This is a genomic window from Adhaeribacter pallidiroseus (assembly GCF_003340495.1).
GTDB classification, from domain to species: domain Bacteria; phylum Bacteroidota; class Bacteroidia; order Cytophagales; family Hymenobacteraceae; genus Adhaeribacter; species Adhaeribacter pallidiroseus.
Map to the genome: position 1 here is coordinate 980,412 of NZ_QASA01000001.1, position 115,343 is coordinate 1,095,754.

The 115,343-nt window shown below is 42.5% G+C and carries 102 protein-coding genes, 1 tRNA gene and 1 riboswitch (2 of these 104 cut by a window edge); of the genes, 62 read left to right on the forward strand and 41 right to left on the reverse strand.

Translation table 11 applies throughout. The features are described from left to right. On the forward strand, positions 1-130 hold the final stretch of the coding sequence (locus AHMF7616_RS03740) for a nuclear transport factor 2 family protein (protein WP_115371661.1). Its footprint begins 299 nt before the window's first position; only the last 130 of its 429 coding nucleotides appear in the window; its start codon lies off the left edge, out of view; its stop codon occupies positions 128-130. A 66-nt stretch (positions 131-196) separates the two neighbouring features. Here the strand turns inward: AHMF7616_RS03740 and AHMF7616_RS26630 are convergent, their stop codons facing one another. Beyond that, positions 197-811, reverse strand: coding sequence for a cupin domain-containing protein (locus AHMF7616_RS26630; RefSeq protein WP_199474102.1), 615 nt, complete (start codon positions 809-811; stop codon positions 197-199). Then, positions 808-1,353: an RNA polymerase sigma factor gene (locus AHMF7616_RS03750; RefSeq protein ID WP_115371662.1), complete on the reverse strand. Its 546-nt coding sequence runs from the start codon at positions 1,351-1,353 to the stop codon at positions 808-810. Before AHMF7616_RS03750 ends, AHMF7616_RS26630 begins: the two co-directional genes overlap by 4 nt. Positions 1,354-2,075: 722 nt before the next feature. Between AHMF7616_RS03750 and AHMF7616_RS03755 the strand changes: the two genes are divergently transcribed. Next, the gene (locus tag AHMF7616_RS03755; protein ID WP_317047582.1) at positions 2,076-3,248 is read left to right on the forward strand and encodes an acyltransferase family protein; all 1,173 of its coding nucleotides are present in this window, start codon (positions 2,076-2,078) and stop codon (positions 3,246-3,248) included. Between the two features lie 283 nt (positions 3,249-3,531). Here the strand turns inward: AHMF7616_RS03755 and AHMF7616_RS03760 are convergent, their stop codons facing one another. Together AHMF7616_RS03760 and AHMF7616_RS03765 are read right to left on the reverse strand one after the other, a co-directional pair. After that, positions 3,532-3,972: a tail fiber domain-containing protein gene (locus AHMF7616_RS03760; protein ID WP_158546093.1), complete on the reverse strand. Its 441-nt coding sequence runs from the start codon at positions 3,970-3,972 to the stop codon at positions 3,532-3,534. A gap of 464 nt (positions 3,973-4,436) precedes the next feature. After that, positions 4,437-4,919, reverse strand: a complete 483-nt coding sequence (locus tag AHMF7616_RS03765; RefSeq protein WP_115371664.1) for an ankyrin repeat domain-containing protein — start codon at positions 4,917-4,919, stop codon at positions 4,437-4,439. A 518-nt stretch (positions 4,920-5,437) separates the two neighbouring features. Here AHMF7616_RS03765 and AHMF7616_RS03775 point away from each other — a divergent pair. From AHMF7616_RS03775 to AHMF7616_RS03785, 3 genes are read left to right on the forward strand one after another with little or no spacing between them, the layout of a single operon-like run. Beyond that, entirely contained in the window at positions 5,438-6,844 is a 1,407-nt protein-coding gene (locus AHMF7616_RS03775; protein WP_115371666.1) for a TolC family protein, read from the forward strand. A 51-nt stretch (positions 6,845-6,895) separates the two neighbouring features. Further along, complete coding sequence (locus AHMF7616_RS03780; protein ID WP_115371667.1) at positions 6,896-10,135, forward strand: efflux RND transporter permease subunit; 3,240 nt, start codon at positions 6,896-6,898, stop codon at positions 10,133-10,135. Further along, positions 10,125-11,264, forward strand: coding sequence for an efflux RND transporter periplasmic adaptor subunit (locus tag AHMF7616_RS03785; protein WP_115371668.1), 1,140 nt, complete (start codon positions 10,125-10,127; stop codon positions 11,262-11,264). The genes AHMF7616_RS03780 and AHMF7616_RS03785 overlap by 11 nt, the downstream gene beginning before the upstream one ends. A gap of 147 nt (positions 11,265-11,411) precedes the next feature. On the opposite strand, the gene AHMF7616_RS03790 is transcribed toward AHMF7616_RS03785, so the two are convergent. Next, the gene (locus tag AHMF7616_RS03790) at positions 11,412-12,350 is read right to left on the reverse strand and encodes a DUF4097 family beta strand repeat-containing protein (protein WP_115371669.1); all 939 of its coding nucleotides are present in this window, start codon (positions 12,348-12,350) and stop codon (positions 11,412-11,414) included. A gap of 420 nt (positions 12,351-12,770) precedes the next feature. On the opposite strand from AHMF7616_RS03790, the gene AHMF7616_RS03795 reads away from it, so the two are divergent. Both AHMF7616_RS03795 and AHMF7616_RS03800 read left to right on the forward strand, forming a co-directional pair. Beyond that, on the forward strand, positions 12,771-13,298 hold the full coding sequence (locus AHMF7616_RS03795) for an AAA family ATPase (RefSeq protein ID WP_233507313.1): 528 nt from the start codon (positions 12,771-12,773) through the stop codon (positions 13,296-13,298). A gap of 101 nt (positions 13,299-13,399) precedes the next feature. After that, the gene (locus AHMF7616_RS03800) at positions 13,400-14,275 is read left to right on the forward strand and encodes an aldose 1-epimerase family protein (RefSeq protein WP_115371670.1); all 876 of its coding nucleotides are present in this window, start codon (positions 13,400-13,402) and stop codon (positions 14,273-14,275) included. 181 nt (positions 14,276-14,456) lie between these two features. Here the strand turns inward: AHMF7616_RS03800 and AHMF7616_RS03805 are convergent, their stop codons facing one another. After that, positions 14,457-14,711, reverse strand: a complete 255-nt coding sequence (locus tag AHMF7616_RS03805; RefSeq protein WP_115371671.1) for a hypothetical protein — start codon at positions 14,709-14,711, stop codon at positions 14,457-14,459. A gap of 193 nt (positions 14,712-14,904) precedes the next feature. After that, positions 14,905-15,002: riboswitch (TPP riboswitch) on the forward strand. Between the two features lie 109 nt (positions 15,003-15,111). On the opposite strand from AHMF7616_RS03805, the gene AHMF7616_RS03810 reads away from it, so the two are divergent. The 5 genes from AHMF7616_RS03810 to queG all read left to right on the forward strand — a co-directional run bounded on the left by AHMF7616_RS03810 (position 15,112) and on the right by queG (position 21,850). Continuing rightward, complete coding sequence (locus tag AHMF7616_RS03810; RefSeq protein ID WP_233507314.1) at positions 15,112-17,472, forward strand: TonB-dependent receptor; 2,361 nt, start codon at positions 15,112-15,114, stop codon at positions 17,470-17,472. Between the two features lie 299 nt (positions 17,473-17,771). Next, entirely contained in the window at positions 17,772-18,929 is a 1,158-nt protein-coding gene (locus tag AHMF7616_RS03815) for an acyl-CoA dehydrogenase family protein (RefSeq protein ID WP_115371673.1), read from the forward strand. A 160-nt stretch (positions 18,930-19,089) separates the two neighbouring features. Beyond that, positions 19,090-19,476, forward strand: coding sequence for a RidA family protein (locus tag AHMF7616_RS03820; protein ID WP_115371674.1), 387 nt, complete (start codon positions 19,090-19,092; stop codon positions 19,474-19,476). Between the two features lie 216 nt (positions 19,477-19,692). Next, a complete protein-coding gene (gene ruvB, locus AHMF7616_RS03825) occupies positions 19,693-20,733 on the forward strand; it encodes a Holliday junction branch migration DNA helicase RuvB (protein ID WP_115371675.1) in 1,041 nt (346 codons plus the stop codon). A 181-nt stretch (positions 20,734-20,914) separates the two neighbouring features. Continuing rightward, positions 20,915-21,850: a tRNA epoxyqueuosine(34) reductase QueG gene (gene queG, locus AHMF7616_RS03830; RefSeq protein WP_115371676.1), complete on the forward strand. Its 936-nt coding sequence runs from the start codon at positions 20,915-20,917 to the stop codon at positions 21,848-21,850. Between the two features lie 4 nt (positions 21,851-21,854). Here the strand turns inward: queG and AHMF7616_RS03835 are convergent, their stop codons facing one another. The 3 genes from AHMF7616_RS03835 to AHMF7616_RS03845 all read right to left on the reverse strand — a co-directional run bounded on the left by AHMF7616_RS03835 (position 21,855) and on the right by AHMF7616_RS03845 (position 23,950). Then, on the reverse strand, positions 21,855-22,043 hold the full coding sequence (locus AHMF7616_RS03835; RefSeq protein WP_115371677.1) for a hypothetical protein: 189 nt from the start codon (positions 22,041-22,043) through the stop codon (positions 21,855-21,857). Positions 22,044-22,320: 277 nt separating this feature from the next. Beyond that, positions 22,321-23,160 carry a ferritin-like domain-containing protein gene (locus tag AHMF7616_RS03840; RefSeq protein WP_115371678.1) on the reverse strand — a complete coding sequence of 280 codons (840 nt, stop codon included), beginning with the start codon at positions 23,158-23,160 and terminating at the stop codon, positions 22,321-22,323. Positions 23,161-23,182: 22 nt separating this feature from the next. Next, positions 23,183-23,950, reverse strand: a complete 768-nt coding sequence (locus tag AHMF7616_RS03845) for a ferritin-like domain-containing protein (RefSeq protein ID WP_115371679.1) — start codon at positions 23,948-23,950, stop codon at positions 23,183-23,185. 332 nt (positions 23,951-24,282) lie between these two features. Here AHMF7616_RS03845 and AHMF7616_RS03850 point away from each other — a divergent pair, with 332 nt between their 5' ends. The 3 genes from AHMF7616_RS03850 (at position 24,283) to AHMF7616_RS03860 (ending at position 28,130) form a co-directional block, all read left to right on the forward strand. Further along, the gene (locus AHMF7616_RS03850) at positions 24,283-25,692 is read left to right on the forward strand and encodes a BatD family protein (protein ID WP_147275600.1); all 1,410 of its coding nucleotides are present in this window, start codon (positions 24,283-24,285) and stop codon (positions 25,690-25,692) included. Between the two features lie 4 nt (positions 25,693-25,696). Beyond that, complete coding sequence (gene aroC / locus AHMF7616_RS03855) at positions 25,697-26,776, forward strand: chorismate synthase (protein ID WP_115371681.1); 1,080 nt, start codon at positions 25,697-25,699, stop codon at positions 26,774-26,776. Positions 26,777-26,945: 169 nt separating this feature from the next. After that, positions 26,946-28,130 carry a hypothetical protein gene (locus AHMF7616_RS03860; protein WP_199474105.1) on the forward strand — a complete coding sequence of 395 codons (1,185 nt, stop codon included), beginning with the start codon at positions 26,946-26,948 and terminating at the stop codon, positions 28,128-28,130. Positions 28,131-28,337: 207 nt separating this feature from the next. On the opposite strand, the gene AHMF7616_RS03865 is transcribed toward AHMF7616_RS03860, so the two are convergent. Next, entirely contained in the window at positions 28,338-29,708 is a 1,371-nt protein-coding gene (locus AHMF7616_RS03865; protein WP_115371682.1) for a sodium:proton antiporter, read from the reverse strand. Between the two features lie 223 nt (positions 29,709-29,931). On the opposite strand from AHMF7616_RS03865, the gene AHMF7616_RS03870 reads away from it, so the two are divergent. After that, positions 29,932-30,552, forward strand: coding sequence for a NifU family protein (locus AHMF7616_RS03870; protein WP_115371683.1), 621 nt, complete (start codon positions 29,932-29,934; stop codon positions 30,550-30,552). A gap of 85 nt (positions 30,553-30,637) precedes the next feature. Here the strand turns inward: AHMF7616_RS03870 and secDF are convergent, their stop codons facing one another. From secDF to AHMF7616_RS03890, 4 genes are all read right to left on the reverse strand, one after another. Next, positions 30,638-33,706: a protein translocase subunit SecDF gene (gene secDF, locus AHMF7616_RS03875; RefSeq protein ID WP_115371684.1), complete on the reverse strand. Its 3,069-nt coding sequence runs from the start codon at positions 33,704-33,706 to the stop codon at positions 30,638-30,640. Between the two features lie 175 nt (positions 33,707-33,881). Beyond that, on the reverse strand, positions 33,882-34,250 hold the full coding sequence (locus tag AHMF7616_RS03880) for a hypothetical protein (RefSeq protein WP_115371685.1): 369 nt from the start codon (positions 34,248-34,250) through the stop codon (positions 33,882-33,884). 41 nt (positions 34,251-34,291) lie between these two features. Next, positions 34,292-34,924: a uridine kinase family protein gene (locus AHMF7616_RS03885; protein WP_115371686.1), complete on the reverse strand. Its 633-nt coding sequence runs from the start codon at positions 34,922-34,924 to the stop codon at positions 34,292-34,294. Between the two features lie 89 nt (positions 34,925-35,013). After that, positions 35,014-35,787, reverse strand: coding sequence for an SAM hydrolase/SAM-dependent halogenase family protein (locus AHMF7616_RS03890; RefSeq protein WP_115371687.1), 774 nt, complete (start codon positions 35,785-35,787; stop codon positions 35,014-35,016). Positions 35,788-35,880: 93 nt separating this feature from the next. Here AHMF7616_RS03890 and AHMF7616_RS03895 point away from each other — a divergent pair, with 93 nt between their 5' ends. From AHMF7616_RS03895 to AHMF7616_RS03955, 13 genes are all read left to right on the forward strand, one after another. Then, positions 35,881-36,906, forward strand: coding sequence for a PhoH family protein (locus tag AHMF7616_RS03895; protein WP_115371688.1), 1,026 nt, complete (start codon positions 35,881-35,883; stop codon positions 36,904-36,906). Positions 36,907-37,041: 135 nt separating this feature from the next. Beyond that, positions 37,042-37,470, forward strand: a complete 429-nt coding sequence (locus AHMF7616_RS03900; protein WP_115371689.1) for a GNAT family N-acetyltransferase — start codon at positions 37,042-37,044, stop codon at positions 37,468-37,470. Then, positions 37,467-39,590, forward strand: coding sequence for a ComEC/Rec2 family competence protein (locus tag AHMF7616_RS03905; protein WP_115371690.1), 2,124 nt, complete (start codon positions 37,467-37,469; stop codon positions 39,588-39,590). The genes AHMF7616_RS03900 and AHMF7616_RS03905 overlap by 4 nt, the downstream gene beginning before the upstream one ends. Before the next feature lie 213 nt (positions 39,591-39,803). After that, positions 39,804-40,577, forward strand: a complete 774-nt coding sequence (locus AHMF7616_RS03910) for an enoyl-CoA hydratase/isomerase family protein (protein ID WP_115371691.1) — start codon at positions 39,804-39,806, stop codon at positions 40,575-40,577. Between the two features lie 40 nt (positions 40,578-40,617). Then, complete coding sequence (locus tag AHMF7616_RS03915; RefSeq protein WP_115371692.1) at positions 40,618-41,085, forward strand: sterol desaturase family protein; 468 nt, start codon at positions 40,618-40,620, stop codon at positions 41,083-41,085. Positions 41,086-41,098: 13 nt separating this feature from the next. Continuing rightward, positions 41,099-42,001 (forward strand): MerR family transcriptional regulator, encoded by a 903-nt coding sequence (locus AHMF7616_RS03920; protein WP_115371693.1) that lies wholly within the window; start codon positions 41,099-41,101, stop codon positions 41,999-42,001. Between the two features lie 570 nt (positions 42,002-42,571). Beyond that, complete coding sequence (locus AHMF7616_RS03925; RefSeq protein ID WP_115371694.1) at positions 42,572-43,087, forward strand: RNA polymerase sigma factor; 516 nt, start codon at positions 42,572-42,574, stop codon at positions 43,085-43,087. 29 nt (positions 43,088-43,116) lie between these two features. Next, on the forward strand, positions 43,117-44,598 hold the full coding sequence (locus AHMF7616_RS03930; protein WP_115371695.1) for a phytoene desaturase family protein: 1,482 nt from the start codon (positions 43,117-43,119) through the stop codon (positions 44,596-44,598). 99 nt (positions 44,599-44,697) lie between these two features. Beyond that, on the forward strand, positions 44,698-45,531 hold the full coding sequence (locus tag AHMF7616_RS03935) for a phytoene/squalene synthase family protein (protein WP_115371696.1): 834 nt from the start codon (positions 44,698-44,700) through the stop codon (positions 45,529-45,531). A gap of 5 nt (positions 45,532-45,536) precedes the next feature. Then, positions 45,537-46,061: a hypothetical protein gene (locus tag AHMF7616_RS03940; protein WP_115371697.1), complete on the forward strand. Its 525-nt coding sequence runs from the start codon at positions 45,537-45,539 to the stop codon at positions 46,059-46,061. A 35-nt stretch (positions 46,062-46,096) separates the two neighbouring features. Next, positions 46,097-46,759 (forward strand): lycopene cyclase domain-containing protein, encoded by a 663-nt coding sequence (locus AHMF7616_RS03945; RefSeq protein ID WP_233507316.1) that lies wholly within the window; start codon positions 46,097-46,099, stop codon positions 46,757-46,759. 5 nt (positions 46,760-46,764) lie between these two features. After that, positions 46,765-47,610 carry a 4-hydroxy-3-methylbut-2-enyl diphosphate reductase gene (locus tag AHMF7616_RS03950; RefSeq protein WP_115371699.1) on the forward strand — a complete coding sequence of 282 codons (846 nt, stop codon included), beginning with the start codon at positions 46,765-46,767 and terminating at the stop codon, positions 47,608-47,610. A gap of 9 nt (positions 47,611-47,619) precedes the next feature. Then, positions 47,620-48,306, forward strand: a complete 687-nt coding sequence (locus AHMF7616_RS03955) for a fatty acid desaturase (protein ID WP_115371700.1) — start codon at positions 47,620-47,622, stop codon at positions 48,304-48,306. A gap of 108 nt (positions 48,307-48,414) precedes the next feature. On the opposite strand, the gene AHMF7616_RS03960 is transcribed toward AHMF7616_RS03955, so the two are convergent. From AHMF7616_RS03960 to AHMF7616_RS03970, 3 genes are all read right to left on the reverse strand, one after another. After that, the gene (locus AHMF7616_RS03960) at positions 48,415-48,777 is read right to left on the reverse strand and encodes a heavy-metal-associated domain-containing protein (protein WP_199474107.1); all 363 of its coding nucleotides are present in this window, start codon (positions 48,775-48,777) and stop codon (positions 48,415-48,417) included. A 76-nt stretch (positions 48,778-48,853) separates the two neighbouring features. Further along, positions 48,854-51,088, reverse strand: coding sequence for a TonB-dependent receptor (locus AHMF7616_RS03965; protein WP_115371701.1), 2,235 nt, complete (start codon positions 51,086-51,088; stop codon positions 48,854-48,856). A gap of 91 nt (positions 51,089-51,179) precedes the next feature. Beyond that, positions 51,180-51,599: a hypothetical protein gene (locus AHMF7616_RS03970; RefSeq protein WP_115371702.1), complete on the reverse strand. Its 420-nt coding sequence runs from the start codon at positions 51,597-51,599 to the stop codon at positions 51,180-51,182. Positions 51,600-51,932: 333 nt separating this feature from the next. Here AHMF7616_RS03970 and mraZ point away from each other — a divergent pair, with 333 nt between their 5' ends. The 13 genes from mraZ (at position 51,933) to ftsZ (ending at position 67,938) form a co-directional block, all read left to right on the forward strand. After that, on the forward strand, positions 51,933-52,400 hold the full coding sequence (gene mraZ, locus AHMF7616_RS03975; RefSeq protein ID WP_115371703.1) for a division/cell wall cluster transcriptional repressor MraZ: 468 nt from the start codon (positions 51,933-51,935) through the stop codon (positions 52,398-52,400). Continuing rightward, complete coding sequence (gene rsmH, locus AHMF7616_RS03980; protein WP_115371704.1) at positions 52,401-53,306, forward strand: 16S rRNA (cytosine(1402)-N(4))-methyltransferase RsmH; 906 nt, start codon at positions 52,401-52,403, stop codon at positions 53,304-53,306. It begins immediately after the preceding gene. 111 nt (positions 53,307-53,417) lie between these two features. Further along, a complete protein-coding gene (locus AHMF7616_RS03985; protein ID WP_233507318.1) occupies positions 53,418-53,852 on the forward strand; it encodes an FtsL-like putative cell division protein in 435 nt (144 codons plus the stop codon). After that, entirely contained in the window at positions 53,836-55,932 is a 2,097-nt protein-coding gene (locus AHMF7616_RS03990; protein ID WP_115371705.1) for a penicillin-binding protein, read from the forward strand. Before AHMF7616_RS03985 ends, AHMF7616_RS03990 begins: the two co-directional genes overlap by 17 nt. Next, positions 55,932-57,395 (forward strand): UDP-N-acetylmuramoyl-L-alanyl-D-glutamate--2,6-diaminopimelate ligase, encoded by a 1,464-nt coding sequence (locus AHMF7616_RS03995; RefSeq protein ID WP_115371706.1) that lies wholly within the window; start codon positions 55,932-55,934, stop codon positions 57,393-57,395. The genes AHMF7616_RS03990 and AHMF7616_RS03995 overlap by 1 nt, the downstream gene beginning before the upstream one ends. Before the next feature lie 134 nt (positions 57,396-57,529). Further along, the gene (gene mraY, locus AHMF7616_RS04000; RefSeq protein WP_115371707.1) at positions 57,530-58,747 is read left to right on the forward strand and encodes a phospho-N-acetylmuramoyl-pentapeptide-transferase; all 1,218 of its coding nucleotides are present in this window, start codon (positions 57,530-57,532) and stop codon (positions 58,745-58,747) included. 35 nt (positions 58,748-58,782) lie between these two features. Further along, positions 58,783-59,160: a four helix bundle protein gene (locus AHMF7616_RS04005; RefSeq protein ID WP_115371708.1), complete on the forward strand. Its 378-nt coding sequence runs from the start codon at positions 58,783-58,785 to the stop codon at positions 59,158-59,160. Between the two features lie 18 nt (positions 59,161-59,178). Then, on the forward strand, positions 59,179-60,534 hold the full coding sequence (gene murD, locus AHMF7616_RS04010) for a UDP-N-acetylmuramoyl-L-alanine--D-glutamate ligase (protein ID WP_115371709.1): 1,356 nt from the start codon (positions 59,179-59,181) through the stop codon (positions 60,532-60,534). Between the two features lie 75 nt (positions 60,535-60,609). After that, positions 60,610-61,785, forward strand: a complete 1,176-nt coding sequence (locus AHMF7616_RS04015; protein ID WP_115371710.1) for an FtsW/RodA/SpoVE family cell cycle protein — start codon at positions 60,610-60,612, stop codon at positions 61,783-61,785. Continuing rightward, a complete protein-coding gene (gene murG, locus AHMF7616_RS04020) occupies positions 61,775-62,884 on the forward strand; it encodes an undecaprenyldiphospho-muramoylpentapeptide beta-N-acetylglucosaminyltransferase (RefSeq protein WP_115371711.1) in 1,110 nt (369 codons plus the stop codon). The genes AHMF7616_RS04015 and murG overlap by 11 nt, the downstream gene beginning before the upstream one ends. Continuing rightward, the gene (murC, locus tag AHMF7616_RS27690; RefSeq protein ID WP_115371712.1) at positions 62,881-65,043 is read left to right on the forward strand and encodes a UDP-N-acetylmuramate--L-alanine ligase; all 2,163 of its coding nucleotides are present in this window, start codon (positions 62,881-62,883) and stop codon (positions 65,041-65,043) included. The genes murG and murC overlap by 4 nt, the downstream gene beginning before the upstream one ends. Before the next feature lie 9 nt (positions 65,044-65,052). Then, positions 65,053-66,375, forward strand: coding sequence for a cell division protein FtsA (gene ftsA, locus AHMF7616_RS04030; RefSeq protein WP_115371713.1), 1,323 nt, complete (start codon positions 65,053-65,055; stop codon positions 66,373-66,375). 24 nt (positions 66,376-66,399) lie between these two features. Beyond that, a complete protein-coding gene (gene ftsZ / locus AHMF7616_RS04035) occupies positions 66,400-67,938 on the forward strand; it encodes a cell division protein FtsZ (RefSeq protein ID WP_115371714.1) in 1,539 nt (512 codons plus the stop codon). Positions 67,939-68,131: 193 nt separating this feature from the next. Here ftsZ and AHMF7616_RS04040 read toward each other — a convergent pair whose 3' ends face one another. After that, positions 68,132-68,431 carry a sll1863 family stress response protein gene (locus tag AHMF7616_RS04040; protein WP_115371715.1) on the reverse strand — a complete coding sequence of 100 codons (300 nt, stop codon included), beginning with the start codon at positions 68,429-68,431 and terminating at the stop codon, positions 68,132-68,134. 472 nt (positions 68,432-68,903) lie between these two features. On the opposite strand from AHMF7616_RS04040, the gene AHMF7616_RS04045 reads away from it, so the two are divergent. The 3 genes from AHMF7616_RS04045 (at position 68,904) to AHMF7616_RS04055 (ending at position 71,692) form a co-directional block, all read left to right on the forward strand. Continuing rightward, complete coding sequence (locus AHMF7616_RS04045; RefSeq protein WP_115371716.1) at positions 68,904-70,478, forward strand: amino acid permease; 1,575 nt, start codon at positions 68,904-68,906, stop codon at positions 70,476-70,478. Between the two features lie 118 nt (positions 70,479-70,596). Continuing rightward, positions 70,597-71,154 (forward strand): helix-turn-helix domain-containing protein, encoded by a 558-nt coding sequence (locus tag AHMF7616_RS04050; RefSeq protein WP_147275601.1) that lies wholly within the window; start codon positions 70,597-70,599, stop codon positions 71,152-71,154. Next, complete coding sequence (locus AHMF7616_RS04055; protein ID WP_115372588.1) at positions 71,090-71,692, forward strand: IS630 family transposase; 603 nt, start codon at positions 71,090-71,092, stop codon at positions 71,690-71,692. The genes AHMF7616_RS04050 and AHMF7616_RS04055 overlap by 65 nt, the downstream gene beginning before the upstream one ends. Positions 71,693-71,802: 110 nt before the next feature. On the opposite strand, the gene AHMF7616_RS04060 is transcribed toward AHMF7616_RS04055, so the two are convergent. After that, a complete protein-coding gene (locus tag AHMF7616_RS04060) occupies positions 71,803-72,162 on the reverse strand; it encodes a hypothetical protein (protein WP_115371719.1) in 360 nt (119 codons plus the stop codon). Between the two features lie 228 nt (positions 72,163-72,390). Here AHMF7616_RS04060 and AHMF7616_RS04065 point away from each other — a divergent pair, with 228 nt between their 5' ends. Then, the gene (locus AHMF7616_RS04065) at positions 72,391-72,807 is read left to right on the forward strand and encodes an organic hydroperoxide resistance protein (RefSeq protein WP_115371720.1); all 417 of its coding nucleotides are present in this window, start codon (positions 72,391-72,393) and stop codon (positions 72,805-72,807) included. Positions 72,808-72,969: 162 nt separating this feature from the next. On the opposite strand, the gene sucC is transcribed toward AHMF7616_RS04065, so the two are convergent. Then, positions 72,970-74,160: an ADP-forming succinate--CoA ligase subunit beta gene (gene sucC, locus AHMF7616_RS04070; protein WP_115371721.1), complete on the reverse strand. Its 1,191-nt coding sequence runs from the start codon at positions 74,158-74,160 to the stop codon at positions 72,970-72,972. A gap of 223 nt (positions 74,161-74,383) precedes the next feature. Next, complete coding sequence (locus AHMF7616_RS04075) at positions 74,384-75,418, reverse strand: glycoside hydrolase family 113 (RefSeq protein WP_115371722.1); 1,035 nt, start codon at positions 75,416-75,418, stop codon at positions 74,384-74,386. A 297-nt stretch (positions 75,419-75,715) separates the two neighbouring features. Between AHMF7616_RS04075 and AHMF7616_RS04080 the strand changes: the two genes are divergently transcribed. Together AHMF7616_RS04080 and AHMF7616_RS04085 are read left to right on the forward strand one after the other, a co-directional pair. After that, complete coding sequence (locus AHMF7616_RS04080) at positions 75,716-76,369, forward strand: ABC transporter ATP-binding protein (protein ID WP_115371723.1); 654 nt, start codon at positions 75,716-75,718, stop codon at positions 76,367-76,369. Between the two features lie 559 nt (positions 76,370-76,928). Then, complete coding sequence (locus AHMF7616_RS04085) at positions 76,929-77,735, forward strand: hypothetical protein (protein WP_233507319.1); 807 nt, start codon at positions 76,929-76,931, stop codon at positions 77,733-77,735. Positions 77,736-77,869: 134 nt separating this feature from the next. On the opposite strand, the gene AHMF7616_RS04090 is transcribed toward AHMF7616_RS04085, so the two are convergent. After that, complete coding sequence (locus AHMF7616_RS04090) at positions 77,870-80,224, reverse strand: InlB B-repeat-containing protein (RefSeq protein ID WP_115371724.1); 2,355 nt, start codon at positions 80,222-80,224, stop codon at positions 77,870-77,872. 1,158 nt (positions 80,225-81,382) lie between these two features. Next, positions 81,383-81,631: a helix-turn-helix domain-containing protein gene (locus AHMF7616_RS04095; protein WP_115371725.1), complete on the reverse strand. Its 249-nt coding sequence runs from the start codon at positions 81,629-81,631 to the stop codon at positions 81,383-81,385. Between the two features lie 125 nt (positions 81,632-81,756). On the opposite strand from AHMF7616_RS04095, the gene AHMF7616_RS04100 reads away from it, so the two are divergent. Then, the gene (locus AHMF7616_RS04100; protein ID WP_115371726.1) at positions 81,757-83,499 is read left to right on the forward strand and encodes an ABC transporter ATP-binding protein; all 1,743 of its coding nucleotides are present in this window, start codon (positions 81,757-81,759) and stop codon (positions 83,497-83,499) included. A gap of 119 nt (positions 83,500-83,618) precedes the next feature. Here the strand turns inward: AHMF7616_RS04100 and AHMF7616_RS04105 are convergent, their stop codons facing one another. The 3 genes from AHMF7616_RS04105 to AHMF7616_RS04115 form a co-directional block, all read right to left on the reverse strand. Continuing rightward, positions 83,619-84,233 carry a hypothetical protein gene (locus AHMF7616_RS04105; protein WP_115371727.1) on the reverse strand — a complete coding sequence of 205 codons (615 nt, stop codon included), beginning with the start codon at positions 84,231-84,233 and terminating at the stop codon, positions 83,619-83,621. 546 nt (positions 84,234-84,779) lie between these two features. Next, positions 84,780-85,691, reverse strand: coding sequence for a bestrophin family protein (locus AHMF7616_RS04110; protein WP_115371728.1), 912 nt, complete (start codon positions 85,689-85,691; stop codon positions 84,780-84,782). Positions 85,692-85,744: 53 nt separating this feature from the next. After that, a complete protein-coding gene (locus AHMF7616_RS04115) occupies positions 85,745-86,566 on the reverse strand; it encodes a universal stress protein (protein WP_115371729.1) in 822 nt (273 codons plus the stop codon). A gap of 803 nt (positions 86,567-87,369) precedes the next feature. On the opposite strand from AHMF7616_RS04115, the gene AHMF7616_RS04120 reads away from it, so the two are divergent. After that, positions 87,370-87,825, forward strand: a complete 456-nt coding sequence (locus AHMF7616_RS04120) for a hypothetical protein (RefSeq protein WP_115371730.1) — start codon at positions 87,370-87,372, stop codon at positions 87,823-87,825. Positions 87,826-88,342: 517 nt separating this feature from the next. On the opposite strand, the gene AHMF7616_RS04125 is transcribed toward AHMF7616_RS04120, so the two are convergent. The 6 genes from AHMF7616_RS04125 to AHMF7616_RS04150 all read right to left on the reverse strand — a co-directional run bounded on the left by AHMF7616_RS04125 (position 88,343) and on the right by AHMF7616_RS04150 (position 92,121). Next, positions 88,343-88,807 carry a DUF4199 domain-containing protein gene (locus AHMF7616_RS04125; protein WP_115371731.1) on the reverse strand — a complete coding sequence of 155 codons (465 nt, stop codon included), beginning with the start codon at positions 88,805-88,807 and terminating at the stop codon, positions 88,343-88,345. 426 nt (positions 88,808-89,233) lie between these two features. Then, on the reverse strand, positions 89,234-89,455 hold the full coding sequence (locus tag AHMF7616_RS04130; protein ID WP_115371732.1) for a helix-turn-helix transcriptional regulator: 222 nt from the start codon (positions 89,453-89,455) through the stop codon (positions 89,234-89,236). Between the two features lie 57 nt (positions 89,456-89,512). After that, complete coding sequence (locus AHMF7616_RS04135; RefSeq protein WP_115371733.1) at positions 89,513-89,767, reverse strand: Txe/YoeB family addiction module toxin; 255 nt, start codon at positions 89,765-89,767, stop codon at positions 89,513-89,515. Continuing rightward, complete coding sequence (locus AHMF7616_RS04140; RefSeq protein ID WP_115371734.1) at positions 89,764-90,030, reverse strand: type II toxin-antitoxin system Phd/YefM family antitoxin; 267 nt, start codon at positions 90,028-90,030, stop codon at positions 89,764-89,766. Before AHMF7616_RS04140 ends, AHMF7616_RS04135 begins: the two co-directional genes overlap by 4 nt. A 162-nt stretch (positions 90,031-90,192) precedes the next feature. Continuing rightward, positions 90,193-90,266 (reverse strand) — tRNA-Pro (locus AHMF7616_RS04145). A gap of 100 nt (positions 90,267-90,366) precedes the next feature. After that, complete coding sequence (locus AHMF7616_RS04150) at positions 90,367-92,121, reverse strand: ABC transporter ATP-binding protein (protein WP_115371735.1); 1,755 nt, start codon at positions 92,119-92,121, stop codon at positions 90,367-90,369. A 577-nt stretch (positions 92,122-92,698) separates the two neighbouring features. On the opposite strand from AHMF7616_RS04150, the gene nusB reads away from it, so the two are divergent. From nusB to coaE, 7 genes are all read left to right on the forward strand, one after another. After that, entirely contained in the window at positions 92,699-93,871 is a 1,173-nt protein-coding gene (nusB, locus tag AHMF7616_RS04155; RefSeq protein WP_115371736.1) for a transcription antitermination factor NusB, read from the forward strand. Between the two features lie 84 nt (positions 93,872-93,955). Next, positions 93,956-94,267 carry a YtxH domain-containing protein gene (locus AHMF7616_RS04160; RefSeq protein ID WP_115371737.1) on the forward strand — a complete coding sequence of 104 codons (312 nt, stop codon included), beginning with the start codon at positions 93,956-93,958 and terminating at the stop codon, positions 94,265-94,267. A gap of 110 nt (positions 94,268-94,377) precedes the next feature. After that, the gene (locus AHMF7616_RS04165) at positions 94,378-95,379 is read left to right on the forward strand and encodes an isocitrate/isopropylmalate dehydrogenase family protein (RefSeq protein ID WP_115371738.1); all 1,002 of its coding nucleotides are present in this window, start codon (positions 94,378-94,380) and stop codon (positions 95,377-95,379) included. A 115-nt stretch (positions 95,380-95,494) separates the two neighbouring features. Further along, positions 95,495-96,016 carry a DUF1573 domain-containing protein gene (locus AHMF7616_RS04170; protein WP_158546095.1) on the forward strand — a complete coding sequence of 174 codons (522 nt, stop codon included), beginning with the start codon at positions 95,495-95,497 and terminating at the stop codon, positions 96,014-96,016. An 8-nt stretch (positions 96,017-96,024) separates the two neighbouring features. After that, positions 96,025-96,333: a preprotein translocase subunit YajC gene (yajC, locus tag AHMF7616_RS04175; RefSeq protein ID WP_115371740.1), complete on the forward strand. Its 309-nt coding sequence runs from the start codon at positions 96,025-96,027 to the stop codon at positions 96,331-96,333. A 1-nt stretch (position 96,334) separates the two neighbouring features. Beyond that, positions 96,335-97,333 carry a YbbR-like domain-containing protein gene (locus AHMF7616_RS04180; RefSeq protein WP_115371741.1) on the forward strand — a complete coding sequence of 333 codons (999 nt, stop codon included), beginning with the start codon at positions 96,335-96,337 and terminating at the stop codon, positions 97,331-97,333. Position 97,334: 1 nt separating this feature from the next. After that, positions 97,335-97,952 carry a dephospho-CoA kinase gene (gene coaE, locus AHMF7616_RS04185; protein ID WP_115371742.1) on the forward strand — a complete coding sequence of 206 codons (618 nt, stop codon included), beginning with the start codon at positions 97,335-97,337 and terminating at the stop codon, positions 97,950-97,952. Positions 97,953-98,041: 89 nt separating this feature from the next. Here coaE and uxuA read toward each other — a convergent pair whose 3' ends face one another. Continuing rightward, a complete protein-coding gene (gene uxuA, locus AHMF7616_RS04190) occupies positions 98,042-99,211 on the reverse strand; it encodes a mannonate dehydratase (protein ID WP_115375457.1) in 1,170 nt (389 codons plus the stop codon). Positions 99,212-99,560: 349 nt separating this feature from the next. Here uxuA and AHMF7616_RS04195 point away from each other — a divergent pair, with 349 nt between their 5' ends. Next, the gene (locus AHMF7616_RS04195) at positions 99,561-101,723 is read left to right on the forward strand and encodes an alpha-glucuronidase family glycosyl hydrolase (RefSeq protein WP_115371743.1); all 2,163 of its coding nucleotides are present in this window, start codon (positions 99,561-99,563) and stop codon (positions 101,721-101,723) included. Positions 101,724-101,793: 70 nt separating this feature from the next. After that, a complete protein-coding gene (locus tag AHMF7616_RS04200; RefSeq protein ID WP_115371744.1) occupies positions 101,794-102,918 on the forward strand; it encodes an endo-1,4-beta-xylanase in 1,125 nt (374 codons plus the stop codon). Between the two features lie 43 nt (positions 102,919-102,961). On the opposite strand, the gene AHMF7616_RS04205 is transcribed toward AHMF7616_RS04200, so the two are convergent. The 6 genes from AHMF7616_RS04205 to AHMF7616_RS04230 form a co-directional block, all read right to left on the reverse strand. Then, positions 102,962-105,295: a GAF domain-containing protein gene (locus tag AHMF7616_RS04205; protein ID WP_115371745.1), complete on the reverse strand. Its 2,334-nt coding sequence runs from the start codon at positions 105,293-105,295 to the stop codon at positions 102,962-102,964. A gap of 453 nt (positions 105,296-105,748) precedes the next feature. After that, the gene (locus AHMF7616_RS04210; protein ID WP_115371746.1) at positions 105,749-106,003 is read right to left on the reverse strand and encodes a hypothetical protein; all 255 of its coding nucleotides are present in this window, start codon (positions 106,001-106,003) and stop codon (positions 105,749-105,751) included. 57 nt (positions 106,004-106,060) lie between these two features. Further along, positions 106,061-106,309 (reverse strand): acyl carrier protein, encoded by a 249-nt coding sequence (locus AHMF7616_RS04215; protein WP_115371747.1) that lies wholly within the window; start codon positions 106,307-106,309, stop codon positions 106,061-106,063. Positions 106,310-106,423: 114 nt separating this feature from the next. Continuing rightward, a complete protein-coding gene (locus tag AHMF7616_RS04220; RefSeq protein ID WP_115371748.1) occupies positions 106,424-109,006 on the reverse strand; it encodes a DUF5686 and carboxypeptidase-like regulatory domain-containing protein in 2,583 nt (860 codons plus the stop codon). Positions 109,007-109,236: 230 nt separating this feature from the next. Further along, positions 109,237-109,443, reverse strand: coding sequence for a hypothetical protein (locus AHMF7616_RS04225; RefSeq protein ID WP_115371749.1), 207 nt, complete (start codon positions 109,441-109,443; stop codon positions 109,237-109,239). A 135-nt stretch (positions 109,444-109,578) separates the two neighbouring features. Further along, entirely contained in the window at positions 109,579-110,148 is a 570-nt protein-coding gene (locus tag AHMF7616_RS04230; protein WP_115371750.1) for a TetR/AcrR family transcriptional regulator, read from the reverse strand. Between the two features lie 533 nt (positions 110,149-110,681). Here AHMF7616_RS04230 and AHMF7616_RS04235 point away from each other — a divergent pair. Then, the gene (locus AHMF7616_RS04235) at positions 110,682-111,821 is read left to right on the forward strand and encodes a PQQ-dependent sugar dehydrogenase (RefSeq protein WP_115371751.1); all 1,140 of its coding nucleotides are present in this window, start codon (positions 110,682-110,684) and stop codon (positions 111,819-111,821) included. 211 nt (positions 111,822-112,032) lie between these two features. Here the strand turns inward: AHMF7616_RS04235 and AHMF7616_RS04240 are convergent, their stop codons facing one another. Next, positions 112,033-112,782, reverse strand: coding sequence for an ROK family protein (locus tag AHMF7616_RS04240; RefSeq protein ID WP_115371752.1), 750 nt, complete (start codon positions 112,780-112,782; stop codon positions 112,033-112,035). 510 nt (positions 112,783-113,292) lie between these two features. On the opposite strand from AHMF7616_RS04240, the gene AHMF7616_RS04245 reads away from it, so the two are divergent. Next, positions 113,293-113,829 carry a YceI family protein gene (locus tag AHMF7616_RS04245; RefSeq protein ID WP_115371753.1) on the forward strand — a complete coding sequence of 179 codons (537 nt, stop codon included), beginning with the start codon at positions 113,293-113,295 and terminating at the stop codon, positions 113,827-113,829. Between the two features lie 70 nt (positions 113,830-113,899). Then, the gene (locus tag AHMF7616_RS04250; protein ID WP_115371754.1) at positions 113,900-114,835 is read left to right on the forward strand and encodes a ring-cleaving dioxygenase; all 936 of its coding nucleotides are present in this window, start codon (positions 113,900-113,902) and stop codon (positions 114,833-114,835) included. A gap of 230 nt (positions 114,836-115,065) precedes the next feature. Here the strand turns inward: AHMF7616_RS04250 and AHMF7616_RS04255 are convergent, their stop codons facing one another. Next, positions 115,066-115,343 carry the end of an AsmA family protein gene (locus AHMF7616_RS04255; RefSeq protein WP_158546096.1) on the reverse strand. The gene runs 2,242 nt beyond the window's last position, so the window shows 278 of its 2,520 coding nt (coding positions 2,243-2,520); its start codon lies off the right edge, out of view — the gene reads right to left on this strand; its stop codon occupies positions 115,066-115,068.

Consider the following 115,343-nt stretch of genomic DNA (forward strand, 5'->3'; position numbering starts at 1 on the left):
ACTGGCTAATAACCTGATCGCGCGCATCAACCGGTACGACAATTTAAGCCAGGCACTTACCGCCTCCGGATTACAGCCCCAGGATTTAAAAATCTTGCCCGGTAACGAAGCACACAATTTTAAAAAATGAGGCTTTTGGATAAATGTTTTTTAAAAAATAAATTAAAAAGAGTAACAGTATTAAAAGGAAGCCGGCCTAAACCGCCACGCGTTGTATTACTACTTTACAAGGTACCTCCGAAGTTACCTCAATGGCGTGGGGCGTATGTAAGGGAACGGCGTAGTAATCGCCGGGCTTTAAATAAATTAAATCCGGGCCCGAAGTAACGGTACAGGTGCCTTCTACCACTAAAAAGCGCTCGTATTCGTTATGGTGCACTTCGTTGGTCGCTTCGTCTATTAACCACGCGATGGCGGTGGTTACTTCCGGGGTGTAGCCAATAATTTTTATGTGTAAATCTTTTACCCCTGGTGGCAAAGTAAGATCCGGCCGGTTTAGCCATTCGGCATAGTCCGTTACGCGGGAGTGTTCGTTTAAAAGCGGTATGGTAGCCGCGGGTTCGCCGTTTTTCAGACGTTCCAAGTAATCGACCGTGGCCAGAAATAAGGATTTTGCTAACGCGGGTGGGGCCACCGCGTGGGCCAGGGCATATTGCGCCAGGTTTTCCTGGATAACCTCCAGCTCCTGGCGAATGGCCGGGTGTTGGGTAGCCATTTGTTCTACTTCTTCGGCTTCGGCCGGTGTTAATTCTCCCAAAATATAAAGCTCCAGAATGCCGGATTCTGTATATTCGGTAATAGGGTTAGTCATGGTTTAATGGCCCGTAAATGAGTAATGGCTTGGCGTAATGTTATTTTTAAATTTTCTTCCGAAATACCTAAGTTGGCCGCCGCTTCGGCACAACTACAGCCTTTCAGGTATATTAAATCCAATACTGCTTTTTCCGCGGCATTTAATTGATTAAATGATTTCGGAACAAATGTTTCCGGAGGTTGGCTGCTGGTTATTTCTTGCTCCTTAACAGTAGCAGGTTGGGTTTCTGTTCCAGCTGCGGCGGAAGAGTAATTGGTGTTTTGCAAAGAAGCCAGAGCAGTTTCTTTGGCCACCATAATCAACCAGGTTAAAAGTCCGCATTGGTCTGGCTTGTAGGTAGCCCGCTGTTGCCAGATGGCCAGGAACGTTTCCTGCAATACTAATTCGGCCGTGGGGGCACTCCGGACAATGCGGGTAATTAATCCCATCAGCACCGGCGCATACGCATCGTACAATAAAGCCAGCACTTCTGGTTCACTATTTTGCAAAGAAGTAGCTAAAGCTTTTTCCGCCTCTTTGCGGCTCGAGTTTTCCTGCATAAATAAAGGCGCTGTATTTACAAGGTAAAATACCAGCGATGTAGGGTAAGCAACTAAATAACAAATATAAACGATCCGGAAAAGAATACCTAACCCCTACCGGCTCCGGAAAATAATCCCAAAAGCAGAAACAACGAATAACTATAGTCAGCTTTAACCAGGCAATTAAGGAGCATTTGATACGTGCGTGGAAACACGAAAATTTTAAAAATAAAATAAAGGATAATTGCTATCGCGTACTTTTAACTGTTTGTTCTTTTTGCTTTCTTTAAGTGAAAATCAAAAGCTACTTTCTTACTATCCGCAACTTTTAGTAAATACATTTTTCGGGAGTAGCCATTTACTTGTTGCAACAATGGGGGTTGGGCATGGCATTTTTTAAAAATTAACTAATTTCTGGTAAAACTATGCTGCGCACCTGATTTCTCTGGCAGTACCAACATACTTGTTGATACCGGTGCCTGAAAAACTCGTGAAAATCTGGTAGGTGACAGCCAATTAATTGTGCTTAAGTAGTTGGTCGTTTTTAGTTGTTCGTTGTTAGATCGTTAATAAATTAATAATCAAGTACTTAAACTCATGTTTTTATCAACTTAATTTTGTTCTGTTGCTTAGAAGAAAAAACTATTCCTTATAAGTTAAAATTTTAAAAATTAATTTTTTTGGTTAATGCCAGCTAATTTACATTCTTCCATAAACAGAATATTGTTTTTTACTGCTATATGAATAAGATTTCAGCTTCTCCGCATCGGATGGTAGGGCAAGATGCTATTGCTAAATTACCTGCGCGCTACTTATCGTTGGATGTACTGCGCGGTATGACCATTGCCCTTATGATTGTGGTTAATACCCCGGGCAGTTGGGAAACCGTATACGGACCCTTCCGGCACGCCAAGTGGCACGGCTTTACCATCACGGACCTGGTTTTTCCTACTTTTTTGTTTGTGGTAGGCAATGCTATGAGCTTTAGTCTCCGGAAAATGGAGCAACAAAATAGCAGCGTTTTTTTAAGTAAAGTTCTGAAGCGCACTGCTTTCATATTTTTTATCGGGTTGTTTTTAAATGCTTATCCGTTTATAACCTTTGCCGATGGTGTTTATGCGGTTAAAGATTTTTCGGCTCTGCGTATTATGGGGGTCTTGCAACGCATTGCGCTATGCTATGGCGTAGGGGCCTTAATCATTCATTTTTTTAAAATTCGGGGGGCTATCTTCTTTAGCGTTTTAGCTTTATTGGGTTACTGGGCCATTATGTATTTCATGGGCACCCAGCCCGATCCATTCAGCCTGCCTGGCAATGCCGCCCTGAAATTTGATCTAACCTTGCTCCCGGAAAAAAACTTGTATAAAGGTTACGGTATTCCCTTCGACCCGGAAGGTTTGCTGAGTACCTTGCCCGCCATCGTAAACGTAATTTGGGGTTACCTCGCGGGTACGTATATCCAGAAAAATGGCAATACCCAGGCTACAGTCAAAAACTTATGCATAGCTGGTTTTATTTTGCTAACCCTGGGCGCTTTCTGGGACATGGTATTTCCCATAAACAAACCAATCTGGACCAGTTCTTACGTATGCCATACCGTTGGTTTAGACTTAGTAATTCTGGCTGCTTTAATGTTGTTTATTGAGGTGGCCGGCATTAAAAAATGGACGTATTTTTTCGAGGTTTTTGGCCGTAATCCGTTGTTTATTTACGCCATGTCGGGTATTCTGGTAAAAACCATGAGTTTGATTCGTATTGGCGACGAGGGCTTGCAAAGTTGGATTTACCAAACCGGTTTTACACCTTGGCTCGCCGGTAACAATGCTTCGTTATTGTTTGCCATAACGTACATGCTCGTGCTGTGGCTCCTCGGGTTTTGGATGGATAAGAAGAAAATTTACGTGAAAGTTTAAGCGTAAAATTTGGGTTAGTTGCTATTTATTAGCTTTTTAGCTAACTCTATACGAGTTCAAAAAAGCGCAAACCGTTGAAAATTTATCCGGAAAGTACTTATAAAAGAACCCCGCTTAATTTTGGGGAGATAGCTACTGTTTAACCCGGTAATTACAAATTTATTGTTTTCAACTTTCTGGTGCCCAGTCTTAAATTAAAAAGCTTTTACCTATTTCCATCCGGTAAGGTGGGCAAAAGGTAAAAGCTTTTTCTTAAAAAGGCCTATGGCCGCTAGTGCAGTTATTAGTTATTACGGGTTTCTTTCTGTCCAGCGTCGAGTTGTTGCTTCAGGGCTTCTATTTGCTGCTGTTGTTCTTTTATCGCGGCTACCAACAAAGGAATCAAACTTTCCAGGTCGGTATTTTTAAGCGAAGTGCTGCGATAAGTATTTTTAGCCACCATGTACGATTGTGATTGGGAGCTTACCAGGTTCGGTAATACTTTTTGTACCTCTTCGGCCATAAAGCCATATTGCAGCCCGGCGGGTAAGTTTAATTTTTCAAACCGGCGGGTATCGTACTCATACATTTTAGGTTCCAGCTGTTGCACGTAACGCAAAGCATTTTGCAGGGGAGTAACATTCTTCTTTAAATCCTGTTCCGGAATATACTGGGCTTTACTTAACCCAACACTACTGAAAAATACAATTGCGGTAATTAAAAATTTATATTTAGAAGTTTTCATTTTGCTTAATTTTAAAAGTTGATACATCTATTTCGTTTTATTAAGGCAAAAATAATTCAGGAGTATTAAAAGCATATTAAAGTTGCATTAAAATTAAATTAAAATTTAATCAAACCTGCTTTTTACGTGTTTGTACCCTATTTTTACTGAAAAATATTCAAAAAGTAGTTAGGTTGAAGACTTTATTTTAGGATTTTGGCAATATTCCTCAAATGTGAAGTTTCGTCTGAAATGTTGAAAATTGTAATTTTTATTCTGGCTTTTAGGAGATGCTGGATTGGGCTGCCAGAAGGTTTAGCTAAATTTTGAGGCTTAAAATATTTATATTAGCTTGATTTTGGCAAGTTACCTTTGTTTTAATAGGGTTTTTTAAAAATTAGGTATTTTTACCTAATAAATGGCTTAAAATAAAGATGCCCTTCTTAAATAAAGAAGGGCATCGTAGAAGGTAAGTATATTGGATTTTACTGTAGTAAAGGAATGGCTTCGTCGTTCCCTTGGCTTAAAGCCATATCCAGGGCGGTAAGGCCGCGGCTATCCCGGATGCTTAGGTCGGCACCCGCTTCCACCAAAATTTTAACCAATTGGTTGCGTCCAAACATGGTGGCAAACATTAAGGCGGTGCCGCCGCTGCCATTCTGGGTATTTAAATCGGCCCCGTGGGCAATCAGCAAGCGTGCTATATCGGGGTAACCTTTAAAGCTTACGCCCATTAAAGCCGTATTACCGGCAAAATCCTGGTGGTTTACGTTGGCTCCTCTTTCGATCAAAACTTTGGCGGCCTCCAGGTGCTCGTCGTAAGTGGCCAGAATAAGCGGCGTAAAACCGCGGCCATTCTGTACATCAATATCGGCCACTTGGCTCAGCAAATCCTGGATCTGGGCAACGTCGCCCCGCCGAGCGGCATCAAAAAGTAAATCAGAAGGTTCAGAAGAATAAAAAGACATATACTAATTTTAATTTTTTTTAAATTTTAAGTTCGTCCGCTGTTATGCTTACGCCCGATTTTGGTGGGAAGGCAAAATTAGCAAAACCGATGGAAGATTTTAGCAAACCAGTATTGCTGCCACTAACCGGCAAGCGGCAGATTTGTTATGATTTACCTTTACAGCCCATTGCTTGCATAAACACCCTGGCATACGTCCGCAAAAAAACGCAACCCGAAGCCAGAATCTCAGGAAAAATTTAAATAATAGACCTGGCTAGCATTAATATATCTTTTTGTTTTTTATCGTTTTCGGTTAATCCAGTTTAGCCAGGATGGAATATCTTACATTTATTTCCGGCTTATCTTAATCCAGAACAAAGTAAACGAAAGTATATCCCGCAATAGATTTACAAGGCTCTGAAAAAATACCGGATTGTTGCCAGAAATATCACAGATTTTTAAAATAAACGTCAGATATTCGCCATGTTTGTAGAATAATGATAAACCTGCTGGCATTATAGTTTATTTGTATCCCGCATGCTTACAAAAAGTAATTTCCTCTTTTTATTTATTAGTCCGGTTTTATTCTTATCGCTTAAAGCTAATTGCCAGGATAAAATACTTTCGCTCCCCGAGGCGCTGCAAACCAGCCTGACGCATTACGGAACCATTAAAGCCAAGACCAATTACGTATTAGCCGCCGAAGCAGCGGTACGACAATCGCAAAAAGAATACTTGCCCGATTTCAGTATTTCGGGGCAGCACGATTACGGCACCATCAACGGCCAGAACGGCGCGTTTTATGGGTTCCGGGGTTTAAACTCGTCTTCGTCGGGGCCACCCATGGAAGCGCAAAACTGGAATGCTGCTTTTGGCTCGTTGTACCTGGCCAACGTGAGCTGGGATTTTTTCTCCTTCGGCAAAGCCCGCGAAAGAATAGAACTGGCCAAAGCTTCCCGGTCGCAGGACGAAGCTGATTTAACGCAGGAACAATTTCAGCACCAGGTACGGGTGGCCGGCGCTTATTTAAATTTGCAAGCGGCCCAGCGCCTGGCACAATCGCAGGAACGAAACCTGGAACGCGCCCTGGCCTTAAAGCGGGTAGTGGTGGCCCGAGCCCAAAATGGCTTAAACCCCGGGGTAGATTCTTCGCTGGCCAACGCCGAAGTATCCAGCGCCCGAATAGCCCTTACCCGCAGCCAAGATACCGAACAAGAGCAAAGCAACCAACTCGCTCAATTATTAGGCGTGCCGTCGCAAGTTTTCCGGTTAGATAGTACATTTATCACCAAAATACCGGTAGCCTTAACGGCTAATGCTACTTTACCTTCTGATAATCACCCGGTACTTACTTTTTATCGCCGGCGGGTGCAGGTTAGTCAGGAGCGGGAAAAGTATTTTCGTACTTTGCAATATCCAACCTTATCGTTTTTTAGCGTGCTGCAAGGGCGGGGTTCCGGTTTTGGGTACGATTACAACGAAGGCAATACCCAGGCATATTCCAAAAGTTACCGCGAAGGCGTGGTGCCCTCCCGGGGCAATTACCTGGTGGGAGTAGGGTTAGTCTGGAATTTAACCAGTTCTTTGCGCGTGCAACAGCAGGTACAAGCCCAGCAATACACGTCGCGGGCTTTAAACGAAGAATATGCCCTGGTAAACCAGCGGATACAAGCGCAGCAAAGTTTAGCCGAAACGAAAATCCAAAACGCCCTGCGTAATTACCGCGAAGCGCCGGTCCAGATTCAGGCGGCGACTAACGCCTACCAGCAGAAAAAGGTGCTGTACACCAACGGCCTCGCTACCATTGTGGATATTACCCAGGCGCTGTACGCCTTAAACCGGGCCGAGATTGACCGCGATATTGCCAACACCAACGTGTGGCAAGCTTTACTACTCAAAGCCGCCGCCGCCGGCGATTTAAGCATTTTTACGAATGAATTTTAAAAAATTTTTATTTTACCAGCCTTTTCATTCTTCTTTTACCCCGTACCAACCATGGATTTAATCAGGAGCGCGCTCAGAAAACCCATTACCATTATGGTAATTGTGGCGGGAGTTTTTTTCTTTGGTATCAACGCCATCCGCAACATTAAGATCGATATTTTCCCGGAGCTTAACTTGCCCGTGATCTATATTTCGCATCCCTTCGGTGGGTATACCCCGGCCCAAATGGAAGCTTATTTCGGGAAGCAGTACGTAAACCTGATGCTGTACGTGGCGGGCGTAAAAAGCATCGAAACCCGCAACATTCAGGGGCTAACCCTCATGAAACTCACTTTTTACGAAGGCACCAACATGGCCCAGGCGGCCGCCGAGGTAACTGCGTTCACGAACCGGGGGCAAGTGAACTTTCCACCGGGGTCGCAGCCGCCGTTTATCATGCGTTTCGATGCTACTACTTTACCGGTGGGGCAGTTGGTTTTAAGCAGCGCTGTCCGCTCGAACAACGAATTACAAGATTTGGCCAACACGTATTTGCGCTCGTCGTTTACCTCTATTCCGGGTTTGGTTTCGCCGCCGCCGTTCGGGGGCAACGTGCGCACCATCGTGATAAAAGTAAATCCGGAGTTGTTGCGCTCGCATAATTTAACCGCCGACCAGGTGGTGCTGGCCATGCGGGAATACAACCAAAACTCACCCGCCGGGAACGTGCGGATCGGGGATTATAATTACCTCACGCCGGCCAATACCTCGCTTAAACGCGTGCAGGATTTCGAAAATATTCCTTTGTATAAAGGCGCCATTCATAACGTGTATTTGCGCGATGTAGCCACCGTAGAAGATGCCGCCGACGTTACCACCAGTTACGCCTTGGTTAATGGCAAACGGTCGGTTTACTTAGCGATAACCAAATCGGCCAACGCCTCGACCTGGGAAGTGGTGAAAAATTTAAAAAAAGCTTTGCCCCGTTTCCAAAGCCAGCTGCCGGCCGATGTAAAACTTTCCTACGAGTTTGACCAGTCGGTGTACGTGATTAATTCGGTAAAAAGTTTGATTACCGAAGGCGTAATTGGGGCTATTTTAACCGGTTTAATGGTTTTGCTCTTCCTGGGCGATAAGCGGGGAGCCCTGATTGTAATTTTAACTATCCCGACTTCGATTATTGCGGGCGTTTTGTTTTTGTACCTGTTTGGGCAAACCATTAACATCATGACCTTGAGCGGGTTATCACTGGCCATCGGGATATTGGTAGATGAATCCACGGTAACCATTGAAAACATTCACCAGCACCTGGATATGGGTAAACCTAAAGCTTTAGCCATTTGGGATGCCTGCCAGGAAATAGCTTTTCCCAAGTTGCTCATCTTGTTTTGTATTTTGGCGGTGTTCGCTCCGGCTTTAACCATGAAAGGTATTCCGGGGGCCTTGTTTCTGCCCTTGGCCCTGGCGATAGGCTTTTCCATGATTACCTCGTACTTGCTGGCCCAAACCTTTGTGCCCATAATGGCCAATTGGCTCTTGCTGGATCAGCACAAAACGAATCACGCGCTTCCGCCATCAAAAACGAGCCACGACCCGGCAGATACCTGGGATCAGAAGAAAATATTGCTGGAAAACAGTAAAGATGGTAAACTAACCCGGTTCGATAAATTCCGGTTACGTTTTCTGCGGTTGATAGAAGCCATGCTGCCTTTCCGGAAAGTAATTGTGCTGGGTTACGTGGTGGTGGCCCTTGGCTTGTCGGCGGTTTTACTTTCCACAATTGGGCGCGATGTTCTGCCGAAAGTAAACAGCGGCCAGTTTCAGGTGCGGTTACGGGCACCCGATGGTACCCGCATCGAGCGTACCGAAGCCAAACTGGTGAAAACCTTAAAAGTGCTCGAGAACATGGTAGGTCGGGAAAATATCGACATTTCCTCGGCATTTATCGGGCAGCATCCGGGTCAGTATTCCACGGCCCCAATTTATTTGTTTATGAGCGGACCGCAGGAAGCCGTATTGCAGGTAAATTTAAGTGAAGAATACCACGTGAATATGGATGAGCTTAAGGAGCAGTTCCGGAAAGAAATTAAAGCGGCTATGCCGGAGTTACAGGTTTCTTTCGAGCCGATTGAATTAACCGACAAGATTTTAAGCCAGGGCTCGCCCACGCCCATTGAAGTAAAAGTATCCGGAAAAAATAAAAAGCTGAACGAAGAATACGCGCAGAAAGTAACGCAAAATTTAAAAAAAATAGCTTATCTGCGCGATGTACAAATTGGTCAGGCCATTAAGTATCCTACTATTAATATTACTATCGATCGTACCCGGGCGGCCCAACTGGGTTTAAGCGTTTCGGATATTTCGCGGTCGCTGGTTGCTTCTACGTCCTCGTCGCGGTTTATCGAGAAAAACGTGTGGGTAGATGATAAAGCCAGCCAAACCTACAGCGTGCAGGTAGAAGTACCGGAATACAACATGGCCAGCATCAACGATATCCGCGAAATTCCGTTAATGGCTAACCGGGCCCGGCCCATATTAAGCGATGTGGCCGACATTGAACCGGCTACTTCGTACGGCGAAAACGATAACCTGGGCGTGTTGCCGGTAATTTCGGTTACCGCCAATTTAAACCAGAAAGATTTAGGTACCGCTTCGGCGGATGTGCAAACGGCTATAAAATCCCTGGGCGAACTGCCCCGCGGCTTAACCGTAGAAGCTACCGGCCTGACGCGCACGCTCGACGAAACCCTGGATAGTTTGCAATCGGGCCTGGTGGTAGCTATCGTGGTTATTTTTTTAATGTTGGCGGCTAATTTTCAATCGTTTAAAGTGTCGTTGGTCGTACTGTCTACGGTACCGGCCGTATTGCTGGGATCATTGGCTTTGCTGCTGGTAACCGGCTCTACGCTTAATTTGCAGTCGTACATGGGCATGATTATGTCGGTGGGCGTATCGGTATCGAATGCGGTTTTGCTGGTAACCAACGCCGAGCACCTGCGGCGCCACAATGGTAATGCGTTAGAATCGGCGAAAGAAGCCACCGCGCTTCGGTTGCGTCCGATCCTGATGACTAGTTTGGCCATGATTGCCGGTATGATTCCCATGGCGGCTGGTTTTGGCGAAGGCGGTGACCAGGCTTCGCCTTTAGGCCGGGCGGTAATTGGCGGTTTAGTAGCATCTACTTTTGCCGCTTTGCTCATTTTGCCATTGGTTTTTGCCTGGGTGCAAGGAAAAGCCAGTACTCAATCCGTATCCTTAGATCCGGAAGACAAGGAAAGTAAATTTTATATTCCCGCGGTTCATGAAAGTTAATTTTTTAAAAATAAGCACCGATTTCGGCAAACTGGCCTGGGCTGGTGGCTTGGTGATGCTTTGTTTTTTAACGGATTGCCACTCGGCAAATAGCAAAACTGAAGAAAATCCGGACACGGTGGAAGCACCCCCGGTAGAAACCATTGCGCTGCAAAAAGGAAAAATAGCAACCGATTTACAGATTCCCGGCGAGTTATTACCCTACCAGCAGGTAGACTTGTACGCCAAGGAAAATAGTTATGTAAAAAAGTTAATGGTGGATGTAGGTTCCGAAGTAAAACAAGGCCAGTTGCTGGTAAGCCTGGAAGCGCCCGAACTTAACTCCCGCTTAGCCGAAACCTTATCGCGGTTAAAAGGGCAGGAAGCTTTGTATACCGCCAGCAAAGCCCATTACAACCGTTTGCTCGAAACCAGTAAAACGCCCGGTACTATCTCGCCCAACGACCTGGACCAAGCCTTAGCCCGGCGAAATTCAGATTTTGCCCAACTGGAGGCGGCCCAAGCAGCTTACCAATCGGTGGTGGCTACCCGCAATTATTTAGAAATCAGAGCGCCCTTTAACGGCGTTATTACCGCCCGTAATATAAGTGCAGGAGCCTACGTAGGGCCCTCGGGCAAAGGCTCGGAGTTTCCTTTATTAACCTTGCAGGAACAGAAAAAACTGCGTCTGGTCGTATCGGTACCCGAAATGTACACCGGATTATTAAGCAAACAAGATCAGGTAACCTTTAAAGTAAAATCACTCCCTAACGCCGAATTTACCGCGCGGGTGAAACGCCTGGCCGGGGCTTTGGATACGCGTCTACGGGCTGAACGCCTGGAAATGGATGTTATAAATAACCAGGGTAAATTACTGCCGGGCATGTACGCCGAAGTAAACCTTCCTTTACCGGCCAAGGATAGCACCTTTGTAGTACCCACCAGTGCAGTAGTAGCCTCCACCGAAAAAATATTTGTGATAAAAGTAGCTAATAACAAGGCAGAGTGGGTAGAGGTGCAAAAAGGCCGTTCAGCCGACGAGAAAGTTGAAATCTACGGAAAACTAAACCCCGGCGACCGCTTAGTTGCGGTTGCAACCGACGAAATACGCGATGGCGCGGAGTTGAAAAATATCAAGCTGGAGAAGTAAATCCAATTTCAGGATACCTAGCTGGCTGAACAAATCAAACAATATGCGTCAGGTCGTTTAAAAACAAAACTCCCGGCTGCCCTAACAGCCGGGAGTTTTAAAGCTTAAAATAAAAAAATATTATAGTTTTTTAAATTTTTGATCCGATTACATGCGGTAAGAGAGCTCGGTAGTGCCGCCGGAAGTGCTCATTTTTACCGGTATGCCGCCCCCGTTTACGGTGCCTTTTACCCGGCGGGTATCGGAGGTGCCGTTAAAGTTGGTTAAAGCCGTTTTTACCCGGTTACCTTCTAGATCTAAATCTAAACCTTTACCACCCGGTACCGTGGCGTGTACGCTACCACCGCTGGTTTCCAGGGTTAAATACTTGCCTAAACTTTTAACATCGGCGTGGATGCTGCCCCCGCTGGTATGCGCGTCTATGTCGCCGGCTACTTCATTTAAATGAATGCTGCCGCCGCTGGTGTGCGCCTTTAAACGGCCGTTGGCACTGTTCAGATTTATAGAGCCACCGCTGGTTTGAGCGTTTAAATTGCCCTGATAATGGGCTAGTTCAATGCTGCCTCCGGATGTATTGGCATCCAGGTTGCCTTTAATATTTTTAAAATTTAAACTGCCACCGCTGGTTTCCACATCCTGATCCCCGGTTACCGACTCTAAGCTGATGCTACCCCCGCTGGTGCGCAGGTTACAAGCCATTTGCTCCGGTACCTCCATTTCAAAACCAATGCTCAGAGCATTATCTTTGTTCCAGCTTTTGTCTTTGCGTTCGGCAACGGCGTAAATCGTATTTCCTTCCTGCCGCACATCAATGGTGTATTTGGCTAAAGCTTCGGCCGAAGGTTCTTGCAGGCGGTTTTTCCAGTTTGCTGGTTTTACAAATACTTTTACTTTTACCCGGCTGCCCGAGCCACCGGTTACTTTAAGGCTTCCCCCGGAAGTTTTGGCTTGTAGTTTACCGGCTCCGTTAATGGTAAAATCTTTTACCTGGTAGGGTTTGTTATCCTCGGCGGAGCTAATAAAACCAGTAGCTAAGGTGGCTACCGTCAGGAGCATTACCAGCAGAATTGTGTTTATCTTTTTCATAGCGGTTAAGAGTAAGATGGATTAAATGTATAGATGTTAGGGAGATGCGAATGGTTGCCTTAATACACAAGCCTGCGGCATAAAATTTAAAAAGAACCAACCCGGCAGAACAAGCGCAGGTAATTACCAGTTGGAGTTCAGGAATAATAGAGGTGAATTGCGTAAAATGGCTTTGCTCACCTGTTTAAATTTAAAAAATTTGGGGATTATTACCGAAAAATCATTGGTTTTATTTGCAAACTTTGCGCAGACCGTAAATGTAAAAATAAACCCAGCAGTATTTTGCTGGAACAAGCGTTGAAAGAAAATTACCTCTTTTACCTAATTGTCAACCTGGTTATGTAACATGCCGTCGTATTCAGCGTTGGGAAGTCCGGTAAATAAAAAATCAAATAAAATAATACGTAAACTACAAAGCTTTTGCCGCCCCGAACTATAACAATTGGCATAACTGGCCCCGAATCTACGGGTAAATCTACCTTAGCCGAACAATTAGCAAATTACTACCGAGCCGTTTGGGTGCCCGAATACGCCCGCGCGTACCTGGCCAACTTAAACCGACCTTACACCCAAGCCGATGTAGAACATATTGCTAAGGGGCAGTTAGCCCGGATGAACCAAGCACGGGAGCAAGCACCCACGCTTGTTTTTTTTGATACAGAACTGATTGTTTTAAAAATCTGGCTGGAAAATGCCTACGGGCTTGTACCAACCTGGCTGCACAACGCCATAGACCAGCAAAATATCGATTTGTACCTGCTCATGGACATTGATTTACCCTGGGAACCCGACCCGCAGCGGGAGCATCCGCATTTACGGCAGTTTTTTTACGATTGGTACCAGCGCGAACTGCAGGAACACCAATGCTTTTTTGTAACAGTTTCCGGATCTTACCAGGAGCGGTTCGATGCCGCCCGCCGGCAAATAGATAAACTGCTGGCAACTTAGTTGCTGATTCTATCCGTATTTCCGGGTAGAGTATATTAAATCAGCGGTTTACCATTTAGGGTGAAAAACTACAACTTGCCACCAGAAACTTTTAACCAATTATGATGCATACACTTCAAAACAGTACTTTTCAGATTGGTGTGCAGGAACACGGCGCCGAACTGTGCAGTTTTAAAAATAAACAAACTAACCTGGAATACATCTGGCAAGCCGATCCGGCTGTTTGGAACCGGCATGCGCCGGTTTTGTTTCCTACGGTGGGTAAGCTAAAGAATAACCAATTTACCTACCAGGAAAAAGCTTATACTTTGCCGCAACACGGTTTTGCCCGCGATTATGCGTTTACTCTGGATAGTAAAACCGAAAACTCCTTAGTTTTTGTGCTGGAGCAATCCGAAGCTACCTTAGCCAATTACCCATTTAATTTCCGGTTGTACATTACCTATCAGTTACAGGACAATGCTTTAACCATGAGCTACCGCGTGGAGAATCCCGCTAACACTGCTTTGTATTTTTCACTCGGCGCCCATCCTGGTTTTGTTTGCCCTTTATTCTCTGACGAACAATTCTCAGATTATTACCTGCAATTTGAAAAACCGGAAAACCTGCAAAGATATTTACTCGATGGTGGTTTGCAGAACGGCCAAACCGAACCCGTGTTTTTGGAAAACAACCTCCACTTGCCGCTTACCTACGCGCTATTCGAAAAGGACGCAATTGTTCTGAAGAATCTTACCTCCGAAAAAATTTCATTACGCAGCCGCCGCCACGAACACGGTTTAGATTTTATCTTCCTGGGTTACCCGTATTTCGGCATCTGGACCAAAGAGAAAAATGCCCCGTTTATTTGCCTGGAGCCTTGGCACGGCATTGCCGATAGTGTAAACAGCAGCGGCGAACTCACCGAAAAAGAAGGAATGATATTGTTGCCGCCCAGAGAGGTATTTACTTGCGCGTATACCATTGTGGTAACGTAACTCCGGACTAAGTAAAAACATCGGGTATCCTGGTCAAAGCGGAGCAGAAGTAAAAATTTAAAAATTTGCAAGCCAGCCCTTTAACGTACGTGCCGGATCAGGTATCCGGACAAAAAAAAGGCTTTTGCTCTGAACTCGTAAGGTCAGGGCAAAAGCCTTTTTACTGAATACTAAATACTTTTCAGGAATATATCAATACGCCGTCTTCGCGCACAAAAATGCGGGGAGTTGGTTTATTATAATCCGGTTCAAAGTCACTCACGGGCAGCGAAATTCCCGGGGGTAAATCCAGGTCTGGTAAATCCAACCCAATTGGTTCGCCACCATCATCGTCACTGCCTTCTGACGAAGGTCTGTTGTATTTGCGGCGGGGCATTACAATAAAATACGCCAGTATCGTAAGCACCGCAAAGGTATAAAGTAGTGAAATTAACATGTTATCTGGTCACTATTAAAGGTTTAAGCTGCATTCAAAGGCTATAATGGTGTAACGTAATACCAAGTAAGAGGTTTTTGGTTTCCGGGCTCAAACCGAAACAAATTTCTTACTTCAAATCAGGCTAACAATATAACAATTAAAAAGTAAAATGAATATAAAATTTGCAATAAAAAAAATTGCCGCTACCTTTGGCTCAGTTTAGGGGTGCCTTATCATTTCGGGCTGAGATCATACCCATTGAACCTGATCCGGGTAATGCCGGCGAAGGGAAACACGGATTTTCTTTTGTACTGCTTTTTTCATTGGGCACTCCTGCGTTTTATAATTTTTTAAATTTTAGACCAGGATGAAACACCTTTTTTTACTTTGGCTTTGTATTTATGGACCATTGACCTCCATGGCTCAATTTTCGGTGAGTGGGCGAATACTCGAAGCGGGATCGGGCCAGCCATTGGTGGGAGCCACCGTGCAAATTAATCAAACCGGTACCATTACCAACGATCAAGGTTATTACGAACTAAACGCTATTGCGCCGGGCCGGCAGCTGTTACAGGTAAGTTACGTTGGGTACGAGGCCAATAAGGCTGAAATTACCGTTAATCAGAATACAACTTATAATGCTTCTTTGGTTCCGGTCAGCATCCGGGCCAACGAAGTAGTGATCCGGGCTACCCGCGCCAACGATAAAACCGGCACCACGTTCACCAATGTGAGCAAAGAACAAATTGCCAGCCGCAACTTTGGCCAGGATTTACCTTATCTGCTGGACCAAACACCCTCGGTGGTAGTAAATTCCGATGCTGGCGCCGGGGTAGGCTACACGGGCATTCGTATCCGGGGCTCAGATATAACCCGCATTAATGTAACCGTAAACGGTATTCCCGTTAACGATGCCGAATCGCACGGGGCCTTCTTCGTGAACATGCCGGATTTAGCTTCTTCGGTGCAGGATATGCAGGTACAACGGGGCGTAGGTACCTCCACCAACGGCGCCGGGGCTTTTGGGGCCAGTATTAACATGCGCACCATTGGGGTAAACCCGGAGCCTTACGCCGAAGCCAATAACACCTTTGGCTCTTATAACACCTGGAAACATACCGTTGCTTTTGGTACCGGCTTAATCGGGAAAAAGTTTACCGTTGATGGGCGGCTGTCCCGGATTTCTTCGGATGGCTACGTGGACCGCGCTTTTTCTAAATTAAAATCGTACTACTTTTCGGCGGGCTATAACGGTAAAACCGGCATGCTCCAATTTGTGACTTTTTCGGGCCAGGAGCAGACTTACCAGGCCTGGAACGGCGTGCCCGAAGATTCGCTTAAAACCAATCGCCGGTATAATTCCTTAACCTACGACAACGAAACCGACAATTACCAGCAAGACCATTACCAGTTGCACTATTCTAAAACTTTCGGTCCGCAATTCGATTTTGGCGGCGCATTTCACTTAACCCGCGGTAAAGGATATTATGAGCAATATAAAACCGATCAGAGTTTAGCTAATTACAACGTGCCCCCGGTAGTGCTGGGCGATACTACCATTACCAACACCGATTTGATCCGGCGCAAATGGCTCGATAATTATTTTTACGGGGCCACTTACGCTTTAAACTACCGGGCCTCCCAAAATGCTTTCTCGGCTACCCTGGGTGGTTCCTGGAACCGGTACGACGGCGATCATTACGGCGAAATTATATGGGCCCGTTTTGCTTCCAGCAGCGAAATCCGGCAGCGGTATTACCAGGGCGATGCTTTAAAAACCGATTTTACCATTTACGGTAAAGTAAACTACCAGGCCACGACGCAATTAGGCTTTTTCGGGGATGTGCAATACCGCACCATTAATTACGATTTAAACGGCACCGACGACAACCAGCGGAACGTTACCCAACAAGCCGATTTTCAATTTTTAAACCCCAAGGCCGGTATAACTTATGCGTTTAAACCCGGTCAAACCTTGTATGCTTCCTACGCCGTGGGTAACCGCGAACCAGTGCGCAGCGATTTCGTGGACCGCAAGGGCGCAGCGCAACCCAAAGCCGAAACCCAGTATAACCTGGAAGCCGGTTACCGTTTGCGCGGCAACCAATTTAATACTACCGCTAAGCTTTTAAACTACAGCTTGGATGTTAATTACTTTTACATGGATTATTACAACCAATTAGTATTAACGGGTCAGTTAAACGACGTGGGTTCTGCGTTGCGCACCAACATAAAACGTAGTTACCGCACCGGAGTAGAACTCGCTGGTTTAATTAACTGGCACGACCTGGTAGAAGTGAGCAGCACCTTAACGCTTAGCCGGAACAAAATTAAAAATTATGCCGAAACGGTTTACGTGTACGATGCCGATTATAACGTAGAAAACACGGTAATTAATAATTACAAAGAAACCGATATCTCGTTTTCACCCAACATAATTTCGGCGCATAAAGTAGAAGTGCAACCTATAAAAGGGTTTAAAGCGGCTCTTCTGTACAAAACCGTAAGCCAGCAATACCTGGATAATACCTCCAGCGAAGACCGTAAAATTAACGGGTACCAAGTGGCCGATTTACGATTCCGGTATATAATACAGCCTGGTTTTATGAAGGAACTGGAATTTGCTTTTTTACTGAACAATGTGTTTAATAAAAAATACGAAGCCAACGGCTATACTTTCAGCGAACAATATTCCGGCGACCCGACCCGCTACGATTATAATTACTATTATCCGCAGGCTACCCGCAATTTTCTTTTATCAGTCGGATTAAAATTTTAAAAAATAGAAAGGTACCGTCTCCGCTAATTCCCAAATGGCTAATACTATGAATAGGTGAGGAACTATCATACCTGATGCAATCAGGTAACTTCGCATTCAAATCTTACAACTCTATTAAAAAGCTTCTTCGGAAGCTTTTTTGTTTTGCTGGAGTTATACTAAAAACGGGTGGGTCAGCAGTTATAAATGAGGTGCGTAGTGGTGGGTTTGTTCCCAGGAAACACTATATTGCTTATTATCCTGTATAATTCTAGTTAGCCGGTAATTAGCCGGAAACCCAGTTATCGCCAGTTTACCTTATGACTGATTATTTTCAAATTTCTGACTTGCTCACCGACGAACACCGGCTTATCCAGCAAACCATGCGCGATTTCGTGAAGCGGGAGATATCCCCTAACATTGAAAAATGGGCGCAGGATGCGTACTTCCCCCCGGACATTGTGCGTAAATTCGGCGAAGTAGGAGCTTTTGGACCCACCATTCCGGAAGAGTACGGCGGCGGTGGCTTGGATTATATTTCGTACGGCCTTATTATGCAGGAAATAGAACGTGGTGATTCGGGCATGCGTTCTACTGCTTCGGTACAAGGGTCGTTGGTGATGTTCCCGATTTACCAGTACGGTTCCAAAGAGCAACGGCGTAAGTATTTGCCCAAACTGGCAAGTGGGGAATGGTTGGGTTGTTTTGGTTTAACCGAACCCGATTTTGGTTCTAATCCGGGCGGCATGCTTACTAATATTAAAGAGCAAGGCGACCACTATATTTTAAATGGCGCTAAAATGTGGATTTCCAATTCCCCAGCCTGCCAGGTAGCCGTAGTTTGGGCCAAAAACGAAGCCGGCCGCATTAAAGGCGTCATCGTGGAACGTGGCATGGCCGGTTTTACTACGCCCGAAATACATAATAAATGGAGCTTACGCGCCAGTACCACCGGCGAACTGGTTTTTGAAAACGTAAAAATTCCGAAAGAAAATATTTTACCGAACATCGAAGGCTTAAAAGGACCTTTGAGCTGCCTCGACTCGGCCCGTTACGGTATTTCCTGGGGTGCCATAGGCGCCGCCATAGATTGCTACGAATCAGCGCTTCATTATGCCCAGCAGCGGATTCAGTTCGATAAACCCATTGCATCCTTCCAGTTAATTCAAAAAAAACTGGCCGAAATGCTCACCGAAATAACCAAGGCCCAGCTTATGGCCTGGCGTTTAGGAACCTTAAAGAATGCCGGCAAAGCTACTACCCAGCAAATATCTATGGCAAAGCGTAACAGCGTAGAAATGGCCTTGCAAGTAGCCCGGGAGGCCCGCCAGATTCATGGCGGTATGGGTATAACCGGCGAGTACCCGATCATGCGGCACATGATGAACCTGGAATCGGTAATTACCTACGAAGGGACCCACGACATTCATTTACTTATTACGGGAGCTGACATTACGGGTATTCCGGCATTTAAGTAAACCCAAGTAAGTATCAGGACACAAGTACCAAGATTTAGAACAAATCAGCAATAGCGCAAGTCTTAGCAAACCTAGACTCGTGCACCTGGCACAAATAAAAGTATTCTGAATTTTGAAATTTTTAAATTAATGGCCAACCATTTAAGTAATTAGACGCAACATGAATCGACAAAATATCGCTTCCGGAGCCGTTTGGGAAGATATAGTGGGTTATTCCCGGGCGGTGCGGGTCGGAAATGTGGTGGAAGTGGCCGGAACTACGGCAATGGACGGCGCCGAAATAATTGGCCCTGATAACGCCTACGAACAAACTAAATTTATTTTAACCAAAATAGAGAAAGCGCTGCACGAAGCCGGAGCCAATCTAACGAACGTAGTCCGGACCCGGATGTTTGTGGTGGATATTAGTAATTGGGAAGAAATTGGCCGGGCCCACGGCGAATTTTTTAAAAATATTAAACCGGTTACCTCTATGCTCGAAGTAAAAGCGCTTATTCAGCCGGGCTTATTAATAGAAATTGAAGCTACTGCGATTATCCCGGAATAAAGCTTGTTTTTTCTTATTTATAGGATAGCGATGTTTTGGTTTTTTTATTGGATATGATTAGTAATGCGATGATTGCGGGTTGCTAATTTTTTTAGAATTCACCCAAATTAGATTAAAAATTTTAGCTTTTTGCTTGAATTTTTAAATCTAAAGGAGCCTTTTACCGGCTAAAAGTGTTATCTTTATTTACAAAATTGATTTCCGAAGTATACCAATATGCGTGAAGAATATTTAAGCGGCGATGATGATAGCATGTCGCAAGCGGAAAAAGAAATAGATAAAGCTCTCCGGCCGCTCAGTTTTCGGGACTTTACCGGTCAGGAAAAAATTGTAGAGAACCTGAAAATCTTTGTGTTAGCGGCCCGCCGGCGGGGTGAAGCACTCGACCACGTGCTGTTACATGGCCCGCCGGGTTTAGGTAAAACCACCTTGTCGCATATTATTGCTTCCGAACTGGACGCCAACATAAAAATGACCTCGGGTCCGGTATTGGATAAACCCAGCGATTTAGCGGGCTTGTTAACTAACTTGGATCGTAACGATGTATTGTTCATCGACGAAATCCACCGGCTAAACCCGATTGTGGAAGAGTACCTGTACTCGGCCATGGAAGATTACAAGATTGATATTATGCTGGACTCGGGACCGAATGCCCGCACGGTACAAATCAGTCTGAATCCGTTTACCTTAATTGGCGCTACCACCCGTTCTGGGTTGCTAACTTCGCCGTTGCGGGCGCGCTTTGGCATTAACTCCCGCCTGGAGTACTACGATTCGGCTTTGCTGACCAGTATCGTTAAGCGGTCGGCTGATATTTTAGGGTCACCGATTCACGATGATGCTGCTTTTGAAATTGCCCGCCGGAGCAGAGGTACACCGCGTATTGCCAATAATTTGCTGCGCCGCACCCGCGACTTTGCCCAGATTAAAGGGGATGGTACGATCACCGTGGACATTGCCCAATTTGCTCTGAACGCTTTGGATGTCGATCATAATGGCCTGGACGAAATGGACAACCGTATTTTAAATACCATTATCGATAAGTTTAAAGGAGGTCCGGTAGGTTTATCCACCATTGCTACCGCCTGCGGCGAAGAATCGGAAACCATTGAAGAAGTGTACGAGCCTTTTTTAATTCAGGAAGGTTACATTAAACGAACTTCCCGGGGGCGCGAAGCAACTGAACTGGCCTACATTCACCTGGGTAAAATACCGCCCCGGCAAATCGGTACTTTGTTTGATTCTCCTTTGTCGTAAACCATTCGAAAATTTAAAAAAAGCAGGCACCTGGCCTGCTTTTTTGCATTCGGAACAAGGTTGATTACTTTCTAAAATATTTTGTAAAACGGTAAAATGAGAGATTACAGGTAATTAGACCACCTCTCTAAATTTATTTCAGGTAAAATTTGTTACGAGCCTAAACTATCCATCTTTTCCTTTGACGCCCAAACAACAATATACTTTTTTAATTAAGCAAAAAGCCCAGGAGCTAGGCTTTATGTTTTGTGGGGTATCGCGGGCGGAGTTTTTGGAAGAAGAAGCCCCTCGCCTGGAAAATTGGCTAAACCGCCAGATGCACGGCCAGATGCATTACATGGAAAACCATTTTGATAAGCGCCTGGATCCCCGCTTGCTCGTTGAAGGCGCTAAATCCGTAGTGTCGTTATTGTTAAATTATTACCCCGAGCAACCCCAACCTACCGATACTTTTCAAATTTCGAAATACGCTTATGGACAGGATTACCATTTTGTTATAAAAGATAAACTAAAATCGTTATTAGCGTACATCCGAGAAACTATTGGCGATGTTGGCGGGCGGGCTTTTGTAGATTCGGCCCCGGTGCTGGATAAAGCTTGGGCCAAGAAAAGTGGTCTGGGTTGGGTAGGTAAAAACAGTAATTTAATTACGCCGCAAGTTGGCAGTTTTTATTTTATTGCCGAATTAATCATCGACCTGGAACTGGAGTACGACGGGCCCATTAAAGATTACTGCGGTACCTGCACCAAGTGTATAGATGCTTGCCCCACTGATGCCATTATAGAACCTTACGTAGTAAATGGCAGCAAATGCATTTCGTATTTTACCATTGAATTAAAAGACCAGATACCCCAGGAAGTAAATGGGAAATTTGGCAACTGGGTTTTTGGTTGTGATATCTGCCAGGACGTTTGCCCCTGGAACCGGTTCGCCAAAGCCCACCAAGAACCGGCCTTTGATCCGCAGCCGGGGTTAACAGAATTTTCAAAAAAAGACTGGCAGGAAATTACCGAAGAAATATTTAAAGAAGTGTTTCGTAAGTCGGCCGTTAAACGCACTGGTTTTAACGGCCTCTTACGCAATATTAAATTTGTGATTCCAAAGAACGAGGATTAGTTTACTAGGAAGCTTTCGCAAAAACCCGGTTAATAATGCCGTGATAAATGCCGGAAAAGCGGACGTAGCACCATTGGCGTAGTTCTTCTAATTCTTCCTGTACGAGCATTTTAAAAGCTTTACGCAGCTCTTTTTCAAATAGCCGGACATCAAAACTTACTTTAACAAGAATCGTTTTAACATACTCTAACATTTTGTGTGCTAATTTAAAAATGAATTATTTTGTTGTATTTATTCGAAATTTGGGTCTGCTTCGAATAGTTTAATGTACGAAAATAAAGCAGAGATGTTAAAGTATTTTTAATGAATTATTATATTCATACGAAACATGTTAGTAATTAGCTACTTAATTAACTTTTTTTAAAAATTTGTTAATCCAGCAAACATCAGCCTAATCTTGAAATAAAAATAGCACATAAAAAAGGACGGGTTGCCCGTCCTTTTTTATGTGCTATTATGAAAAACTTGTTTTATTTTTTCAGGAACGGCGTAACGATCGCCGTTACTTGTTCCGTGGTTAAAGGCTCATCAAACGCTTCAGAAGCAGCGGCATCGCTAATGGTTATACCACCAAAAGTGCCGGTAATTTTAACGGTAGCCTGGGTAGTAACTTCTTCCCCGTCGTATATGGCCTGGGTAAAACCAGGCAAGCCGCCTAGGTCTTTACCGGTAATCCAAGGTTTCTGCATGGCGGGATTGGTCATCATATCTCGGCGCATGCGGCGAATATGGGCCGCGTGGCGAGCTTCAATAGAATGAATTTGCAAAGCAGCTTGTAATACATCGTTGTTGCTGATTAAGAAAGCAGCCTGGCCTTTATAAGCCCGAACTCCGGTATCTTCAAAAGCTTGCGCTACAGCTAGCATAGTAGGATAATCTTTAAAAGTCATGTCTCCCAAAACACCACCAGCAGTAAAATCAAAGCTAGCTGCGGTGTAGGTAGGAGCATCGGCTGCTAAAGCACCTTTTAAAAAAGCTACGTGGGCTACCTCGTGGTTCCGGATGGTTTCAAAAGCACCTTTACCGGCTGAGGTAGGAAATATATCAGTAGCAGCGGCTTGTTTGTAAAACTCTGCTTCCAGGTTTTCTAACAAAAAGGCAAATTTAAGTACATCCACCACGGAGCGGGGAGGAGCAGTTTGGCCATACGCTTTGTTCAGCATAGCGCCAAAGGCTAAAGGTACAGCAGTAGCGGCCAATTTTTTACCGAAGCCGGCAAAATGCTTGAAAATAGACCGGCGTGAATCTAAACGTTCGTAAATTTCCGGATCTACTTTTTCTATTTGAGTAAGAAGGTTATGTATATTCATGATTTATTTCTCCTGATTTAAATTAAGATGTAGGTAATTTGCTGAAATCAATGGTTTCCTTTACAAAGGATTTAGCGGCCGTTAAAACTTCGGTGGGGGTCATAGCACCATCAAAACCGTTAGCATTATTGCCGGTGTTGGCAAAAGTACCATTCGAGATTAAATCGGCAATTTCCGCCGCGTGGCGCGCTTCTACCGACACTATTTTACCGGCAATGGTCAGAAAATCGGGAGATTTAAGCAATTTGCCAGCGCCATTGTAAGCGGCTACTCCTAGGTCCTCGAATGTTTTAGCAGCAGTTAATACGGCAGTGCGGTCTCCAAAATTAATTTTAGAAAAATCAGGAGTTAAGCCCGGAATAATAGCAGCAGGAGCAGCAGCGGTAATGGCCGCTTTAAAAAACTCGCGGTGCGCAATTTCGTGATCCCGGATGTCGGTTAATGTTTGTCTTTCCTTAGCGTCCGGAAATGCCGTATTAAAGGTAGCGCTGGCAACCAACTGGGTGTAAAAAGCCGCTTCTAATTGCTCGAGAGCATACGCGTAATTTAAAACGCCAACATCGTCAGAACCCAAATTAACGGTAGTGGGTCCGGTTACGGGTGGGGTTGGCGGTGGATCTACCACGCCGTTAAATTTTCCGTCGTCGTCATCGTTACAGCCCGAGATCAGGAGGGTAGTTAAGGCAGCTCCGGCTCCGGCATATTTAAAAAAGTTCTTCCGGTTAATGGGCTTGTTAACCGATTCGATCAACCCATTACCGCTTTCATTCGGTTTCGTTAGTTTCGACATAATTAGGTTTTTATTAAAGAGTGTAACATAGAATTCTGAACAGCTACAGGCAACCTTTACCAGCAAATGGCTGCGTTGTTTTTCTGCAGATTTAACCGATCTACGAAGAATAAGTCGCGGTCGGATTTTAAAAATTTTAAAATGGCCTATTATTTTGCGGTAAACTGGAAAAATTCTTATTAGTAAGCTTTGAATAATTATATAATTCGCAGATTACCTGATTTTTAAACGGGAAATAAATAGTCGGTTTTATATTGAAAGAATAAATTTTATCTTGCTGGCGTTCTTTTTAAAGAAGATGAGTGCCGTTTGCTGGATTTATTACCTTATTCGTGTTTAAAAAAATTATCTTGTTTCTGGGCATTTGGATGGGTTTGCTCCCGGTTTACGGACAGCAAATCAGCATTGAGTTAGGTCCCAGTAAAATTCCTATAGAAACTTACTTTACTGTTTCGATCCGTTTAAAGGGACAAACTTTACAAGACGCACCTCTTTTCCCGGACCTGGAAGGTTTTCAGAAGAGTAGCCGGTTCTCCAAAAAGATTACCTTAAAAACCGGTAATAATCTGGTAGAAGAAGTACATACGCAAAACTATGCGGCTTTAAACGAAGGCACTTTTACGATTAAACCATTCACCATTACAGTTAATGGCCAGGTTGTTAAAAGCCCCGGTACCACCATTCAGGTAGGTCCGGTTACCGCCAATAATCCTATTATTGAAAATCCCCAAACTCAGCCTTTAAAAACAGAATTTACTGGTAAAAGCGGCCAATCTTTTTTAAACCTGGAGGTCAGCAAAAAGGAAATTTATACCGGCGAAGGTTTGCATGTAGCTCTGTATTTTTATTTAACGGCTGCTGAAAACGGCCAATTAGAGTTTTACAACTTTTTGCAGCAGCTTCCGGAGTTGTTTAAACAGATAAAACAGCCTACTTGCTGGGAGGAAGTGTGGGAGCAAACCGAAATTCTACCAGATACAGTAATGGTGAAAGATGAAAAGTACATCCGGTTTAAACTTTACGAAGCCATTAACTATCCGCTGAATGCCGTGGATTTAGAGTTTCCGGCTTTAAATTTAAAAATGCTACAATATACCGTTCCTAAAGACGCCACTTTTGCCGAGGAAAAGCGGCAGCCGGAAATTAAAGAATTTCAATCGGTTGCTAAAACAGTTCGGGTGAAAGCATTACCGCCCCATCCGCTACGGGAAACGGTACCAGTAGGCCGGTATCGGCTGGATGAACTATTGGAGCGCACCCGAACTTCTATTAACCGAACCGTAAATTATAGTTTTGCGGTAATTGGGGAGGGCAATATTGGGGCTTTACCAACACCAACTCTGCAAAATTTACCGGCTTTGGAAGTGTACCCGCCCCAGGTAAAAGAAAATTTACTGCGGCAACAGCAACGAATATCAGGGTCCAAACGATTTGCCTATTCCATTGTTCCTAAAATGCCCGGTCAGTATCCCTTACGGCAATTGCTGCATTTTATTTATTTTGATCCGGAGCGCGAACGCTACGATACTTTAACTTCCCGGTTTACTTTACAGGTAAGCGGCACCGTTGATCGCGATGCCGCTATTGGCGCAGTAGTGAGCGATGATTTTTATAAGCTTATTCAAACCGAGGATAACAACCTGGTCAGCATGCATAATTTCGAAAAACTTAAATTGTATACCAACCTGATTGTATTACTTTTGCTGGCCATATCTATTTTTATTTTTTTCAGAAAAACATAGCAGCATGAGTAATTCGTACGGTAAAATTTTCCGGATAACTACTTTCGGCGAATCGCACGGACAATCGGTAGGCGTAATAATTGATGGTTGTCCGGCCGGTTTAGAAATTACAGCCGAAGAAATTCAGCGGGAACTGGACCGGCGGCGTCCTGGCCAATCCAATATTACTACCCAACGGAAAGAAGAAGACGAAATTATCATTTTATCGGGGCTGTACGAGAATAAAACCACCGGTACGCCCATTGCCCTGATGGTGAACAATAAAAACCAGGCGGGTAAAGATTATTCGCACCTCGAACACGCCTTTCGGCCATCGCATGCCGATTATACTTATACCGCTAAATACGGCTTGCGCGACCACCGGGGAGGGGGCCGTTCTTCGGCGCGCGAAACGCTGGCCCGGGTGGCCGCCGGTGCCGTAGCCAATAAATATTTACAGCAGCAAGGCATTCAAATTGCTTCGTATGTTTCTACGGTAGGGCCTATTTCCGTAGAAGAATCGTACGAACAATTAAATCTAAGCCTGATTGACAGTAATAAGATCCGGTGCCCTCAACCGCAAGTAGCTGAAGAAATGATTAAACTGGTAGAAGAAACCCGCAAGAACCGCGACACCGTAGGTGGGGTAATTACCTGTGTGATTAAGGGCACTCCTGTGGGTTTAGGAGAACCGGCTTTCGATAAACTGCATGCCGAACTAGGTAAAGCCATGCTGAGCATTAACGCGGTAAAAGGTTTTGAATACGGCAGTGGTTTTGCCGGTGCTAAACTTTACGGCTCGCAGCACAACGATGAATTTTACACCGATGAAAATGGCCGGGTGCAAACGCGTACCAATCATTCAGGAGGTATTCAGGGCGGTATTTCCAATGGCCAGGATATTTACTTTCGGGTGGCTTTTAAACCGGTAGCTACCATTTTGCAACCCCAAACCAGCATTAACGACCAAGGCGAAAGCATTACTTTAGAAGGCAAAGGCCGTCACGATCCGTGTGTATTGCCCCGGGCGGTACCTATTGTAGATGCCATGGTGGCGTTAGTTTTAATAGACTTTTTGCTGCGGCAACGCACCGTGCGGGTGTAGCTAAATTAATAAAGAGTATTCATCAACTTAAGTTTTTGTTTTAAACAAGCGAGCCGCTCTTTTACTTGAGCGGCTCGCTTGTTTCTATCTAGTTCGGAATATTACTTTGGCATGTTTTTTTATTCTGTTAAATTTTAAAATTTGTTATGCCTATCGAATTAAAAAACTAATGATGCTACTTATTAATCCACCCTTATACATGTACAAAGCTATGAGAGTCAATCCATTTTTTAAATTTTTTCGTTTTTGGCCGCTTGGTGTATTGTTGTTTTTAGGGGCTTGCTCCAGTGGCAAACAATCTTTTCAAAAAGGCGATTACGATCGGGCAGTTATACAGGCCGTCAATCGGCTCCAAAAAGATCCGTCGAATAAGAAAGCCCTAAGTACTTTAGAGCAAGCTTATAAATACGCCCAGGAAAATCACCAAACCCGCATTACAGAAGCCATGAAGTCAACGGAAACTTTCCGGTGGGAAACGGTCGTGCAGGAATACGAAAGTATGAATAATCTGGTAGATGCCGGGCGACGCTGCCCTGCTTGCCGCTCTGTAATTAATAACGCCGGAAAATATCCGGAACAATTAGCTGCTGCCAGGCAAAAAGCAGCCGAAACCCGTTATGATCTAGGTGCTAAGTTATTAAAAGAAAAAAACCGGCAGAGTGCCAAAGAAGCTTACCAGCATTTTGAGCGGGCCGAACAATTTGTGCCCGGTTTTAAAGATGCCCGGCAAAAACAAGACGAAGCTTACCTGGCGGCACTTTTAAAAGTAGTAGTAGAGCCCGTTGCGGTAAATAAAGGCGTTTACCAGCTTAGTAACGAATATTTTCAAAATAAAATACAAGAGTATTTGCAGCATTACGAACAGCAAAGTTTTATTAAATTCTTCACACTGCAAGAAGTACGAGGCAAATCATTTGTGCCGGATCATGTGCTTACCCTTTCGTTTGATGATTTTGTAGTAGGGCAAACTTATCTAAAAGAAAAAGAACAGAACCTCGAGCGGGATAGCGTTAAAACCGGTACCGTAGAAGGAAAGGATGTATACGGTACCGTAAAAGTTAAATACATTACCTTCGAAAAAACCATTACTTCCAGCGGTTTGCTCGATTTCCGGATTATGGATTGGCAAACGAAAAATATTATTACCCAAGAGAAAATGCCCGGTACTTTTGTGTGGCGCGATGAATGGGCAACCTACAAAGGGGATGAACGAGCCTTGAACAAAGAGCAACTTAAAAGAGCTCGACGTCGAGAAAGCCCAAATCCGGCACCGCAATTTTTATTTGTGGAATTTACCAAACCTATCTACAGCCAACTTACGAGTAAAATTCAAAGCTTTTATCGGAAATATTAATTCAAAAACTTTGAATTTCAGAAAATTTAAAAATTTACAATTAGGCTACCTATAGTTACGAATAGTTTAACGGATAACACTAGAAAAATCAGTTGGCTTGTATAACTGTACTACCTTCATGAACTGTTGGTGAAATAGTTTATGAAGGTAATTGGTTGCTGGAACTCATGTTTTAACAATTTACTAAATTCTAAAATAGATTTAGGGCTAGTAGATTACCAGCAACCAGACCAAGAATAAGACCGGCAGCAAAAACGGAATCGAAAAGGCAGTAATGTATTTGAAAAAAGAAGGCATCTTAATGCCGGCTTCCTCCGCAATAGCTTTCACCATAAAATTAGGTCCGTTGCCAATATAGCTAAACGCGCCAAACAAAACAGATCCAACGGCAATTGCTTCGAGTAAATGGTAAGTTTCCGGTGCCTGCTCCAGACCATAAGCAAATTTATGAACGTGATCTACGCTGCTGTAACTTAAACCATACTTGGCCATGGACAAAGATAAAAAGTTGGCGTAAGTAGGGGCATTATCCAGAAAGCCTGAAAGCATACCGGCACTCCAGTAAACCGTATCGGGGGTGAGTAGTTTGGCAAAGGAAGGCGAAGCAGCTAAGTGGGCCGCGTATTGTAAAGCCGGCATCATGGTAAAAAAGATACCAAAGAAAAGAAATACTACTTCCAGAATAGGCCCAAAGGTAAAATGATTGCCATTTAAAGCCGTTTTGCTGGCCAACCGATAGCAGAAAAAAGCCGCGGTTAATTGAATTACTTCCCGGATATAGGAAAATTTAAATTCGTGGAAAGAGATGTGCGGTAAACCCGGAATAACATTCGGATCTAGAAAAATAGCGCCTATAATAATGGCTAGCCAAACCAGGTTGCGTTTACCTGTAAAAAAGAATTCGGTTTGGGCATCTATTTTCTCTTTAACCTCTGCTGTAGGTTGGTATGTCCGTACTTGATTGCGGCTCTCTAAAAAGTAAAAAAGGGCTGACAAACCGATCACCACAATTAACCAAGGTAGTAACAAATGCTGTAAGGTCCAGAAAAAAGGGACACCTTTTAAAAATCCGATAAACAATGGCGGGTCTCCGAGCGGAGTTAATAAACCACCGGCGTTACTTACAATAAATATGAAAAATATAATGTGGTAAGTTTTAATGTGGTTAATATTTAAACGAATATAGGGTCGGATAAGCAATAGTGAGGCACCCGTAGTACCGATAATATTGGCCAGAATAGCCCCGGTAATTAAAAGAAGTACATTGGTAATGGGGGTTGCCCGGGCATTCACGTTAATGTAAATGCCACCGGCAGCGATGTACAAGGCGCTGAGTAAAATGGCAAAAGAAGCATAATCAGCTAAAGTTTCTGCGGGTAAGTGCGTATCGTGCAAGATTAATACATAGTAGGAGAGTACCAACAAACCCAGCACAATAGCTATAACCCGGTAATAACGGTGCCAGAAGTGCTCCAGAAAAATAGGGCCGCAGGCAATCAAACCCAATAAAACTATAAACGGAATAACTACATAAGGTTGAACAGGTGGGGGAGTGGCAGCTAGGAATAAACAAAACATAACTCTGGATTAAATGGCCAGTGCTTCAATTAAAATTACTGGAGCGGGCGAAGGTAAAATCTTTTAAACATCGCGCCAATATTATTGGTTTTTATTTATAAGTGGTGCTCCAGAAAGCAACACAATATAAATTACCTGATTACTAGAATATTCTCAAAACTCATTACTTTTGAAACTTTAACCTTTATTACTAAGTTTTTACCATATTAAGGAAGCAATAACCATGATAGAAAATAAAGAAAAAGCCGTTTCGGTGTACGCAGAAGCTAACCCGAACCCGGAATCCATGAAATTTGTGCTGAGTACTGTTTTATTACCGGAAGGGGTAAGTGTAGATTATCCAGACGTAGAAGCAGCTGCCAACTCCCCGTTTGCCCAGGAATTATTTAATTTTGATTACGTTTCGCGGGTGTTTATTGCCAGTAACTTTGTAACGGTAACTAAAAATACCAGCGACCAGTGGGTACAGTTAATTCCGGAATTACGCCTTTTTATTAAATCGTACGTGGAAGCAGGCGGTCCTCTGTTTTTGCAAGATCCGTTAGCGGAGCAGACCCAGGCGGTAACGGATGCCACCGGTGAACTGAGTGGCGATGACGCGGTTATTTCGCATAAAGTGATTGACTTATTAGAAAACTACGTAAGACCGGCGGTGGAGCAGGATGGCGGTAATATTACCTTTAAATCCTATAAAGATGGTGTAGTAACCGTAAACCTGCAAGGCTCGTGCAGCGGCTGCCCATCTGCTACTATTACGTTAAAGTCGGGCATTGAAAATCTGTTGAAGCGTATGGTGCCGGAAGTAACCGAAGTAGTGGCCGAAGGAGTAACAGAAACCTGGTAGTGCATTATTTTTTAAATTTTTACTTATTTCAACAAAAAAGCCCGACTATCTAGTCGAGCTTTTTTGTTGAAATTTATTTTAGAAACTAAGACCGCAGCTTGCCGGTAGTTGCCAGTTTAGGCGTAATTGTTGTGGCAGTTACTTTCGGTTTTTCATCATCTATGGTATCCATTAAAATTGGGGTAGCAATGTATAAGGTAGAGTAGGTACCAGAAATGACCCCTATTAACATAGCATAAGAGAAGCCCCGGAGCGTTTCTCCCCCGAATATAAATAGAATCACTACTACAAATAATACCGTTAAAGAAGTAATAATAGTGCGGCTAAGCGTATCATTTAAAGCTGGGTTAATAACTTCTCTGATCTTACTTTTCGGATGATTGCTTAAGTGTTCCCGGATCCGGTCGTAAATAACTACCGTATCGTTAATAGAGAAACCAATAATGGTTAAGATAGAAGCAATAAACACTTGGTCCATTTCGTAGTTTAAGCCAAAAAGACGACCAATGGCGAAGAATGCCGTTACCATTAAAGCATCATGAATCAGGGCTACAACCCCGCCTAAGCTATATTGCCACTTCCGGAAACGCAGCATTACGTACAAGAAAATACCAGCGAAGGAAAGTAACACCGCCAGTACCGCTGTTTTCTGAATGTCATCGGCCATGGTTGCCCCCACTTTTGAAGAACTTAATATTTTCGGATTGCGGGCACTATATTGCTTTAATCCGGTTTGCAATGCGGTTTGCACCGTTTCATCGGCTCTCGTTGATTCATCTTCGGCCAAATAGCTGGTAGTAACCTTTAACCGGTTAGAAGCGCCAAACGTTTTTACATCGGTACCAGAACCTTTAAACTCATCCAGCAACGCGGTTCTTACTTCAGAAGCAGGTACCGCTTGATCAAAGTTTACGAGGTAGGATCGGCCACCTTTAAAATCAACGCCTAAGTTTGGCCCACCTTGAACAAACATTAATACAAAACCAAGCACAATGACCGCAGTAGAACCAATGTAAGCCAATTTGCGGTATTTGATAAAATCGAAGTTGAAGTTCTTAAACAGATTTTTAGAAAACACCGTTGAGAAAGTCATACTATTTACTTTTTTGCCGCTGGTCATATACTCCAGAATTAACCGCGATACATACACGGCAGTAAAAAACGAAGTAGCAATACCCAACATTAAAGTAATGGCAAACCCTTTAACTGGTCCAGAACCAAAAAAGTACAAAATAATACCGGCCAGCAAAGTAGTTACGTTGGAGTCAAAAATAGAGCTAAAGGCCCGATCATACCCTTTGTGAATGGCGTCTTTTATACTTACGCCTAAGGCAAGTTCTTCCCGAATCCGCTCAAAAATAAGTACGTTGGCATCCACCGACATACCCATGGTTAATACCATACCGGCAATACCCGGCAAGGTAAGCGCTGCGTTAAACTGCGCCAGAATACCAACAATAAAGAAAATATTAAATAACAAGGCTAAATCAGCTACAAAACCACCTTTGCTGTAGTAGAAAACCATAAATATTACCACAATGGCCATGGCCGCTAACGACGACAACAACCCTTGGTTTATAGCTTCCTGACCCAATGATGGACCCACAATTGCTTCTTCCACAATGCGGGTTGGAGCCGGCATTTTACCTGCTTTTAAAATATTAGCTAAATCCTGGGCTTCTTCCACGGTGAAATTACCCGAAATAGAAGAGTTACCGTTCGGAATTTCGCCTTGTACCACCGGAGCGGAGTACACGTAATTATCCAGCACGATTGCCACCTGGCGACCAATAGAAGCCGCAGTTAAACGTTGCCATTTTTTTGCACCAGCTACGTTCATACCCATATTTACTTCCGGACGGCCTTGCTGGTCGAAATCCTGACGGGCATCGCTAATAGCATCACCACCTACCGGAGCTTTATTGTCGCGGCCTTTTTTAATAGCGTATAATTCAATAAACTCTTGCTTAGCTTGGCCAACTTGCGCTGCCGGTAGCGGCGTGGGTTTTACCGCCCACAAAAACTTCATGTTGGCCGGGAAAATTGCCCGCACATCCGGACGACGTAACAAGGCATTTACTTTGGCGGTATCCCGCACGTTAGCTTGCAATAAGCCGGATTGTAAAAGTGGAAATAACCGGGTTAACTGGCTGCTTTGGTTAGCCGCTAAAGAATCCGTTTTAGTAGAATCGGTTTTGGCCGATGCGACCGTATTGGCTTTCGTGGTATCTGCGGTAGCAGAATCTGTAACGGGCTTACCGGTTAATGGGTCAATGGCTGGTTGAGCCGCTGCTTTGGTTAAAGCATCTGCATTGGATTTTGCCGCCGTATTGCCCGATTTGCCGGCGGCTAACTTATTAGCCGCTTCTTGTTTAACTAGTATAGAATTTAACTGGCCTAGGTAAGGGAAAAATTCTTCTGGTTTCCAAACTTCCCAAAATTCAAGATTAGCCGTTCCTTGTAATAATTTCCGCACCCGGGTAGCATCCGTAACACCTGGTAATTCAATTTGAATCTGATCCGAACTTTTTAAACGTTGAATGTTCGGTTGATTTACCCCAAATTTATCAATCCGGGTTTGTAAGATGTTAAAGGACCGGTCGATAGCGCCATTTACTTCCGTATCAATGGCGGCAATTACCTGCTCATTAGAAGAATTATAGTTAATCCGGCCTTTATTAGCGGTGTTAGAGAAAATAGCTGCTAAACGACCACTAGGATTAATTTCGCGGTAGGCCTGGGCAAAAAGCGTGGTAAATTTAGCTTGACTGTTTTGTTGCCGTTGTTGAGCAACCTGCAACGCTTTTAAAAAGCTTGGGTCTTTGCTATTACCCGCCATAGATTTAATAATTTCTACGGGCGAAACTTCTAAAACTACGTGCATGCCGCCTTTTAAATCCAATCCCAGGCTCAATTCGCTGTTTTGAATTTCTTCGTAAGTGTATTTAATCCCTAAAAAATTAAAAACTGGTTCTTTCCGAACAGAATCTAAGTAGGAGAATTTTTTATTGGTGTTAACATTGCCTTTGGCATCCGTGGCATAGGCTTCGGCATCGCGTTGCACCCGCTTGGATACAAATGAAAACGATAAGTAGTAGGCACAAAGGGCCGTTACTACTATCGTTAATAATAATATTCCGGTTTTGTTACGCATTAGTATGTAATTAAAAAATAATGGAATGATGGATGAAAATTTTTAAATTTTAAGATGGCGAGCGCAATACTGGTAAGATGCAGATTGTTCTCGTAAAAGATTGAGTAGTTTCGGAAATGATGTTTGTTTAGCAACAAAGCTATAAGTATAAAAATTTCGGAAACTGCCGGAAAAACTAAGGGGCGTTGGGAATTATTACGAAACCGAATAATATCCTGAAAAAATAAGTAAAATAGCGTGGTTGGAGCAGCAATGCCGGTATTTTGCTAACCGGTGTACTAAATTCAGGATGTAACCATTGAATAAAAGGAACCAGCGGTAATACAAAATAAGAAGTAGTGGCCTCAAAGGTTACTTTCTGCTTTACTACCGTTTTCTCTTTTTTGGCAGACTGCTTCAGTTGACTGCCTGATTTGGAAATTGGTTTTGGCGCAACCAGATTGTAGGTAGTAATTTCCTGGTTGTTTAATAACAATACACACAAGAGCGTTACTGCGGTAAACAGGAAACGTATTTGCTGCGTTATGTTACGAGTAGCTGCCATTTAAACTGCGAAGATACAGTATTTTGCCTCACTTAAATATATCAAAGCGGATTACTTTCAATTTTTGTTCTTAAAAAAGAAACCAGTACATCTAAGCCATTCGCAAAATGCCGGTTGTTGGGTATAATTAAATCTGCATCGTACTTGTAGGGTCGGATATACTTCTCGTAAGTAGGTACAACGTGATGGGAGTAGCGGTACAAAACATCGTCTAAACCACCGTAACCGCGCTCTTTTACATCGCGCATTATCCGGCGCTGCAGTTTTACGTGTTCTTCGGCATCGATGTAAACTCGTAAATTTAAATGCTGAGCTATTTCCTGGTAATGAAAAACAAAAATACCTTCTACCACCACAATGGGGGCCGGCTTAAATTCCAGATCACGAGGAATAATATCCGGATTATTAAAAGTATACTCTTTACGGATAAAGGATTCGCCATTTTTTAAACGTAAAACATCCTGGGCGTAAGCAGCGGCGTCAATCGAAGAAGGTAAATCAAAATTGATAATGCCGTTTTCGTCCAGTTCCTGATCGTCGTGCGGATGGTAATAGTTATCTTGAGAAATCAGGCAAATTTCTTGGGGAGAGAAGGAAGCAATTAATTTTTTTAAAAAAGTGGTCTTGCCCGAAGCACTTCCACCCGTAATCCCAATAATAAAGGGTTGTTGCATGTTTATATTAAAATGGCGCCGTGAAATAAAGCTGGTACTTTAAAAATTCACGCTACCGGAACAGCAATAAAAAAAGAAAAGTTTAAGCGCTACAGGATCTTTTTAAAATGAACGTTTACTTGGGAATCGTAGTGCAAACCGAGCAGCTCGGAGGCATGGCCTTTATTTACGCCAATAGATAGCCAGCCTTGCTGGTTGTAAAAGCAAATAACATCACCTTCGTCCACCTGGGTAAAGTCACCGGAAATTTTTTGCACCGATTCGCGGGCAAAATGGACGGTAAACGGGCGATCGTGGCCTATGGCGTCCATACTATCGCGGGATACATTTGTAATTAAGTTGCCATAATGGTCTACGTGAACCACATGACCTGTAATAGCGTGGTCGCTTAAACGTAACTGGCGATTAATTAATTCGCGGTAATGCGTGATTGAGGTACCTAATTGGTTTAATTCGGTGCCGGTAGCTAAGGCAGCAGCAGCTGGAGCCAATATATCTTTTGCCACAAAAGTAGTAGAACCAGTAAACAGCAACTCCACCATTACCACGGGTTGTGATTCAAAAATTAAAGATAAAATTCCATTATCGGCTGCTATAAAATAATGATCCTGAAATTGCACCGCCAGGTACCGGTCCTGTTTACTTCCTTGCGAATCAACAGCCACCAGGTGAACGGTATCCGCCGGGAAATCGCGGAATAAGGAGTTTAATACAAAGGCCCCGTGTGCGATGTTATACGCCTCTACATCGTGCGAAATATCAATGATTTGGGTTTGCGGGGCACTTCGTAAGATTCTGGCTTTCACGGCGGCTACGTAGTGATCGGTATATCCAAAATCAGACAAAAAAGTAATCAAACCCATACAAGCGAACTATAAATTTTGTATTATTGTAATATACAAAAGTAAGAACATTTTATTTTTAAATTAATAGTATACGCAAAATAAGCTAAGCATTTGGTAGAAAAAGTAATTACTTTAGAAAATGTATCGCTGATAGATTTTCTAGGAACTGAGAATCAGAATATTAAACAATTAGCAGCCGCTTTCCCCAGTAGTAAAATTATTTCGCGGGGTAATGAAATCAAGATTCAGGGGAAAACTCCCGAAATAACTAAAATAAACGAAATTTTAAGTTCGCTGATCGAACATTATCATAAATTTGGTAAGATAACCCATACCAGCGTGAACCACTACATAGCGGCGGACGGTGATACGGAAGAAGAAGTAATTGCTACTTCTCCGGACATTATCGTGTACGGTAGTAAAGGCGGTATTATAAAAGCCAAAACCCCGAATCAGCAAAAGTTGGTGGATGCCGTTGAGAAGCACGATTTGGTTTTTGCTTTAGGACCTGCCGGAACCGGTAAAACCTATATTTCGGTGGCTTTAGCGGTGCGGGCGCTAAAGAATAAAACCGTAAAAAAAATTATTATATCCCGCCCGGTAGTAGAAGCTGGTGAAAACTTAGGCTTTTTACCAGGCGATATGAAGGAGAAAGTGGATCCGTATATCCGGCCAATTTACGATGCCTTGGAGGATATGATTCCGGTTGAAAAGCTGAAGTATTATCAGGAGAATAAAATTATTGAAATTGCACCTTTGGCTTATATGCGTGGTCGTACGTTAAACAATGCTTTTGTATTATTAGACGAAGCCCAAAATACCACGCCCATGCAAATGAAAATGTTTTTGACGCGAATGGGCCCTAGTTCGAAAGTAATGATCAACGGCGACCGTTCGCAGATTGACTTACCAACTAAGGTAAAATCAGGTTTAATCGATGCGCTGCAAACCTTAAAACACATTAAAGAAATTGCTTTCGTGGAAATGAAGGCCGAGGATGTGGTGCGGCATAAGCTGGTGAAATCCATTGTGGAGGCGTACACCAAAGCCGATGAAGCGAAGTTACAAGTTCCGGAAAAGCCAACTGCAGACCAGGAAAACCGGCCTATAAAGCTAGCTGAGCCGCGAATCGCCTAATTTTTTAAATTATTGTTGTTAATGGATGTAAGTGGTTATTTCGCATAAGCCGCCTACATCCATTTTTAATTTACGAAGGCTGCCTAATTGATAATCTGGAAATCTGGTAAATCAAGTTTTTAAAACCTCTTGCTTATGATTGTTGTAAAAAAAGTATCGGATATCCGGGACTTAGATGCCGGGTTTACCGTCCGGGAAAAAGTATTTGTAGAGGAACAACGAGTACCCGCCGATGCGGAATACGACATATACGATAAAACGGCTCATCATTATTTAGCTACCTATAACGGAGAACCCGTGGGAGCCGCCCGTTGGCGCAAAACCGAAAAGGGAATTAAATTGGAAAGATTTGCGGTTTTGGCCGATTACCGGAACTTACAAGTAGGCAGCGCCCTTTTGCAAAATGTGTTAGAAGACGTACAAACTACATATCCAGAACACCTGATTTACCTACACGCCCAACTACCAGCTGTCGCTTTTTATAGCCGCCACGGTTTTATTAAAGAAGGGGAAATTTTTAGCGAATGCGCGATTGATCATTACAAGATGGTATATAAAGCATGATCCATTGGGCACCTTACCTGTATGTTAGATTAACGCTTTGCTTTTGTGCCGGTATTTTGTGGCAAATTTACGGGGAGTCTTCCTATGCCTTGTTGCCATTATTTATCGTTCTCCTGACAGTTGTTTTTTTAATTTTTCATATAGCTGGCACCCGGCAGGCATCCGATTTATTCATCTTTTTAGCTGGCTTCACAAGTTTAATTGTTGTTTTTCTACTAGGAAGTATTATTACTTACCAACGCACCGAAAGCAATCAAGCCAACCATTTACTCCACCAAAAGCTACCAGTAGATTATTATACCGGAGTTATCAGTGACTTTGTGGTTGAGAAACCTAATCATTATAATGTTATTCTACGAGTAAACCAGGTAAGAAGCACAGCAGGGTGGCAATCTGTTACGGGTAAGATTTTACTTATGATGCGCAAAGCACCTGGCTTAAGAAAACCGCAGTACGGGGATGTTTTACTCGTAAAAGGAAGACCTGTTCTGCCCGAAGCCTCCTTAAATCCCTACGCTTTCAATTCTAAGGAGTATTTGGCAAGGCAACAGATTTATCATCAGCATTATGTGTGGCCAGAACAAATTAATGTAATTGGCTACGACCCACCTTACCGGTTTATGGCTACCAGCATCCAACTCCGCAATTACTTGGATGCTATTTTGAAGAAATATGTGCCCGGCCAGCGGAATTACGCTATTGCCACCGCCTTAGTGTTGGGCATGAAAGAATACTTGGATACCGATATTAAGGCTGCCTATACCCGCACAGGCACCACCCACGTACTGGCCGTTTCGGGGTTGCACGTGGCTTTATTGTTTTTTGCCTTAAATATTATTCTGGGCAGATTAGCCAAAACGCAGCGGCAAAAATTAGTATTGTTTCTGGTACTGCTTCTGGTTATGTGGCTTTATGCTTTTGTAACTGCTTTATCAGCTTCCGTACTTCGGGCAGTAGTAATGTTTAGCTTATTGTCGGTAGGCAAATTTTTTAAACGCCGCAGTAATATGTATAATATTCTGGCGGCAACCGCTTTTGCCTTGCTAGTGTACAATCCTTACTTTTTACTGGATGTTGGCTTTCAATTATCATTTGCAGCGGTTCTAGGTATCGTTCTCTGGCAGCCTCGTTTTAATAGTTTAATAGATATGGATAATTGGCTAGGTAAAAAACTTTGGGAAGGAGTTACAGCATCGGTTGCAGCTCAACTAGCAACTATACCATTAGCCTTATATTACTTTCACCAGTTTCCGGTTTATTTTCTTGTAGCTAATTTATTTGCGGTGCTTATTTCCGAGTTTATTTTATACGTAGGGTTTGGTTTGCTAGCCTTTAGTTGGTTCCCTGGGGCAGGGCAATTACTAGGGCAAGTAATGGGTTGGTTACTAGATGGAATGAACTATGTAGTACTCCTGATGGAAAAGTGGCCTATGGCCATTATTGAAAGTATTTCTTTATCGATGGCCCAGGCTTGGATGCTAGCAGGAGCTTTTCTGTTGGCTACTTGGTTTATGTTGTACCGGCATAAACTGTTTTTAGTCGCATTTGCTATTACTGTAGCTTGTTACTCCGCTTTACAACTTGCTAAAATGCAGAGTCAGCATCGGCAGCAGTTATGGGTAGTCTATAATTTAAAAAATACCTCCGGCCTGGGTTTTATTCAAGGTAAGCAAGCCACCTTACTAGCTGATTCGGCAGTGTTGGCCAACAAAAATAATTTTACCTACAACATTCAACCACATTGGTACCAATTAGGCATTCAAAAAACGCACTATATTACTTTGCCTAACACACCCCCTTCGATAATACCCAGTTTTACAACTCCGGCCGGTAACTTGGGTTTAGTTTGGCGCGGTTTGCGCATTTTTATAGTACAATATCCCGAACAATTCACCGCAGCTTTATCTGCTCGCCTTCCGTTTGATTACGTTCTTTTGCGACAAAATGTACGGGTAGAACCCGCTAATCTGCAGGAAGTATTTCAATTTAAATCACTTATTTTAGATTCTTCTAACAAACCATGGTACCGGCAACTAATAAACCAAAAATGCCGAAGGCAACAGATTCCCATTTACGACGTTTCTAAACAAGGGGCCTTTGTGTATAGTCCGACTAATTAACTTCTCATAAAGTAAAGCCTCTAGGGCAAGGTTGGTTTCTAGTACAATTTTTGATATTCATGCTTTATCTAAAAGTTGGATGGAAAATTTAATTAAACAATACTCAAGCAAGTACTTGGCTCTTCATTTTTAATTAGATTAAAGAATCGAACACCCCCACTTTTTTCGTACATATTATTGAATTTGTCAGGCTAGTTTTAAATCCGATAAGGCATGCATTATATAGATTACTACATCGAGAACCGGATTGGGTATATTACCTTAAACCGTCCGGAAAAACGTAACGCGCTTAACTACCAAGTTATAAGCGAATTAAAAGAAGCATTTGATTTAGCCGAAGGAGATGATGATTGTAAAGTTATTGTTTTAAAGGCAAACGGCGATGTATTTTGCGCCGGGGCTGATTTAGGTTACATGCAGGCTTTGCAGGAAAATACTTTCGAAGATAATTTAAATGATTCTACGCATTTGGCGCATTTATTTTATCAAATTTATACCCTTCGTAAAATGGTAATTGCTCAAGTGCAAGGACCCGCTATTGCCGGTGGTTGCGGATTGGCTACCGTATGCGATATTATCTTTGCCTCACCGGTTGCTACTTTTGGGTATACCGAAGTGAAAATTGGCTTTATTCCGGCTATAGTCAGCGTGTTTTTGCTGCGCAAAATAGGCGAAACCTATACCAAGCAACTGCTGCTTTCCGGCGATTTATTGTCGGCTGCCGAAGCTAAAAACATTGGTTTGTTAACTTATTTAGTTCCGGCTTCGGAATTAGAGGATCAAGTATTTGCCTTTGCTAATCGGATTTGTGAGCAAAATTCGCTGCAATCCATTGAATTAACCAAAGACTTGATTGCGCACCTGCAGGATATGGATTTGCAACGTGGGTTAAGTTATGCCGCCGAACGCAATGCTTATGCCCGCGAAACGCTGGATTACCGGCGGGGTATTACCTCTTTTTTAAACAAAGAAAAGATTTCCTGGTAATATAAAGTAAACATTTACGGTTGTATTAAGTTGTTGTACTATGTGGTGGAACATTGGCATCGTAATACTTACTTTTTTCTCGATGGAGGTTGTGGCCTGGTTTACGCATAAATACATTATGCATGGTTTTTTGTGGTTTTTACACCGCTCGCATCATACCCATCATCCGCACCCACTCGAACGCAACGACTTGTTTTTTGTTTATTACGGGATTCTATCTACGATATTCGTTATTTACGGGAGCGATAATAGGGATTACCGCTTTTGGATTGGCATTGGCATTGGCATTTACGGCTTGGTTTATTTTCTCATTCACGATGTGTTTATTCATCGCCGCTTACGGCTATTTGGTAAAACCCAAAATACGTACTTAAAGGCATTGGATATTGCCCACAAAGTGCATCATAAAACTACTGGTAAAAACGGGAGCGAATCTTTTGGTATGTTGTGGGTGAATTCTAAATTTTATAAGCTGGCAAAAGCAAGAGCCAGATCAAAATCAAACTAGAGCAGATAAGGCAGTGGGGCAATATTCGATTAAAGAGTTAGAGCAATTAACGGGAATTAAAGCCCATACTATACGCATTTGGGAGCAGCGCTACGGTATTTTAAAACCTAAACGATCAGAGACCAATATTCGCAATTACGACGACGACGATTTAAAGCATATATTAAATGTTTCTTTGTTAAACCAAAATGGCTACAAAATTTCAAAAATAGCCTGCATGACCGATTGCCAGATCGGCGACGCGGTATTTCGTTTAGCCGAACAAAAAGAACATTGTCTGCACCAGGTTGGCGCTTTAATTGGTGCCATGATTGAAATGGATGAGGAGCGTTTTGATAAAGTGCTAACCACCGTAATTCTGCAAAAAGGATTCGAAGCTGCAGTCAATCAATTAGTACTGCCATTTCTGCAAAAAATAGGTATTCTGTGGCAAACGGGTAGTATCAATCCGGCTCACGAACATTTTGTATCCAATATCATCCGGCAAAAATTTATTGTTGCAATTGATGGTCAAGTTATACCGAGTGGAAACGAGGTTCCCCGTTTTATGCTGTATTTACCCGAAGGAGAACTTCATGAATTAGGACTTTTGTTTATGCAGTATCTTTTAAGGGTCCGGCAAATGCGCGTGATGTACTTAGGCCAGAATTTGCCTTTTGCCGATTTAATAAAAGCTTACGAAGGTTTTCGGCCGGATTATATTTGTACGGTAATTACATCGGTGCCGGCCCGGGAAGAATTGCCCGCTTATGTAAATCATTTAATCGATAGTTTTCCGGATTGCCAGTTTTTTGTGTCCGGTTATCAATTTTCTTGTTGCGCCATTTCTTTACCCAAAAATTTTAAATTTTTTAAAGACATGCACAGTCTCTCTCAGGAAATAGACGCCTTAAAAGCAGAATTGGTATTTACTTAAAAAATTGCGTTTAACGTAAGGGGGTACAGGTAAAGTATTCAAGTTATTTAGGAAGTTTTCTGGTAAGCTTGTAAATACATAAAAGCGCTTTCATTAGCGGATGATGCCTTTAATTTTAAAAAAAGCACTGGTTTAAACAAAAAGTAAGTGCTTTTATTTATTGTTTCTAATTCATATTGTTTCGTAAAACCGTTCTAAGAACAATCAACTAATTTGTTGGCTCCGTAATTATTTTATATGAGTGTAATTTGGATGGCTAAGTTGAGGGGCATTTCCGTAACTATACTGAGCGAATTTATTCATGAATATGTAATTAAAGTAGTGGCGAAAAACGCTATTAAGTTATATAGAATAAGTAGTAAATTTTTCAGTATTAAATCCGGAGAACTTTACAGTACGTAGTAGATGTAATATTTTATTTACCTCTGATTTCTACCATTTACTACCTAAGTATAAAATACTATTTATTGATTTTGTTTAATGTTATTTTATTATAATTAAACAAAAAATTTTATTTTAAGTAATAGCATATATATTTGTATAAGTTTTACCTAAAAAAAGTTGAGCAGAATGACATCCACAGAATTTAGCTCCATGGTGCAAAAAATTTCCAAATCTTTAAAGCCCGTAGCTCTTAACTTAACCCGCGACGCAGATGATGCCAAAGATTTAGTACAGGAAACGTTACTTAAAGCTTTATTGAACAAAGATAAATTTAAAGCTGGCAGTAATTTAAAAGCTTGGCTGTACACCATCATGCGGAATACCTTTATTAATAATTACAATAAAATTACCAAACGTAGCAGCAACATCGATTCCACAGAGTATTTCCAGTACTTTAACACCGACGAGAATTATATTGCTAAAAACGGTGCCGTTTACACTTTTGTCGTATCCGATATAAATGAGGCCATTGCGCATTTAAACGAAGAATACCGCACGCCTTTTATGATGTACTACATTGGGTTTAAATACCTGGAGATTGCTGAAAAATTAAATATTCCGATTGGTACGGTTAAAAACCGCATTCACATTGCCCGGAAAGAATTAAAGCAAGTACTCAAAATTTACGAGTTAAATGGGTAGATAATTACAATTTTAAGATCAGAAGTATTTTGAACGGTAAAAAGGTTGTAGTTATTGGTTCTGGTTTTGCTAGTTTAGCCGCAGCAACCAGTTTAGCCGCCAGCGGATTTACCGTTGAAGTGCTGGAAAAGAATAATTCTCCGGGCGGACGAGCCCGCAGTTTTTCTGAAAATGGTTTTACTTTCGACATGGGGCCCAGTTGGTACTGGATGCCCGATGTTTTTGAACATTATTTTAAAAAATTTGGTAAGTCCACTGCGGACTATTATCAACTTACTCGCCTCGATCCTTCTTATACCATTATTTTTGGGCAAGATGATTTTATGCCGGTGCCGGCCCAAATGGGGCAGCTTAATAGCTTATTTGAATCTTTAGAAACCGGTAGCAGCCAGGCTTTACATAAATTTTTGGCTCAGGCCGCCTACAAATACGAAGTAGGCATCAATAACCTGGTTTACAAACCCAGCCGGTCGGTTACCGAATTTTTAAATTTAAAATTATTGGTGGATGTCTTGCGGTTAGATGTGTTTCAATCGATTCACGTACACCTGCGTAAATATTTTCGGCACGAAAAATTACTAAAACTGCTTGAATTTCCTATTTTATTTTTAGGCGCCTTACCCGAAAATACACCCGCGCTTTATTCTTTGATGAACTACGCCGACATAAGCTTAGGTACTTGGTACCCCAAGGGCGGCATGTACCAAATTGTGGCGGGTATGGTAGAGCTAGCTAAAGAGCAAGGAGTTATCTTCCATTTCAACCAGGAAGTTAAGCAAATACAGGTACAAGATAACGAGGCGAAGCAAGTAATAACTGCCACCAGTTCTTTTATGGCTGATGTGGTAGTGGCAGGAGCCGATTACCACCATGTAGAGCAAAATATACTTGCCCCGGAGTACCGTACTTATTCCCAAGCGTATTGGGATAAGCGCGTTATGGCCCCTTCTTCCCTCATCTTTTACTTAGGTGTAAATAAGCGGTTAAACCGGTTAACACATCACAATTTATTTTTTGACGAAGATTTTACGCCACACGCTCGCGAAATCTATGAAACTCCGCAGTGGCCAGCAAAGCCATTGTTTTACGTTTCGGCTCCTAGCCAAACAGACACTTCAGTAGCGCCGGAAGGCTGCGAAAACTTGTTTATTTTAATTCCGGTAGCTCCTGACTTGGAAGATACGGAAGCCATTCGGGAACATTATTACCATTTGGTAATGGACCGTTTGGAAAAATTAACCAAACAAACTATTCGGGACGCAGTAGTAGTAAAACGCAGTTACGCACACGCCGATTTTATCCGCGACTATCATGCTTTTAAGGGCAACGCTTATGGTTTAGCGAATACATTAATGCAAACCGCCCTTCTGAAGCCCGGACTAAAAAGTAAAAAAGTTAAAAACCTTTATTTTACCGGGCAGTTAACTGTACCAGGGCCGGGCATGCCCCCTTCCCTTATCTCGGGGCAGGTAGTAGCCGAGGAAATCCGGAAAGAATACAGTGTAAAATAATTAGAAATTAGAAGTTATGCATTAGAAATTATATCTACCCCAAAAGATTCATTTCTCCATTTCTAATTACTAATTCATAATTTTTAATTATTAAAAACTATGGAATTATTTGATCTTACAAGTTATAAATGCAGCCGATTAATTACCCAGCATTATAGTACTTCGTTTACTTTGGGTATTAAAACGCTAGATAAAAAATTCCACTTTCCGGTTTATGCTGTTTATGGGTTTGTGCGCTACGCCGATGAGATTGTCGATACTTTTCACGATCACGATAAAGGCGCTCTATTGCAAGAATTTAAAGAAAGCACCTATAAGGCTATTACCAGTAAAATTAGCCTGAACCCTATATTGCACGCTTTTCAGCTAGTCGTGCACCAATACCAGATCGAACACGAATTTATCGAAGCTTTTTTGCATAGCATGGAAATGGATTTGGAAGGAAAGCGCTACGATAAAGATTTATACGACGAATACATATATGGCTCCGCTGAAGTAGTAGGTTTAATGTGTTTGCGGGTTTTTTGCGAAGGAGACCGGGAGTTATTTGAAAAATTAAAAGAACCCGCTCGCAGCTTGGGCGCTGCTTTTCAGAAAGTAAATTTCTTGCGTGATATGAAAAGCGATTACCAGGAACGCGGGCGCGTGTACTTTCCCAAAATAGATTTCCAGTGTTTTGATAATGGGTGTAAGAAAGAAATAGAAGAAGATATTTTAAAAGATTTTGACCTGGCTTACGAAGGAATTTTAAAATTACCCCGCTCCGCCCGCATGGGAGTTTACCTGGCGTACATCTATTATTTAAAATTATTTAAAAAAATACAGCATTTACCGGCTGCCCGAATTTTGTCTGAACGCGTAAGAGTACCAGATAACACAAAGATTGCGTTATTATTGGGTACCTATGTAAAATACAGGCTAAATACCATCTGATCACCGTGAATGTACTGCTGCTACCTGGATTGTTGTTTATTTTTTCATTTTTTCAAACAAATTTAACTTACAAAGCTGCTGACTTGCGCAACGTTTATTTTAAGGCCGCCAATGAGCAACAAGCTTACGAACAATTAGCGCCCCACTTAGCTAAGTATAAAGGCAACGATGTGCTAATTCAAGGATTTCAGGCTGGGATAGAAGGAGTTGGAGCTAAATACGCTTCGGGATTATACGCTAAAATAAAACACGTTCGGAAATCGGCTCAGGATTTTGAAAAAGTAATCAGCAAAGATCCTTATAATCCGGAAGTACGTTTTTTACGCTATACTATTGAATACCACATACCCCGTTATTTATTAATGAGCGGCCACTTGCAAGAAGATAAAAAAGTAATTTTTAAAAGTTTATTAAATTACCCGGATTCGGGAATAGAGCCGGATGCTTTTAAAATTATGCGGGATTATTTTTTGCGCGGCAACCACAGTACCGCCGACGAGAAGCAAAAGCTTCGCAACCTAAAAGTATAATGTATATCTACCTATATTTAAATATTTTCACCATTTTGTTTCCCTTTTTACTATCGTTTGATAAACGGGTGCAATTTTATAAAAACTGGAAATATTTATTTCCGGCTATGTTAATAAACGCTTTAATCTTTATAATCTGGGATTCTATCTTTACCCATCAGGGCGTTTGGGGTTTTAATGATAAATACCTGCTGGGCATTTACCTGTATAATTTACCACTGGAAGAAGTACTTTTCTTTGTAACCGTTCCGTACGCTTGTGTATTTATTTACGAATGCCTGAATGTATACATTAAGCAAGACTTTCTGCAAGCTGGGTCGTTGGTGGCCACTATTGTTTTAGCTATTTTTATTATTTTGGTTGGTTTGCTGCACTTGCGGCAGTTATATACTTCCGTAACGTTTTTGTTTTTGCCGGTAATTATGTTGGTGCATTATCGTTTATTCCGGGATAAGCTGCTGGGCCGGTTTTATCTGGCTTATCTGGTTCATTTAGTACCCTTGTTTTTAGTAAATGGCGTATTAACGGCTTTACCGGTGGTATGGTACGACAATGGCCATAATCTGGGAATCAGGTTAACAACCATTCCCATTGAAGATACTATTTACTCCATGATTATGCTGCTCGTAACCATTACGGCTTACGAATACTTCCGGCGCCATCAAAAACAAAACCTTCCGGCCCCAAACTTTGTTTAAAAGATATGTTACAGCTGCGCGTTCGTATCGATCCTAATTCCGGCTTTTGCTTCGGAGTAATTTACGCCATTCAAATGGCGGAAGACATTCTGGATGAGCAAGGGTATTTGTATTGCCTGGGCGATATTGTGCACAACGACGAAGAAGTGCAGCGCTTAGAAAAACGCGGATTGCGGATTATTAACCACGAGCAGTTAAAAGAATTGCGCGAGGAACACGTACTCATCCGGGCCCATGGCGAACCACCCAGCACCTACCAAACGGCGCTGGAAAATAATTTAAATTTAATTGATGCCTCTTGCCCGGTAGTTTTAAAATTGCAGAACCGGATTAAAACCTCTTACGACAAAGACGAGAAAATATTTATTTATGGCAAGCACGGTCACGCCGAAGTGCTTGGTTTGTTAGGTCAAACTAACAATAACGCCGTGGTTTTTGAGAGTATCGACGAGCTTTTACAAAACGAATTGCCCGCTAACATTACCCTATATTCCCAAACTACCAAAAGCACCAACAATTTCTACAAAATTAAAGATTTGCTCGAAAGCAAAGGCTACCAGGTAAACGCCAACGATACCATCTGCCGCCAGGTAAGTAACCGCGACCAGGATTTGCGTAAGTTTGCGAGCCAGTTCGATAAAATTGTATTTGTGTCGGGCACAAAATCGTCGAACGGTAAGGTATTGTACCAGGTTTGTAAAGATACCAATCCTAATACCTATTTTATTTCGAAAGTAGAAGAACTGGATCCTACCTGGTTCCGGGAAAACGAGACGATTGGTATTTGCGGAGCTACCTCTACGCCCATGTGGTTGATGGAAGAAGTACAAAAAGCTTTGCTTGCTTATTAATTAATACTCATGCAACAGCCTTTTTTTAAAAAATACCAAGGTGTTCTGATTGCCAGCCTGATTATAATCTTATGGTTTAGTAGTCTTATATTCTTGCTGCACTTACCGGTAACCTGGACTTCCCCGGCTACTTACTTGTTTGTTTTAATTCAGACGCATTTATACACCGGTTTATTTATTACGGCCCATGACGCGATGCACGGCGTAGTGTCGGGTAATAAAAAGTTAAACAAAACCATTGGCGTTATAACCGCCGGCTTATTCGCGTATAACAGCTATTTCCGGTTGCTACCGCGCCACCATGCGCACCACCATCACGTAGCCACCGATCTGGATCCCGATTACCACGGCGGTAACTTTTTTGCCTGGTATTATTCTTTTTTAAAGCAATACATTACCTGGTGGCAGATAGTGTTGATGGCAATTACCTTTGACTTGTTGAAGTTGTTTTTTCCAGTCGAGAATGTTGTTCTGTTCTGGATGATTCCGGCTATACTGGCTACCTTTCAATTATTTTATTTTGGTACTTATTTACCGCACCGCGGCGAACACGAACCTACCAATAAGCATAAATCAAGTACGCAGGCTAAAAACCACTTGTGGGCTTTTTTCAGTTGTTATTTCTTTGGTTATCATTACGAACACCACGATAAACCGTACGTGCCCTGGTGGCAGCTGTATAAAGTAAAAGCCTGATCGATAATTTTTAATTTTATATATAAAACAAAGGAGCCAATCAACCAGATTGGCTCCTTTGTTTTATAAAAACGTAATGTTGTATGAATAAATAATCTAAAAAGAGCCTTAATCTTTATGAACGGCTTTGTCTTTCTTGCAGCAATCTTCCAGTTTGTTATAGGCCCGTTCGTTAGCGGGTACCTGGTCGGCATCGTAGCCAGTTAGGGTAACTGCCTGTCGTATTTTATCCGGATTAGTTTTGTTTGGGAAGAAGGCTACGGTTAAAACCTGCGAGTCTACGTCCAGGATGGCGGATTTTACCCCTTTTTCATAAGCCATAGACTTCTCTATGGTTTTTTTACACATGTTACAAACCGAAGAAGTTTTAATTTTTATTTCCTCGGTACTCTTGCCTTTGTCTTGAGCCAGACCTGCCAAGGAAAAACACATGAACAGGAAAGCGGGCGCAATTGATTTTAAAGTTTTCATGAGATATCTGGTAATAATAATTTTTAAAAATTTTGAATTAAATGGGCTCCGACGCTCATCCGTGTAAGATTAAATACTATTCAATTTTAAATCGCAAACCGCCGTAAAATACCCGGCCAACGATGGGTCCCCACACCATGCTGGCATCAAAATTACTGCCAAAAGGATTTCCTGGTTCTATAATCGGATTGGCTTGTTTAAAGTTCAGTAAGTTCTCGCCGCCTGCATAAATCTCGAAACGCTTGAAAGCCCGCGTAACCTGACTATTTAAAACATAATACCGTTCCGAATATTTTACCTCTTGGGTCATGCCGTGGTGCGCATGTTCCGTAGCGGGTACCGGCCGTAAACCAAACCATTGGGTCGTAAAATCAACTCGCCATTTATCAAACGGCGTGGCAAAAGCCGCATTTACAAAAAAGCGATGTTTCGGGTTAAAGGGCTTATTTAGTAAATAATGGTTATAGGTGGTTCTGACATCAAAATACTTATAAGCCGCTTTTACATCCAGACCCGGGGCAACTTCTAATTGCACTTCCGTCTGAAAACTGCGGGAAAACGATTTGCCCTGCAAATTGCTGAAAATAACCGCGTTCGGATTGGTGTACATATCCGCTACCACCTGATTTTGAAAGCGGGTATAGTAGTAGTCGGTTACAAAAGTTCCTTTGCGGTCGGCCAGCTTAAAATATTGCGTAAACGATCCACCCACGTTCCAGGCCTTTTCGGGCCGTAAAGCTTCGCTGAAAACGAACGCGCGGGAACTAACCAAGGAGCCGCTATTTTCGGCAATTGGGTTGGCAATCCGGAAACCTTGACCCGCCGCTAACCGGAAAATGCTGTTAGGTGAAAAATCGTATTTAACGTTTAACCGGGGTGTAAATACCGATCCATACAAATTATGGTAGTTGTACCGGGCACCAGCTACTAAGGTTAAATTTTGATTATTCTGGTACACGTACTCAAAAAAAGCGCCTGGCACCGATTCGTGCCGGTTAAAGTGTTGCTGCGTGAACAACTCCTGATAATCATCCAGTTGGTAATCTAAACCGGCTTTGTAAGTGTGCATGGTGTTGCCAAAAACGGACTGAAAGAGCAACCGGGCCAGTAAGTTGTTTTGTTTGCCGTTATACTGCCGTTGGCCGTAAATAGAATTAAACTGGTGGCGGGTACCTGATACAATTACCCCCACGCTTTGGTACGGTTTGCCCGGAAAAGTATACGATGTTTTATTGTAAGCCTGAAATCGTTTGGTTTTTGATTCTAGGCCATAGTTTACCTGAGAACCCTGTTGGGCTTCGCCTTTCTGGTAATCCACTTGGCCGCCCAAGCGGTCTTCCTGTAAAGCCTGAATGCCTACTTCTGAAACCACACTTTTACCGCTCAAGTATTTCCATTTGTTAAAAACATTGTACTGGGTACTTAAAGGCAAATCTAAAAAGCGGTCGTGGTTACGGTCTACGCGGTTTCCTAAATGGTCCGTATGGAACATAAGTACGGTACTCAGTTTTTTGGTAAGATTAGTCGAAAAGTTCAGGTTGCCGTCGAATTTAGCCAGGCTGTTGCCGTATAAATTTAAAAAAAGCCGGTCGGTTTTTTCCGGTTCCTTCAACCGCACGTTTACTTGCCCCGAAATGGATTCGTATCCATTAATCACCGAACCCATGCCTTTAATAATATCAATCGCCTCGATGTAAGTTCCCGACAAATAATTAAGCCGGTACGGCGTAGCTAATCCGCGCAAATTCGGAATATTATCGGTAGTCAGTAAGGTATAGGCGCCATCCAAACCCAGCATCTGGATCTGACGAGCCCCCGAAACTGCATCAGAAGTCGTAACTTCCACAGAAGCATTGGTTTCGAAACTTTCGGCCAGGTTACAGCACGCTGATTTAGTTAAATCCTTGGCTGTAATTACTTGGGAATGCGTGGGAGTAAGTGCTGAAAACCGTTCGGTTTGCCCAATAACGGTTACCTCGTTTAAGGTTTTGGCTTTTTGGAGATAAACGGTTAAGGGTGCATTATTTTCCAGCGTAATCGTATCGGCTTGGTAGCCAATATAACTTACCATAATGCGGGAGGTATTGGTGGTGCTATCGGTTGGGAAAGCTAAAGAAAAGTACCCTTTTTCATCAGTTACGGTACCCACCCCACCTGGAGGCCAATACACCGAAGCACCAATTAACGGAGCAGTTTGCCCGTTTACTTTCTCGAAAACGTAGCCGGTAAGGGTCTGGGCCCATACCGGATTGTTTAGGAAGAGCAGGAATCTCAGGATTAGTAATCCGGGAACCCGTACGTTTGCTTTCATCACGCAAAAATTTAAAATATTTAAAAAAACAAAAAAGCCAGGCAAAGCAGATGTCGCTACTCTGACTGGTACAGTAGGTTTTAATAAATATCTAAACTAAAAATTGATGCAGGGTTTTTAGCAGCTCGGTGCCAAAAAGGGGAGGAGATTTGTTGTTATCAGAGTTGGGTAAAGCATCACGCAACATTTGCTCCACCCATAAAAAAGCTACTTGCCTTTCCACAGGCAATATTACCGGAATCTTAATAGCGCAAGGCTTTTCGGCGGCCGGCGTTTGTAGTTTATGGTATTGTTTGGTGTTAATGCAGCACTTCGGACCCAACTTGGTTTTAGCGGGTGCTGGCTTTTCGGCCTTCTTTTTAGCGCAACAGGTATCGGCCTTAGGTTTAACGGGCATATTGCCTATAACGGCCATTAAACAAATTTGCTCGGTAGCTGCCATGCCCACAGAACCCAAGGTTATTACCAGGGCCAGGCACAGACAAATTACCCGAGCGAATTGCTTTTTCATCAGGCAAATTTAAAAAAATTCTTCCACTTTCTCCCACTTTTTACAAGTGTTCTTTTCTCAGGCTTAAATCCTATGCATTTCTGAAAATGTAAATATTTGTTTTTTAAATGTTTAAGAAAATCAAAAGCTGTTTTTGACCTAAAAACGGCCATTACGTTTAAATGAAGCCGTTTTTTATATTAAGATGATAACTATGTGGATAATGTGCATAAGTGGTGGGGATAACCATAATTTATCCACAAAGTGGTAAAAAGTGGGAGATCGTGGTTGACAGAAATTTTGGATTGTGTACATTTGTTTACCCAGGATATTTAAAAAACTTGGGTAGGTCCTATGAACTTTCTCTCCGGTGAATACGAGTGCAAGCTGGATCCTAAAGGACGATTGGTTTTACCTGCCAAGATAAAAGCCAATTTACCAGAGGAGTCGGGCAATCACGTGGTATTAACCCGGGGATTCGAACCTTGCTTGGTATTATATCCGAAACAAGAGTGGAAAAAAATTTACGACCGGGTAGCGGGCCTGAATGAGTTTAATGAAGAATACCGGCATTTTCAGCGGAATTTCTTCCGGGGTAATACTGAGATTGAATTAGACAATACGGGCCGGTTCATTTTGCCGCGCACCATGGTGCGTTACGCCGAAATAGACAAAGATGCTATTATTGTAGGTCTTGGAAACCGGGTGGAAATCTGGAATCCGGATAAGTATGAGGATTTCCTGATAAAAGATCAGGAAAGTTTTTCGCAGCTGGCGCAAAAGTTTTTAGGTGATCAGCCCTTAAATCCAGAGGTGGCATAAATGAGTTATCATGTTCCTGTTTTATTACCGGAGTCTGTAGCAGCCTTGGATATTAAGCCCGGCGGTATTTACGTGGATGTTACTTTTGGGGGTGGGGGCCACTCCCGCTTTATTATAAACCAGTTAACGGATGGCGCCCGGTTGTATAGTTTCGACCAGGATAAGGATGCGGAAGAGCAGGCGCAAGAAATAGCAAGTCCGGCTTTTACTTTTGTGAAGGCCAATTTTCGCTATTTAAAAAAATACTTACGGTTGTACGGGGTTAAAGAAGTAGATGGCATTCTGGCCGATCTGGGCGTATCGTCGCACCAGTTTAACGTGCCGGAACGCGGTTTTTCTACCCGCTTTGATGGACCCTTGGATATGCGCATGGACCCGGAGGCACCAATATCGGCGAAAGAAGTTTTGAGTACTTACGCCGAAGAAGATTTGCACCGGATTTTTGGCATGTACGGCGAAGTAAAAAACGCCCGTACGCTGGCCTGGCAAATTGTAACGGTTCGGGGCAGTCAGAACCTGGAAACCATTGCGGATTTTAAAAAAGCCATTGGCAGTTTGATACCGCGGGGCAAAGAAAACAAATACTTGGCCCAGGTTTTTCAGGCTTTGCGCATCGAGGTAAACGACGAGCTCAAGGCTTTGGAAGAAATGCTGGAACAAGCCGTAGCGGTGTTAAAGCCCGGCGGTCGGTTGGTGGTAATATCGTACCATTCGCTGGAAGACAGGTTGGTCAAAAATTTTATTGCTAAAGGCAAGTTTTTTGGCGAAGTAGAAAAAGATTTATTCGGGAACGAGATTAAACCGCTCGCTTCCGTGATCCGCAAAGCCATTGTTCCCTCGGAAAAAGAATTACAGGAAAATAACCGTTCCCGGAGCGCGAAGCTAAGAGTAGCGCAAAAATTATGAGATAAAAAATTAGTAAAAAGTTACGAGTTAAAAGTTGAAAAGTGTGCCGGTGCCTAATCAGCGAAAGAAGAACGTAAAACCGAAAACAGATAACTTAAAATAGATTACAGAATGGCCTACAACACAGTAAAGGAAAGACCCCCGGTAAAGGTAAAAACCAATACCCTGCGCCCGGTGCCGGTACCCGCCCCGGTAGAAGTGCCCCGCCAAAAAGGCACCAGCTTGTTTCATTTACTGGACCGCTACACCAAAGTAGATATCATTTTTCAGGATGGCTTGCCGGTAAAATACCTGCCTTATGTGCTCTATATTATGGCCGTAACTTTATTTTACATCGGTAACACCCATTACGCCGAAAAAACCATTCGGAAAATAGACCGCACCAAAAGCGAAACCGAAGATTTACGCGCCGATTATACCACGCTGAAATCGGATTACATGGAGGCCAGCAAGCAAAGCGAAGTAGCCCGCAAAGTAGCGCCCGCCGGTATCATCGAAAGTTCCTCACCACCTTATCAAATTAGAGTAGATGGGGAAGAATATTAAAAAATCGATTGTTACCCGGGTACGGGTAGCTTTCCTGTGCGTGTGCCTTTTTGCCGGTGCCATTATTTATAAAGTCGTCCGGATTCAATATTTTGAAGGTACCAAATGGCGCCAGATTGCCAAAGAAAGCCGCATTATTTACCAACCGGTATTTGCTACCCGCGGTAATATTTACTCCGACAACGAAAGTATTCTGGCTACCTCGCTGCCTTTTTACCGCGTAGCCTTTGATGCTACCATCTGCGACGATAAAATTTTTAATAAAGGTATTGATTCGCTGGCCTTACTCTTATCGCGCTTTTATCAGGATAAATCGCCGGAAGGTTATCGCCGCAAAATTAAAAATGCCCGCGCCGAGCAACGTCGCTACTTGCGCCTGCACCCGCGCCAGATCAATTATCAGGAAAAAAAGATGATGGCGTCGTGGCCTATTTTCCGGGCGGGTAAGAACAAAGGCGGGGTCATTTTTGAAAAAGTAGATAAGCGCTTCCGCCCATTTGGCTCCTTGGCCCAACGGACCATAGGCCGCTTAAGCGAAGATGGCAATGGCTCCGGTCTGGAATTTACCTATAACCGCCAATTAGCTGGCAAAGACGGCGAAGCTTTGTTCGAACGCATGGCCGGCGGTAACAAGCCAATTTACGACGGCACCGAAATCAAACCGCTGCCGGGCTACGACATTAAAACCACCATTGACATCAACCTGCAGGACGTAGCCGAAAACGCTTTGTACAAAGCTTTGGTGTTAAATAATGCCCAGTACGGTTGCGTAATATTAATGGAAGTAAAAACCGGGGCGATTAAAGCCATAGCCAATTTAGGTAAAGCCGGCGAAGGCGTTTACGTGGAAAATTATAACTACGCGGTAGGCGATCACGGTCGTACCGAACCGGGCTCTACGTTTAAGCTGGCTTCCATGATGGCTTTATTCGAAGATACGGACCTCACGCCGGAAGATACGGTAGATACCGGCCATGGTCGGCAAGTGTTCGGGGGCGTGAGTATGGGGGAAGCCCACGGCGGCGGCTTCGGTAAAATCTCGATTTCGCAGGTTTTTGAAAAATCATCCAATGTAGGTACCGCCAAACTCATCGAAACGCATTTTGGCAAAAATCCGGAAAAATACATCGACTATTTGCAGCAATTCGGAATCGATAAACCATTGGGCTTTCAGATGCACGGCGAAGCGAAACCATATATCCGCAAAACGACCGACCGCGGTTGGAGCCGTTCTACTTTGTCCCGGATGGCTATTGGCTACGGCTTAAAAATTTCGCCGCTCCAAACGCTGGCTTTTTACAACGCAGTAGCCAATAACGGCATTAAAGTGAAGCCGATGATCGTGAAAGAGATCCGGAAAGCCGATGCTTTAGTAGATTCTTTCCAGACGGAAACACTTGGTCGGATCTGCTCTGAAGAAACTGCCAAGCAACTGCGCTCTATTATGGAAGCGGTGGTGGAAAAAGGAACTGGTAAACAGGTTAAAAATTTAAATTACAAAGTGGCTGGTAAAACCGGCACCTCCTGGAAAACCAAAAACGGTAAATACATTAAAGATTACTCTACTTCGTTTGCCGGTTATTTCCCCGCCGATAACCCAAAATACTCGTGCATTATTATTATTGATACACCTAAAAAAGGCCGGATTTATGGCGGCGACGTGGCTGCACCGGTATTCCGCGAATTAGCCGATAAAGCCTACGTGCGCGATCTAGCCATTCACAAACCCTTTGCCGCCTTAATTATCCCAGATAAACGGGTGTTGCCACCGGTAAAAGCGGGTCAGCAGGAAGAATTAACGTTAATCTGTAATCGTATCGGCATTAGTAGTCATCCGGTAGCCGATCAGGAGTGGATTAAAGCCGATTCGCAGACGCATTCCTATGCCTGGAAGCCGGTGCCGTTGCAGGTGGGCCGGGTACCCGATGTGAGCGGCATGACCCTGCGCGATGCGTTGTTTTTGCTCGGCAACCAAGGTTTAAAAGTTAAAAAGGTAGGAATCGGCCGGGTGCAAAAGCAATCCCTGGAGCCGGGTTCTCCTATTCAGAAAGGCAGTGTTATTACCCTAACGCTTAGTTGATGGCGGAATTAGAAAACATTTTAAAAAAAGTAACCGTCGTTCGGCTTATTGGCCCGAACGACGTTGCTGTTCAGGGGCTCACCTTCGATTCGCGGATGGTAGTTGCCGGTACGGCTTTTTTTGCCATTAAAGGCGTACAAGCCGATGGTCATGGATTCATCTCCAAAGCGGTAGAAAAAGGAGCGGTCGTAATTGTTTGCGAAATATTGCCCGAGGAGCTGGCGCCGCAGGTTACGTACGTGCAGGTAAAAGACACCAGCGAAGCCCTTGCTTTAATGGCCGCCGAATTTTACGGTAATCCCTCCCAAAAATTACAACTGGTAGGAGTAACTGGTACCAACGGTAAAACTACTTGCGTTACTTTGCTGCATAAGTTGTTCCGGGAATTAGGGTATAACGTGGGCATGCTTTCTACGGTGCAAAACCAAATTAACGAAAAAGTATTACCCGCTACCCACACCACCCCGGATGCCATTAATTTAAACATTTTGTTGCAGCAAATGGTGGAAGCTGGTTGTACGCACTGCTTCATGGAAGTAAGCTCGCACGCCTTGGTACAACACCGCGTAACGGGCTTAACTTTTGCCGGTGGCATTTTTACCAACATCACCCACGATCACCTGGATTACCACAAAACGTTCGACGAGTACATCCGGGCGAAAAAGTTGTTTTTTGATATGCTTCCGGCCAAAGCATTTGCTTTAACAAACGCCGATGATAAACGGGGAGCCGTGATGCTGCAAAATACCCAAGCCAGTGACCATGAATACTCTTTGCGGAAAGCAACTGAATTCAAGGCGCGTATTCTGGATAATTCGATCCAAGGCTTGCATTTAGAGATAGAAGGCAACGAGATTTGGTTTAAGCTGATCGGGGCCTTTAATGCTTACAATATTTTGGCGGTTTACGGGGCAGCTGTTTTATTGGGCGAAGATCCGCACGAAGTACTAACTGTTTTATCCAGCTTAACCTCAGCGGCTGGTCGCTTTGATTATTTGGTATCGGATACCCAGATTACCGGAATTGTGGATTATGCCCACACGCCGGATGCCTTGGAAAACGTTTTGCAAACCATCCAGCAAATCCGGAACCCTAAACAGCAAGTTATTACCTTAGTAGGTTGCGGTGGCAACCGCGATGCCACCAAGCGCCCCATTATGGCCGATATAGCCTGCAAGCTCAGCGAACGGGTAATATTAACCTCGGATAATCCGCGCTTTGAAGATCCCCAGGAAATTATTAACCAAATGCAGCAAGGGGTAAAGCCCTTAGATTTTAAAAAAACCTTATCTATCGTGGATCGCAAAGAAGCTATTAAAACAGCGTGCGCTCTGGCTAATAAAGGGGATATTATTTTGGTAGCGGGCAAAGGCCACGAAACTTACCAGGAAATAAAAGGCGTAAAATACGATTTCGACGATAAGAAAATTTTGCAGGAAATGTTTACCCAAATGGGAAAATAAATTATGGATGGTTGAATGGTTAGATTGTTAAAGGGTTAAGTGTAGGGCAAAGAATCAGAATAGGCCAATTTTACTACTTAGGCATTTAACTAACCAACAATTCAGCACTTCAACCATTCAACAAGAACAAATAGATGCTCTACTATCTTTTTAAATATTTAGACAAACAGTTCGATTTTATTGGTGCCGGGGTGTTTCAATATATCTCCTTCCGGGCCGGTATGGCGGCTTTGGTGTCGTTGTTAATTGCCATGATCTTTGGTGGTAAACTCATTAAAGTCTTACAAAGTCGTCAGGTAGGCGAAAGTATCCGGGACTTAGGTTTAACCGGTCAAATGGAGAAAAAGGGTACCCCTACCATGGGTGGTTTGATTATTCTGTTAGCCATTTTGTTACCCACGCTGTTGTTTGCGCGCCTGGATAACGTTTATGTAATTTTAATGATTATTACTACCATCTGGTTAGGCTCCATTGGTTTCCTGGACGATTACATCAAAGTATTCCGGAAAAATAAAGAAGGTCTGGCGGGTAAATTTAAAGTAATCGGCCAGATTGGTATTGGTTTAATTGTGGGGGTGGTATTATTTTTCAATGATGATGTGGTAGTGCGGCAATACATTACCGATACCGGCATGAGTGCCGTGGATGCATCGGCCCGGTATAAAGACGTGCGGCAGATGATAACTACCATCCCGTTTGCCCGCAACAACGAACTCGATTACTATCAGCTGTTCTCCTTCGCTAGTCCGGTATTTGGTTCTTACGCCCGCTTCTTGTACATCCCTTTGGTAATTGTAATTATTACCGCGGTTTCCAATGGGGCCAATATCACCGATGGTATTGATGGCTTAGCGGCTGGTACTTCGGCTATTATTGGCGTTACTCTGGCCGTTTTTGCTTGGGTATCGGGTAATTCTTTCTTTGCCGACTACCTCGATATCATGTTTTTACCCAACTCCGGAGAGCTGGTGATTTTTTGTACGGCGTTTGTGGGCGCTTGCGTCGGATTTCTCTGGTATAATTCGTACCCGGCCCAGGTTTTCATGGGCGATACCGGAAGCTTATCCATTGGTGGAATCATTGCGGTTTTAGCGTTAATCTTACGCAAAGAGTTATTAATTCCGATACTTTGCGGTATCTTCTTAGTGGAGAATTTATCGGTTATGCTGCAGGTAAGTTATTTTAAATACACGAAGAAAAAATACGGCGAAGGCCGCCGGATTTTTAAAATGTCGCCGTTGCACCACCATTACCAAAAGCTAGGTTACCACGAAGCCAAGATTGTAGCGCGCTTCTGGATCGTTGGGATTATGCTGGCCCTGTTAACTTTGGTAACGCTGAAACTTCGTTAATCGTTGTTGGTTTTTCGTTGTTCGAGTTGGAAAAAATGAAGCGAGTTTATACTTATTTAGATGTATGGCAACGAAGCAGAAAGATGGTAAGTGAGATATACGAAATAACTAAAAGTTTCCCTAGGGAGGAAATGTTTGGATTAACGACTCAAATGAGGCGAGCAGCAGTTTCTGTTCCTTCAAACATAGCGGAAAGTTGTGGGAGACAACATATAAATGATGCCGTACAAATATTTTTTATCGCCAGAGGTTCTTTGTACGAACTCGAAACGCAACTTTATTTAGCCTTAGACCTAAAATACGTATCAGAACAAGTAGCTAAGGAAACAATACAAAAAATAACAGCTTGTAAGCAATTGCTTCATGGCTTTATTAATTATTATAAAAGTTTAAAAATTTCGAACAACGAATAACTAACAACGAATAACGAAATGATAGCAATACTGGGAGCTGGTGAAAGTGGAGTGGGAGCCGCCTTGTTGGCACAAGCGAAAGGATTGGAGGTGTTTGTTTCGGATAAAGGAGAAATTAAGCCAGTTTACCAGGAAAAGCTCCAAGCCGCTAATATTCCGTTCGAAGCTGGCTCGCATGATTACGCCCGGATTCTATCGGCTACCGAAATTATAAAAAGTCCCGGCATTCCGGACAAAGCCGATTTAATTCAGCAAGCCAAGGCGAAGAACATCCCGGTAATTTCGGAAATTGAATTTGCCAGTCGTTATACGCAAGCTAAGTTTATTGGCATAACGGGTACTAATGGCAAAACCACGACCACACTTCTAACTTTTCATTTACTCCAAAGCGCCGGGTTGAATGTGGCTTTGGCCGGGAACATTGGCGAAAGCCTGGCTGAAAAAGTTATTAAAGACGAGCACGATTATTATGTAGTGGAATTAAGCAGCTTTCAACTGGATGGCATGTATCAGTTTAAAGCGCACATCGGTATTCTACTTAATATTACCCCGGATCACCTGGACCGGTATGAATACAGTATGGCCAATTATGCACAATCCAAGTTGCGGATTGCGCAAAACATGACCCAATCGGATTACTTTATTTATAATCTGGATGATGCTGTAACCAACGAGTATTTCAACCCGGAAGATTTTAAAGGTCAGGCAGTACCGTTTTCCATAAACCAAAAGCCGGCGGCAAAAGCTTTTTACGAGGGTACTTCTTTGATAACAACTTACTCTGGCTCCGCAGAAAACATTGAAACCCGCACCTCGGTGTTAATTGGCAAACACAATCAATACAATACGGCGGCGGCTGTTTTAGCGGCGCGACTAGTTGGTATTGAACCGGAGGAAATTACCGCGGCTTTAGCCACTTTTAAAAATGCTGATCATCGTTTGCAAACCGTAGGGGAAGCGAACGGCGTCAGGTACATCAACGATTCCAAAGCTACCAACGTGGAGGCCGTGTGGTACGCGCTGGACGGAATAACGCAACCAATCGTCTGGATTGCCGGGGGCGTAGATAAAGGCAACGATTATACTTCCTTAAAAGCTTTGGCTCAGGAAAAGATTAAGGCACTAATTTGCTTAGGAGTGGACAATAAAAAGTTAGTAGAATCTTTCAGTGGCATCATTCCGGTAATTCATGAAACGCAATCGGTAGAAGAAGCTATTAACCTGACTAAAGAAGCTGCCGTTCCGGGCGATGTAGTTCTGCTTTCGCCGGCCTGCGCCAGCTTTGATTTATTTAATAATTACGAACACCGGGGCAAACGGTTTGCCGAAGCGGTGCAACACCTGGTTTTAGAACCATTGCAGCAGGAAAGCTAAAAACAGAAGTAAGTAAAAAAATAAATTTTTAAAAATTTCCATGGACTATGGTCCTTGGACTATCCATTAAGAAGTATGATGCAGGTAAAGCTTTGGTTACGGGAAAATTTGAAAGGAGACCCTATTCTGTGGGGCATTGTGATTGCTTTTTCACTCATCAGTATTGCGGTGGTGTATTCGGCTACAGGTACGCTGGCTTACAAAAAAATGTCGGGGAATACCGAGTATTTTTTGTTTAAGCACACCAGTTTAATTATCGTGGGTTTGGCATTTATGTGGTTTGCGCATAAAGTAAATTACCGCTACTATTCCCGTTTATCGTTGCTGGCGCTGTGTTTATCCGCACCCTTACTTTTATTTACTTTTTTGTACGGTTCCAATATTAACGAAGCTTCCCGTTGGTTAACCATTCCATTAATCAATCAAACTTTTCAACCTTCGGATTTGGCAAAATTGGCTTTGATCTCGCATTTAGCCAGTATGCTATCTAAGCGGCAGCACGTAACCACCGACGTTAAAAGTACCCTCATTCCCATTATGTTCTGGTGCGGCAGCATTTGTGGTTTAATTGCTTTAACCAATGCGTCTACGGCTACTTTACTATTTATTACCTGCTTGCTGCTCATGTTTATTGGCCGGGTACCCATGAAACATATTGCTATGGTTTTAATAATCGGGGGCGTGCTGGGGATAACTGCCTTGGCCTTGGGGCAACGGATGAAAACGGTAATCAGCCGGGTGGAAAATTTTACCAACGCCGATTCGCCGGTGTTTCAGTTAGAGCAATCTTACATTGCCATTGCTACCGGTGGACCCTTTGGGAAAGGACCCGGTAACTCCGATCAACGTAACTTTTTGCCGCACCCCTATTCCGATTTTATTTATGCTATTATCATTGAAGAATATGGCTTATTAGGCGGTGCTATTATTCTCTTTTTGTACCTGGCCTTTTTGTACCGAGGGCTGGTAACGGTGAGTAAAAGTTTCGGGGCGTTTGGGGGCTTGCTCTCGGCGGGCCTTAGTTTTAGTTTGGTATTACAGGCGATGGTTAACATGGGGGTAGCCGTTGGTTTGGGGCCAGTAACTGGTTTGCCGTTGCCCTTATTAAGCATGGGGGGAACTTCCCTGATATTTACCGGTATTTCCATCGGTATTATTCTGAGCGTAAGCCGCACGGAAGCCGAGCAAGCGCCGGGCGGAACCATCTTATCGGGTAATATTTCAAAAAAAGTGGTAGCGCATGCAGAATAAAAAACCATTCCGGGTAATTATTAGTGGGGGCGGCACGGGGGGACATATTTACCCGGCAGTGGCTATTGCGAATGAGCTAAAAGTACGGCAACCCGAAGCCGAAATTTTGTTTGTGGGTGCCAAAGGCCGTATGGAAATGACCCGGGTACCCGAAGCCGGTTACAAGATTATTGGCCTGCCTATTGCGGGTTTGCAACGCCGGTTAACTTTAAAAAACCTTACGTTTCCGTTCAAGGTAATCTCCAGTGTGCGGGCGGCCCGGCAAATTGTAAAAGATTTTAAGCCCAATGCCGTGGTGGGAGTGGGGGGGTATGCCAGCGCTCCCGTACTGTTTGCCGCCACTTCTATGGGAATACCCAGCTTAATTCAGGAGCAAAATTCTTATGCTGGTATTACCAATAAACTATTAGGAAAAAGAGTAAACAAAATTTGCGTGGCGTATGCGGGGATGTCGGCTTTTTTTCCGGCCGATAAAGTAATACTAACCGGTAACCCGGTACGGCAGGATATTGTGGGCAGCCAAAATAAGCGCTCGGAAGGTTTAGCTTTTTTCGGGTTAAAACCAGGTAAACCTACTATTTTGGTCATTGGCGGTAGCTTAGGCGCTCGCACTATTAATGAAAGTACGGCAGCACATTTAAAAGAAATCCAGCAAAAAGGCTATCAACTGCTTTGGCAAACTGGCAAAACGTATTACCCTAAGGCTGCGGAACAAACCGCAACCTTGGTCGAAACCGGCATTAAAAGTTTCGAGTTTATTCAGCGCATGGATTTAGCCTACGCTACCTCGGATGTGGTAATCTCCCGGGCCGGAGCTTTATCTATTTCGGAATTGTGTTTAGTAGGTAAACCGGCCATCTTGGTGCCTTCGCCCAACGTAGCCGAGGACCACCAAACGCAAAATGCTTTAGCTTTGGTAAATAACCAGGCGGCTTTGTTAGTTAAAGACGTGGATGCGGCTACTCAATTGTATCCGGCTGCCTTTGCTTTGTTACAAGACAAACCGCAGCAGGAACTATTAAGTGGGAACATTCAAAAATTAGCCAAGCCCGAAGCCGCTCAAACCATTGTGGGTGAACTATTAAAATTAATCAAGTGAGACCAGAAGCGTATAAATATATTTACTTTTTAGGTATTGGCGGCATTGGTATGAGTGCCATTGCCCGGTATTTTAATGCCAAAGGTTTGCCCGTATGGGGTTACGACAAAACGCCTACGCCACTTACCCAAGCTTTAATCGAAGAGGGTATCCAGATTCATTACGAAGATGATGTAAACTTAATACCAGAAGAAGTAAAACAAAACCGCGAGCAAACCTTAGTCGTTTTAACACCCGCTATTCCGGCCGAGCATCAACAATGGGCTTACCTTAAGGAAAATAATTATACAATTAAAAAAAGATCGGAAGTACTGGGTATAATTACCGCTAACGCCTATACCATTGCCGTCGCCGGTACCCACGGCAAAACTACCACTTCTTCCATGATTGCGCACTTACTTCACCATGCCGGGGTAGATTGTTCGGCTTTTTTGGGTGGGATTTCGGTTAATCTCAATTCTAATTTGCTGCTCAGCAAGAATAATGAAGGTCGGGAAATAGTGGTAGTGGAAGCCGATGAATACGACCGTTCTTTTCTGCGCTTGTACCCGGATGTGGCCATCGTTACTTCTACGGACGCCGACCATTTAGATATTTACGGCGATAAGGATGCGTTGATCGAATCTTTTCAGCATTTTATCAGTCAGGTGAAACCTGGTGGTACTTTGCTTTTAAATACCAAGGCAGATACCCGGATACTAAATAAAATAGAAGATTCGGTAAAAGTAATCCGGTATGGTCTTGAGCAAGCAGAACTAAATGCCGGACCAATCACCATTGCGGGGCATCATTTTAAATTTAATCTGACTACTTCCACAAATATAATTCCCGGCCTAGACTTACCCGTGCCGGGTTACCATAACGTTGAGAATGCCCTAGCGGCCTGCTATGTAGCACAAATCATGCGGGTACCGCCGCACCAGATTCGCGCGGGTTTAGCGGCGTACCGGGGTGTTAAGCGCCGGTTTGAGTTTGTGGTGGATTCCGAAGATTATATTTACATTGATGATTACGCCCATCATCCCACCGAGATAGATGCTTTTGTAAAATCCTTAAAAGCATTATTCCCGGAGAAAAAAATTAAGCTCATTTTTCAACCCCATTTGTTTACCCGTACCCGTGATTTCGCCGATGAGTTTGCGGAAAGTTTAAGTCAGGTGGATGAAGTTGAGTTGCTGGAAATATACCCGGCCCGGGAAAAACCAATTTCGGGAGTAAACGCCCAAATGCTTTTAAATCGCATTTCGGGACCAAATAAGAGCATTTTATCCAAGGAAGAAGTGTTGCGTAAATTAGAGCAATCTATTGATTTTGAGGTACTTGCAACGGTTGGTGCCGGTGATATTGATACCTTGGTAACGCCGATTAAAAACATCTTAAAAAATAAAAAAATGTTCCGGAAGCGTAAAATTATTTCTATAATTTTTGCATCTTGTTGCATCCTTATACTTGCTGGTTTAGGAGTATTTGTGGCACAGAAGCAAGCTCAAAAAGCCGTTCGGAAAGTCTCGGTTACGATCGACAATGAGTATAATAATTACTTTATCAGCGACCGGGAAGTGAAAAATATTCTGACGAACGATGGTGAAAAGAAAATAGAAGGTTCAAAAATAAGTGACGTTGATTTAAAAAGTCTTGAATTGCGGATTAAATCGCATAAATTTGTTCGGGAAGCGCAAGTTTATCGCGATTTAGCCGGGAACTTAAATATCAAGATCAAACAAAACAGGCCCATAGCCCGGATTGTACACGATAATTCAGAAGAAGACGTCTATATTGACGATGAAGGGAATATTTTACCTTTATCCGAAAGATTTACCGCGCGGGTGATTCCAATTACCAGATCCCTGTTTCGGCCGGCTCAGAACAAATCCTTTTACCAGGATTCTTTGGGTCAGGCTTACTTAGACTTGTTGAAGTTTGTTGAAAAAGATGCCTTTTGGAAAGCCCAGTTAGCCGAAATGCAAATTGATGCGAAAGGTAAAGTAATTTTTATGCCCCAGGTAGGTACCCAGGCCATTGAGTTTGGTAAACCGGAAGAAGTGGAGCAAAAATTTAAAAAATTACTGGTTTTTTATAAGAAGGTGTTGCCGGCCATGGGCTGGGACAGGTATAAACGGGTTAACCTGGAGTTTAGTGATCAGATCATTTGTGAATAAAATATAGATATGCAAAACGACAAAATTGTAGTAGGCTTGGATATCGGGACAACCAAAATCTGCGCTTTGGTTGGCCGGAAAAACGAGTTTGGCAAATTAGAAATCCTCGGCATGGGAAAAGCGGTTTCGGAAGGGGTAGTTCGCGGCATTGTGAGCAACATCGATAAAACCGTAGATGCCATCCGCAAAGCCATTAAACAGGCCGAAGAACAATCCGGTATTAACATTGGCGTGGTAAATGTCGGGATCGCTGGTCAGCACATTAAAAGTTTACAACACAACGGCAGCATTACCCGCGCTACCACCGATAACGAGATTACCGTAGATGACGTGAACCGCTTAACGAATGACATGTACCGGTTAGTAACCCCACCCGGCAGCGAAATCATTCACGTAATGCCCCAGGATTATAAGGTTGATTACGAAGAAGGTATTGTGGATCCAGTGGGTATGTCGGGTGTACGCTTAGAAGGTAACTTCCATATCATTACGGCCCAATCCAACGCCATCAACAACATCAATAAATGCGTTACCCGCGCCGGCTTGGAAATCGACAATTTGATTTTGGAACCGTTAGCCTCGTGTATGTCGGTGCTAAGCGACGAAGAAAAAGAAGCCGGTGTAGCTTTGGTAGATATTGGGGGTGGAACTACGGATTTAGCTATTTTTAAAGATAATATCATCCGGCACGCGGCGGTGTTGCCTTTTGGGGGCAATATTGTAACTACCGACATTAAACAAGGCTGCATGGTGATGCAGAACCAGGCCGAGCAGTTAAAAATAAGGTTTGGGAAAGCTATTGCGGATGAAGCTTCTGATAACGAGATTGTTTCGATACCAGGCTTACGCGACCGGACACCAAAAGAAATTTCCATTAAAAACCTTGCTTATATTATTGAGGCAAGAATGGAAGAAATTATTGAACTAGTTTATTCGGAAATTGTTAGAAGCGGATACGCGAATAATCTGGCGGCCGGCATAGTAGTAACCGGTGGTGGCTCACAATTGCAGAACTTAGTACAGTTAGTAGAATACTTAACCGGCCTGGATGCCCGTATTGGCTACCCAAATGAGCATCTAGGTAAAAGTAAAATCGACGCTGTAAAAAGCCCCATGTATGCCACTACCGTTGGTTTAGTATTAGCTGGATATCAGGCTTTGGATGAACGCTTAAATCGTTATACGGAAATTGCTGCCCGCACTACCGAAAACCGGGTAAACGAACGCGTGGCAAAGCCCGCTTCTACGGGTGGCAGTGATTTTTTCAAAAAAATAATAGACCGTACTAAAGGTTTATTAATTGACGATTTTGACGATAAGCAGAATTATTAAGAATTTTTTTAAGGAGAGTTATATATGAGTTTTTCATCCTATAAGTTTGATATACCTACACAAAGCAAATCTATTATTAAGGTTATTGGTGTTGGCGGAGGAGGTAGTAATGCCGTAAACCACATGTGTGGGCAAGGCATTAAAGATGTTGAATTTGTGGTATGTAATACCGACGCGCAGGCTCTGAAAAGCAGTAATGTACCCAACAAACTGCAAATCGGCGTGGACTTAACCGAGGGTTTGGGAGCCGGTGCCAATCCGGAACGGGGGAAGCAAGCCGCTATCGAAAGCCGGGAACAAATTCGGGAGTTGTTAGGCAACGACACCAAAATGGTATTTATTACGGCCGGGATGGGTGGCGGCACCGGCACCGGAGCTGCCCCGGTAATTGCCAAAATTGCCAAAGAACTCGATGTATTAACGGTAGGTATTGTTACAGCTCCTTTTATATTCGAAGGTAAGAAAAAGCGAGATGCTGCCGAAAGAGGGATTAAAGACCTGAGCGAAAATTGCGATACCGTATTGGTTATTCTGAACGATAAGTTGCGCGAGATTTTTGGTAATTTACCTATCCGCCAGGCGTTTGCTAAAGCCGATAATGTATTAACTACTGCTGCTAAAAGCATTGCCGAAATTATTACCGTAACTTCGGAAGTAAACGTGGATTTTGAAGACGTTAAAACGGTCATGAAAGATTCTGGTGCGGCCGTTATGGGATCGGCTACTACGGAAGGCGAAAACCGGGCTTTACGGGCTGCGGAAGAAGCTTTATCGTCGCCGTTGCTGAACAATACCGATATTCACGGAGCGCAAAAAATTCTGCTTTCCATCATGTCTGGTGATCAGGCCGAACTGGAAATGGATGAACTCACCGAAATTACCGAGTACATTCAGGAAAAAGCGGGTGAAGAGGCAGAAGTAATTTTTGGGCATGGGATTGATCCGGAGTTAGGCCAAAGCATTCGGGTTACCGTTATTGCTACTGGTTTTGCCCGCGAAGCCGTTACGATTAATACCGGTCAGGTAAAAAAAAACACCTTTCCGGAAGCTGATCCTCAAATAAATATTTTTGATACCGATCGTGCAGTAGCTATCCCTGAACCTGTGGCTGCTAAGCCGGTAGCGCCTGTTCGGGTACCCGTGCAGGAACCTGCCCCGGTGGTAAATCAAGCTCCCGCACCTACCCCTATTCCGGTGCCTACACCCGTTCCGGCTCCTACCCGAGTGCCGGCGGAACCGGTTAAAGTAGTGTTTGATTTAGAATCGCAGCACGAAGTATTTACACCGGAAGAGCGAAACGAATTTGTTAATCCGTCGGAAGATGAAGATTTAAATGATTTGCAACAAAAATCGCAGGAACGTCGGGAGCGTCTGCGCCGCTTAAGCAGCGAAATTACCAACGAGGCCATTAAAGAGAAATTAGAAGTACCCGCTTACTTACGCCGGAACGTAGCACTAGAAAATGTGCCGCATTCTTCTAACCGAAATATTTCTCGCTTTAACTTGAGCGACGATAATGATATTTTAGGAGATAATAAGTTTTTGCACGATAACGTAGACTAATAATACCTTTTAGGTAAAAGTAAAAACGCCGAAAATTTTAAATTTTCGGCGTTTTTACTTTTATAAATTTTACTTTCCATTTTAAAGTTGGGTAAATTATAGGGATAGCGTAAAAATTACTAAAATTTGGGGTGTTAACTTCTTAAACGCTGGTTTAGTACTTTAACTCCATATTCTTAATTAAATAAAACAATTAGTCTAGCATATTCCGGATCTCATCTTTTAAGCTTTGTAAGCTGTTCTTAATGTCGGTCCAAGTATTGGAAGATTCATCCTGAGTAGTATCTAGTTGTTGCACCAGTAAAGCCCGTTTTTTTTCTAGGCCTGCAATATGCTTATGGTAAGTGTGGTTAGAATCGGCGGTAGTGGCATGAGCACGGCCTTGAAGCACTTTAATTTTATTATCTAATTCTTCTAAACTTTGCTTTATTTCATCGCGGGTTAAATGTGCCGGAGCCCGCATATTTTCTGGTTTTAAAGGGTAATGATCCATGGTAGTATCGTTAGTTTAGATTGTAGATGGCTATAGTTTCTCTTCGGTTTTTACTCAAAATTTAAAAAAAAGATGTGCTATTAAGTAACTTGCTATAGTTCATAGCTGTAATTTTAATATGATCAGGTCTATAAATTTTATCTGACAACCGGCATATACTTCTTCTATTTAGATTATATTGTGAATACTCTCTTTTTTGTTTTAGTTTTTGATTGAAATGGATATACCACTAATGGCAAGCGCTCTTAAGTAGCACAAACTGATGGGATAAGGTATCTGTTAAGTAGAAGTTGGTAAAATGTTTTAATCGATTTATTCAACAAATCGCAGATTTTAGTTAATTTAAAGTCCAATTTCAACTACTTTTTTAAAATTTAATATTATTTAATTAAAATCTGAATTCCATAGAAAGCTGGTTTTAGTTATTAGAAATTTACTAACAGCACTGTGTTCCACCACTTAAAACAATCGAATGGCCTCTAATTTATTTGCGAAAAAATCTATTAATAAACTTATACAGGAGTCTGAAGGAGGGGGAAGTGATGGACATGGCCATTCGCTAAAACGGACTTTATCCGCTACTAACTTAATCTTGTTGGGTATAGGAGCCATTATTGGTACGGGTATATTTGTGCTTACGGGTAGTGCCGCGGCCCAGTTTGCGGGTCCGGGTTTAGTTATTTCGTTTATTGTGGCGGGTATTGCTTGTGCGTTTGCCGGCCTGTGCTACGCGGAGTTTGCTTCTATGATTCCAATTGCCGGTTCGGCCTACACTTACGGATATGCTACCTTAGGAGAATTAATCGCCTGGATAATTGGCTGGGATTTAATTTTAGAATACATGTTTGGGGCCGCTACTGTAGCAGTAGGTTGGAGCGGGTACGTGGTTAGCTTTCTGCGTGATTTAAACATTAACATTGCCCCCGAATGGTGGAACGCGCCGGGTATTTCTCTGATTCAGGATCCCAAAACCAGCGCCTGGGTGCAGATAACCGACCAGTTAACCACGCAGTATGCCGCTCAAGGGATTGATATTGCTTCGTTACCGCACGCTACGGGAGTTTTTAATATGGTGGCTGCGGCAGCAATACTTTTGATAACAGTAATCTTGGTAGTCGGTATTCAGGAGTCGGCTAAGTTTAACAACTTTATTGTGTTTATTAAGCTTTTCGTAGTAATCGCCTTTATTCTGGCGGGTGGGTATTATTTATTGCGGAATCCAGCCGTTGCAGCCCAAAACTGGACGCCGTTTATTCCGGATAATACCGGTGAGTTTGGTCATTATGGCTGGAGTGGTATTATGCGGGCCGCTGGGGTAATCTTTTTTGCTTACATTGGTTTCGATGCGGTTAGTACGGCGGCTCAGGAGGCTAAAAACCCTCAACGCGACATGCCAGTAGGTATTCTGGGATCACTGGTTATTTGCACCATTTTGTATATTCTGGTTTCCGGTATTTTAACCGGTCTAGTAGATTACCGGCAGTTAAACGTGGCTGAACCAATTGCCATTGGTATTGAAGTTACCGGCTATACTGTTTTAAGAGATTTAATTAAAATTGGTGCAATTGCTGGTTTAAGTTCGGTAATGCTGGTGATGTTACTGGGCCAGCCCCGTATTTTCTATTCCATGTCACGGGATGGTTTAATTCCGCCTATTTTCGGTAAAGTACATCCCAAGTTTCAAACGCCTTATATCAGCTCTATTTTAATTGGGGTAGTTTGCGCTATTACGGCTGGAGCATTACCCATTGCCCAACTCGGTGAAATGACTTCTATTGGTACCTTGCTGGCTTTTGTAATTGTTTGTGGGGGAGTTTGGTACATGCGGGTGCATGAGCCAGAGCGCACTCGTCCTTTCCGGACCCCTTGGGTGCCTTTGGTGCCGATTTTGGGTATGCTGGTGTGTTTTGCCATGATGGCCAGTTTAAATGTTCATACCTGGTACCGGTTAATTGGTTGGTTAATAGTTGGCTTAGTGGTGTATTTTACGTATAGCCGCAAGCACAGCAAATTAAATAAAACACCGATGGTACACAGTGGTAAATAAAAAACACAAAATATTAAAAAGGCGCTTCTACCAAATAGAAGCGCCTTTTTAATGCAATAAATCTAATTATACCAGATAGTAATAAGAACTTTCCATATTTTAGAAATGTTTGGTTTGCATGGGAAGAGTAAAGAAAATAGAGATCCAGGAGAGTGCGTCAGCGTTGCTGGAGTTGATGCAGCAGGAAAAGCGGGCTTTGGTGCAAGCGCGTTTGCAGGCCTTGTATTTATATAAAAGCGGGCAAGCGTCGGATTATGCCACTATCAGCCAGCAGGTGGGCTATGAGCGACACACCATTGGCAAATGGTTTAGCCAGTATGAACAAAAAGGTTTAGCCGCTTGCCAGGCTTTGGAGATGGGGAAGCACTCCGGTTCGCGCATCAGCGGGCCAGCCTTGGCAGAACTTACAGAAAAGCTTAACAGTACGACGGATTACTTTACTTCTTACAAGCAGATTCACCAGTGGCTGCAAGAAGCACATGGTATTCTGCTAAGCTATGAACACGTGCACCGCTTTGTACGCTACTACTTGGGAGCCAAGCTCAAAGTAGTCCGCAAAAGTAACCTGAAGAAAGATGTGGCTTACGAAGAGAAGTATAAAAAAAGTAAACGTGCTCTTATCTTTTCTGCTCCAACGCTACTATGGGCCTTTAGCCCGAGCCGGGAAAGTGAATAGCTGGAAAGTGTACTTTCAGGATGAGAGCCGGTTTGGTTTGATGACCGTCTTGCGCCGGGCCATTACCCGAGCCGGAGTGAAGCCAGTGGGCGCTTACCAGCACCGTTTTATTTACCGCTACTGTTATGGGTTAGTAGAGCCCCTCTCGGGGGATAAGTTTTTTGTCACCGCGCCGCAAGTCAACACCCTGTTTTTTGAGTATCTGCTCCAGGAGTTTTCCCGCCACGAGCCATCCGTATACAAAATCATTTTCTTGGATAAAGCCGGCTACCATCGGGCCAAACACTTGCAAGTGCCCGAGAATATCCGCCTGGTGTACCTGCCCTCTTCCAACCCGGAACTCAACCCTATCGAAAGGTTCTGGCGGGATATGAAAGATAAAGTTGCTTTTCGCAACTTTCCGGATGAATCAGCGCTGGAAACCTGGATCAACACCACCATTAACAACTACTCCAAAGAACACATTGCTTCGCTAACTGGCTACGAGTATATTCTCCAGGCCGTCTCGCACGCTAAAAATGCTATGGAAGTATCTTAATACTATTCGGTATTATATATACGAACAAAGATTTTACTAACTAATAATTGTAGAAAGTAGGTAAAGCATAAGTTTAAATTTTAGTACACGCTTACAGTGGCGTGTTTGCTTTAATAAGCTAACTCCCCTTCTACACCTTTGTAAGGCGCGGCAAAAGCTTTTACTACTGTTATTCCTTGCCCGGTTAAGGTACCGGTAGTATCACTTAATCCTGCTTCGGCTAGTTGATCTAGATGGCTGGTACCAATAGAATTACGATTTTTAAAAACAGTATCCCGGAACAAAGTGGTAATTTCATGATCGCCGGCCCCGTGTACACGTACCGGATTAATTAACTTTAAGATGGTTTTTAAAGCTTGCACAACTTCCGGATGATCCTGTAGTTTATTCTTTTTGGTAAATTCCTGGTCAAAAGTAGTTTCATCAAATGATTCGTCTTGCGGAATTAATTTTAAGGCTTCTATGCTCATGAGTTTAATTTTAAGTAAAAAATAATGGTTTTATTACTGCTTACTGCTTTATACCCTCTACAGGTAAAAATTGTTATTGCGGAAAAGCACCTTAACTAATTTGTTTCAAAAGGTTTAATCTAATGTCTCACAGGAGGATTTTTAAAAATATAACCTGTTCGCCTTAACAAAATTTAAAAAATTGGGTTATTAAACTCTTGAAACTATTATTTAATTAAACTACGAACTATGAAAACCTTGTATACAGCCGAAGTATCGGCAACAGGCGGCCGCAGCGGTCAAGTAAAATCATCGGATGGCATTATAGACATGGCCGTTAATGTGCCGGAAGGCTTAGGTGGTAAAAAAGGCAGTACTAACCCGGAACAACTTTTTGCGGCTGGTTATGCGGCTTGCTTTCAAAGTGCCTTGTTACTAGTGGCTGGTAAACAAAAAATCCGGCTGGAACCGGATTCTACAGTAACGGCGCACGTGAGCCTGCTGCAGTTAGATAACGAAAGCTACGGTTTAGGTGTGAAGCTGGTAGTGGATGTAAAAGGCTTAGATCATGATCAAGCGGTAAAACTCGTGAACCAGGCCCACGAAGTATGTCCGTATTCCGTTGGTACTCGCGGTAATATTGATGTTCAACTGGAAGTAGTATAGTACTAATTAATAAGTGCTTTTATAGCTAAATTTCCAGCTGTAGTCTTATCAGGATTTTATAGTCTGATAATTTTGTTTAACTATTAACTAACAGAAAAGCCTCACCCTAATTTAGATGAGGCTTTTCTGTTAAAAAACTAAATTTTTTTAAATTTCTAGCAGCTAAGCTAATACTTCTTTCACGCGAGCTGCGGCATCTTTTAGTAACACCGCCGAAAATACTTTTAAACCCGATTCATCAATAATGCGGGCGCCTTCTTCGGCGTTGGTACCTTGCAAACGTACAATAATGGGTACTTTAATGTCGCCAATGTTTTTGTAAGCTTCAACTACCCCATTCGCTACGCGGTCGCAGCGTACAATTCCGCCAAAAATATTAATCAGAATAGCTTTTACGTTCGGGTCTTTCAGAATAATTCTAAAACCAGCTTCTACGGTTTGCGCGTTAGCTCCACCTCCCACGTCCAGGAAGTTGGCCGGTTCACCACCCGAAAGTTTAATAATGTCCATGGTGGCCATAGCCAAACCGGCTCCGTTTACCATACAACCTACGTTGCCATCTAGCTTTACATAGTTTAAGTTGCTGGCGCTGGCTTCTACTTCTAACGGGTCTTCTTCGTTAAAATCGCGCAAATCTTCAAAAGCCCGGTGGCGATACAAGGCGTTATCATCTAAGTTTACCTTAGCATCTACCGCCAATATTTTATTATCGGAGGTTTTAAGTACCGGATTTATCTCGAACTGCGAAGCATCCGTGTCAATGTAAGCTTTGTAAAGAGCGGTAATAAATTTCACCATTTCTTTAAATGCTTCTCCTTCTAAGCCAAAAGCAAAAGCAATTTTACGGGCCTGAAATGCTTGTAAACCTACGGATGGATCAATCCATTCTTTTAATATTTTTTCCGGATGATTTTCGGCAACTTCTTCAATGTCCATACCACCTTCGGTGCTGGCCATAATTACATTCTGGCCCTTAGCCCGATCCAGCAGAATACTGACGTAAAATTCTTTCGGCTCCGTTGGTCCGGGATAATACACATCCTGGGCGATTAAAACTTTGTGAACCGTTTTTCCTTCCGGTCCGGTTTGGTGGGTTATCAGGTTCATCCCTAATATTTGCGACGAGAGCTCCCGTACCTGGTCCATGTTTTTGGCTAATTTTACGCCACCTCCTTTACCCCGTCCACCCGCGTGAATTTGCGCTTTAATAACGTGCCAACCCGTACCGGTCTCAGCGGTTAAACGTTTCGCCGCTTCTACGGCCTGGTCGGGGTTGCGGGCAACTATTCCTTCCTGAATCCGGACGCCATAACTTTTTAGAATCTCTTTTCCCTGATATTCGTGTATGTTCATGATTGGAGCATTTCGTGTGGCACGAAAGTAAACAGGAATCTTTTTATTTCAAACTTTTATATTAGTCGATAGTCCACGGTTATAGTGAGTAGTCCGTAGCAGAGGCAGGATGGTTGAGCATAAAATAAATTATTGCTAAACAGAAAATTATACGGAATTGTCTTTAACCAACTAGAGTAAAATTTAAAAAACGGACTAAAATCCATCGACTGTGGATTATAGTCTACAATTCCTTCCCGTACCAATCCGCTAAAATCTTTTCGGCGGGTTTGTGTTGCGGGGTAAAATCGCGGTGGTCGCGGCCATTATCGCGCACTTGCGGGTACCATTTCCAGATGAACAGGCCGCCAAACCACGGCTTTTCCCATAAAGTTTGGAACAAGGCCTGGTAACAATTGGCTTGTGTTTCGTAGGACTCTTCTATTAAAATATTTCTACCGCGCTCCGGCCACTTCCAAGGTTCAACTGCTGCATCAGGGGTGCTTTTATAACCCGCTTCGGTAAACACAATGGGTTTTTGGTACTTTTTAGCAATTTTTTGCATTCGCATCAAGTGAGGTTTCCAGCCGGCTTGTAATTCAGCTAAGCTGGCATTGTTTTTTTTGCTTACCGGAAAGTAACCTTGTACGCCAATAAAATCCAGGTCATCCCAAAATTTAACTTTTTCATACTCCAGATACCAATTCGCAGCGTAGGTTAGTTGGCCATGGTACACTTGCCGTATTTGCCGGATTAATTGCCGCCAGTCTTCTTCTCGGGTTATTGCTGGGTTCATTAATTCGGTACCAATACACAGCGCCTCTACATGGTGGGTTTCGGCAAGACGAGCATAATGCAAAATAAATTCGGAATAATTTTTAAACCAGGTTTGCCAATCTGCTTCGCTGGTCATGGCAATGTCGCCAATCCATTTATTTTGATCCTGGTTCATTAACCAGATATGTGGTTTCAGTAAGGTTTTGATTCCGGCTTGTCGCGCCAGATTAGTAGTATGAATCAGGCCCTGGTCGCTTTCGCCCCAAAAGTGTTTATTAAATTGCGTATTCAGCCGCATTTCGGGGGTATTATAGTTGCGCTGCCAGCCAAAGGGAGTTTGCGCAATCCATTGAATGTTACACTCTTTAGCGGCAATCAGCTGATCCAGAGTAACCGAATCACCAGCCACCCAGTTTACTCCCCGAAAGATAAATTTGGTCTGTGGCAATAAGGATGCTTCTTTAACGGGACTTATCCGGAAGCACAAGTGTAGGGCTACCATACTCAGTAAGAGTAGTAACAATCCTAGAAACGACTTACCGCTTGCCATGTAAAAGAAAGTTAATGGAAATGAAAGTTATTAAATTTCCAATGTTCTGCCTTATCCTTTTTATCGAAAGTGTTGTGCTTAACAAATAAAAACTACTAAAATTTAAAAATTTGATTGCTTTATCTCGCATCATTCAATTTGTCTGTAGGCGAAACAATTTTAGTTGCGCGATAACTTAATTGTAAATAATGGCAACTTTTGGCTAGATTTGCCGAAAACTCTCCTGGAGCAAATTAAACATCTAACTTCTTGTTACAAGCCGCTAATATTTTCAAATCATATGGAAGCTTACCCGTTTTAAAGGGTATTACGCTGCAAATTGCCAAAGGCGAAATTGTTTCAATTGTGGGTTCCTCGGGAGCAGGTAAAAGTACCTTGCTGCATATTTTGGGTACTTTAGACAATGCCGATAAAGGTGATGTGTTCTTTAACGGGGATGCTGTTAATAAATACAAAAGTGTTGAGCTAGCTCGATTTCGGAACCAGCACATTGGGTTTATTTTTCAGTTCCATAATTTACTGCCAGAATTTACTTCCGTCGAAAATGTGTGTTTGCCCGGTTTTTTAGCGGGTCGGCCCGAAGAAGAAGTAATATCCCGAGCCAAGGAACTTTTAAAAATGTTGAATTTAGGTCATCGCCTGGAACACAAGCCTTCCGAAATGTCAGGGGGAGAGCAACAGCGTACCGCCGTGGCCCGAGCTTTAATCAATGCGCCCGAAATAATTTTTGCCGATGAGCCCAGTGGAAATTTAGATTCGGAGAATGCCAGAGAGCTGCACGAAATATTTTTTCGGTTGCGCAACGAGCTGCACCAAACTTTTGTGATTGTAACCCACAACGAGCACTTAGCCGAAATGGCCGACCGCAAGCTGGTAATGAAAGATGGTTACCTCCTGGATTAATTTAAATTGGTAATTTTTCTAAAATTTAAAAAAGCTGGTAGATTTAACTTGCCAACATTTTAGATCTATTTACTTCCAACAATTCCTTTAAGCTGGCGGCATAGATTTCCCAATATTTCGTGTTCTGCTTATTAACTATCAACAGATTTGCTTCCTCAACATAATCTGTCTGGCTACTAACTTATTAATTTCTCCTTAAAAATAGAGAAGTGCAAAAAGATTAGTTTAGGAAACAACAGCTATTCTGAAATTCGAACGATTTTTCTTTACAACATTATAACTCCTTGATTAAAAGATTTTTAAATAATTCCTGGTCGATTGAAACCTATTAGACTAGAACTAGTAAATAAGCTTCCGTAACAATTAAATTTAGTTAATATATTAATTTTATACTATATTTACAGTGTGCATTTTACAATGCTAAAATTAATAGATATTATTGCTAATTAAAATAGAAAATATTTTTATATTTGTTTATAACTAATTGATTATCAAGGAGAATAATTTGCTAATTTCGCTACCTGTTTGGCACCAAACTCTTAGTGAATATGTTAACAATATGAACATAAAAACAAACGAAATGAATCAGGAAACAAATGAAAACAAGCTTGTTAAGAAGTCGCGAATCGAAAGTTACGATATCGCGAAATCTGACGAAACCATGCACCTGGCCATCGACCTTGCGAAATTTATTAAGGAGAATAAACTATATCAAAATATACAAGGCAAGGAATACGTAAACGTAGAAGGATGGCAGTATGCGGGTTCCCGATTAGGCATTCTGCCGGTGGTAGAGCACGTAATTAATGTAAGTACAGATACGGAGCTTAAATACCAGGCAAAGGTAAACTTACTTAATTTACGTACCGAGCAGGTAGTAGGTGCTGGTTTTGCTATTTGCTCGAACAAAGAACAAGGTAAAAAATACTATCAGGAATTTGCCATTGCTTCCATGGCGCAAACCCGCGCAATTGGTAAAGCTTACCGTAATATTTTAGCCTGGATTATTCGAGCAGCTGGTTACGAGCCTACGCCAGCCGAGGAAATGGATTATTCGGGCAATAACCAGGAAGCTCCTAAAGTGGAACAGCCCCAGGTAGCAGTCGAGCCTAAAGCCATGAAAGCAGTACCGGTAGAAGCTGAAAAGCAACCCGAAACTACTCCGGCTACTTCTGTTAAGTATGCCTCGGCGAAGCAAAAAGAAGAAATTATTCGTTTGCTAAATAATCCGGTAATTACCCGTCAGGAAAAAACTAAAATGTTATTAAACATAAATAAATTGGACGAGGAACGGGCTACACAAGCTATTGTTAAGCTGAAGAAGGTAATTGAAGATCGCGAAGACGAACAAACCGCTGCCGCTTAATTCTTTAGACAAACATTTAATACGCGCTGAAGCCTGGTTCTTATGAGCCAGGCTTTTATAATTTAAGCCGGTGTTTATTTTTAAATTTTAAGTAGTATTCCCGCTTAAAATTTAAAAAATTCTGTAAGCTTAATTTACTTTTTTATTATTCGTAAAGTTTGAACGCCGCTTTTTGTTTTAAGCTTTGCCACGTATATACCACTTTGTACCGTAGCTGCGTCCCAAAGTATTTGTACTTCTTCGTTTGCTTTGGCAACTTTGGTCGGAAAAGAATGAATAACTGTGCCGTCTAAATCGTAAATACTCAGTTCGTATTCTTCTTCCTGATCAAATGTAAACGTAAGAGTAGTAGCATTTGGTACGGGATTAGGATAAGCGCTTAACCGAGTAACCTGCTCTGTATCTGAGGTCTCTTGTTCCACTGGGTTTAAAACCATGCTGTTGCTGGTAGCTACTTCTGTTTCAGCTAAAGTAGACAGATTATTAATTCGCAAATAATCAACGTTAGGTCCTCCTTTTTCGCCCGATTTCAATCGGATCTCATTAACCCCGGCTTTTAAATTTGCATTAATTCTAACAATCGACCATGTAGACCAGGTTTCGGTTGCTTTAAAGGGTTTGGAGTCATCAATTACCTCGTCGTTTAAAATTACTTTTATTGGGTAACTATTGCCACTGCCGTTGGAATACCGAAAGCTTATTTCGCAATTACCTGCTTGTTGATCGGTGATAACCCATCTTATAATTGAGTAACTTTTACTTTTAACATCGGCATATCCTTTGCCACTGTAATCCATGTGTTCGCTACTGATTACGGCACCTTTAAGAAAAGCTTCTTCGGCTTCGTATACATTATGGCCAATAGGATCAAAAATAGCTGTAATATTTTTATTGCCATTTATAGTAATGGTTAAGGGGTTCTGAAGAACATTTACCGCGCCGCTCCAACCAGTAAACTTATAACCGGCTGCTGGCTTTGCCGTTAAAGAAACGACAGAACCACTTATATAAGCATCTTTTTTTATACTTCGATTAATGGAGCCTTTGCCATCGACCTTTAAAGTTAAAGCATAAGTACCCGCGTTATTACTCGCCGATTCTTCGGCAACTAAAATATTCACCAACCAATAATCATAATTACCTTTAGAGGACACCGTTCTATCTTCCGAAGTGGAGGATAAAGAATAACCACCTAAAATATATTGTCCTTTACCAATCTGCTGAACCGCTTGTAGACCATCTTCCTGATTGCCACCGATAGTTTTATCCCATTTCAAGGAGCCAGAAGCATCTAATTTTATCACCCAGAAATCAATGTCTTTACTCGATTTTTCTGATTTATCACCACTAACTGGCGAAGTAGAGTAACCACCTACAATATAGCCACCATCGCTAGTTTGTTTCACTGAACGCAGGTTGTCTTTCCGGCTACCACCAAGGGTTTTATCCCAGATTATCTTGCCCGTATTATCCATTTTAACCAACCAGTAATCTGTTTCACCTTTTGTGTTTTGCGATTTGTTACCACCCGCAGAGGAACTAGAAGTACCGCCCAGCACATAGCCGCCATCTTTCGTTATTTCTAGTGTCTCCAGAATATCTTCGTTTCGGCCACCTATGGTTTTATTCCATTCTATCAATCCTAACTTATTAACTTTTACAATCCAATAATCACCGAATCCTTTGTTCGCACCTGTTTTGTTACCACTGCTGGGCGAATAAGAATAACCTCCAATAATAAAGCCTTTATCTTGAGTTTGTTTGATTACACGTAAATAGTCAAAACTGCTGCCGCTTATGGTGCGATCCCATTCTTTTTGGCCGCGCGAATTCAGTTTAATAATCCAATAATCAGTATCTTTTTTGGAGCCCTTGGATTTGTTTAGTCCTAGCTTTCCGCTAACCGGTGAATTAGAAGAACCGCCTAGAATATACCCTTTATCGTTAGTAGGATAAACCGAAATTAAAAAATCATTCCGCTTCCCACCAAAGGTATTATCCCATTGTTTGTTTCCGGCAGCATCAATTTTAATTACCCAGTAATCATATTCAAAAGAAGCAACATCCGACTTATCGCCGCTGACCGGCGAGTTGGAATACCCGCCCAAAATGTAACCTCCGTCAAGCGTTTGTTGCACCGTTTGAAAAAAGTCCTTGCCACTTCCGCCAAATGTTTTATCCCACTGCTTTTTACCTGTGGCATCTACTTTAACTATCCAAAAATCTTCTTTTCCTTTCGAGTTATGAGATTTGTCGCCACTGGCCGGAGAGGTGGAAGTTCCACCTAAAATATAGCCGCCATCGCTAGTTTGTTGCTGGCATTGCATAACATCATTACCACTTCCTCCAAATGCAGCATCCCACTTTATGGCTACTTGGGCATGTAGTGCCGGAGCTTTAAAAAAAACTAAGGTAGCCAACACCAGCAGTATATGCTTGCAGGAATATTTAGTTCGGAATACAGTAAGCGGGTTGGTAAAAGTGTTCACTTGGGTTGGATTAAAGTAGTTTAAAGGTGTTTTAAGTGGGCTTTTACTAAACTTATTCTCTCATCCAGGATAAAACATTCAAGAGAGATTGCGTTCGGCTTATATTTTCTGAAAGGAAGGTAAAATAATCTTTTTGCTAAGCTGATTATCCACGTAACATTTACTCTTAAACCAAATAGATTATGTTAAGAATTGGTAGCTATCCTATTTTTTAAAAAAACTAATACATCCTTGTAGATAGTTGCTTATGGTTAAAATAATTCATTTATATCGGAAAGAATTTGAAGATCCAGGTTATCTATTGTTTATATTATATATTTTGATGGATACTATTGAAAAACAAAATTGGTCTTGAAAAAAGTAAAATTGTTATTTATCAGCTTTTGAGTATTAGTGTTCATAAAGTAGAAGGTAAATTATACTAAAAACAGAAGTTTATAACCGTAATTAATTGATTTTCTGTACTTAACTTATAAAAAATTATATAAATACTTTTTACTTAATAATACCTGATAAAACAAGGCTTAGATCTTTGCTAGGCCTTTATAAATTTACCGGAATAATATTTAATTGCTTAAAGATGAGTGTTATTTTTAATGTTGCCCTAAGTTAACTACTACTTTATAAAGTACCAAATTAATAAGGTTGCATAAATGCGTATTTTTTGATTTATAATGTAATTAATACTATTTTATCTATATTTAACAAATTTTAAAATTAAGAAGAACGTTCCTGTTCTTAACACAAACTTGCAGGTAGAATGCTGTTTTATTTAGTAATGATAGCTCCAATTGAATTAACTTTAGCATGTGGAGGCAAGCTTACAAAACTAAATACTATGGGAGTAAAAAATGATTTCGTATTTAAATAACTAAGTAAAGCTGCTACATTTAATCTGTAAACACACTAAACTAATAGTACTGCTATCTAATTCTTTGATTATAAAACTAAAATTAGCTATTTAATTTGATGATGCATTTAAAGCAGCGCACTTCCTTCTACTTTGTACCTTAACGGCTTAAACTGTTTTGGTCAAATATTTTACTTGCAAGAGCAATATTTTAAAATAATTTAAAAATTGTTCAAAAATTACGTGCTTGATAATTTTTATCCGAAATTCAACAGCGTAAGAACTTAAATTTTATGAAGTTCTCCGGCTTACTTTGGTGCGCTCGGTACCAATTGCCCTCGTTCGTTATAATAATACTTTCCTTCAAAATAAGAAGTTGGAATCCCTAATCCAGTTGCTACGGCTTTTACCGTTTGATCACCTTCCTCTTCACTTTCAAGATTATGGTACAGTAAAATAGGAGTTAATCCTAAACGATTGGCTAACTCGTCGATGGTGATGCTAGAATGATTAAGTGCGGTTTTAAGAAGCTGGGTACGGTCGAAGTCTTTATTCATTATTCTGCCAATATACTAATTCTGATAACGCAAAAATAGTGGAAAGTATACGTGGTAAACAGGTACTGCCATTTATTTTTGTTAAATCACGTTTAAGGTAAACTACTCTACGTTTGTTCTTAAATATGCGCGTACTTTGGCATTATCTGCAACCTCACCGGCAGCTTGTATTTTCTTCTTTGTTGCTGGCAGCAGCAAGCCAGATACTTACACTACTGGACCCGGTTATTTTCGGAAAAATCATTGATAATTATGCTACTCCGCCTTACACCTTGCCAGCGGAGGAACGGGTACAAGGTGCACTATGGCTTATGTTCCTGGCCGTAATTGTTGCATTACTTGCCCGGCTGGCCAAATCTTTTCAGGAATATTTAACGAATCTGGTAGTACAGAAATTTGGGGTACAGATCTTTAACGATGGCCTGAAACAAACCTTACGGTTGTCTTATCAGGAGTATGCCAATCAAAATAGCGGTGAAACTTTATCTATCCTGCAGCGGGTGCGCCGCGATACCGAACGTTTTATTAGCGCTTTCATTAATATATTATTTTCTTCTGTAGTAGGAGTCTGTTTTCTGGTGTGGTACGCTATTACAAAACACTGGGCCTTAGTTCCTGTATTTATAGTGGGCATTTTTGTTTTAGGCGGATTAACCAGTTTATTGAGCGCCAAAATAAAAACCATGCAGCGCTCCATAAACCGGGCTACTAACAAAATGGCGGGTTTTATTACCGAGTCTTTGCGAAATATTGAATTAATTAAAAGCTTAGGACTTACATTTCAGGAAATACGGCGCCTGCGTGGCCACACCGAGCAGATTTTTAGTTTAGAAATGGAAAAGGTAAAGCGCGTACGTACTTTATCGTTTTTGCAGGGCACATCCCTTAACTTATTAAAACAATCTATTTTGTTTACTTTGCTTTGGCTAATTTTCCGAGAGGTGCTCTCTACAGGCGAATTAATCTCGATGCAATTTATTTCGGTGAGCATTTTTGGGCCGCTACAAGATTTAGGAACTATTATTCTGGCATACCGCGAAGCAGATGCAGCTCTAATTAATTTCGACGAACTTCTCCGGAAGCCAATAGAAAACCGCCCTGAATCAGCAATTGATATTGGTCCCTTGTATCAGTTGCGGTTTGAGCAAGTAGTATTTTGTCACCAAAACGCTAGTCAAAATGCCATTAATGACATCTCATTTACAGCCAATACCGGCGACACGCTGGCTTTTGTAGGGCCATCAGGTTCAGGTAAATCAACGTTGGTAAAATTACTGGTAGGCTTGTATGTACCGGTAAGCGGCGAGATACGGTATAATAATTATTCGGCAAAAACCATTTGGCTGAACGAGGCGCGCCGACAATTGGGTTTTGTAACGCAGGAAACTAACTTATTTTCGGGCACTATTAAAGAAAATCTACTTTTGGTTAAGCCCGATGCTACAGATGCTGAAATAATGGCCGCATTGGGAAAAGCTGCTTGCACCAACTTATTAGCTCGCTCGGACTTAGGTATTGATACGCCAATTGGTGAGGGTGGCCTGAAAATGTCGGGCGGCGAAAAGCAACGATTATCCATTGCGCGGGCCCTGATTCGCAATCCCCGGCTGCTTATTTTTGACGAAGCAACATCGGCGCTTGACTCGCTTACCGAAGAAGAAATAACCAATACTGTTCGGGAGATTTCGGCGCAGCGGGAGCAAATAACCGTGTTAATTGCGCACCGGCTTTCCACTATTCTGCACGCCGATATTATTTACGTACTGGAAAAAGGTAAAATTGTAGAAAAAGGAAGTCATGCGGACTTGCTTACACAAAAAAGCTTATACTATGCCATGTGGCGCCAACAGATAGGCGAGCGGAGGTAAAAATGCGTAAAAAAGGAATTAACAAATTCTTGTTAAACTTTAGTAAAGCTAGCTTAAGTGGCAGTTAAAACTTTTTTAAATTTAAATTAATGCTTAAGCGCCAAAATAATTAAATATTGTTAATTAGAGAATAAAGCTTTAGGCTTGAACAATATTTTACCTAATAAATAAGCTTTCTCTTTGTAAGTTCTTAAAAGGGTAATTGCCGAAGAAAATTCGTTTATCGTCGCTACTTGTGCTGCTAGTTTCACTTCTGCTTGCTTCTGGGTTACTGTTGGTTTGGCGATAGAATTATTCTTAAACCACTCCGCCGCTCCTTCCGGTGTTGTGCAAATTTCGAGTTTGGTATGGCGGTTTGTTACATATCTGTGCTTTACACATTCTGTTATCTGATCGATCAGCAGCAAGTCTGGCATTACATAGTTGGCCAAGTGTACTATTCTAGTGACACCAGCAGTCATAATTTGTGGGCAAAATACGTGGGTTAAACACCGTTGTACGTCAATGTTTACGTAATCTACCATCCGTACATCATGTAACAACTGTGTAATGCGGTACTGTTTAATAATCGACACTAAGTAATCAGCAGATTCCGCTAAATCGCTCAGAGAAGGAGTACTTGTCCAGCTTACTTGCACCAAAGACTCCGCAGCATCTATCGTTATAGTAGCCTTAGAAGAAATGTTGGAAATAAAAGAATTGGCTGGAGCTGAGATAGTAGAAGTAGCGTTCATGTGGTGATTAAGTCTTAAAAATGATTGCGTTTAATATTTGCTTATACCTTCTATGAATAAATATTATGCCTTTATTTATATAGTATTTCCTATTTAATCCAAAAAGATAGAAACGGCAAATGGCCTTGCCAGAGTACCAGAATAATATATAATAAACCATATTTTATCTATATAGTCGAAGAGCTTTAAAATTAAGCTTATTGAATAACACCGCTAAAATTCTAATTTTTGAAGAGGATTCCTGAAATTAGATGTACCAGCTGAAAAAGGTACAGGATAAGAAGCTATAAAAAGAGGAAATATCCTGGAGGCCCCAGGTTTGGACAAGTTTATAAGTACAGTTTTTTAAATTTTGTCTTATTTTGATATATTCTGTAGAAGTATCCAGGCCATAAAACGTGACATATTTTACTTAATAAGCTTTCATGTTTATTTTTACGGTTCACTATGGAACGAATTTTGGCGGGCAGACTTACAGGAAACAGCAGCAAAGTTCGAGAAGCCTTGCTGCTGAAAATTTTAAAAATTAGTTGTGATTCCTTTTACTTACAAAACATAGAAGCTGGTAGCTTTTACTTTTTCCGGAACTTGGTGATGGTCGTTTACCATTTGTTTGAGGTTACGTTCGATGGTTAAGGTAATAGAAGTAACTGGCGTATCGGTAGGTTTATTTTCGAAAGGATCCTGTAAGTGAATCGCCATTTTTTCAATTAAAAAGAAAGACAAGGCAATCGTTATTACCATCGGAATTTGAAATAAACCAAAGGTTTCCAGGAGCGCAAAGGGCAATAGCAACACGAATATAAACAGCGAGAAATGAATGTATAAGCTGTATGTCACCGGAAATACCGTGTTTTTGATGCGTTCGCATTTACCCATAGAGTCGCAAAGCCGGGTTAGGGTCTCGTCTAAACCTAATTGCTGAAATTTGTTAATTTGACCTTCCTGCAAAAGCATTTTTAAATCGCGGCTGTGCAGTTGCAGCAGCGCATTGGGCACGTTATCGTGTTTGCCCACGTACTCTAATTCGGCCGCTTCCAAATATTGATCGAGTTTTTGGGTAGGTATTTGATTTCGGAGCGACTGGCCCAGGCTGTGGCACCAGGCAATCTGGCGATGCACGAAGCGGTCCTGAAAGTTTTTCACGTTAACCGATACGTAAGGGTCTGATATAAAATTAAGCAACTGCCGGGTCAAGGTTCGGGAATCATTTACAATGGCGCCCCACACAATGCGGGCTTCCCACCAACGGTCGTAGGCTTGGTTAGATTTAAATGCCAGTAGCAGCGAGAGCACTGTGCCCAGCACCATGGGCACACTCAGCGGGATATTAATATTAATGGTGTGAAAGTATTTATCCCAAATACCAATAATAGTAGCATAAACAAATACAAAACTTATTTCATATTTTACTTTCCCGAATATATAGGATATGGGAATATTTTTTTTCAATAACATAGTATTTTTAACTAAAGTGAGTACAACCTTTAACCGGCAGGTTAGCCGAATATTTAAGAAATGCTCAGGAAGGGAACTTTGGTGTGTTTGGCCATATCGCTGGAAGTGCGCTTGCGGGTGAACAAATTGCCAAGCAGATTTTTTTTACGGCCTGTAACGAGCAAGTCTACTTTAAATTCTTCCACAAAGGTGTAAACGCCTCCGGTAAAATTTTTCTCGCGAAGTAAATGCACCGAGCAGTTTAAACCTTTTAACTGCTCGGTGTGGTATATTTTATCCAGCACGTACTTAAGTTTTTCGCGGGTAGTATCTGGTTTAAAAATTATTAAAAAAGTAACGTAATGATCGCGGCCGGCGGTTAGATTCAGCAATAAATCGTTGAGCAGCAAAGAGTATTTATCATCGGTATCGAGTAGGTATACAATTTTCCGGAAACGGATAGATTCGGTTTCGTGGGGTATGTACAGCACCGGACACGAAACATCTTTCACTAAAGAACTAAACGGTTCGGGGTTATGGGTATCGGAGGTATTCACTTCCATGACCGGACAAAGAATTAAGTCGATATTATAGTCATCGATAAAATTGCGAATTTTGAGCGGATTGCCCCCGTATAGCGGAATTAACTCCAGATGGCTGATTTCGACGGCGTATAATTTACGCATGCGCTCCAATGCTTTATGGAAAGGTGTATTCGGGAGAGCTAGCGTTTCTTCCACACGCGGTAGCATCATTAAATCGGTAATAGAATCAGGTAAAGGAATAAAATGCAGTAAAATAATTTCGCAGGTCTGGCCTTTCATTACTTGCAGGCCGTATTTTATTAAGTTTAACGATTGCGGGGTAAGATCCGTAGGAATAACTATCTTTTTCACAGTTCAGAAATTTAGGTAAGTAATTGTTTGCGTTTAGTTAGAATGCAAATATTTACCAACGAAATTAATGCCCAGTTAAAATGATATTAAAATTCAATTAAAATACTTGTTTTTTAAAATAGCTCTTAGTTTTAATGCTATTTTAATAAAAATTTAATAATTTTTTAATTTTAGGCCTTTAAACAAGTTTGTAGGCAGGTATTTTTGAGTGATTTTTCCGGATTTAATTAGAATAGCATTAATCTGAAGTTAATTTAATTTTAATGCAGCTTAAATGCGGCAATGATCTTTTAATTTGCACGATGAGTCTGGAAATTAGCTTAAAAACAATTTGTTTGCTCTAGAATTTGATTTATACTTTTATTTAAACATTTTCATAAAAAGTATAAACAAGTCTTAGAAGTTGGCTATGTTTTAAGGCTTCTGGATAGTTCTTTCAAAAAAAACTAATTAAAACTAGTAGCTGGAACCACCGGATTATCGGGTAAGTCTTGCCGCAACTGTAAATAAAATAATACCAGTATTACCTAGAAGCTTACCTGTTTACGTGGATTTATCCCGAGAAAGAGTTGCAGCAGTAAAGCAAAATTCTAGATTTTAAATCCGGATCAACCCACCCGCATAAAGTAGCAGCAACAAAAAGCCAGTTGCTAAGAAATAAACGGAATAACGTTTTTTCTTATAAAATATGTAAATTGGTAAACAGCAATAACCATTAAAAAAATGGCAATATTTCATCTATAAGCGCCCTGATTTAAATTGTTGGGTATATCCAGTTGTTTGCTGTTAATTATCAATGCGGAATGAAAAAGTTTACTTTTTTTTTAATATTGATTGTTGTTGCTATTGGTTTTTCATGCCAGTCAGGTAAGCACTCCGGAGTGGTTAAACCTGATTTTCCCCCTTTTCCCGATTTGGATAGTCTGGAAAGAGCCAATAAAGTAATAGGCAAAAATTACATTATCGTAGATAGTGCGGCCAATGCTGATTTTAATTACAGCCTGCTTAATAAATTTAACAGTAAAATGGAGGCCTATAATTCACTGGACAGTGCCTCGGTTTTTTTCCGGCCGGTAAGCGGGGTGTATAAGTACTACAAATTTATCGCTAAATACAAAGGATTGGCTTACGGCAATGTCATCCGGGAGTACAACGATATATTGATTTTAAAAACAGATCCGGACCATAATATTATAGATGCGTACCAATATACTTTAGAGTGGGGGAATATCCTTTTACCTATGATTTATACCTGTTAACTAATAAAGGAGTTCGGCTTACGAACCAACTAAATCTTAATGCGTTGCGCATGCGAAGGGTTTACAATTATAATGAAAATTATATTTTAGATGATGAAGGAAAAGTGTTCTTAAAGCCAATAAAGTAGTTGGGCGTTTTTAGTTGTTTAAACTGGGATATTTCTTACCACAGCAAAATTAAAAGAATGCAGGAGGAAGATTTTTGGTTACAACAACTCCGGAAAATTTGGGAAGTTTGCTTCGACAATTTGGTTACGTGTTGAGTTAAAATGCAAAAAAGCAGCCATCGCCTAATAGATAAAAAACTGCACATTACCCGGATCTGTAAAGCTTTCCTCTTCTTGGTGGGTGAAGCCTAGATAAAATCTATATACCTGGTAAACGGGTGGGACCCCGTGGGTTACCCAGCACCATCGATAGCTTCAATTTTCGGGAAGGCGTTATACCGAAAAGCACAAAAAACGGTTCAAAGACCGGCTTTTCTATTAAAATTTTAAAAAATTAGCCCGGAAGCAGGCTATTCCGCCGTTCTCGCGCCGGAGTTATCAAAAGCCATCATCAGAATATAGCCGGTCATGGTGCCTACGGCGGTTCCCAGAATAGTAATAGCACCCGCCAGCATCATCGGGCTCATTACCGAGCCGTAGTAATCCTGGGTTTCGAGTATGGCGGCATAATCCGGATTCAGGAATTTGGCGTATACGTATATAAAAATAGCGTATAGCACCGACCCAATCAGCCCGACCAGAAAACCAATGCCCAACCCGGGTAAATAAGGTACCGGACCCTGGGTGTTGGTTTTTAAAGAATAAATAGCCCAAATTACCGCTCCAATTATAAAAATATTACTGGCAAACCGGATAACTTCCACATTTTGTAAGTTAAGAACATTGATCAGCAAGAAGTAGCCGAACATAGCTACTGCCGCAATCAGGCCGAAGCGAATGCCATATTTTTCGATAGCAATAGTATTCTTTGCCATAGTTATTTTAGTATTTAGTTTAAATCCGGATTTTATATTAGATAAGTATAAATACGTAAAAAAATGCTTTAGGGTGGTAATTCTTCTTAAAAGTCAGGTATTTACTGGAAATAAGCTTTTAAAGTGTAAAATGGTTAAAATAAAAAAGCCGGTAAACTCATCGTTTACCGGCTTTTTGTCCGTCGGAGTGGCGGGATTCGAACCCAACTTATTTATTTAAAAGATGGTTCTAAATACGTTTAAAATACTCGTTTTGTAACCATTTATTAAGTAAGATGCCTATATAATGCCAAAACAAGTGGCGCAAAAATTAGACTGCTTTTTCGCATAATTTTTATTAGGTTGCTACATCTTCAAAAACCCGAATACCATCGGTTTTAACCAATTTTTGGCTTAAGCTAAATCGTAGTTACTTTGTATCTTCAATTAGAATTTAGGGGAGGTATTAGCAAAAGCAGTAGCCAATTGAATAGCCATTACCGGTGTAATACCTTGCTTGCCATTAATGATAGCGGAAAGAGTTTTGCGCGTAGTGTCTAAACCAGTAGCGACTTCTTCAATGGTTAGTTTCTGGCCGGTTTCTTCGCGTAAACCCGTAATAGTTTCTTTAATAAGTTCTCCTGGATGGGAGGAGGCAAACATGGGCATAATATTACAGCTTAATGGTAACAGTAATAAAAAGTGCCATATCCCAAGCAGCCATTTTTATTCATAATGATACCGGCAGCTATATATAAATACTTCTCCCTGCTGGTATTTGTATACTAAGCGATGTTCCTGGTCAATTCGGCGCGACCAAAAACCGGCTAAATCATATTTAAGAGGTTCCGGTTTGCCTTTTCCCTCAAAAGGGGTGCGCTGAATTTCTTTTATCAGCTCGTTGATTTTTTTAACGATCTTCTTGTCTTCTGCCTGCCAATTTTCATACTCCTGCCAGGCAGCTTTGGAGAAATTAATCATTCGTTATTGAGCAGTTCCTTCAAATCCTTCCGGACAATTTCGCCGGCTTTCATTTGCTCAATAGATTGATATAAGTGGGCCGCATTTTCTTTTGATTTTAATAAATGCATGGTTTCCAGTAGGGAATTATACTCCTTTAAAGAAATAAGTACTGCTCCGTTGCCGGTGCCCCGTTTAATAATCAAAGTTTCATTATTATCTTCTACCTCATTTAAGTAAGTAGTAAGATTGGTCCTGAACTCGGTAAAATTGGCTGCTATCATGGTAATAATTACTAAATAAGTACAAATATAGGTACTTTTTTGGTAATTAAGGGAACCCTGATTTAGAAAATTTCTTCTGACATTTTACTAGCAATAGTGGAGCAGACAAGAAAAAGAAAATAAAAAAGCCGGTAAACTCATCGTTTACCGGCTTTTTGTCCGTCGGAGTGGCGGGATTCGAACCCACGACCTCCAGCACCCCATGCTGGCGCGATACCAGGCTACGCTACACCCCGAAGCTGAATTATTCTGGACTGGTTGGCAAAGAAACAAAAAGGTTTGCAAAAGATAAAATGCCCAAGGCCGGATTTTTTAAATTTTTGATGAGCTACCGGCTTAATCCTGCTCTTCGGTTTGTAACTGCCGCTCGTACAACGATTTATACAAGCCATCGTTCTGCATTAAATCCTGATGGGTGCCGTGCTGCACCACTTCACCATCATCGAGTACCAGAATCTGGTCCGCCAGTTTCACCGACGATACCCGGTGGGATATAATGATAGACGTACGGTTATGCATAATGCGCTGCAAATTATTCAGGATGGCGTTCTCGGTTTTAGTATCCACGGCGCTCAACGAATCGTCCAGAATCAAGATGGCGGGTTCGCGGACCAGGGCCCGGGCCATGGAAACCCGTTGCTTTTGCCCTCCGGATAAAGTAATGCCGCGTTCGCCCAGTTTCGTATCAAATTTTTCGGGAAAGCGCATCACGTTTTCGTACACGTCGGCATCTTTGGCCGCTTGCATCATTTGTGCTTCGGTCATGGTGGCGGAGCCAAAGCCAATGTTGTTGCGGATAGAGTCGGAGAATAAAAACACATCCTGGGGCACGTAGCCAATTTGGCTGCGCAAAGTAGGAATGTGATAATCGCGGATATCGACCCCGTCAATTTCGATGCGGCCACTGCTGGTATCGTACAAGCGGCACAGCAAAGCGGCTACCGTACTTTTTCCGGAACCGGTGTTACCCAGAATGGCCAACGTTTCGCCGTGCTTAATCCGGAACGATAAATCTTTTAAGGCGTGAATGCCCGTATCGGGATAGGTAAAATGTACGTTCTCGAATACAATGTCGCCGGTAATTTTTTGCTGCACGTTTTTCCGGGAAATAACATTGGTTTTGGTTTCCAGAAATTCATTGATGCGGCTCTGGGACGCGGCGGCCCGTTGCACTAAACTGGTGGTCCAGCCCAAAGAGGTTACCGGCCAGGTGAGCATGTTCACGTAAATTAAAAATTCGGCGATGTTACCGGCGGTAATGCTGCCGTTCATGACTTCGCGCCCGCCTACGTACACTGTAATAATGGTGCTTAAGCCAATTAAAAATAAAATGAGCGGAAAAAAAAGTGCGTTTACAAAGTTTAAATCCAAGGATTTTTGCTTGTACAAGTCGCTGGCTACGGTAAAATTCTGGTGTGAATCGTCTTCGCGCACAAACGATTTTAATACCCGAATTCCCGAAAAAGCTTCTTGCACAAACGTCGTAATACCCGATAAACTTTTCTGAATTTCGTCGGATTTTCGTTCAATAATATTGTTCACATAATAGATGCTTACCGATAAAATGGGTAAGGGGAGGAGCGTGTAAAAAGTAAGCTTGGCATTAATGTAAAACATGTAGGGCACCACCAGTAAAAACAACGCTACCAAGTTAATGCCGTACATAATAGCTGGACCCAAATACATGCGCACGCGGCTCACATCTTCGGAAATGCGGGCCATTAAATCGCCGGTATTGTTGCGGCGGTAAAAGCTGAGCGGTAAAGTTTGGTAGTGGGCATAAATTTCATTTTTCATGTCGTTTTCTACCAGCCGCGACATCACGATAATGGTTTGGCGCATGTAAAACGTAAATACGCCTTTGAGTAAAGCCAGCAAAATAATCAGGCCACCGTACAAAGTTACGTTGCGGGCAAACACATTATAAATTTCGGCTTGCTTGCTCGTACCCTCAAATAAATGATACTGGTTAATGCCTTCCACTATTAAGTTAAAAGCATAGCGCACAATTTGCGCCGGAATAATACCGAAGATGTTGGAGATTATAATAAACAGCGTACCCCACAAGAGGTGCCACTTATATTTCAACATGTATTTATTTAAGTAACGAAGTGATTTCACAGAATAAGAAAATTATAAAAAATTAAAAAAACAGCCGTATACCCTTAAAATTAAGGCTTTATGGCTACTGACTTTCGGTTATACCCACTTAAGTTGGTAAGTCCGGGCTTCCTTATTCATAGGTTTTATGCCGGTACCGTGCGATTAACAGAAAAAAGATTAATTTTGCGCCTCCATCCGGAAACTTACCGTTTAACGTATTCTACAAATATAAGATAAGCCTTTGGTATTTGCGTTGGCGATTTTACCCGTTGCTATTCTCACCTTTCTGGCTATAAAGAGTGGTTATACTAAGCCGCCCGGTGCGGATATTAAAACGGATAAGAAAACCGGATAGTAAACAGAACAAAATTGCCGGGGCAGATGTTTGACTAGCCGGACAAATAAGAAGAGCTTCTTCTGATGTAAATTTAAAAAACTTTGGTCCGGAATTTTTAAAAATAATACCTAATCGCTGTTGTATCACCCTACTGCAGAGAAAATGAGTCGTAAAATATACGACGTAGCTTTTTAAGTAAAATTATTTATCGTTCTTTAACATACCAGAATGCTTAACCGCAGAACATTACGAATCAAGGCGATGCAAGCCATTTACGCCTACATGCAAGCCGAAGGTTCCGACTATAACTTAGCCCTGGACCAGATTGAGGCCGCTTTTATGCCCGATTTAAACTCCATGCAAGTGCAGGACCGCAAAAAACTCGAAGGTCAAACTAAAATTGCTACCATTCTTTTTAAAGAGTGGTACAACACCCGCCAGTTCGATGCGGAGGAGGCCGATAAAGAAATCCGGGACGTGGTAAACAACGCCATCCGCTATTACGAAACGCAACTCAAGAAAGATTTTAAATTATACGGCAGCCAAATGGTACACGCCGTCGAGAAAATTTACGACCACTACCTGAGTCTGCTGCAAATTAACGAGGTGCTAGTACGGCTGATTGAAGGCGAAGAAGAAAAAAAAGCGACCCGCTTTACCGAGAAAAAAGAATTAAATTTTAAAAATTTTCTGCGCAATGGGGTGCTACAAAAGCTGCTCGCCAACAAATCGTACCAGGAGCGGATTATCCGGCGCAACATCAGCTGGGGCTCTAACCTCGACCAGGTTCGGCAGTGGTACCGTACCGTGTTTAAAGCCGACGAAACAGTAGCCGCTTATGTGCAACAACCCCAACATACCTACGACGAAGACCATGAACTCATCAAGCATATATACAAAGAGCTGGTTTTTAAAGACGAAACGCTGCAGAAGTATTTCGAAGAACAGGACATGAACTGGGCCGAAAACAAACAAATTGTAAAAAGTCTGGTCAACAAAACTATAAAATTACTGGAAGAAACCGCCGACGAGAACCTGCCTTTGCTGGATTTATCCGCAAATTGGGAAGATGATAAAGTATTTTTCGAAGACCTGTATAACCAAACCATCCAGGAAAATGCTACTTACGAAGCCCTGATTACCACCCATGTTAAAAATTGGGACGTGGAACGGGTAGCCCTGCTGGATAAAATAATTTTAAAAATGGCGCTCTGCGAAATGCATATTTTCCGGAGTATTCCCGTAAAAGTGACCATTAATGAGTATATCGAAATATCTAAACTTTACAGCACGCCTAAGAGCAAGCAATTTATAAATGGCGTACTGGATAAAATTGCCCAGGAACTCACCGATAAAGGAAACATTCGTAAATCGGGCCGGGGGTTGATAGACAATAAATAAAGCAGCAAACCAGTTAACCTTTTAAAGTTTAAATTTTAACTGTAAATTGAAGCTTTAAAAGGCTTAACCGAACTTATTTGAACTATGAGCAAGAGAATAACCTACACGCTTCTGGCATTTCTATCTGGCGTTGCTACCGGCGCAGCATTTGGTGTTTTATACGCGCCCGATAAAGGCCAGGGAACCCGTAACCGCCTGAGCTATCAGTTATTTAAATACCGCGACATGCTAATGGATTTAACCGATACGCTGCGCGACAACCGCGAAACGCATCAGTCAACGGCCCGCTCCGAAGGCCAACGTGTTATTAAAGACGCTAAAGACAAAGCCGAAAAATTGCTGGGCGACGTAGATTTGCTGATCAACCAAATAAATAGCCGCCGCGAGGTGATATAAATTTAGTTGCTAGTTGTTGGTTGTTCGTTATTTAGTTGATTGTTATAAAATATTTATAAACTACTACTAACGAACAACTAGCAACCAACAACGAACAACTACAAAAAACTATGACACAAATTACCTTAATTCCCGGTGATGGCATTGGCCCCGAGATTACCGAAGCCGTAAAAACCATTTTTGCGGCGGCCGAGGTACCCGTAACCTGGGAAGTAGAAAATGCGGGCATTACCACGCATAATGCCGGCGGTCTGTTAATTCCGGTTTCGTTGATTGCTTCTTTAAATAAAAACCGGGTAGCGCTAAAAGGCCCCATTACGACACCCGTTGGCGGAGGATTTAAAAGTATTAATGTTACGCTGCGCCAAATGTTTGATTTATACCAGAACGTGCGGCCGGCCAAAAGTACCGTGGGAATCGAAACGCCGTTTAAATTTGTAGATATAGTCCTGTTCCGCGAAAATACCGAAGGCTTGTACTCCGGCCTGGAGTTTTACGACGAACGCCACGGCATTGCCGATGCCATTGCCCGGGTAACCAAAGATGGCTGCGATAAAATTTGCCGTGCCGCTTTTGAATATGCCCGTAAACACAAGCGCAAAAAAGTAACGGTGGTGCACAAAGCCAATATTTTAAAATTAGCCGGTAGTTTATTTATTAATTCTGCTAAAACCATTGCGCCGGAATATCCCGAAATTACTCTGGATGATAAAATCATCGACAACATGTGCATGCAGTTGGTAAATAAGCCAGAACAGTTTGATGTAGTGGTAACCACTAACCTTTTCGGGGATATTTTATCCGATTTATGCGCGGGTTTAGTGGGTGGTTTAGGCGTGGTAGCGGGTGCTAACATTGGCAAAGACATGGCTATTTTCGAAGCGGTACACGGTTCGGCCCCCGATATTGCCGGCAAAGGCATTGCTAACCCCACCGCCTTGTTGCGTTCGGCTTTAATGATGCTGCACCACATTAACGAACATGAACACGCCAACCGCATTGAAGCGGCCTTGGAAGAAACCTTTAAACATCAGGAGCAATGCACCGGCGACTTAGGCGGTAAAGCCAGCACCCAGGAGTTTGCGCAAAACGTTATTTCGCATCTACAATAAATTAAAATCTTTGCTTTTTCCGGGTACATCCATTGTTATTTGTTTGCTTGTACCGGTATAACAAACCCGAAACAAAACTTGAATCAGTTATATTTAATGTATTCTAAAAATGAAAATGAATAAACTATTTGCCGGCTTATTGGCAGTAACTTTACTGGCCACCGGTTGCGATAATTTAAAAAATAAATCTGAAGGCGAAGGTACGGAGACCGCTTCGACTAGTTCTACGCCCGCCGTAAACACAGTAGCTAATCCTAACCTGACGAATGAGCAAGTAATCAGCAATGCGGATGCTCCCATAATGACTTTCGCCGAAATGGAACATGATTTTGGTGATATTAAGCCAGGTGCGGTAGTAAAGCATACCTTTACTTTTAAAAATACCGGCAAATCGCCTTTAATCATTTCTAACGCGTCGGCTACTTGCGGTTGCACTATACCAGAATGGCCGAAAGAACCCGTGGCACCCGGTGCCGAAGGTAAGATTGATGTGCAGTTCGATAGTCATGGCAAATCGGGTCAGGTTTCTAAAACCATTACGATTGAAGCTAATACGCAGCCTTCTACGAACCAGATCGCCATTAAAACGAATATTTTACCAGATATGGCTGCTAACGGACCTTTAAGAGCACAATAATAAACAGCATGCATCAACTACTATTACAAGTAAATACCCCGAGCAATATCTCTAATATTTTGTTTATTGGGGCTATTGTGCTGGTTTTTTATTTTTTTATGATCCGGCCGCAACAGAAAAAAGTATCCGACGCCAAAAAATTTCGGGAATCGCTCACCAAGGGCATGAACGTAGTTACGATTGGCGGCTTACACGGGAAACTCGTGGATATCGGCGAAAATACCGTTTGGGTAGAAGTAGATAAAGGCCTGAAGCTTAAATTTGATAAATCTGCCATTGCGGTAGAATCTACCACTAAAGCGAACGACAAAGCTTAAATTGCCATTAGCGCCAGTCAAAAATATCGTACTGTGGTTTTTAAAACCATTTCACGGCCAGGAACAATACTGGCGGGTAGTGCTGCTATGCTTTATAGCAGCCTCTACCTTTTGGCTGTTAAATGCGCTAAATAAAAATTATACCAACATCCGGGTAACGTATCCTATCCGGTTTGTTTACGACCAACGCGAATACATTCCTCTCCGGCCTTTGCCCGAAGAAATTACCATTAACGTAAGCGGCAAAGGCTGGAAACTCCTACGCAAATACCTGATGTTGGATGTGCAACCCGCCGATATTTCCATGCAGGGACTTATTCAGCAACAAGCCATTTCTACCGCTATCTTTCGGCCCAACGTAGCCAACGCCCTGGATGGTTTGCAACTGAATTTTATTGTGACCGATAGCTTGCGTTTTAAATTTGACAAACAGGTGAAACGGAAAATTCCGTTAATTCTGGATACCCTGCATTTGCCCATTAACGCCAATTATGCACTGGTAAACCCTATTACCATTACTCCCAAAGAAGTAGAATTTGAAGGACCCGCTTCGGTGTTGGATTCTTTGCCTAACCCATTTGTACTTTCTTTGCCCAAAACTACCTTAACGGGTTCCTTCAATAGCTCGGTTCCGATTGACTACCCGTACAAAGCTTTAGTTAAAAGCGATATTGTAGAAGCGGAAATTAAATTTAATGTAAAACTGCTGGCTTGGCAGAACTTGTTATTGGCTCCTACCTTGCAAAATAAACCTAAAACAGACTCGGTAACTTTGTTTCCGCCGGTAATCACCGTCCGGTACGGGTATTTTCCGGAACAAGCAGATGCAATAAACCTGACCCCATTTGTTTTAACCGCCGACCTCGCCGAAATAAACCCCAAAGACTCTACGGTTGCTATAGAACTTTTGCGGAAGCCGGCCCAGGTGCACCGCGTAATTTTGCAGCCTAATAAAGTAAAAGTTTTTACGGCCGTAAAGCTAACGCAACTTAAAAAGTAAAATGCTTAAATTGGGCATAACCGGCGGTATTGGTTCGGGTAAGAGTTTAATTTGTCGTGTGTTTGCTTTGCTGGGTATTCCGGTTTACGACTCGGATGGCCGAGCTAAATGGGTGATGCAGTACCTGCCGGAATTGCAACAAGAACTGCGCACTGCTTTTGGCCCGAACGCTTTTGATGCCAACACGGGTTTGCTAAACCGTGCTTACCTGGCGCAGTTGGTTTTTCAAAATCCGGAGCGGTTAGCAGTACTCAATGGTTTGGTTCACCCGCGCGTAAAACAAGATTTTACGGATTGGGCCGCCGCCCAAACCAATGCTCCTTACCTGATAAAAGAAGCGGCCCTGATGTACGAAACCGAAGCGCATAAACAGGTAGACAAAATGGTACTGGTAACCGCTCCCGAACCGCTGCGCATAACCCGCACGCTCCGCCGCGATTCCCACCGTACGGCCCTAGATGTTCAGGCTATCATGCAAAAGCAACTCACCGACGAAGAAAAAATAAAGCGGGTTGATTTTGTAATCCGCAACGATGAGCAGCAATTAATAATCCCGCAGGTTCTAGCTATTCATCACCAACTAGTAACAGAAGTAATTGAAAGACCCACCAAAATTTAAATTTTTTAATTTTTAGTTTTCCAGGAAGTAATAATGGCAGAGATATAGTTTACAATTCTCTGCCATTAACATTTATTCGTAACAATATATTACTCCCAACCTTCGGAGCGGCAAATACCTAGTTCCAAGCCTCTTAACTCGGCTAAGCCCCGCAAACGGCCAATCGCTGAATATCCCGGATTAGTGGTTTTGGCTAAATCATCCAGCATCTGGTGGCCATGATCCGGCCGGAAGGGAATCGGTTCGGCGGCTTGCTGCTGAATGGTGAGCATTTCTTTCATCACGGCGTACATATCCACGTCGCCGCCTAAATGGTCGGCTTCGAAAAAATTACCGTGCTCGTCTTTGGTTACATTCCGGAGATGCACAAAATGCATACGGCTACCCACTTGTTTTACCATCTCGGGTAAATTATTTTTCGGGTTAGCTCCCAGCGAGCCGGTGCAAAAACAAATGCCATTACTCGGGTTAGGTACTGCCTGCAGAATATAAGCAATATCATCGGCGGTACTCATAATACGGGGCAAGCCCAGAATGTGAAAAGGCGGATCATCAGGGTGAATGGCCAGTTTGATGCCTACTTCTTCGGCCACCGGTGCTATTTCCTGTAAAAAGTATTTTAAATTTTCGCGCAAAACAGAGGCATCTATGTCTTTGTAGCGCGCCAGGTTTTCCCGCATCTGCTCCAAAGTTTGTCTTTTCTCGCCCGGAATGCCAAACATTATAATATAGGTTAACAGCTCAAGTTTCTCGGGCGTATATTCTTTAAATCGTTTTTCCGCTTCCTGTACCACGTAGGCCGGATAATCTTGCTCGGCGTTGGGCCGCTGCAACAAATGAATATCAAACACGGCCAGGTCAAACCAATTAAAATACAAGGCTTTAGAGCCATCCGGCATTATCAGGTTTAAGTCGGTACGGGTCCAGTCGTTTACGGGCATAAAGTTGTAAGTCACAATCTGAATGCCACAGGCGGCCAGGTTGCGAAGCGTTTCTTTATACAAATTAATGTAATGCTGATAATCGCCGGTGCGGGTTTTAATACTTTCGTGTACCGTTACACTTTCTACTACGTCCCAGCTTAAATCAAAAGCCGCTATTTCCTGCTGGCGTTTTTTTATTTCCTCAATGGGCCAAACCGCCCCATGCGGAATGTGGTGCAAAGCGGTTACAATTCCCACGGCACCCGTCTGGCGGATGTCTTGTAGCGTTACCGGATCCGTTGGGCCGAACCAACGCCAGGTTTGTCTCATTTTCATAGCGTAGCGTGTAAAGTTTAACTCCCGAAAGTAGCGGAAAGACAGCATTTACCCAAATCAGGTGAGGAGTAAAAATAGCAATATGTCACCTAGGTGATAATTTTTAGTTAAACAGCTGGTAAAAGTAAACTTTGCTTTTGCCTAAGAGTTAGTAACTTTTAAATACCAGTAATTTTAGAATAATTTAGGTTCTTTTCCAGAAAACTAAACCGTAACATACGGCAAAAAGCTGTACATTTAAGTTTGCTTTCGATTTACCAGGCTCCGGAAAGCTTGAAACAAGCAATTTTTTAAATTTTTACGCGGACTCCAGCATTGCAGCCATAAAGGGAGTAAGAGAGAAATGCTTATGAATTTTAAATTTTTAGCAATTTATTTATTCGTACTTTTTACAACCATCCTCAGCTTACCCGTAATTGCCGACGATGGCTACCGCCTGTGGCAACGCTACGATTTCGTCCAGGATCAAGCAAAACGGCAAGCTTATCTCGCTAATTTAACGGGTCTGGTAATAGAGGGGAACTCGCCTACCTTAACGGTAGCCCGTCAGGAATTAGTAACCGGCTTGGCTGGTTTATTGGGTAAGCCTTTACGCTTAACTAGCCTTAACACCGCTGGCGTTTTAATACTCGGTACACCGCAAAATACCTCTGTGATTAAAAATTTAAATCTTGCTGTCAAGCTAACCGCTTTGGGTCCGGAAGGATTTTTAATTTTATCTGCGCAGGTGCAAGGTAAAAAAGCTACCGTTATTACCGCTAATTCCGATGTGGGGGTATTATACGGTACTTTCCATTTTTTAAAATTACTGCAAACCAACCAGGATATTACGCAACTGAACATAAGCAGTGCGCCTAAAATTCAGCGCCGGATTCTGAATCATTGGGATAACCTGGACCGTACCGTTGAACGGGGTTACGCTGGCTTTTCTATCTGGGACTGGCATAAATTACCCGATTACATCGATCAGCGGTATATAGATTATGCTCGCGCCAACGCGTCTATCGGGATCAACGGTACGGTGCTCACCAATGTAAATGCCAACGCTTTAATTTTAACGCCGCAGTATTTGGTAAAAGTAAAAGCCTTAGCCGATGCTTTTCGGCCTTACGGCTTGAAAGTTTATTTAACGGCTCGTTTTAGTGCGCCCGTGGAAATGGGCGGTCTTAAAACCGCCGACCCGCTGGATGCCCAGGTTAAAACCTGGTGGAAAAATAAAGCCGCTGAAATTTACTCGTATGTGCCGGATTTTGGGGGATTTCTGGTGAAAGCCAATTCCGAAGGGCAGCCTGGGCCCCAGAACTACGGTCGCAGTCACGCCGACGGTGCCAATATGCTCGCCGATGCGGTAGCCGAAAAAGGAGGCATAGTCATGTGGCGGGCCTTTGTGTACGACAATAAAGTACCCGACGACCGGGCCAAACAAGCCTATACCGAGTTTAAACCACTCGATGGTCAATTTCGGAAAAATGTGCTGGTTCAGGTTAAAAATGGCCCTATTGATTTTCAGCCGCGCGAACCGTTTCATCCCTTATTTGGCGCAATGCCCCAGACGCCGTTAATGATGGAATTTCAAATTACCCAGGAATACTTAGGCCAGGCTACCAATTTAGTGTACCAGGCGCCCCTGTATAAAGAAACGCTGGATGCCGATACCCACGTGAAAGGAGCAGGGTCGACGGTGGCGAAAGTGGTAGACGGCAGCTTGCACCAGTATGAACTTACCGGCATGGCCGGGGTTGCAAATATTGGCAACGACCGCAACTGGACCGGCCATTTATTTGGGCAAGCCAATTGGTATTGTTTTGGGCGCTTAGCCTGGGATCATACTTTGTCTTCGGAGAAAATAGCCGACGAATGGTTGCGCATGACTTTCACCAACGAAGCGACTTTTTTAAATCCTATCAATAAAATGATGCGACAATCACGGGAAACTCTGGTAAACTACATGACACCCCTGGGTTTGCACCACATTATGGGCTACAGCCACCATTACGGCCCTGGGCCTTGGATTAAAGATAAACAACGCGCTGACTGGACTTCGGTGTATTACCATAAAGCATCACCGGAGGGCATTGGTTTTGACCGAACAGTTACGGGGAGCAACGCACTGGCCCAATATGCACCGGGAGTGCAACAACAGTTTGGCAAACCCGCAACTTGTCCCGAAGAATTTTTGCTTTGGTTTCATCATGTAAAATGGGATTATAAAGTAAAATCTGGCCGTAGCTTATGGGACGAACTCTGCCAGCGCTATTACCGCGGGGCCGCCGAAGTAGGCCAGATGCGGCAAACCTGGCAAGCTGCCCAAGCCTACGTGGATGCCGAACGGTTTAACCACGTAAAAATGTTATTGCTTATTCAAGAGAAAGAAGCCCGGTGGTGGCGCGATGCCTGTGTACTTTATTTTCAAACTTTTGCGCAACGACCCATCCCGGCAGGCTTAGAAAAACCTAGTCAAACGCTGGATTATTACGTAAAACAAGATCCTAAATTCGTTCCGGGTAATTAAATGCCTTCCAAAAATAAAAAAATTTAAAAAAATAGCTAATTGGCACATTAGCCCTTCATCATTCATTAAAATGAAAAATAACAAACTGTGGATAGCCTTAAGTTTAGGTGCATGTAGTCTGGGGCTGGTGCAAAAATCAGAACTCACATTAAAAGACGCTTTTCAAAAAGATTTTTACGTAGGCGCGGCCCTCAACCAGGCGCAGGTATCGGGAAAGGATGCGCAAGTGCAAGCGCTCATTAAAAAACAGTTCAACACCATTAGTCCCGAAAATAGCTTAAAATGGGGACCAATACACCCGAAACCGGAGGAATATACCTTTAAACCGGCCGATGATTACGTGGCTTTCGGACAGCAGAACAAAATGTTTACTATTGGTCATACGTTGGTGTGGCACCAGCAAACGCCTGACTGGGTTTTTGAAGACGAGGTGGGTAAACCCGTTTCGCGCGAAGTGCTTTTACAACGCATGGAAAAGCACATTGCCACGGTGGTAGGGCGTTATAAAGGCAAGATCAACGGTTGGGACGTGGTAAATGAAGCCATTGCGGACCAGGGTGGCCAGATGCGGCCAACCAAATGGCTATCGATTATCGGGGAAGATTTTGCCGTTAAAGCTTTTGAGTACGCCCACAAAGCCGATCCCAAAGCCGAGCTTTACTACAATGATTACAGCTTATACCAACCGGCCAAGCGCGAGGGCGTCATCCGGTTAGTGAAAGGCCTGCAAGCCAAGGGAATAAAAGTAAATGCAATTGGTATGCAAGGGCATTACGGATTAACCGTTCCGACTATTGAGCAAGTAGAGGCCAGCATTGTGGCTTTTTCTAAACTGGGTGTGAAAGTAAACTTTACCGAGCTGGACATCGATGTATTACCCAATCCGAGCCGCCGGCAAGGGGCCGATATAGCCGAAACTTTTGAAACCGATCAGAAATATAACGTGTACACCACTGGCTTACCCGACTCGGTGCAGCAAAAGTTAACCAAGCGCTACGCCGATTTATTTACTTTATTCCGGAAACACCGCGATAAGATTGGCCGCATTACTTTTTGGGGCGTAACGGATGCCAACTCCTGGCTAAATAACTGGCCCATTAAAGGCCGCACCAGCTACCCGTTGTTATTTGATCGCCAGTACCAACCCAAGCCAGCCTTGCAGGCGGTACTCCAAACGGCCGCTTTAAAAAACTAAATTTAAAAAATAAGAAACGGCGGAGAGCAGCAAATTTTTAAATTTAAGATTCGTAGTTCACGCCTAACCGTAACGCTTTTAAACCCGAAACTCCTTGCAACGAATCTATCTCCAGGTATTCCACTGCGGGTAATAATTTCTTTTGTAGTTGTAACTGCTGAATAGCCGGTAAAAATGCTTCCATTTCGGGGCGCGAAGAATAAACCAGGGCAATAGTATCGGGTTGCGTGAGTCGCTGGTGGGTGTTCTTGATGTGGGCTTTATCTAGGCGTTTTTTAATTACTTCGTAGCGGATGCTGTAAGATCCTTCCACATCAAACCGGTGCTCATCGAGCCGGAATTTAATGTCTACTGGGTGGGCATGCGCCAGAATAAGTTGGGTAGTTTGTAAAGGTAAAGGCAAGTTGGGTAATAATTGGTGCGTCAGCCGGGCCATTTGCGTTATCGAAGTTAGTTGCCAGTTTCGGAATTGCTGTAAATGCTCCGGTTGAAACGGCAGCCAGGGGGCAATAGCGGATCCAATATACAAGCTATACTCTACGCCGTCGGTTCTAAATTTTTCGAAATAATGGGGGTATAAACGTTGAAGCTTTTTAGCTTCCTGGTCTAAATAATGGTTAACGGTTTTATTAATCCGGGATAAGCTTTGGTCGTAGGCCAGAAACGATTGATTATATAAACCAGTGGCATTAGTAGCGGCTGCGTACGTTTCCATTTGGTTAACTACTTTAGGGTAATGCTGTTGCAGATAACGGAAGTAAGGGTTAATTCTTTGTTGCAGAAATTCTGTTACCTGCTCTTCTTCTTCCGGACTTAATTTCTCGAGTAGGCGGCGCTGCCAGTACCAACTCCGGGCCTTTAATTGTTCGGGAGGAGTTTGGAAAGTTGGCAGGTTAGGTAGTTGTAGTAGGTCCACAATAAACCGGAATTGCCGGGTAAGGTCTTGTTGGATGGCTTTATTGCGTTCGGTAGAAGAATCCCGGACATCCACCGCCCCGTAAAAAGGATGCACATTTTTAAAAATTACTTCTGTTGCATCATCTTCCGGCAGATCGGTTTCGTTTTCCTGGCGCAAATAAGCCCAGGCCGCTTCGTTAAACTTCCATTCGAGGGCCGGTTGCAGCAAAGTAAATTTTTGCCGGATAATTTCTTCCATCCTCATCCGGAATTGGTTGCGTTGGTACAACAACAACTCTACCACCAACGGAATCGCTTGCTCTATTTTGCGTAATACTTCTTCGTTTAAAGCGCCTTCTTGCTGGCTGCCGATTTCGAGCATGCCCACTGCCGTATTGGCTACTACCAAGGGGTACAAAATAAAGCTCCGAAAACCTTTCCGGTGCAAGAGCCGCTGTTCCGGCTCACCGGATGCCCATAAATTATTAAAAATCTGCGGCTTGGAATTTCGCGCTATGGATCCCATAATTTGCTGCACCTTCGTATTTGTTTTTTCATCCATAATCTGGTTAGACTGCTTCAGAAAAATGCTGCGCGAAGTATAAGGCGCGTGGTGCACGTAATGGCCGTTTACCTGCAGAAAAGGCATCAAGCCAATTTGCACGGGTTGTCCGCACAAATTGCGTAGAGCTTCTTCAAAACGCTGGTAAATACCGCTTTCTTCTTCCGATTGCAAATGCACGAACACTTCCTTTAGTTCCAGCAGGGTAGCTTGTTCGGTAACATCTTCCATCAGAAAAAAACTAAATCCCTCAAAAGTAAATTGTTCCAGCGGCAAGGCAAGGGGCAATTCTTCTACGGTCCGGATGGCGTTGCTGGCAAAGGCGGTCCAGGAAGCTTGCAAAGGCGGCAATGCCCGTAAAGGCTGCGGTTCCATAAACCGGAAATCAATCCGAACGCGGTAATACTTCGTAAGGCCGTTTATTTTTTTCTTAATAGTGAGCCAAGGCGAAGGAGCTACGCTGGCCAATGTTTGGTAACATTTCTGCAACACTAACTGATATAAAGCCCGCAGCAGATTTTCCCGCATCGTTAGTAAATCCGAGTGAGGCGGCTGACTTTCCGATTGATTTGCCAACTGCTTAAAAGTTTCGGAATAATAAAACAAGGTAAACGGATGGTGGGGTAAACCAATGGCGTAAGGTATTTCTTCGCCCTGTGTGATGAGCGGTAAAACACTGTACTTGATTAAAGTAAAAAGTTCTTCTATAGATTCGGTGTCTACCAATTCCTCAAGTGGCTGGGGCAACGAAGCAAAAGGAGCGAATTTATGAATTAAATAATCATACAAGAAGGTTAATCCAGAATCCGGAGCAATTTGCTTTTGTTTCTGAATATAATGCACAAAAGGGCCAAAAGATAAGCGGAAAGGCAACGCTGCTTCCACTAATCGGGGAACATTTATTTGTAGCGGTTGCATACCACCTGATATATTAAAAGGCTCTTGATTTTAATTCTATAAAGGAAAGAATTTTCCCAGGAAAAATAGAAGTTCCTATCCTGATTTCTTAAAGCCAGGAATTTACTAAATTCTTTACCACCATCCGGCTTTTAGTCAAAGCAAATCGTGTAGGCGAAAGAATAACCGGAATATAGTTACATGGCACCGAAGGGGAGCATGCCTTATTAACGAAAAATAAGAAAAAAAAGGCAATAAAGCGACAAGCTAAAAGAGTGTGGGTTCCAGACTAAGATCTAGATCTACAAATGAAACAATTATTTTAAACTGATTCGCCGGGTATTTAACTAAGTATCGGGACAAAAATAAACGCAAGGATATTTCAAGGTAATGTTTTAGTTATCAATAGTTTATAGGTCGAACAACGAACAACTAATAACGACCAACTACTTAGTACCGCATAAAGGGTAAAAATTATTTCATGTTGGCTTGCATAATTATTTGTACAAAATTTTCGAGTGGCATGCTTAGCGAAACATTATTATCGGTGATATGGCACTGGTATTCGCCTTCCATGGTATTGAGTAGCCAGTTAATTTCCAACACCGATACACCCAGCTTTTTTAATGGTAATTTTTTTAACCGGGATAACTCCTCCGATATCTGCCATTCTTTTAGAATGTGGTTGTAAACTGATTTTTCGTTTAACTGATTTTTTGTATTTCTCACTGTATAAATTTTTAAATTTTTGGTCGGTTTTAATTATCAGAAAATTGGTAAACCCAATTAGCGGGGATCTAAAAGTTGGCGATTAACCTGGATATACTGGGTGATTTGATCGAGGCGGGTATAATTGGTGATTTCTTCGAGATTTAAATTAATTTTAAAAATGCGTTGAATCATGTGGAATAGCTCTGCTACATCGGTTGGTTTATAGTTCAAGTCCAGCACAATATCGGTTTCGGGTAAAATGGTTACACGCGCTACAATACCTTGCGCCAAAATCAATTCTTTTACTTGGTTAAATGTTGTCATGTTTATCAGAGTTTAGTTTAGAAAAGCCAGCTTGTTAATCCATGAGGTAGTTACGCACCGCCAAAATTTAAAAATTTTAAAAAAACAGTTACTCGGCGCCTGCGTACTGGTAAATTAAAAATCGAATTTAAATTGTCCCCGAACGCCTAACTCCGAGGTATCCGGATGATCCAGGTAGGAGAAGCGTTTAACCAGGTCTACCCGGAAAAATTTAAAAATATTGCCAATGCCCACACTGCCTTCCACGTAGGGCTTATTTTCTAAGGAGTAGGTAGTGGTCATACCGCGGGCATCCGCCGGAAATTGCAGCAACTGATTATTTTGAGCCGGATTATTTTCGGTGCGCAAGCCACCGTACAGCACTTTAAGAGTGGCGTATTCCCGGAATTTAGTTTTCTTGATTACAGGTATTTTGTTAAAAATAAAGCCGTTAAAGCAATGATCCAGCATCAGGCTGGCGTATTGATCGCTGGCAAATTCCAGAAAGTTCATCAAATTATAAGACTGAAACTGGTAAGAATAGGTTTGGTTGGCCCGATGTATCGTTAACAAAGGATAAGGAACCTGCCCGAATAAATAACCAGCTTCGGTAACCACATCGGTATAACCTAATTGCGATAAACTAAACCGCTTAAATATATTTAAAGTAACAGATTGGTAATTGTATTCGCCATCAAATAACCCTTTTACACCCGCAATGCCGCGCAAGGTAAAAACCGGGTACCGGCCAATAAAAGAAGTACGATAAATTTTACCCTGGAAAAATTTTTCATTCGGTGCCCACCGGAGTTCCGCCGACACTTCCGCTGTGGTTAAATGCGATAATAAATCAGTCTGATTTTCGGAAGTAGTAATTCTTTCAAAAGCCAGACTGCCAGCAGGAGCTTGTTGCCATCTTTTTAAACCCAGCCGATACGAAAAGTGGTTTTCAAACTCATGGAGGTATTCCAGGTTAAACGTTTTATTGTATAAATATTTATCGTTAATGCCCCGTTTAAAACTTAAAAAAACATTGCTCTCCTGAATAAGTTGTAGTTCCTGGCCGGGAATTTTCGTGTCTTGCTGGTAGCTTACCCGCACCGACCGGACCGGAAATTCATAAATAGTTTTATCCGTTAAAGAATAGGTGGCTCCCAGGTAATACTTCCATTTTTCATCTTTAAAGCCATAAGCCGCATACGCATCAAAGTTTATTTTCTTACTAAAGTTGGGCGTTGTTCGACCGCCAAACCGCAGCCGGAAACCTTCTACGGGGTTAAAGCTGTAAAATGTAGCCACCGGGCCAAGTTCTAACTTTGGACCAGCCTTTTTGTAGCCTGCAATCAATAAAGTAGCCCAGTCGGCGGTTCTTTTAAAAGAACTGGAATTTTTTAAAGTTTCGATATTCGTGTAAGTGGCGGCTTCGCTGGTAGTTAACGTATCGGGGCGGTTAGCCAGCAAAAAGTTATCGTCGGGTTGGCTAATTAATTCGGTGGAATTTACTACGGGTAAGCCATCGTATAAATTAAACGGTTGCGGCTGATCGAAAACATAATTTTTATAAACCACCAGGCGGCTGCCGTACATGCCAAAATTCCCGTTAGGCGTTAAGCCCAAGTCGGCGCGCATTTCACTTTTACTTAGGTGGTATTTACCCGCGGCATCTGGGGCAAAATCCAGATTAATGTGCAAGTCGCGTACCCAATTAATATTTACACTTTTGCTAAGGCTTAACTGGGCTTTTTGTACGGCATAATTACCGTCTTGGGTGATGTATAAATTTCCTGCAAATAAAAAATCGGTTTGGTTACGGGGTTCAAAGGTTAACTGAATTAATTTACCGGATTGGGTAGCTACGGTATCGGTTACGTAAAACCGGTAAAAAGTAGGGGCCGCATCGGCAATCGGGCTTAAAAACTGGTTGGTTACTACCGGAATATTATTTTTATAAATATCAATATCCTGGTATAAATGATTAAAATAAGCCTGCATGCCTTTGCTATCAATGTATTCCCCAAAATCAACTTTTTTCTCGGCCGTGATGATTTTTTTGCTTTTAGCCGGATTTTGGCGGTAATAATGATGCGAAAATACTTCCTGTAAATAAAACGGCAGCAACGCTTTACCTTTTAAAGTAGTGGTATCTAAATCAGCGGTTAAGTAGGGAAATTTCCGGAGTAAAAAGTTCTTTTTTAATTTTTCGGGCGTATTGGTTAGCGAAAACCGCAACTTCTCGTATTGTTCGTACTCGGCAAAATTATACTGTTGTAATTGGTTAGCGGCTTTGTGCGCAATTACTTCCCGGATAAGGTCTACGGCCGGATTGTTTTTATTGCGGTAACGGCGCTTCCCTTTAATCAGCACTTCGGTTAATTGCTGGCTATCGTTTTCCAGGGTAAGGTTAAGCTCCTGCGTTTGGCCAGGGTTTATAGAACGGGTAATAGTTTTGTAACCCACGTAAGAAAAGCGTACCTGCGTAAAAACTTGATTGGCTTTTAGAAGGTATTTGCCTTCCACATCGGTAACGGTACCAATTTGGGTATCGGGGAAATACACCGAAACCCCAATCAGCAGTTCCTGCGTTTGGGCATCTTTTAAGGTTCCGCGAATTACGGTAGGAGTAGTGCTCTGGGCCAGCATTTTATCAACGGCCAGAAAGCACAACAACCCCACCAGGAGCAGTACCTTAATTAGAGTAGTTAGATATTGCGAAAACATAGTTTTAAAATTGACTGGATTGTAGCGAACGAGGCAGAGCAAAGGATTAATTGTTTATAAGTAGTTGGTCGTTTTTAGTTGTTCGTTGTTAGATCGTTAGTAAATTAATAATCAAGTACTTAAACTCAGGTTTTTATCAACTTAATTTTGTCCTTTACTTATTTAAAATAGTCCGGTTAATCTGAAGTACAAAGCGTGCGGTGCAGCAACCGGGATAAGCGTTTTTTACCTTAGCTAAAAAAACCAGTGGTCGGGTGGTACGCCGGATCAGAATAACAGCAGGTAACTTGCATGGGTACATCAAATTTTACACGACAAATCTGGTAAATGCCTGGCAACGGTGAAATAGAAGGTCGGCTGAAAGGTAAAATTTGGTAGGTAAAACGTTGAAATTTGTCGGTGAAATTTTTAACCGACCGGAGAGTAGATACATGCATGGGTAAGGAGGCGTTTTTTTAAATTTTAATCAGGGCAACATCCATTTGTATTAAGAGCTGGTTTAAAAAATGGTACTTACAACCAGATTGTTATTTAAATGTTTTAAACGTTTGCTTAAAATAGGTACAAAAAAATCAACAATCTGCTTTTGGTAAAAATAAGTAGTTGCAAATCATATCTTTAACTATTTGCTGATGGTCGGCTACAAAGCGTTCAAACTCTTCGTTGTTCATTTGCCACAAGCGGGTAACCATTACTTTACTCTGAAAGATAAACTGTACATTTGCCGCTATTAACTGCAAAACATGCGGAATAGTAATGGGCCTTACTTCTCCTGCTTCAATCGCCTGCTGTAACTGTTGGTCAAAAACAGAAATGATGCGGCTTTTTTCTAAGCAAATAGCATTTAAGAAACGATCTGGGTTGCGATGCAATTCGTTTTGTAAAAAAGTAACCAGGCCCGGATTAGATTTAAATATTTGAAAATCATGATCGATTAAGCCGGTAATCTTTTCTTTTAAGGATATGGGCTCATTCATAATCTGAAGCATGCCCCGGAAATTGAGCTCAAATAATTCATTAAATACCAGCGAAAATAGCTTTTCTTTACTCCGGAAGTAATAATTAAGCAAAGCTCCGTTCATGCCGGCTTCCTGGGCAATGTCGCGGGTAGTAGTACCATCAAACCCTTTCTCCAGAAACACTTTTTAGCCGCCTCCTTTAATTTTTCTTCGGGTACTAAAAAACAGTTTGTCATATTCTCAATCAATGAATGGTGCAAAGGTAAACGGAAATATTTTAGATAGTAGTAATCTAAACAGAAATTTTAAACAAATGTTTAAAACAAATTTTTATTTATTATAGGTAGTTTACCCAATAAGTTATTTTTAGTTTAAAGATTATTAACCGCGATGGTACCGAATAATGAAATGCAACAATCGGTATGGTATACCTCTGTTCAAATAAAAAAATCGTTAATGTAAGGTAATAGCTTGAATTTCATGCTACTTCCTTTAATACTGCGGGTAAAGCCGAAGGGTTAGGTTAAGTTTTAAAAAAGTTTGATCTTACCTTTTCCTTAACCAAATTTGAGTTTCTAAATCCGGAAAATTTTTAAATTTTTACTACCAGAAAAGCTGCTGTATTAGAGTACACCCTGCAAAAACCGAGTTTACCCGGTATCCGGAAATCAGGAGTCGAAGAATTAACAATTAATAACAAACAAAACCGATACGCTATGAATAAATCCATCTTCCTACTTTCCGCTCTTTTTTTATGGGCTTCTTTTACGGTGGCCGATAAACCGGAACCTATCCGGACTGCCAAGCCCGCCGTAGTTGCTAAACCAGTAGCTTTTACCGTTGAAAAACTGCACGAAGGTTTTACCAATCCTTGGGGCATGGCCTGGTTGCCCGATGGCCGCTTATTGGTTACGGAACGTGCCGGCGACATCTTGGTTTTTAAAAATAATAAGTTTACCGGCGAAAAGTTAAGCGGCGTACCCAAAGTGTTTGCCGAAGGGCAAGGCGGCTTGCTGGATATTAAACTGCACCCCGATTATGCTACAAATAAATGGATTTACATTTCGTACGCCAAACCAGTAGAAGGCGGCGCTACCACGGCTATTATGCGTTTTAAATTGCAGGGCAACCAATTAGTAGAGAAAAAAGATATTTTTGAGGCGCAGCCTTATTTAAAAGCTGATTTTCACTTTGGCAGCCGCATTGTTTTTGATAAGGACAAATTTTTATATTTCAGCTCCGGCGAAAGGGGCACGCAGCCTAAAGTACAAGAGTTAAATAACGACCACGGTAAAATTCACCGGATTTACGACGATGGCCGGGTGCCGCAGGATAATCCTTTTGTAAACCAAAAAGACGCGCGCCCCACCATCTGGACGTATGGCCACCGCAACCCGCAAGGCATGGTGTACGATGCCACTACCAATCGTATTTGGGCCGTGGAGCATGGCCCTAAAGGAGGCGACGAATTAAATTTAATTCAAAAAGGCAAGAACTATGGCTGGCCCAAAACGTCGTACGGCATTAATTACGACGGTACTATTTTAACCGAGTTTAAAGAAATGGCCGGGGTTACCAACCCGGTGCGGTATTGGGTTCCATCTATCGGACCGTGCGGTATGGCCCAGGTTACCAGCGACCGCTATCCCGAATGGAAAGGTAATTTATTAGTGGGCGCCTTAGCTTTCCGGCACATTGCCCGGGTGCAGTTAAACGATGCCCAATACGTTACCGAAGAAAAATTAGTGCAAGATATTGGCCGGGTGCGGTGCGTGGCCGAAAGCCCGGATGGCTATATTTACGCGATTACCGAAGGGCCTGGTTTATTAATTCGGTTGACGCCCAACAAATCGTAGCAGAGTAAAAAATTTAAAAAAAGAACCTGGCTGATGTATTGTTCGGCCAGGTTCTTTTTTTAAATTTTTTGCAAAATCAGTACTTACACTAAAAACCTGAAAACCGTTTGTGAAGACACAAACTCCGGCACCAGCTATTGGCAGAGTCTCATACCTAACTTTTTAGAAAATTTTTTTAAATTAAATAGACGATAAAGCTACTCCCACTAAATTAAAAAGCCGAGTACACAGTGTCGGCGAAATGATGTTCGCCTTGCTGCCACAAGCGGGCGCCGCCTTTGATCCCGTCACGGTTAGAAACTATGGTAATGTTTTCATCGAGTTTAAACCGGAGTTTAGAGGCATTGCCGCCGCTGATATACAAATGATCGTAGTTAAAAACGGCTTTCAATATAGCCAAAACCCGCATCATGCGACTATTCCATTTTTCTTCGCCGTGTTTTTTAAACGCTTTCTCCCCGATGTATTGATCGTAGGTTTTGTTGCCGCATACCGGGTGGTGCGCCAGTTCCAGGTGGGGGAGAAGGTTGCCGTCCAGCAATAAGGCGGTGCCAAAACCCGTACCCAGGGTAATAACCATTTCCAATCCTTTTCCCTTTACCACGCCCAGCCCTTGCAAGTCCGCATCATTTACTAAACGTACGGGTTTATTTAAAACAGCTTTTAATTCTTCCTGCAAATTTACGTTGCGCCACAAGGCCGTATCCAGGTTGGGAGCGGTGAGCACCCGGCCATTCCGCACGTAACCCGGAAAACCAACGGATACTTTCTGGTAACCCTCAAAGTTTTTGAGTAACTCTTGAATCGCCTCTAATACGTTTTCCGGAGAAGCCGGGATTGGCGTGGGCACTTTTTTATATTCATTTTGAAGCTCGCCCTGAGCATCCAGAATAGTGGCTTTTATGTTAGAGCCACCAATATCAATCGACAATATTCTTTCTTCGGGCAATAATTCTTTCATCTTTTTTATGGAGTAAAAGCCGTTTTTAGAACAGTAATATACTTATTATAACGGAACAAGTTGTGTAATTCTTCTTAATTGCGTTGCTGGGCTGGTTATTGTTTCGGCGACTAGGAACCCAATCCGGCAGCAAGTCTATCTCCATCCCGAATACCCGCCGCCCCTATTTGCTTTTACAGCTAACGCCCTACAAGTTATTAACGTCTGAAGAGAAAAAGGTAACCGCAAACGAAGGTCCCCCTTATTGATTTAGGCTGCTTGCTTAGTGGGTGTTTGAGGAATGGCTACCAAGTTGGATTGGTAATTATTTTTCTATGAATGTTTGTTTGGTGAAGTAATGGATGAAGAAAGTATGTTGGATGCTTAGTTAAAATACTGATAGTCAAACATATTATTTAGGTATTAATTATTTTTTGAATTTTTTGATAAAATTGTATGTATATACATTAAATGTATGTACATTTGTACCATTAATACAACATAAACTTAAAACACCTAAATATTCAGACTATGGCAACTACCAAATGGTCAGTAGACCCAATGCACAGCGAAGTTCAGTTTAAGGTAAAACACTTAATGATTACTACCGTAACTGGTTATTTTCAAAAATTTAACGTGGAAGCAGAAACGCAAGACGATAAATTTACCAGCGCTACCAGCGTAACCTTTACCGCCGATGTCGATTCAATCAGCACCAACAACGAACAACGGGATACGCATTTAAAATCACCGGATTTTTTTGATGCCGCTAATCACAGCCAAATTCAGTTCGTGGGCAATAAATACGAACACGCGGGTGGCGATGACTACAAACTCCACGGGGAATTAACTATCCGGGGCATATCTAAACCCGTTACCGTGCACGTAGAGTTTGGCGGCATTGTAGTAGACCCGTATGGCCAAACTAAAGCTGGCTTTACCGTAACCGGTAAAATTAACCGGAAAGATTTTGGCTTAACCTGGAGCGCCGTAACCGAAGCCGGCAGCGTGGTGGTAAGCGACGAAATTAAGCTGCAAGCCGAAATTCAGTTAGTGAAACAAAGTTAATTAGCCCACTTTCTTTAATTTAGCAAAGGGTAAAGCTCCGGGTTTAGGTTAATTTTTAAAATAAAATTCAATGGAAAATAAAATATTAGGCCTGCACCACATCACGGCTATTGCCGACCAGGCTAAACGGAATGTAGACTTTTACACCAAAGTGCTGGGGTTGCGCCTCCTGAAAAAAACGGTTAATTTCGATGATCCGGGTACGTATCATTTGTATTACGGCGACGAAAAAGGCAGTGCAGGTACTATTCTAACCTTTTTCCCGTACGAAGGATCGCGCCGGGGCCGGGCCGGTACCGGCATGATTACGCACATTAGTTATTCGGTACCGGCGAGTAGTTTTGCTTTTTGGCTGAACCGTTTCGCCGAAAACAACGTGCCTTATCAGCAACCCGCCGAAAGATTTGGCGAAAAGTACATTGCTTTCCAAGACCCGGACGGATTGCAGTTTGAATTAGTAGCGGCCCAAAAACCCGATACCCGCCAACCCTGGGAAACCTCGGAAGTAAACGCCGAGGTAGCTACTCGCGGCTTTCACGGTGCCACGCTTACTTTACGCGACAAAGAAGCTACGGCAACTATTTTAACCGATATTTTTGAATATACAGCAGCAGGGCAGGAGGGTAACCGTTACCGTTTTGTTACCGGTACCGTAGATCAAGCCGCTACCATTGATCTGGTTGAAGCGCCGAACGAACTTCGGGGTACCGGTGGGGCCGGCACGAACCACCACATCGCCTTCCGGGTGAAAAACGAAGAAGTGCTTCTGCAATTTCGCGATAAAATCGCCCGGCAAGGATTTAACATTACCGAAAAAATTGACCGCAACTATTTTTATTCTTTGTATTTCCGGGAGCCGGGGGGCGTTTTGTTTGAAATAGCTACCGATAACCCCGGCTTCGGCATCGACGAACCCTTCGACCAATTAGGTTCCAGTTTGTTGTTGCCACCCCAGTACGAGCCCCGCCGCGCCGACATTGAAGCCGTTTTACCCCGCTTGGATTAAGCAATAAATAGCTTCCATTAAAAAGTAAATCACCCAATCGTTTTTTAAGCCGACTAGGTGGTTTACTTTTTTAAATTTAGATCAGCCCCGAATGTTTTCAACAATTCTCAACCTAACTTTTGTAAATTATAAACCTTAGCACCTTTCAACTTTCCAATCTGCAACTTTCCAACTTGCAACTTTTTAACCTTTCAACTTTCTAACCTTTCACTTTCCAACCTGCAACCTCATTAAAAATCAAAATACTCGTCCTGATTGGGTTGTGGCGCGGAAGTTTTGGGAGAAGTACCTTTTTTGTCTGGTTGCCGTACTTCTTTATATTCTTGTTTTTCGCGCTGTAGGTCCTGGGCAATTTTAGTTTTTACCCGTTGTTTATCCAGAGCTATTTTATAATTATTTTCGCTGCCTTTTAAGCGCAGAAATATATTGGGTCCGTTACTTACCAGCAGGTTTCCGGTTTCATCGGTAACCCGGGCGTTTTTATTCCGTAGCGGTACCCGGAATCGAT

Coding starts and splice junctions, on each gene's coding strand:
- AHMF7616_RS04225 (WP_115371749.1), bottom strand. CDS start 109,443: ATGCATGTATCTACTCTCCGGTCGGTTAAAAATTTCACCGACAAATTT.
- murG (WP_115371711.1), top strand. CDS start 61,775: ATGCAGAATAAAAAACCATTCCGGGTAATTATTAGTGGGGGCGGCACG.
- AHMF7616_RS04150 (WP_115371735.1), bottom strand. CDS start 92,121: ATGTTGAAATATAAGTGGCACCTCTTGTGGGGTACGCTGTTTATTATA.
- AHMF7616_RS03950 (WP_115371699.1), top strand. CDS start 46,765: ATGTTACAGCTGCGCGTTCGTATCGATCCTAATTCCGGCTTTTGCTTC.
- AHMF7616_RS04195 (WP_115371743.1), top strand. CDS start 99,561: ATGAATTTTAAATTTTTAGCAATTTATTTATTCGTACTTTTTACAACC.
- AHMF7616_RS03965 (WP_115371701.1), bottom strand. CDS start 51,088: ATGAAAGCAAACGTACGGGTTCCCGGATTACTAATCCTGAGATTCCTG.
- AHMF7616_RS26630 (WP_199474102.1), bottom strand. CDS start 811: ATGACTAACCCTATTACCGAATATACAGAATCCGGCATTCTGGAGCTT.
- AHMF7616_RS03765 (WP_115371664.1), bottom strand. CDS start 4,919: ATGTCTTTTTATTCTTCTGAACCTTCTGATTTACTTTTTGATGCCGCT.
- secDF (WP_115371684.1), bottom strand. CDS start 33,706: ATGCGTAACAAAACCGGAATATTATTATTAACGATAGTAGTAACGGCC.
- AHMF7616_RS04140 (WP_115371734.1), bottom strand. CDS start 90,030: ATGATAGCAGCCAATTTTACCGAGTTCAGGACCAATCTTACTACTTAC.
- AHMF7616_RS03790 (WP_115371669.1), bottom strand. CDS start 12,350: ATGAAAAAGATAAACACAATTCTGCTGGTAATGCTCCTGACGGTAGCC.
- AHMF7616_RS04160 (WP_115371737.1), top strand. CDS start 93,956: ATGAGCAAGAGAATAACCTACACGCTTCTGGCATTTCTATCTGGCGTT.
- AHMF7616_RS04095 (WP_115371725.1), bottom strand. CDS start 81,631: ATGAATAAAGACTTCGACCGTACCCAGCTTCTTAAAACCGCACTTAAT.
- AHMF7616_RS03815 (WP_115371673.1), top strand. CDS start 17,772: ATGACTGATTATTTTCAAATTTCTGACTTGCTCACCGACGAACACCGG.
- AHMF7616_RS04165 (WP_115371738.1), top strand. CDS start 94,378: ATGACACAAATTACCTTAATTCCCGGTGATGGCATTGGCCCCGAGATT.
- AHMF7616_RS04120 (WP_115371730.1), top strand. CDS start 87,370: ATGAAAAAGTTTACTTTTTTTTTAATATTGATTGTTGTTGCTATTGGT.
- AHMF7616_RS03935 (WP_115371696.1), top strand. CDS start 44,698: ATGGAATTATTTGATCTTACAAGTTATAAATGCAGCCGATTAATTACC.
- ftsA (WP_115371713.1), top strand. CDS start 65,053: ATGCAAAACGACAAAATTGTAGTAGGCTTGGATATCGGGACAACCAAA.
- AHMF7616_RS03785 (WP_115371668.1), top strand. CDS start 10,125: ATGAAAGTTAATTTTTTAAAAATAAGCACCGATTTCGGCAAACTGGCC.
- AHMF7616_RS04015 (WP_115371710.1), top strand. CDS start 60,610: ATGATGCAGGTAAAGCTTTGGTTACGGGAAAATTTGAAAGGAGACCCT.
- mraZ (WP_115371703.1), top strand. CDS start 51,933: ATGAACTTTCTCTCCGGTGAATACGAGTGCAAGCTGGATCCTAAAGGA.
- aroC (WP_115371681.1), top strand. CDS start 25,697: ATGAGTAATTCGTACGGTAAAATTTTCCGGATAACTACTTTCGGCGAA.
- ruvB (WP_115371675.1), top strand. CDS start 19,693: ATGCGTGAAGAATATTTAAGCGGCGATGATGATAGCATGTCGCAAGCG.
- AHMF7616_RS03995 (WP_115371706.1), top strand. CDS start 55,932: ATGGCGGAATTAGAAAACATTTTAAAAAAAGTAACCGTCGTTCGGCTT.
- AHMF7616_RS03910 (WP_115371691.1), top strand. CDS start 39,804: ATGCATTATATAGATTACTACATCGAGAACCGGATTGGGTATATTACC.
- AHMF7616_RS04105 (WP_115371727.1), bottom strand. CDS start 84,233: ATGAACGCTACTTCTACTATCTCAGCTCCAGCCAATTCTTTTATTTCC.
- AHMF7616_RS03905 (WP_115371690.1), top strand. CDS start 37,467: ATGATCCATTGGGCACCTTACCTGTATGTTAGATTAACGCTTTGCTTT.
- AHMF7616_RS03845 (WP_115371679.1), bottom strand. CDS start 23,950: ATGTCGAAACTAACGAAACCGAATGAAAGCGGTAATGGGTTGATCGAA.
- murD (WP_115371709.1), top strand. CDS start 59,179: ATGATAGCAATACTGGGAGCTGGTGAAAGTGGAGTGGGAGCCGCCTTG.
- AHMF7616_RS04085 (WP_233507319.1), top strand. CDS start 76,929: ATGAACATAAAAACAAACGAAATGAATCAGGAAACAAATGAAAACAAG.
- AHMF7616_RS04245 (WP_115371753.1), top strand. CDS start 113,293: ATGGCAACTACCAAATGGTCAGTAGACCCAATGCACAGCGAAGTTCAG.
- AHMF7616_RS03840 (WP_115371678.1), bottom strand. CDS start 23,160: ATGAATATACATAACCTTCTTACTCAAATAGAAAAAGTAGATCCGGAA.
- AHMF7616_RS03990 (WP_115371705.1), top strand. CDS start 53,836: ATGGGGAAGAATATTAAAAAATCGATTGTTACCCGGGTACGGGTAGCT.
- AHMF7616_RS03900 (WP_115371689.1), top strand. CDS start 37,042: ATGATTGTTGTAAAAAAAGTATCGGATATCCGGGACTTAGATGCCGGG.
- AHMF7616_RS04135 (WP_115371733.1), bottom strand. CDS start 89,767: ATGATTAATTTCTCCAAAGCTGCCTGGCAGGAGTATGAAAATTGGCAG.
- AHMF7616_RS03870 (WP_115371683.1), top strand. CDS start 29,932: ATGATAGAAAATAAAGAAAAAGCCGTTTCGGTGTACGCAGAAGCTAAC.
- AHMF7616_RS03960 (WP_199474107.1), bottom strand. CDS start 48,777: ATGAAAACTTTAAAATCAATTGCGCCCGCTTTCCTGTTCATGTGTTTT.
- yajC (WP_115371740.1), top strand. CDS start 96,025: ATGCATCAACTACTATTACAAGTAAATACCCCGAGCAATATCTCTAAT.
- AHMF7616_RS03805 (WP_115371671.1), bottom strand. CDS start 14,711: ATGTTAATTTCACTACTTTATACCTTTGCGGTGCTTACGATACTGGCG.
- AHMF7616_RS04065 (WP_115371720.1), top strand. CDS start 72,391: ATGAAAACCTTGTATACAGCCGAAGTATCGGCAACAGGCGGCCGCAGC.
- AHMF7616_RS03775 (WP_115371666.1), top strand. CDS start 5,438: ATGCTTACAAAAAGTAATTTCCTCTTTTTATTTATTAGTCCGGTTTTA.
- AHMF7616_RS04045 (WP_115371716.1), top strand. CDS start 68,904: ATGGCCTCTAATTTATTTGCGAAAAAATCTATTAATAAACTTATACAG.
- AHMF7616_RS04075 (WP_115371722.1), bottom strand. CDS start 75,418: ATGGTAGCCCTACACTTGTGCTTCCGGATAAGTCCCGTTAAAGAAGCA.
- rsmH (WP_115371704.1), top strand. CDS start 52,401: ATGAGTTATCATGTTCCTGTTTTATTACCGGAGTCTGTAGCAGCCTTG.
- AHMF7616_RS03835 (WP_115371677.1), bottom strand. CDS start 22,043: ATGTTAGAGTATGTTAAAACGATTCTTGTTAAAGTAAGTTTTGATGTC.
- AHMF7616_RS03955 (WP_115371700.1), top strand. CDS start 47,620: ATGCAACAGCCTTTTTTTAAAAAATACCAAGGTGTTCTGATTGCCAGC.
- AHMF7616_RS03750 (WP_115371662.1), bottom strand. CDS start 1,353: ATGCAGGAAAACTCGAGCCGCAAAGAGGCGGAAAAAGCTTTAGCTACT.
- ftsZ (WP_115371714.1), top strand. CDS start 66,400: ATGAGTTTTTCATCCTATAAGTTTGATATACCTACACAAAGCAAATCT.
- sucC (WP_115371721.1), bottom strand. CDS start 74,160: ATGAACATACACGAATATCAGGGAAAAGAGATTCTAAAAAGTTATGGC.
- AHMF7616_RS03970 (WP_115371702.1), bottom strand. CDS start 51,599: ATGAAAAAGCAATTCGCTCGGGTAATTTGTCTGTGCCTGGCCCTGGTA.
- AHMF7616_RS03885 (WP_115371686.1), bottom strand. CDS start 34,924: ATGCAACAACCCTTTATTATTGGGATTACGGGTGGAAGTGCTTCGGGC.
- mraY (WP_115371707.1), top strand. CDS start 57,530: ATGCTCTACTATCTTTTTAAATATTTAGACAAACAGTTCGATTTTATT.
- AHMF7616_RS04250 (WP_115371754.1), top strand. CDS start 113,900: ATGGAAAATAAAATATTAGGCCTGCACCACATCACGGCTATTGCCGAC.
- coaE (WP_115371742.1), top strand. CDS start 97,335: ATGCTTAAATTGGGCATAACCGGCGGTATTGGTTCGGGTAAGAGTTTA.
- AHMF7616_RS03820 (WP_115371674.1), top strand. CDS start 19,090: ATGAATCGACAAAATATCGCTTCCGGAGCCGTTTGGGAAGATATAGTG.
- AHMF7616_RS04110 (WP_115371728.1), bottom strand. CDS start 85,691: ATGTTATTGAAAAAAAATATTCCCATATCCTATATATTCGGGAAAGTA.
- AHMF7616_RS04240 (WP_115371752.1), bottom strand. CDS start 112,782: ATGAAAGAATTATTGCCCGAAGAAAGAATATTGTCGATTGATATTGGT.
- AHMF7616_RS04130 (WP_115371732.1), bottom strand. CDS start 89,455: ATGCCCATGTTTGCCTCCTCCCATCCAGGAGAACTTATTAAAGAAACT.
- AHMF7616_RS03925 (WP_115371694.1), top strand. CDS start 42,572: ATGACATCCACAGAATTTAGCTCCATGGTGCAAAAAATTTCCAAATCT.
- AHMF7616_RS03880 (WP_115371685.1), bottom strand. CDS start 34,250: ATGGCAGCTACTCGTAACATAACGCAGCAAATACGTTTCCTGTTTACC.
- uxuA (WP_115375457.1), bottom strand. CDS start 99,211: ATGAAAATGAGACAAACCTGGCGTTGGTTCGGCCCAACGGATCCGGTA.
- AHMF7616_RS03865 (WP_115371682.1), bottom strand. CDS start 29,708: ATGTTTTGTTTATTCCTAGCTGCCACTCCCCCACCTGTTCAACCTTAT.
- AHMF7616_RS03890 (WP_115371687.1), bottom strand. CDS start 35,787: ATGGGTTTGATTACTTTTTTGTCTGATTTTGGATATACCGATCACTAC.
- AHMF7616_RS04040 (WP_115371715.1), bottom strand. CDS start 68,431: ATGGATCATTACCCTTTAAAACCAGAAAATATGCGGGCTCCGGCACAT.
- AHMF7616_RS03755 (WP_317047582.1), top strand. CDS start 2,076: ATGAATAAGATTTCAGCTTCTCCGCATCGGATGGTAGGGCAAGATGCT.
- AHMF7616_RS03780 (WP_115371667.1), top strand. CDS start 6,896: ATGGATTTAATCAGGAGCGCGCTCAGAAAACCCATTACCATTATGGTA.
- AHMF7616_RS04125 (WP_115371731.1), bottom strand. CDS start 88,807: ATGGCAAAGAATACTATTGCTATCGAAAAATATGGCATTCGCTTCGGC.
- AHMF7616_RS03915 (WP_115371692.1), top strand. CDS start 40,618: ATGTGGTGGAACATTGGCATCGTAATACTTACTTTTTTCTCGATGGAG.
- AHMF7616_RS04205 (WP_115371745.1), bottom strand. CDS start 105,295: ATGCAACCGCTACAAATAAATGTTCCCCGATTAGTGGAAGCAGCGTTG.
- AHMF7616_RS03810 (WP_233507314.1), top strand. CDS start 15,112: ATGGCTCAATTTTCGGTGAGTGGGCGAATACTCGAAGCGGGATCGGGC.
- AHMF7616_RS04235 (WP_115371751.1), top strand. CDS start 110,682: ATGAATAAATCCATCTTCCTACTTTCCGCTCTTTTTTTATGGGCTTCT.
- AHMF7616_RS03860 (WP_199474105.1), top strand. CDS start 26,946: ATGATGCTACTTATTAATCCACCCTTATACATGTACAAAGCTATGAGA.
- AHMF7616_RS04170 (WP_158546095.1), top strand. CDS start 95,495: ATGAATAAACTATTTGCCGGCTTATTGGCAGTAACTTTACTGGCCACC.
- AHMF7616_RS04220 (WP_115371748.1), bottom strand. CDS start 109,006: ATGTTTTCGCAATATCTAACTACTCTAATTAAGGTACTGCTCCTGGTG.
- AHMF7616_RS04200 (WP_115371744.1), top strand. CDS start 101,794: ATGAAAAATAACAAACTGTGGATAGCCTTAAGTTTAGGTGCATGTAGT.
- nusB (WP_115371736.1), top strand. CDS start 92,699: ATGCTTAACCGCAGAACATTACGAATCAAGGCGATGCAAGCCATTTAC.
- AHMF7616_RS04215 (WP_115371747.1), bottom strand. CDS start 106,309: ATGACAACATTTAACCAAGTAAAAGAATTGATTTTGGCGCAAGGTATT.
- AHMF7616_RS03760 (WP_158546093.1), bottom strand. CDS start 3,972: ATGAAAACTTCTAAATATAAATTTTTAATTACCGCAATTGTATTTTTC.
- AHMF7616_RS03985 (WP_233507318.1), top strand. CDS start 53,418: ATGGCCTACAACACAGTAAAGGAAAGACCCCCGGTAAAGGTAAAAACC.
- AHMF7616_RS04005 (WP_115371708.1), top strand. CDS start 58,783: ATGAAGCGAGTTTATACTTATTTAGATGTATGGCAACGAAGCAGAAAG.
- AHMF7616_RS03800 (WP_115371670.1), top strand. CDS start 13,400: ATGATGCATACACTTCAAAACAGTACTTTTCAGATTGGTGTGCAGGAA.
- AHMF7616_RS04100 (WP_115371726.1), top strand. CDS start 81,757: ATGCGCGTACTTTGGCATTATCTGCAACCTCACCGGCAGCTTGTATTT.
- AHMF7616_RS04060 (WP_115371719.1), bottom strand. CDS start 72,162: ATGAGCATAGAAGCCTTAAAATTAATTCCGCAAGACGAATCATTTGAT.
- AHMF7616_RS04050 (WP_147275601.1), top strand. CDS start 70,597: ATGGGAAGAGTAAAGAAAATAGAGATCCAGGAGAGTGCGTCAGCGTTG.